96 protein-coding genes, 1 tRNA gene and 1 pseudogene (2 of these 98 cut by a window edge) are annotated in these 115,343 nt (G+C 69.8%); 55 read left to right on the top strand and 43 right to left on the bottom strand.

The features are described from left to right. Positions 1-128 carry the 3' portion of a ricin-type beta-trefoil lectin domain protein gene (locus PV396_RS16300; protein WP_319205187.1) on the top strand. Its footprint begins 1,858 nt before the window's first position, so the window shows 128 of its 1,986 coding nt (coding positions 1,859-1,986); its start codon lies beyond the left edge, outside the window; its stop codon occupies positions 126-128. A 39-nt stretch (positions 129-167) separates the two neighbouring features. On the opposite strand, the gene PV396_RS16295 is transcribed toward PV396_RS16300, so the two are convergent. After that, a complete protein-coding gene (locus PV396_RS16295; RefSeq protein WP_319205185.1) occupies positions 168-428 on the bottom strand; it encodes a DUF2277 domain-containing protein in 261 nt (86 codons plus the stop codon). A 150-nt stretch (positions 429-578) separates the two neighbouring features. On the opposite strand from PV396_RS16295, the gene PV396_RS16290 reads away from it, so the two are divergent. Next, complete coding sequence (locus PV396_RS16290; protein WP_319205183.1) at positions 579-917, top strand: hypothetical protein; 339 nt, start codon at positions 579-581, stop codon at positions 915-917. A 32-nt stretch (positions 918-949) separates the two neighbouring features. Here PV396_RS16290 and PV396_RS16285 read toward each other — a convergent pair whose 3' ends face one another. From PV396_RS16285 to PV396_RS16270, 4 genes are all read right to left on the bottom strand, one after another. Continuing rightward, on the bottom strand, positions 950-2,521 hold the full coding sequence (locus PV396_RS16285) for a serine/threonine-protein kinase (RefSeq protein ID WP_319205181.1): 1,572 nt from the start codon (positions 2,519-2,521) through the stop codon (positions 950-952). A 192-nt stretch (positions 2,522-2,713) separates the two neighbouring features. Beyond that, the gene (locus PV396_RS16280; protein ID WP_319205179.1) at positions 2,714-3,778 is read right to left on the bottom strand and encodes a DUF6215 domain-containing protein; all 1,065 of its coding nucleotides are present in this window, start codon (positions 3,776-3,778) and stop codon (positions 2,714-2,716) included. Between the two features lie 162 nt (positions 3,779-3,940). Continuing rightward, positions 3,941-4,567, bottom strand: coding sequence for a superoxide dismutase family protein (locus PV396_RS16275; protein ID WP_319205177.1), 627 nt, complete (start codon positions 4,565-4,567; stop codon positions 3,941-3,943). Positions 4,568-5,077: 510 nt separating this feature from the next. Further along, positions 5,078-5,152 (bottom strand) — tRNA-Val (locus PV396_RS16270). 221 nt (positions 5,153-5,373) lie between these two features. Between PV396_RS16270 and PV396_RS16265 the strand changes: the two genes are divergently transcribed. Both PV396_RS16265 and PV396_RS16260 read left to right on the top strand, forming a co-directional pair. Next, positions 5,374-6,192, top strand: a complete 819-nt coding sequence (locus PV396_RS16265; protein ID WP_319205175.1) for a DUF4097 family beta strand repeat-containing protein — start codon at positions 5,374-5,376, stop codon at positions 6,190-6,192. Between the two features lie 144 nt (positions 6,193-6,336). Next, on the top strand, positions 6,337-7,830 hold the full coding sequence (locus tag PV396_RS16260) for a hypothetical protein (protein ID WP_319205173.1): 1,494 nt from the start codon (positions 6,337-6,339) through the stop codon (positions 7,828-7,830). 58 nt (positions 7,831-7,888) lie between these two features. Here the strand turns inward: PV396_RS16260 and PV396_RS16255 are convergent, their stop codons facing one another. The 3 genes from PV396_RS16255 to PV396_RS16245 all read right to left on the bottom strand — a co-directional run bounded on the left by PV396_RS16255 (position 7,889) and on the right by PV396_RS16245 (position 12,383). Then, positions 7,889-9,085, bottom strand: coding sequence for an amidase domain-containing protein (locus tag PV396_RS16255; protein WP_319205171.1), 1,197 nt, complete (start codon positions 9,083-9,085; stop codon positions 7,889-7,891). Between the two features lie 130 nt (positions 9,086-9,215). Next, entirely contained in the window at positions 9,216-10,511 is a 1,296-nt protein-coding gene (locus PV396_RS16250) for a hypothetical protein (RefSeq protein ID WP_319205169.1), read from the bottom strand. A gap of 42 nt (positions 10,512-10,553) precedes the next feature. Continuing rightward, entirely contained in the window at positions 10,554-12,383 is a 1,830-nt protein-coding gene (locus PV396_RS16245) for a transglycosylase domain-containing protein (RefSeq protein ID WP_319205167.1), read from the bottom strand. A 427-nt stretch (positions 12,384-12,810) separates the two neighbouring features. Between PV396_RS16245 and PV396_RS16240 the strand changes: the two genes are divergently transcribed. Both PV396_RS16240 and PV396_RS16235 read left to right on the top strand, forming a co-directional pair. Further along, complete coding sequence (locus tag PV396_RS16240) at positions 12,811-13,038, top strand: zinc ribbon domain-containing protein (protein ID WP_319205165.1); 228 nt, start codon at positions 12,811-12,813, stop codon at positions 13,036-13,038. A gap of 44 nt (positions 13,039-13,082) precedes the next feature. After that, positions 13,083-13,778 (top strand): DedA family protein, encoded by a 696-nt coding sequence (locus PV396_RS16235; RefSeq protein WP_319205163.1) that lies wholly within the window; start codon positions 13,083-13,085, stop codon positions 13,776-13,778. Between the two features lie 7 nt (positions 13,779-13,785). Here PV396_RS16235 and PV396_RS16230 read toward each other — a convergent pair whose 3' ends face one another. From PV396_RS16230 to PV396_RS16220, 3 genes are read right to left on the bottom strand one after another with little or no spacing between them, the layout of a single operon-like run. Further along, positions 13,786-14,592, bottom strand: a complete 807-nt coding sequence (locus PV396_RS16230; RefSeq protein ID WP_319205161.1) for an HAD family hydrolase — start codon at positions 14,590-14,592, stop codon at positions 13,786-13,788. Beyond that, positions 14,589-17,090 (bottom strand): phosphoribosyltransferase, encoded by a 2,502-nt coding sequence (locus PV396_RS16225; RefSeq protein ID WP_319205159.1) that lies wholly within the window; start codon positions 17,088-17,090, stop codon positions 14,589-14,591. The genes PV396_RS16230 and PV396_RS16225 overlap by 4 nt, the downstream gene beginning before the upstream one ends. A gap of 48 nt (positions 17,091-17,138) precedes the next feature. Next, entirely contained in the window at positions 17,139-18,311 is a 1,173-nt protein-coding gene (locus PV396_RS16220; protein ID WP_319205157.1) for an HpcH/HpaI aldolase/citrate lyase family protein, read from the bottom strand. A gap of 195 nt (positions 18,312-18,506) precedes the next feature. Between PV396_RS16220 and PV396_RS16215 the strand changes: the two genes are divergently transcribed. Continuing rightward, the gene (locus PV396_RS16215; protein WP_319205155.1) at positions 18,507-19,241 is read left to right on the top strand and encodes a TerD family protein; all 735 of its coding nucleotides are present in this window, start codon (positions 18,507-18,509) and stop codon (positions 19,239-19,241) included. A 113-nt stretch (positions 19,242-19,354) separates the two neighbouring features. Here the strand turns inward: PV396_RS16215 and PV396_RS16210 are convergent, their stop codons facing one another. From PV396_RS16210 to PV396_RS16185, 6 genes are all read right to left on the bottom strand, one after another. After that, the gene (locus PV396_RS16210; RefSeq protein WP_319205153.1) at positions 19,355-20,092 is read right to left on the bottom strand and encodes a Tellurium resistance; all 738 of its coding nucleotides are present in this window, start codon (positions 20,090-20,092) and stop codon (positions 19,355-19,357) included. A gap of 118 nt (positions 20,093-20,210) precedes the next feature. Next, positions 20,211-21,359 carry a DUF475 domain-containing protein gene (locus PV396_RS16205; protein ID WP_319205151.1) on the bottom strand — a complete coding sequence of 383 codons (1,149 nt, stop codon included), beginning with the start codon at positions 21,357-21,359 and terminating at the stop codon, positions 20,211-20,213. Between the two features lie 50 nt (positions 21,360-21,409). Further along, complete coding sequence (locus PV396_RS16200; protein WP_319205149.1) at positions 21,410-21,985, bottom strand: TerD family protein; 576 nt, start codon at positions 21,983-21,985, stop codon at positions 21,410-21,412. A 100-nt stretch (positions 21,986-22,085) separates the two neighbouring features. Continuing rightward, positions 22,086-22,661: a TerD family protein gene (locus PV396_RS16195; RefSeq protein WP_319205147.1), complete on the bottom strand. Its 576-nt coding sequence runs from the start codon at positions 22,659-22,661 to the stop codon at positions 22,086-22,088. Positions 22,662-22,784: 123 nt separating this feature from the next. Continuing rightward, complete coding sequence (locus PV396_RS16190) at positions 22,785-23,243, bottom strand: peroxiredoxin (RefSeq protein WP_319205145.1); 459 nt, start codon at positions 23,241-23,243, stop codon at positions 22,785-22,787. Positions 23,244-23,413: 170 nt separating this feature from the next. After that, positions 23,414-23,851, bottom strand: coding sequence for a DUF3052 domain-containing protein (locus PV396_RS16185; RefSeq protein WP_319205143.1), 438 nt, complete (start codon positions 23,849-23,851; stop codon positions 23,414-23,416). Positions 23,852-24,316: 465 nt separating this feature from the next. On the opposite strand from PV396_RS16185, the gene aceE reads away from it, so the two are divergent. Together aceE and PV396_RS16175 are read left to right on the top strand one after the other, a co-directional pair. Continuing rightward, a complete protein-coding gene (gene aceE / locus PV396_RS16180; protein WP_319205141.1) occupies positions 24,317-27,049 on the top strand; it encodes a pyruvate dehydrogenase (acetyl-transferring), homodimeric type in 2,733 nt (910 codons plus the stop codon). Between the two features lie 144 nt (positions 27,050-27,193). Then, a complete protein-coding gene (locus PV396_RS16175; protein ID WP_319205139.1) occupies positions 27,194-27,958 on the top strand; it encodes a potassium channel family protein in 765 nt (254 codons plus the stop codon). 65 nt (positions 27,959-28,023) lie between these two features. Here PV396_RS16175 and PV396_RS16170 read toward each other — a convergent pair whose 3' ends face one another. Together PV396_RS16170 and PV396_RS16165 are read right to left on the bottom strand one after the other, a co-directional pair. Further along, complete coding sequence (locus PV396_RS16170; RefSeq protein ID WP_319205137.1) at positions 28,024-28,338, bottom strand: small hydrophobic protein; 315 nt, start codon at positions 28,336-28,338, stop codon at positions 28,024-28,026. A gap of 287 nt (positions 28,339-28,625) precedes the next feature. Next, positions 28,626-30,224 (bottom strand): MFS transporter, encoded by a 1,599-nt coding sequence (locus PV396_RS16165; protein WP_319205135.1) that lies wholly within the window; start codon positions 30,222-30,224, stop codon positions 28,626-28,628. 117 nt (positions 30,225-30,341) lie between these two features. Here PV396_RS16165 and PV396_RS16160 point away from each other — a divergent pair, with 117 nt between their 5' ends. From PV396_RS16160 to PV396_RS16150, 3 genes are all read left to right on the top strand, one after another. Continuing rightward, a complete protein-coding gene (locus PV396_RS16160) occupies positions 30,342-31,010 on the top strand; it encodes a TetR family transcriptional regulator (protein ID WP_319205133.1) in 669 nt (222 codons plus the stop codon). A gap of 112 nt (positions 31,011-31,122) precedes the next feature. Next, positions 31,123-32,367 (top strand): alpha/beta hydrolase, encoded by a 1,245-nt coding sequence (locus PV396_RS16155; RefSeq protein WP_319205131.1) that lies wholly within the window; start codon positions 31,123-31,125, stop codon positions 32,365-32,367. A gap of 67 nt (positions 32,368-32,434) precedes the next feature. Continuing rightward, positions 32,435-33,280: a DUF4429 domain-containing protein gene (locus PV396_RS16150; protein ID WP_319205129.1), complete on the top strand. Its 846-nt coding sequence runs from the start codon at positions 32,435-32,437 to the stop codon at positions 33,278-33,280. 109 nt (positions 33,281-33,389) lie between these two features. On the opposite strand, the gene PV396_RS16145 is transcribed toward PV396_RS16150, so the two are convergent. Then, positions 33,390-34,412 (bottom strand): aldo/keto reductase, encoded by a 1,023-nt coding sequence (locus PV396_RS16145; RefSeq protein ID WP_319205127.1) that lies wholly within the window; start codon positions 34,410-34,412, stop codon positions 33,390-33,392. Then, positions 34,409-34,915 (bottom strand): MerR family transcriptional regulator, encoded by a 507-nt coding sequence (locus PV396_RS16140; protein WP_319205125.1) that lies wholly within the window; start codon positions 34,913-34,915, stop codon positions 34,409-34,411. The genes PV396_RS16145 and PV396_RS16140 overlap by 4 nt, the downstream gene beginning before the upstream one ends. A 95-nt stretch (positions 34,916-35,010) precedes the next feature. On the opposite strand from PV396_RS16140, the gene PV396_RS16135 reads away from it, so the two are divergent. Beyond that, a complete protein-coding gene (locus tag PV396_RS16135) occupies positions 35,011-35,481 on the top strand; it encodes a GNAT family N-acetyltransferase (protein WP_319205123.1) in 471 nt (156 codons plus the stop codon). Positions 35,482-35,500: 19 nt separating this feature from the next. After that, positions 35,501-36,322, top strand: coding sequence for a serine hydrolase domain-containing protein (locus tag PV396_RS16130; protein ID WP_319205121.1), 822 nt, complete (start codon positions 35,501-35,503; stop codon positions 36,320-36,322). A 131-nt stretch (positions 36,323-36,453) separates the two neighbouring features. Here PV396_RS16130 and PV396_RS16125 read toward each other — a convergent pair whose 3' ends face one another. Further along, the gene (locus tag PV396_RS16125; protein WP_319205119.1) at positions 36,454-37,104 is read right to left on the bottom strand and encodes a pirin family protein; all 651 of its coding nucleotides are present in this window, start codon (positions 37,102-37,104) and stop codon (positions 36,454-36,456) included. 60 nt (positions 37,105-37,164) lie between these two features. Between PV396_RS16125 and PV396_RS16120 the strand changes: the two genes are divergently transcribed. From PV396_RS16120 to fabF, 5 genes are all read left to right on the top strand, one after another. Further along, positions 37,165-38,370, top strand: coding sequence for a helix-turn-helix domain-containing protein (locus PV396_RS16120; protein WP_319205117.1), 1,206 nt, complete (start codon positions 37,165-37,167; stop codon positions 38,368-38,370). 89 nt (positions 38,371-38,459) lie between these two features. Beyond that, the gene (locus tag PV396_RS16115; RefSeq protein WP_319205115.1) at positions 38,460-39,410 is read left to right on the top strand and encodes an ACP S-malonyltransferase; all 951 of its coding nucleotides are present in this window, start codon (positions 38,460-38,462) and stop codon (positions 39,408-39,410) included. A gap of 15 nt (positions 39,411-39,425) precedes the next feature. After that, positions 39,426-40,421 (top strand): ketoacyl-ACP synthase III, encoded by a 996-nt coding sequence (locus PV396_RS16110; RefSeq protein ID WP_319205113.1) that lies wholly within the window; start codon positions 39,426-39,428, stop codon positions 40,419-40,421. Positions 40,422-40,503: 82 nt separating this feature from the next. Further along, a complete protein-coding gene (locus tag PV396_RS16105) occupies positions 40,504-40,752 on the top strand; it encodes an acyl carrier protein (RefSeq protein ID WP_053744781.1) in 249 nt (82 codons plus the stop codon). Positions 40,753-40,864: 112 nt separating this feature from the next. Further along, the gene (gene fabF / locus PV396_RS16100) at positions 40,865-42,136 is read left to right on the top strand and encodes a beta-ketoacyl-ACP synthase II (protein WP_319205110.1); all 1,272 of its coding nucleotides are present in this window, start codon (positions 40,865-40,867) and stop codon (positions 42,134-42,136) included. Positions 42,137-42,246: 110 nt separating this feature from the next. Here the strand turns inward: fabF and PV396_RS16095 are convergent, their stop codons facing one another. After that, entirely contained in the window at positions 42,247-42,741 is a 495-nt protein-coding gene (locus PV396_RS16095; RefSeq protein WP_006374635.1) for a DUF3145 domain-containing protein, read from the bottom strand. A 271-nt stretch (positions 42,742-43,012) separates the two neighbouring features. On the opposite strand from PV396_RS16095, the gene PV396_RS16090 reads away from it, so the two are divergent. Further along, positions 43,013-43,915: an SGNH/GDSL hydrolase family protein gene (locus PV396_RS16090; RefSeq protein ID WP_319205108.1), complete on the top strand. Its 903-nt coding sequence runs from the start codon at positions 43,013-43,015 to the stop codon at positions 43,913-43,915. Positions 43,916-43,925: 10 nt separating this feature from the next. Then, on the top strand, positions 43,926-44,912 hold the full coding sequence (locus PV396_RS16085; protein ID WP_319205106.1) for an aldose epimerase family protein: 987 nt from the start codon (positions 43,926-43,928) through the stop codon (positions 44,910-44,912). Positions 44,913-45,016: 104 nt separating this feature from the next. On the opposite strand, the gene PV396_RS16080 is transcribed toward PV396_RS16085, so the two are convergent. Then, positions 45,017-47,497, bottom strand: a complete 2,481-nt coding sequence (locus PV396_RS16080) for a beta-glucosidase (RefSeq protein ID WP_319205104.1) — start codon at positions 47,495-47,497, stop codon at positions 45,017-45,019. 117 nt (positions 47,498-47,614) lie between these two features. On the opposite strand from PV396_RS16080, the gene PV396_RS16075 reads away from it, so the two are divergent. Together PV396_RS16075 and PV396_RS16070 are read left to right on the top strand one after the other, a co-directional pair. After that, on the top strand, positions 47,615-48,205 hold the full coding sequence (locus PV396_RS16075) for a TetR/AcrR family transcriptional regulator (RefSeq protein ID WP_416071407.1): 591 nt from the start codon (positions 47,615-47,617) through the stop codon (positions 48,203-48,205). Between the two features lie 90 nt (positions 48,206-48,295). Further along, positions 48,296-49,618 (top strand): pyroglutamyl peptidase, encoded by a 1,323-nt coding sequence (locus tag PV396_RS16070; protein ID WP_319205559.1) that lies wholly within the window; start codon positions 48,296-48,298, stop codon positions 49,616-49,618. Here PV396_RS16070 and PV396_RS16065 read toward each other — a convergent pair. Further along, positions 49,591-50,400, bottom strand: a complete 810-nt coding sequence (locus tag PV396_RS16065) for an EI24 domain-containing protein (protein WP_319205102.1) — start codon at positions 50,398-50,400, stop codon at positions 49,591-49,593. The genes PV396_RS16070 and PV396_RS16065 overlap by 28 nt on opposite strands. A 153-nt stretch (positions 50,401-50,553) precedes the next feature. On the opposite strand from PV396_RS16065, the gene PV396_RS16060 reads away from it, so the two are divergent. Beyond that, positions 50,554-53,217 (top strand): M14 family zinc carboxypeptidase, encoded by a 2,664-nt coding sequence (locus tag PV396_RS16060; protein ID WP_319205100.1) that lies wholly within the window; start codon positions 50,554-50,556, stop codon positions 53,215-53,217. A gap of 13 nt (positions 53,218-53,230) precedes the next feature. On the opposite strand, the gene PV396_RS16055 is transcribed toward PV396_RS16060, so the two are convergent. Then, on the bottom strand, positions 53,231-54,427 hold the full coding sequence (locus PV396_RS16055) for an RNA-guided endonuclease TnpB family protein (protein WP_319205098.1): 1,197 nt from the start codon (positions 54,425-54,427) through the stop codon (positions 53,231-53,233). A gap of 195 nt (positions 54,428-54,622) precedes the next feature. Beyond that, positions 54,623-55,645 (bottom strand): NADP-dependent oxidoreductase, encoded by a 1,023-nt coding sequence (locus PV396_RS16050; protein ID WP_319205096.1) that lies wholly within the window; start codon positions 55,643-55,645, stop codon positions 54,623-54,625. A 124-nt stretch (positions 55,646-55,769) separates the two neighbouring features. Between PV396_RS16050 and PV396_RS16045 the strand changes: the two genes are divergently transcribed. Next, a complete protein-coding gene (locus tag PV396_RS16045) occupies positions 55,770-56,204 on the top strand; it encodes a MarR family winged helix-turn-helix transcriptional regulator (protein WP_319205094.1) in 435 nt (144 codons plus the stop codon). A gap of 176 nt (positions 56,205-56,380) precedes the next feature. On the opposite strand, the gene PV396_RS16040 is transcribed toward PV396_RS16045, so the two are convergent. The 6 genes from PV396_RS16040 to PV396_RS16015 all read right to left on the bottom strand — a co-directional run bounded on the left by PV396_RS16040 (position 56,381) and on the right by PV396_RS16015 (position 63,979). Beyond that, on the bottom strand, positions 56,381-57,676 hold the full coding sequence (locus PV396_RS16040) for a hypothetical protein (protein WP_319205092.1): 1,296 nt from the start codon (positions 57,674-57,676) through the stop codon (positions 56,381-56,383). Positions 57,677-57,895: 219 nt separating this feature from the next. Further along, positions 57,896-58,921 (bottom strand): galactofuranose ABC transporter, permease protein YjfF, encoded by a 1,026-nt coding sequence (yjfF, locus tag PV396_RS16035; protein WP_319205090.1) that lies wholly within the window; start codon positions 58,919-58,921, stop codon positions 57,896-57,898. Continuing rightward, a complete protein-coding gene (locus tag PV396_RS16030; RefSeq protein ID WP_319205088.1) occupies positions 58,921-60,054 on the bottom strand; it encodes an ABC transporter permease in 1,134 nt (377 codons plus the stop codon). The genes yjfF and PV396_RS16030 overlap by 1 nt, the downstream gene beginning before the upstream one ends. Next, positions 60,051-61,589, bottom strand: coding sequence for a sugar ABC transporter ATP-binding protein (locus PV396_RS16025; protein ID WP_319205086.1), 1,539 nt, complete (start codon positions 61,587-61,589; stop codon positions 60,051-60,053). Before PV396_RS16025 ends, PV396_RS16030 begins: the two co-directional genes overlap by 4 nt. Before the next feature lie 146 nt (positions 61,590-61,735). Further along, positions 61,736-62,737, bottom strand: a complete 1,002-nt coding sequence (locus tag PV396_RS16020) for an ABC transporter substrate-binding protein (protein WP_319205084.1) — start codon at positions 62,735-62,737, stop codon at positions 61,736-61,738. A gap of 225 nt (positions 62,738-62,962) precedes the next feature. Continuing rightward, positions 62,963-63,979, bottom strand: a complete 1,017-nt coding sequence (locus tag PV396_RS16015) for a LacI family DNA-binding transcriptional regulator (RefSeq protein ID WP_319205557.1) — start codon at positions 63,977-63,979, stop codon at positions 62,963-62,965. A 495-nt stretch (positions 63,980-64,474) separates the two neighbouring features. On the opposite strand from PV396_RS16015, the gene PV396_RS16010 reads away from it, so the two are divergent. From PV396_RS16010 to PV396_RS15965, 10 genes are all read left to right on the top strand, one after another. Beyond that, complete coding sequence (locus tag PV396_RS16010) at positions 64,475-65,632, top strand: mandelate racemase/muconate lactonizing enzyme family protein (protein ID WP_319205082.1); 1,158 nt, start codon at positions 64,475-64,477, stop codon at positions 65,630-65,632. Next, positions 65,629-66,633: a zinc-dependent alcohol dehydrogenase gene (locus tag PV396_RS16005; RefSeq protein ID WP_319205080.1), complete on the top strand. Its 1,005-nt coding sequence runs from the start codon at positions 65,629-65,631 to the stop codon at positions 66,631-66,633. Before PV396_RS16010 ends, PV396_RS16005 begins: the two co-directional genes overlap by 4 nt. Before the next feature lie 178 nt (positions 66,634-66,811). After that, complete coding sequence (locus PV396_RS16000; protein WP_319205078.1) at positions 66,812-67,780, top strand: hypothetical protein; 969 nt, start codon at positions 66,812-66,814, stop codon at positions 67,778-67,780. Between the two features lie 153 nt (positions 67,781-67,933). Continuing rightward, on the top strand, positions 67,934-69,040 hold the full coding sequence (gene chvE, locus PV396_RS15995) for a multiple monosaccharide ABC transporter substrate-binding protein (RefSeq protein ID WP_319205076.1): 1,107 nt from the start codon (positions 67,934-67,936) through the stop codon (positions 69,038-69,040). Between the two features lie 32 nt (positions 69,041-69,072). Continuing rightward, on the top strand, positions 69,073-70,623 hold the full coding sequence (gene mmsA, locus PV396_RS15990) for a multiple monosaccharide ABC transporter ATP-binding protein (protein ID WP_319205074.1): 1,551 nt from the start codon (positions 69,073-69,075) through the stop codon (positions 70,621-70,623). Then, a complete protein-coding gene (gene mmsB / locus PV396_RS15985) occupies positions 70,620-71,861 on the top strand; it encodes a multiple monosaccharide ABC transporter permease (RefSeq protein ID WP_319205072.1) in 1,242 nt (413 codons plus the stop codon). The genes mmsA and mmsB overlap by 4 nt, the downstream gene beginning before the upstream one ends. A 92-nt stretch (positions 71,862-71,953) precedes the next feature. Next, on the top strand, positions 71,954-73,027 hold the full coding sequence (locus PV396_RS15980) for an aldose epimerase family protein (RefSeq protein ID WP_319205070.1): 1,074 nt from the start codon (positions 71,954-71,956) through the stop codon (positions 73,025-73,027). Between the two features lie 161 nt (positions 73,028-73,188). Continuing rightward, positions 73,189-74,955 (top strand): histidinol-phosphate transaminase, encoded by a 1,767-nt coding sequence (locus tag PV396_RS15975; RefSeq protein ID WP_319205068.1) that lies wholly within the window; start codon positions 73,189-73,191, stop codon positions 74,953-74,955. A gap of 153 nt (positions 74,956-75,108) precedes the next feature. Next, the gene (locus tag PV396_RS15970; RefSeq protein WP_319205066.1) at positions 75,109-75,930 is read left to right on the top strand and encodes a class I SAM-dependent methyltransferase; all 822 of its coding nucleotides are present in this window, start codon (positions 75,109-75,111) and stop codon (positions 75,928-75,930) included. A 172-nt stretch (positions 75,931-76,102) separates the two neighbouring features. Then, on the top strand, positions 76,103-77,035 hold the full coding sequence (locus tag PV396_RS15965; RefSeq protein ID WP_319205064.1) for a hypothetical protein: 933 nt from the start codon (positions 76,103-76,105) through the stop codon (positions 77,033-77,035). Positions 77,036-77,138: 103 nt separating this feature from the next. Here PV396_RS15965 and PV396_RS15960 read toward each other — a convergent pair whose 3' ends face one another. The 3 genes from PV396_RS15960 to PV396_RS15950 all read right to left on the bottom strand — a co-directional run bounded on the left by PV396_RS15960 (position 77,139) and on the right by PV396_RS15950 (position 81,154). Beyond that, positions 77,139-77,786, bottom strand: coding sequence for a DUF4360 domain-containing protein (locus PV396_RS15960; RefSeq protein WP_319205062.1), 648 nt, complete (start codon positions 77,784-77,786; stop codon positions 77,139-77,141). Positions 77,787-78,112: 326 nt separating this feature from the next. Further along, on the bottom strand, positions 78,113-80,431 hold the full coding sequence (locus PV396_RS15955) for a peptidoglycan recognition protein (RefSeq protein ID WP_319205060.1): 2,319 nt from the start codon (positions 80,429-80,431) through the stop codon (positions 78,113-78,115). Between the two features lie 243 nt (positions 80,432-80,674). Then, positions 80,675-81,154: an Rrf2 family transcriptional regulator gene (locus PV396_RS15950; protein WP_319205058.1), complete on the bottom strand. Its 480-nt coding sequence runs from the start codon at positions 81,152-81,154 to the stop codon at positions 80,675-80,677. Between the two features lie 110 nt (positions 81,155-81,264). On the opposite strand from PV396_RS15950, the gene PV396_RS15945 reads away from it, so the two are divergent. Continuing rightward, positions 81,265-84,282, top strand: coding sequence for a beta-galactosidase (locus PV396_RS15945; protein WP_319205056.1), 3,018 nt, complete (start codon positions 81,265-81,267; stop codon positions 84,280-84,282). 20 nt (positions 84,283-84,302) lie between these two features. Here PV396_RS15945 and PV396_RS15940 read toward each other — a convergent pair whose 3' ends face one another. Continuing rightward, on the bottom strand, positions 84,303-85,817 hold the full coding sequence (locus PV396_RS15940) for an alpha-N-arabinofuranosidase (RefSeq protein WP_319205054.1): 1,515 nt from the start codon (positions 85,815-85,817) through the stop codon (positions 84,303-84,305). Between the two features lie 222 nt (positions 85,818-86,039). Here PV396_RS15940 and PV396_RS15935 point away from each other — a divergent pair, with 222 nt between their 5' ends. From PV396_RS15935 to PV396_RS15920, 4 genes are read left to right on the top strand one after another with little or no spacing between them, the layout of a single operon-like run. Then, positions 86,040-86,642: a transcriptional regulator gene (locus tag PV396_RS15935; RefSeq protein ID WP_319205052.1), complete on the top strand. Its 603-nt coding sequence runs from the start codon at positions 86,040-86,042 to the stop codon at positions 86,640-86,642. Next, positions 86,639-87,265: a toxin-antitoxin system, toxin component family protein gene (locus PV396_RS15930; RefSeq protein WP_319205050.1), complete on the top strand. Its 627-nt coding sequence runs from the start codon at positions 86,639-86,641 to the stop codon at positions 87,263-87,265. The genes PV396_RS15935 and PV396_RS15930 overlap by 4 nt, the downstream gene beginning before the upstream one ends. Beyond that, complete coding sequence (locus PV396_RS15925; RefSeq protein WP_319205048.1) at positions 87,262-88,509, top strand: MAB_1171c family putative transporter; 1,248 nt, start codon at positions 87,262-87,264, stop codon at positions 88,507-88,509. The genes PV396_RS15930 and PV396_RS15925 overlap by 4 nt, the downstream gene beginning before the upstream one ends. Continuing rightward, positions 88,502-89,899 carry a pyridine nucleotide-disulfide oxidoreductase gene (locus PV396_RS15920; protein ID WP_319205046.1) on the top strand — a complete coding sequence of 466 codons (1,398 nt, stop codon included), beginning with the start codon at positions 88,502-88,504 and terminating at the stop codon, positions 89,897-89,899. Before PV396_RS15925 ends, PV396_RS15920 begins: the two co-directional genes overlap by 8 nt. Positions 89,900-89,999: 100 nt before the next feature. On the opposite strand, the gene PV396_RS15915 is transcribed toward PV396_RS15920, so the two are convergent. Continuing rightward, positions 90,000-90,890 (bottom strand): SMP-30/gluconolactonase/LRE family protein, encoded by an 891-nt coding sequence (locus PV396_RS15915; protein WP_319205044.1) that lies wholly within the window; start codon positions 90,888-90,890, stop codon positions 90,000-90,002. Next, complete coding sequence (locus PV396_RS15910) at positions 90,887-91,660, bottom strand: IclR family transcriptional regulator (RefSeq protein ID WP_319205041.1); 774 nt, start codon at positions 91,658-91,660, stop codon at positions 90,887-90,889. The genes PV396_RS15915 and PV396_RS15910 overlap by 4 nt, the downstream gene beginning before the upstream one ends. A gap of 192 nt (positions 91,661-91,852) precedes the next feature. On the opposite strand from PV396_RS15910, the gene PV396_RS15905 reads away from it, so the two are divergent. Continuing rightward, positions 91,853-92,425 (top strand): hypothetical protein, encoded by a 573-nt coding sequence (locus tag PV396_RS15905; protein WP_319205039.1) that lies wholly within the window; start codon positions 91,853-91,855, stop codon positions 92,423-92,425. Positions 92,426-92,446: 21 nt separating this feature from the next. Here PV396_RS15905 and PV396_RS15900 read toward each other — a convergent pair whose 3' ends face one another. Next, complete coding sequence (locus PV396_RS15900; RefSeq protein ID WP_319205037.1) at positions 92,447-93,337, bottom strand: hypothetical protein; 891 nt, start codon at positions 93,335-93,337, stop codon at positions 92,447-92,449. A 207-nt stretch (positions 93,338-93,544) separates the two neighbouring features. Here PV396_RS15900 and PV396_RS15895 point away from each other — a divergent pair, with 207 nt between their 5' ends. Then, positions 93,545-94,672: a MerR family transcriptional regulator gene (locus PV396_RS15895; RefSeq protein ID WP_319205555.1), complete on the top strand. Its 1,128-nt coding sequence runs from the start codon at positions 93,545-93,547 to the stop codon at positions 94,670-94,672. On the opposite strand, the gene PV396_RS15890 is transcribed toward PV396_RS15895, so the two are convergent. Continuing rightward, positions 94,656-95,204 carry a GNAT family N-acetyltransferase gene (locus PV396_RS15890; protein WP_319205035.1) on the bottom strand — a complete coding sequence of 183 codons (549 nt, stop codon included), beginning with the start codon at positions 95,202-95,204 and terminating at the stop codon, positions 94,656-94,658. The genes PV396_RS15895 and PV396_RS15890 overlap by 17 nt on opposite strands. A 133-nt stretch (positions 95,205-95,337) precedes the next feature. Here PV396_RS15890 and PV396_RS15885 point away from each other — a divergent pair. The 6 genes and pseudogenes from PV396_RS15885 to PV396_RS15860 all read left to right on the top strand — a co-directional run. Further along, a pseudogene (locus tag PV396_RS15885) lies at positions 95,338-95,523 on the top strand (transposase); the annotation flags it as partial. Between the two features lie 170 nt (positions 95,524-95,693). Beyond that, entirely contained in the window at positions 95,694-97,175 is a 1,482-nt protein-coding gene (locus PV396_RS15880) for an acyl-CoA synthetase (RefSeq protein ID WP_319205033.1), read from the top strand. Positions 97,176-97,203: 28 nt separating this feature from the next. Beyond that, on the top strand, positions 97,204-98,700 hold the full coding sequence (locus PV396_RS15875) for a carboxyl transferase domain-containing protein (protein WP_319205031.1): 1,497 nt from the start codon (positions 97,204-97,206) through the stop codon (positions 98,698-98,700). A gap of 131 nt (positions 98,701-98,831) precedes the next feature. Continuing rightward, positions 98,832-99,869: a rod shape-determining protein gene (locus PV396_RS15870; protein ID WP_319205029.1), complete on the top strand. Its 1,038-nt coding sequence runs from the start codon at positions 98,832-98,834 to the stop codon at positions 99,867-99,869. Between the two features lie 38 nt (positions 99,870-99,907). Next, positions 99,908-101,380, top strand: coding sequence for a GAF domain-containing protein (locus PV396_RS15865; RefSeq protein WP_319205027.1), 1,473 nt, complete (start codon positions 99,908-99,910; stop codon positions 101,378-101,380). Between the two features lie 92 nt (positions 101,381-101,472). Beyond that, entirely contained in the window at positions 101,473-101,976 is a 504-nt protein-coding gene (locus PV396_RS15860) for a hypothetical protein (protein ID WP_319205553.1), read from the top strand. A gap of 86 nt (positions 101,977-102,062) precedes the next feature. Here the strand turns inward: PV396_RS15860 and PV396_RS15855 are convergent, their stop codons facing one another. Continuing rightward, complete coding sequence (locus tag PV396_RS15855; protein ID WP_319205025.1) at positions 102,063-102,998, bottom strand: DUF4231 domain-containing protein; 936 nt, start codon at positions 102,996-102,998, stop codon at positions 102,063-102,065. Positions 102,999-103,177: 179 nt separating this feature from the next. Here PV396_RS15855 and PV396_RS15850 point away from each other — a divergent pair, with 179 nt between their 5' ends. The 5 genes from PV396_RS15850 to fxsT all read left to right on the top strand — a co-directional run bounded on the left by PV396_RS15850 (position 103,178) and on the right by fxsT (position 112,645). Further along, complete coding sequence (locus PV396_RS15850) at positions 103,178-103,354, top strand: hypothetical protein (protein ID WP_319205023.1); 177 nt, start codon at positions 103,178-103,180, stop codon at positions 103,352-103,354. A gap of 139 nt (positions 103,355-103,493) precedes the next feature. Then, positions 103,494-105,650: a radical SAM/SPASM protein FxsBH, inactivated beta-hydroxylase extension form gene (fxsBH, locus tag PV396_RS15845; RefSeq protein ID WP_319205021.1), complete on the top strand. Its 2,157-nt coding sequence runs from the start codon at positions 103,494-103,496 to the stop codon at positions 105,648-105,650. A gap of 871 nt (positions 105,651-106,521) precedes the next feature. Continuing rightward, positions 106,522-107,268, top strand: coding sequence for an AAC(3) family N-acetyltransferase (locus PV396_RS45135; RefSeq protein WP_416071423.1), 747 nt, complete (start codon positions 106,522-106,524; stop codon positions 107,266-107,268). Between the two features lie 92 nt (positions 107,269-107,360). Further along, positions 107,361-108,713, top strand: a complete 1,353-nt coding sequence (locus tag PV396_RS15835) for a TIR-like protein FxsC (RefSeq protein ID WP_319205017.1) — start codon at positions 107,361-107,363, stop codon at positions 108,711-108,713. Further along, entirely contained in the window at positions 108,710-112,645 is a 3,936-nt protein-coding gene (gene fxsT / locus PV396_RS15830) for an FxSxx-COOH system tetratricopeptide repeat protein (RefSeq protein ID WP_319205016.1), read from the top strand. The genes PV396_RS15835 and fxsT overlap by 4 nt, the downstream gene beginning before the upstream one ends. 61 nt (positions 112,646-112,706) lie before the next feature. Here the strand turns inward: fxsT and PV396_RS15825 are convergent, their stop codons facing one another. Beyond that, the gene (locus PV396_RS15825) at positions 112,707-113,585 is read right to left on the bottom strand and encodes an alpha/beta hydrolase (protein ID WP_319205551.1); all 879 of its coding nucleotides are present in this window, start codon (positions 113,583-113,585) and stop codon (positions 112,707-112,709) included. A 205-nt stretch (positions 113,586-113,790) separates the two neighbouring features. On the opposite strand from PV396_RS15825, the gene PV396_RS15820 reads away from it, so the two are divergent. Together PV396_RS15820 and PV396_RS15815 are read left to right on the top strand one after the other, a co-directional pair. After that, positions 113,791-114,888, top strand: coding sequence for a magnesium and cobalt transport protein CorA (locus PV396_RS15820; protein ID WP_319205014.1), 1,098 nt, complete (start codon positions 113,791-113,793; stop codon positions 114,886-114,888). Between the two features lie 73 nt (positions 114,889-114,961). Further along, positions 114,962-115,343, top strand: the 5' portion of a protein-coding gene (locus PV396_RS15815) for a hypothetical protein (RefSeq protein ID WP_319205012.1). It continues 104 nt past the right edge of the window; only the first 382 of its 486 coding nucleotides appear in the window; the start codon lies at positions 114,962-114,964; its stop codon lies beyond the right edge, outside the window.

Below are 115,343 nucleotides of genomic sequence, written 5' to 3'. Positions count from 1 at the left end.
ACGGCACGATCACGAACGTCAACGCGGGCATCTGCCTGGACGCCTACGGCGCGGCCACGGCCAACGGCACACAGATGGTGCTGTGGGCCTGCGGCACGGGTGACAACCAGAAGTGGAGCCAGAGCTGAGGCTCGGCGGTTGACCTGAACGACAGCCCGGCGCGCGTCCTACGACGCCTGCCGGGCTGTCGCCGTATCGTCCCTCACCACCCTGGCGCCCCCGCCCCGCACCTCGAGTCCGTCGAGGAGTTCGGCCGTGGCCGCCGCGATGACGTCGACGGCGTGTTCGAAAACCTCACGGTTGTGGGCGGCCGGCGCCCGGAAGCCGGAGATCTTGCGGACGTACTGGAGGGCGGCGGCCCTGATCTCCTCCTCGGTGGCCTCTTCGGGGAGTACGGGCGGACGAAGGGTCTTGATGCTGCGGCACATGCCTCCAGTCTCGCGCGTACCGCGCGATCTGCGGAGCCCTCGGGCCTAGGGGGCCCACTGACTGCCGTGGCTCGGCCGTTCGTATGAAGTGGAGGAGGAAGTACCGGAAGGAACTCGCATCTCAAAATCGAACAGGCGTACCATTACCGCGTGGCGACGACCTATGACTTCCCGAGTGACCTCCTGGCCGGTCAGGAGGAGCTGCATCAGGTCCGGGCCGAGCTGTCCGCCCTGCTGAAGCGACTCCCCTGGTCGGTCGAGCCGCTGGACGGTTTCAGTGACACGGGAGGCTGGCGCAAGGTGGAGCGCCCCGCCTCACCGGGCTGGACGGCCGACGAACAGGCCGAGGTGGAGAAGCTGCGGCGCCGGGAACACGAGCTGGCGGTGTTCGTGAGCGGCCACCGCTTCTGGGCAGAGGTCACCGGCCCGGACCGGGTGGACGCGCGCACGCGGCTCAAGCACGCGCACGAGGCCATGGAAGAGGCCTGAGGTCTGCGGCCTGAGGTCTGCGCGGACAGACCTCAGGACTCGGACGTGATGCGGAAACCTTCCCGTACCCGGTCGAAGACCGGACGGTAGGTGTCCCACTTCTCCTCGGGTGCCGAGACGTAGATGTCGTACTCCCGGCCGCCCTCCTTCCCGAAGCCGAGTTCGATGCCGTGGAAGACACGCGCCCGGCCCTGGATGGTGAACTCCCAGATGGCGGCCTTCTGACCCCGGTACGTCGTGCGCTGCATGTAGATCTTGCGGTACTTGTCCCCGGGATAGTTGATCTTCGTGTTCGCCTCGATGTCCTTGAAGTGCTCCAAGGGATCGCCAGCGGGATCCACCATGCCGATGCTGAGGCTGGCCAACCGCGTCTCGTCGATGTACACGACTCCGTCGGACGCGCTCCTGTTCCTCGTCCAGCCATCCGGCACCGGGAAGGCGATGCCAAGCGCCTCCTCCGTGACCAGGTGGTAGCCGTCGGGGACGGGAGAGGGCGCGTAGGTCGTCGGGGCGGGGCTCGTCGCCGAACCCGCGCTCCGTGTGTCGTCGCCGGACCCGTTCAGGTAGTAGAGGCCGCCCGCAGTGCCCCCGGCGACCAGGATCACCGCGACCGCGCTCCACAGGACGGTACGGCGCCCCCGCCCACGGCGAGGCGGTTCGGGTACGGGGGGCAGCTTTCCGGCGCCGGTCCGTCTCCGCGTGCCACCGGTACGGTCCGGGTCCGGGGCCCGTCCCGGCGTCGACAGCGGAACGGACGCCGTCCACGCGCGCGGCTCCGTGTCCTCGGTCACCGACCGCAGGGCCAGTTCCGTCTCCTCCGCCGAGGGCCGCTCGGCCGGGTCCTTGGCCAGCAGGGCCGCGATCAAGGGTTCGAGCGGGCCGGCCTGCTTCATCGACTCCAGGGGGGCGGTGACGATGGAGTACGCCGTCTCGACCGGCGTGAGCCTGCGGAACGGGGGCTGTCCCTCCACCGCCTGGTAGAGGGTCGCGCCGAGCGCCCAGAGGTCGGAGGCGGGCCCGGGGGTGTCGCCCTGGACACGCTCCGGTGCCATGTAGTCGATGGAGCCGACGATCTCACCGGTCCGGGTGAGGGTGCTGGTGCCGGTCGCCGTGGCGATCCCGAAGTCGGTGAGGACGACCCGGCCGTTCTCGGCGAGCAGTACGTTGCCCGGCTTGACGTCACGGTGCAGTACGCCGGCCTCGTGAGCGGCCCGCAGCGCGCCGACCATACCCCGGCCGACCCGGGCGGCTTCCTCGGGCGAAACGGTTCCGCCGCTCTTGAGCAGGGCGCCGAGGGTGGTGGACGGCACGTACTCCATGACGATGCACGGCAGCCCGTCGTCCTCGACCACGTCGTGTACGACGACCACGTTCGGGTGGGCGATCCGGGCCGCGCTCTGCGCCTCACGGCGGGTGCGCTCGTACATGAGGGCCAGTTCGTCGTCGGCGTACCGGGAGTCCTCGTGCAGTCGCTTGAGGGCGACCCGGCGGTTGAGCATCTCGTCGGCGGCCAGCCAGACCGTGCCCATGCCGCCCCGACCGATCTGCTCGGTAAGGCGGTACCGCCCGGCGATGAGCCGTCCCTCGTCCGACGCGTCCGACACCGCAAACCTCTCTGATCCCACCGGCAAACTGCCGCTCACGATATCCGGCGCACAAGTGGGACCGAGCCGAAGGTCGCACACACCACACCTGGCCGCATGAGACGGCCGTACGAAACCGCCGTACGAGACGGCCGCACGAAGCGACCCCCCGGCGAAACCGCCGAGGGGCCATCCGTCCGATTCTGCGGCGTCTTATCGAACAGCCCGTTCGGGGAGCGTCGGGAGAACCTTCTCGGCGATGGCGCGGAGAGCGCTGTCGTCCGGGAGGGCTCCGGTGTCGCTCCACACGGTGAGGTCGTAGTAGCCGCCCCGGTCGGCGGGGTCGAGAGCCACGGTCAGCGTCCTGGCCAGGGGGCCGTTCGTGACAGGTCTGGGGGAATTGGCGCCCCCGAGGTTGAACTCGATCTTCATCGTGTAATCCGAGGAGAGGACCGCGGGCCGGCCGAGAACCTTGAGGTGCTCGACGTCCTGCTCACTCCCGTACTTCATCAGCATCACGTACTGGTCGATGGTCATGCGGTTGTACGTGGCCAGGAGCTGCACGGTGTACGTCTCGAACGCGACCTGGCCCTCCGGCGCGGCGACCTTCTCATCGGTCAGAGGAGCGGTGTTGTTGCTGCCGGAAGCAGAGATCGCGGTCTCCTCGGGGGTACCGAGGAGCGTTGCCAGGTCGGGCCGGTTGAGCGCCTCGCAGAGCTCTTCGCCGGTCGCGGGCTTGGGCGTCTCCTTGTAGACCTTCGGCAGCTTCTCGTGCTCTCCCTCTCCGTCCGAACACGAGGCGGGCTCGGTGGAGTTGTTGGCGGTGTCGGACGGCAGGACCTGGGGGGACAGCCACACTACGGCGGCGAGCGCCCCGAACACGGCCACGGCCGCGAAGGCCTGGCCCCATTGGTTGGGCTCCTTCTCGGGAGCACGCGGCGCGGGAGGCGGACTGGCCTGGACCGGGGCCTGGACCTTGACCGGAGCCGAGGCCTGGACCGCAGCCGGGGCCGGCGCCTGGACCTGGGCGGCGGCGCCGACCGCCGTCCCGGACTCCGGGACCACCGGACTCGGGTTGCGGCGTGCGCGCAGGGCCCTGACGACCCTGTAGACGCTGACCGCGGCGACCAGAAGGAACACCGCGCCGATACCGGCCGCACCCAGATTTTGCTCGACGACGGCGAGATGGATGATGCGCACGCCGAAGACGGACCCGATCAGGATGAGCAGGGGCTCGCGGATCCAGAAGGGCAGACGACGGATGAGAAAACCGACCATCCCGTGATCACACCATGACAAGTCTGTGTTGACCATGTGGAAGCCGCAGTTCCGCAGGCACGAACCGTGAAGGAACAGATCCAGGGCCAGGTTGCGGTTCCGGTTCCGGGTCCGGTTGAGGAACGGCGGCCCGGGAGGATTTCCCCCCGGGCCGGGATGTCCTTACTCGAACGGCACGTTGACGCAGGCGAGGCGCGCACCGGCCGTTCCGGCGTGGCCCGGGTGCATGGCAGTGCCCATCTCGTGCAGGACCACGGAACGTGCCGCGCCCTCACGGAACTGCCAACCGACGACGGCGATGGAGCGGTCCGACCCGTCCTTGTTCGTGGCCAGGTCCAGCCACACCTCGTTGAGCGGGTTGGCGTACACCGGGTCGACCGAGGGCTGCGTGGGGTCCAGCCGGTCCTGGTAGTGCGGCCCGGCATCAGCGGGCAGCGCCCCGCACGGCTTGGTATGGACGTGGGCGCCGTAGACGCGGTTCGGGACCAAACCCCGCAGGCGCAGCTCGATACGCGTCCCGCCTTCGCGGCGCAGTTCCTCCTTCACCTGGACCCTCGCGCCCGCCGGCACCAGATCCTGGTTGTAGGTCACCGCCTTGGCCCCGGCCACATCGCTCACCGGCGAGAACGTCGTCGCGACGACGACCTTGCGCACGGGAGCCTTAGGGGTGTCCTGCGGCGTAGCGGCGCCCGCTGTAGCCACCACACCCGCCGCGATACCTATGGCGGCGACAGCGGCTCCGGCGGCCAGGAGGCCTCGGTGCTCGGCGACGAACTTGTGCTTGGACATGGCGAAACTCCGTGGGGGTTTGGGATGTGGGCAGGCGCGTGCGCTGGGAGTCACCGGGGGAAGGGTGGGCTCCCTGGACGGGCGTGCCTCGCGAGATCTCCGGAACCGTATAACGGAAGCAAAGCCTTCAGATTGGCTTACCGGCGAGTACTGGGGGAGTTTGTGTGAAAGTTCAAGCTCAGTCCAAACCGGCCAAGCGGTCCGTGCCCCCAGCCTTCCGACCTGGCCGGATGACCCGATTACCGGTGCGTTCGCCCTGACCGTGGCCAAGGCCGCCGACACGACCGTGCCGTTCGTCACCGATGCGTGGGCCGCATGTCTGGCGCGCATGGGGAGACGCGCCGGCCATCGTCAATGTGCACTGCAGATGCCACAGTTCCGTGATCCAGTCCCCGAAGCAGTGACGCTGAACCCATGATCGCCGGGGGATGTGGACTCTTAGTGGACTTTGATCACAGGAGAGGCCTCCCGGGATTTCTCCCAAGAGGCCTCTGACCTGCTAACCAGCCCTGGTGGGCGCGGACGGTTTCGAACCGCCGACATCCGCCTTGTAAGGGCGGCGCTCTACCACTGAGCTACGCGCCCAGGACGAGTCGTCAGCCTACATTGCCCGGGGCACTGCCTCGCAAACTCGTATCCGCCCCTGACATCCCCGGGCCCGGATCCGGGGGTTTCCCCTACCCCTCTTCCGGGAGCGTCCCGGATGCCCGGGCGGGCGTCCGCTCCGTACGGTCGAAAAGTGTCGCAGGGCCGGCTCCACCGATCGCCGATCACCGGTCCCGCGTTCACCTCAGGGGGAGTAGACCATGGCCCGTTCAGCGTTTCCGCGCACCCGCACCCGCGCTCTCCATGCTCACGCCCGCGCCCGCATCCGTGTCGTCGCCGTCACCGGTGTCGTGGTCGCGCTCGTCGCCGCCGCGTCGGCGTGTGCCTCCGCCGGGGACGACAAGGACCCGGAGCACCGCTCCTTCGACCTGCGCGGGCGCACACTGACCGTCGACTCGAACGAGTCGGGGCTCGACATCGTCGCCACGGACTCGGACAACGCCGGCCGGATAGAGGTCACCCGCTGGTTCCAGGGCTCCGTCACCCTGGGCAAGGATCCCAAGGTCACCTGGGCTATGAAGGACGATCGGCTCAAGCTGCGGGTGAGGTGTTCGGGCGTGGTCGCCGACTGCTCCGCCAAGCACCGGATCGAGGTACCGCGAGGCGTCTCCGTGATCGTGCGGAACGGGGACGGGAAGGTCACCGCGCGCGGCTTCGACCAGGCCCTCGACATCCGCTCCGAGGACGGCTCCGTCACCGTGCAGGACTCCACAGGCCCGCTGAAGCTCTACACCGACGACGGTTCGATCCGCGCCCTCGGTGTGCGCTCCCGGCAGATGCGGGCCCACTCGGAGGACGGCTCGGTACGGCTCGAACTCGCCGCCGCGCCGGACCTCGTCGAGTCGAGCAGCGACGACGGGTCTCTCACAATCGAGCTGCCCCGCGATACGTACCGGGTGACGGCGGACTCCGACGACGGGTCCGTGAAGGTGTCGGTGCCACGCGCCGAGCGCAGTGCGCATGTGGTGTCCGCGAAGACGCAGGACGGGAGCATACGGGTGCGGTTCGCCGGGGAGTGAGCCGCGCGGTGGTCCCGTGACGCCAGGTACGCGGTTCGATTCGCGACCGGGTACGCGCAGCGCGAACCGACCGGGCCGTGTGTTCGTCCTCCACCGGTGGGAGAATGAACCGGGCAGGGCGGAATCACAGCACGGGAGAGGGATGTGACGGCGACTACTTCTGAGCCGTACACGCCGATTGCGCCGCGCGCGCACCAGTCGCCTCACCCATCGCCTCCCCCCTCACCTCACCCATCACCCCACCCCTCGCCGGATCGGTCACAGCACCGCCGGCACCGCCCTCCCCGGGTCCCGCGCACCGGCGGCGCACTCGTCGCGGCCCGGGACGCGCTGACGCTCGTACTGCTGCCGTTGCCGCTGCTTCTCGCCCTGCCCGCCGCCTTCGCCAGTGGTGGTACCCGGCGGTGGTTCGGTGGGCGGGCCGAGAGCCAGCGTGCCGAGGCGCAGGCCGCGAAGGACGCCGCTGCCGCCGCCTTCTACGAACTGGACACCGCCCAGCGGGATCTGCGGATCTCGATAGAGACCATCAAGGCGGTCGACGACACCCCCGCCGCGCGGCGTGCGGTCGCCGACTTCGAGGGGCTCGGGCGTCGGATCGACGAGGCCAGCGGGCAGTACATCAACGCCGTCGACGCCCACGATCTCGACCGGGACGACCTCGAGGCGTCGGCCGCCGGCCATGCCCGCTCGGAGCTGACCCGGGCCAAGGAGGAGCTGGGGCGGGTCAAGCAGGACCTGGACCGCTTCGCGGACGGGCTCGGGCCGCTGCTCGGCAAGGCGGAGACGCAGCTGGCCCGGCTCGCGCCCTCGGTGGAGCGCGCCCGCCAGTCGCTGTTGGCCGCCTCCAACGCCCTGGACGGGGTACGGGGATCGGGGCTGCGGGCGGACGATCTCGCCGCCCGGCTCGCCGCCCTCGGGCCCGAGCTGACCCGGCTCAACCAGGGCGCCGGGCAGCACGGTGTGCCGGAGACGCTGGAGCGGGCCGACCGGGTCGCGCGCGAGGCGGAGGGGGTACGGGCCGAGGCGGAGCGGCTGCCGGAGCGGGCCGCTGAGATCGACCACCGGCTGGTGTCGCTGCGTACCCGTGCCGAGGCGCTGACGACCAGGTCGGGGCAGGTGGAGCCGGTGCTGAGCGAGCTGCGCAGACGGTTCTCGGCGGATTGCTGGCAGGACCTCCAGCACGTACCGGAGCAGGCCGCGGACCATGTACGGCAGGCCGAGGCCAGGCTCCGGGAGGCGCAGGCGGCGCGGGACGCGCAGCGCTGGCCGGACGCGACGGCACTGCTGTCGACGGTTCGGGCGCTGCTGAACACCACCGACGAGGCGGTGTCGGCGGCCGGGGACCGGCTGCGGCGGCTGAACGCCGTACAGAAGGACCCGCAGAGCGAGATCGACCGTACGCGCTTCGCGATCCGGGACGCCCAGCGGCTGGCCATGTCGGGGCGCAACACCCCTGAACCTCGGCACGCGCGTCCGCTGGACGAGTCGGTGGCGCGACTGGAGCGCGCGATCGCCGGGCTGGAGGGCCGCCACCCCGACTACTGGCACTTCCTGACGGAGACGGAGGCCGTGCGGCAGGCGGTGGCCGGTGTCGTGACCCGCATCCGTGAGGAACGCGGGGGCCCCACTGTCCACTGAGCGGCGGAGGCCCGCCGCCCCGGCCCGGTGAGGGGCCGTAGCGGCGGGACCGGGGCTGTCAGGTGCGGTAGGCGTAGTAGTACGAGTTGGGCTCCGACGCGATGATGCTCGCCAGCGACCTGCGGTAGGTGTTGGCGGAGTGGTAAGTCAGGTACGGCACGCCCTGGGGGCTGCGGTACGTGACGATCATCGTGTGGTCCTTGGACCCGTCCCGGTTGAAGTCCATCTGGAGCACGTCGCCGACGTCCATCTGGTAGACGTACGCGAGGCTGGTGGTCCGCTTCGAGTTCTGGGCGAACCAGGACCACTCGTTGACGCCGACGAACGAGTCCGACTGGATCTCGGCGTTGCCGAACCACCGGGTGTAGTCGTAGACGTAGCCGGGGACGTGCTTCCAGCCGCCTGCCTTCAGGGACTGGCTGACGAAGTTGGTGCAGTCGCCGCCCGCTCCGTGCCCGTTGAAGTTCGGGTAGGCGGTGTTGTAGTTCTTCCAGTACTTCTCCGCGTACGTGGCCATGGCCTTGTAGTTGAAGGTGGTGCCGGTGAGTTTCTTGGCCTTGGCCGGTGCCGTGCGGGTGGTGGCGGCGCGGGGGGCCTTGGGCATGGGGCCGGAGGCCACGCGGGCGACGCGTGCGCCGGTGGACGGCTGGGCCGGCTGGTTCACCGCGATGCCGGCGGCGGCCGGGTCGGTGTTCCGGATGCCGGTCAGCTGCCAGTCGCCGCGCGCGTCGGCGGTGAACGTCAGCTTGTGGTGGGCCTGGAAGCCGGTGCTCCCCGGCTCGTCGCCACGGACCTTCTTGTACGTCAGGGTCGTGGTCTCGGTGACCTCGGCCTCGGCCTTGGCGCCCTGGACGCGGGTGCTGTTCAGGGTGACGGTGGTGTCGGCCTTGCTGTATCTCTCGCCGAGCGCGGCGAGAGAGGCCTTGCGCCGGTCGAGCGAGGACAGGGCGGAGTTCTCGCTGCGGGCCAGCGCGGCGGACAGCTTGACGTCGCCGGAGAAGCTCTTGGTCAGTGGCTTCTTCCGGGCGCTCTGGCCGCCGTCGACCAGCGCGTCCGTACGGTCGGTGAAGACCGCGTCGGCCAGGCGCTGGAAGGTGGCCCTGGTCTGCTGGTCCACGACCGGGGTCGTGGAGCGGGCGGTCGCCGCGGCGGCGCTCGCGGCCGGCAGCAGCGCCGCTCCCGCGGCGACCGACGCGGCGGCCGCGACGACTATGGCGGCGCGGCTGCGTGTACGGCCCTTGTTGCTTGACTTCACGTATGTATCCCCTCTTGCCCCGGCGATGGGGGATGCCGGGTTGTGGAATTTTCGCATGCCATGTGGAGCTCCCGTGAACGGGGATCCCCTTTGCCTGTAAGGAAGTTGACGAACCGTCAGACGTCTCCGGTCACTTCACGACCGTCGACCAGTCCGGTGACTGCGCCGGGTCCAGGCCGCGCAGGCGCTCCAGCGTCGCCGGGGTCTGGACGTCGAGCCAGTCGGCGAGTTCCTTGAAGGAGACGCACTTGACGTCCTCCTGCACGCACACGGCCGCCATGACCTCGTCGACGGCCTTCATGTAGATGCCGCCGTTCCACTCCTCGAAGTGGTTGCCGATGAACAGCGGTGCGCGGCTGCCGTAGTACACCCGGTCGAAGCCCGCCTTGTACGCGTCGACGGTCTCCCGCTGCCAGCGCGCGTGGTCGGCAGCGGGACCGTCGGTCTCACCTTTGGACTGGTTGTAGAGGAAGTTGAAGTCCATGGAGAGGCCCTGGTACTTACCGCCCTCGTAAGGGACCATCTGGAGCGGGAAGTCCCAGATGCCGTTCTTCTTCTCCGGCCAGATCTGGAAGTCGCCCGCGGAACTCGCGTCGTAGCGCCAGCCGTAGCTCTTGGCGGCCTTCAGCAGGTTCGCCTGACCCTCCAGGCAGGGGGCGCGCCCGCCGGTGACCTCTTTCCTGATGTCGAACGGCAGCGGGGCGAGGTCGGTGTAGCCGGTGTTGGTCTTCCACTTCTGCACGAAGGAGAAGAACTGGTCGATCTCGCTCTTCCACTCCGCGACGCTCCAGTCGCCGCCGCCCTTCTTGCCGCAGAAGTGGCCGTTGAAGTGGGTGCCGATCTCGTTGCCCTCCTGCCACGCCTTGCCGAGCTCGTCGAGGGTGGTGCGGATGTGGTCGTCGGTGGCGTAGCTGATCGCCGCCGAACCGGCCGCGTGCTGCGGGGGCTTGTAGAGGTTCGCCTTGTTCTTGGGCAGCAGGTAGATGCCGGTGAGGAAGAACGTCATGTGGGCGTCGTACTTCGCGGACATCTCCCGGTAGTGGGTGAAGAGTTCGTCGTCGCCCGCGAGTGCGCCGTCCCAGGAGAAGACGACGAACTGGGGCGGTTTCTCACCGGGCTTGAGCGGCACCGCCTTCAACCGGCCCTGCTGCGGGCCGGTGTACGAGGTGGAACCGTCCCCCAGGACCCTGGTCCTGCCGTCCCACTTCGGTTCGCCGCTCGCCTGCCCGGGGGCGTTCAGGGTGTCCCCGGGCCCCACGGAGGCCGTCGGTGCGGTGCGGTCGGGGCGGCCCAGCGTCAGATATCCGGCGGTCAGCGACGCGAGGGCCAGGGACGCGACGACGAGGTACGCCGCGATGCGCGGCCGGGGGTTGGCGGGAGGGCGCGTTGCCGGGGCCCTGCGACGGCGGCCCGACGGTTGTCTCATGTCCTGCTCATTTCGAGGGGGGTGGGGGCACCGGTCCGGTGGTCAGCCGAGCGGGCCCATGGCGCCTGACCAGATGCCGTACGGGACGCTGTCGTCGGTCCCGGCGAGACCCTTCAACGGCAGCGGTTCGAGGCTCTTGGCCAGGTCGATGCGGTAGACGACGACAGCCGTGGACACGAAGTCGTGTGTGCCGACGTACCAGGAAGCGGTGTCGTCCGGATTGGTCCCCGCCTTCCCGGCCACCCTTCCGACGGCGGACGCCGCGGCGGCGGGGTGGGCGGCGCGGAAGGTGTCGGCGAGCGCGGAGGTGACCTCCTCGGCCGCCACGGAGCCGATCGCGCGGGTCGGGGTGGGGATGTGGAGGCCGACACCGATGCCGTTGCGGGTGATCCTGCGCACCGAGTACGGCTCGGTGCGTTTGCCGCCCGCGATGAACGTCGTGTAGCCGCCGGCCATGCGGATCGCGCTGGGCGTGGAGGTGCCCATCGACAGCGCGGGCACCTGCGCCCCAATGCTGGCGGGCAGCAGACCGGCGGCCTCGGCGGTCGCGCGGACGTTGTCGAGGCCGGTGTCCATGCCGAGCTGCATGAACGGCGTGTTCACCGACAGCTCCAGCGCCCGGCGCAGGGAGATCTGCCCGTAGGACCGGTCGCCGTCGTTGCTGGCGTACACCTTCTTGCCGCTGCGGTCCCAGTAGGGCCCCTCGGGGGTCATCACCGGCACGTCGTCGTCGCCGTCGTACAGGGTCTGCCCGGTGACACGTGTCGCCTCCACGTCCCGGCTCTTGCGCACGCCGTGGTCGAGGCCGGCGGCGTACACGAACGGCAGGAACGCCGAACCGGCGGGCACGGTGGTGGAGTTGGACTCGTTGTAGCCCTGCGTACGGTGGTCGGGGCCGCCGTACACGGCGAGGATCCGGCCGTCGGCGGCCACCGACGCGGCGCCGTAGTGGGCGGTCCTCGCCGCGCTCGGATCGTCCTTCAGCGCCTTCTTGCGGGCCTTGGTGACGGCGTCGGCGAGCTTGCGCTCCCGTGCGCGGTCGAACGTCGTGTACACCTGGTAGCCGCCGAGGTCGAAGTCCTTGTCGGAGATCTTCGCGGTCTTCCTGGCGTACTGCGAGGCCACTTCCACCAGGTAGTCGGTCTGCTCACCGGTGTCGTACAGCGGGTTGCTCTTCAGCGGTTCCGGGAACTTCGTGAACTTGTCCCGCTCGGCCTTCGTCAGCCTGCCGATCTCGACCATCCGGTCCAGGGTCCAGGACCAGCGCTCGACGGCACGGGCACGGTTGGCGCGGCTCAGGGTCGGGTCGTACAGGCCGGCTCCCTTGAGGAGGGAGGCGAGGAACGCGCCCTCGCTCGCGTCGAGCCGGCTGACGTCCTTGCCGTAGTAGGCCTGGGCGGCGCGCTGGATGCCGTAGCAGCCGCGACCGAACCAGCTGGTGTTGAGGTAGCCCTCGAGGATGTCGTCCTTGCTCATCCGGTTGTCGAGCTTGAGGGCGATCATGGCCTCGGTGAACTTGCGGCCGATCGTCTGGTTCTGGTTGAGATAGACGTTTTTGACGTACTGCTGGGTGATGGTCGATCCGCCCTGGGTGTCCCCCTGGCCAAGGGTACGGAAAAGGGCGCGACTGATACCCTTGACGGAAATGCCGGAATCGCTGTAGAAACTCGCGTTCTCGGCGGCGAGTACCGCCCAGCGGACCCCTTCGGGAACCTCGTTGAGCGGCATCGCCTGCCGCTGTACCCAGCCGGTACGGGCCATGGGCGTGCCGTCGGCCCAGAAGTACACGTTGTCCTGCTGGGTGGCGTACGTGTTGAGGTCGTCGGGAATGTCGGTGGCCGCGTAGGCGATGCCGAGCAGCAGGGCGCTCATCCCCAGGGAGCCCAGTACGCCCCCCAGCCACTGGCGCCAGGAGGGTATCCAGCGCCGCCAGCCGGTGCGGCCGGGCCGCGGGTACTTCGGCGCGTGGGACGCGAGGCGGGCGAGGAGCCCCGAGAGAATTACCCGGTGAGCTTTACGAGCTAATCGGGCTTCACGCCTGTTTCCCGGCCCGGCAACGTCAATGTCCAGGTCGGATATACGCAAATGAAGAGTGGCGTCCGATTCATCCGGTTCCCGTATCACGACACACCCCTCCGCACTCCGCGCAGCCCTGAATTCCCCGACTTCACGAGTCATCGCGGCAAACACAAAATACCAGCGATCTTCGCACGTTCTCCACACGGGGAATGGGCGGAAAGGGGCACGGCCAAAACCTGCGGGCTCCACAGGACGAGCAATTGGGGACTAACCTGTGCGCATGCCTCGCTACGAGTACCGCTGCCGCACCTGCGGCGACACGTTCGAACTGAGCCGCCCGATGGCCGAGTCGGCCGCCCCCGCGGACTGCCCCGCAGGTCATGACGACACCGTGAAGCTGCTGTCGACGGTCGCCGTCGGCGGTTCGGCGTCCGCACCGGCTTCGGCACCGCGCGCGAGTGGTGGCGGAGGCGGCGGCGGTTGCTGCGGCGGGGGCTGCTGCGGCTGAGGGCGTTCAGGGTCCCTTCAGGTTGGGTTTCCTAGCCTGGCCGAATGACAGCCACGACGGCCGCACCCCAGTGGGTCACCGACCTCATGGACACGCTCGGCGCCCCCGGCGCGGGCCTCGCCATCGCCCTGGAGAACCTCTTTCCGCCGCTGCCGAGCGAGGTGATCCTGCCGCTGGCCGGTTTCGCGGCGAGCACCGGGCAGATGAGCCTGCTCGCCGCGCTCCTGTGGACCACGGCCGGCTCGGTCGTCGGCGCGCTCGCCCTGTACGGGGTCGGCGCGCTGCTCGGCCGGGACCGCACCGTCGCGATCGCCGCCCGGCTGCCGCTGGTCAAGGTGGCGGACATCGAGAAGACCGAGGCGTGGTTCCTGCGGCACGGCACGAAGGCGGTGTTCTTCGGCCGGATGATCCCCGTCTTCCGCAGCCTGATCTCTGTACCGGCCGGCGTCGAACGCATGCCGCTGCCGGTGTTCCTAGGCCTCACCACCCTCGGCAGCGCCCTGTGGAACACGGCCTTCGTGTGCGCGGGCTACCTGCTGGGCGACAACTGGACAGAGGTCACGACCGTCGTCTCCGCGTACTCGAAGGTGGTGCTCGCGGGGGCGGCAGTGGCCCTGGCCACGTTCATCGCCGTACGAACAAAACGCCGTGCACAGGGGCGCCCCATAGGGGCGCGGGGAACTGCGCGACAAGCCACGACGGCGCCGCAGCGACCCGACAACCCCTCACGGCACCCCTAAAAGATCCCTACCGCACTTCCCGAAGGAACTCCCGAAGGATCCTCTCCCCCGCCGCGACCCCCCGCTCGGGAAGCGCGGTGACGGTCTCGGCCTTCCACTCGGTCTCCGCCAGCTCACCGTGCCCCGGCCGCCAGCCCCGGTCCGCGGCAAGGAGCAGATCGGCGTCGAGCAGCGAGTCACCCGCGGCAAGCGTGAGCGTCGCCCCGGAACGCCGCGCGACCTCGCGCATCGCCGCACTCTTGGTGAGCGGCTTCGGGACGGCGTAGATCTTGCGGCCCTGGAGGGAGACGGTCCAGCCGCGGACCTCCGCCCAGACGGCCAGTTCCTTCACCCACTCCTCGGGGAGCAGCTCCCGCTCGACGACGAGGTAGGCGAAGAAGTCCTCGGCGATGCGGTGCTTGCGCACCCAGAGCGGGTCGGCGGTGGCGGCGAGGTGCTCCCGGACCTCGTCCAGGGACGCGCACTCGTCCGCGAGCCGCGCCTGCACCCGCGCGTGCCAGTCCTGGTCGGCGACACCGTCGACAAGGATGTGCCCGCCGTTCGCGCAGATCGCGTACTTCGGTGCCGGACCCGGCAGGTTGATGCGCAGGTACTGCTTACGGGTCCGGGTGGTCGTCGGTACGAAGACCGCCGCGTCGCCGAGCTCGGTGAGCAGGTGGGCGGCCGTCTCCGTCATGTACGACAGCGGCCGGGTCTCGTGCACCTCGACACAGAGCAGCCGGGGCGCGCGGGCGTCCGGCATGGTCAGCGCGAGGGCGGCGGCGGAGTAGATGAGGGTGCGGTCGAGATCGCTGGCGACCAGGACGGGACTCATACCGACACCGCCTTGCCGTCGGCGCCGGTCGCGCCACGGGTGTACTTGGGGTGGATCAACCCCACGCAGGTGTAGGGCAGTTCGGCCACCTCCTCGACGGGTACGCCCCGCTGCTCGGCGAGCAGGCGTACATGGTCGAGGTCGGCGCCCGCTCCGGCGCGGGCCAGGATCTTCCAGGGGACGCGGCGCAGCAGCACCCGGGTGGTCTCGCCGACGCCGGGCTTGACGAGGTTGACGTCGTGGATCTCGTACTCCTCGCTGATCCGCTCGACAGCCGCCCAGCCCTCCCAGGTCGGGGCGCGGTCGCCGGACAGCAGTTCCTTCACCGTGCTGTCGACGGCGTCCGTGACCTCGGGGAAGCGGGTGGCGACGGCGTCGAGGAAGTCCAACGAGACGTCGGCACCGGCGAGTTCGCGGTAGAACTTGGCGCCGTGGAAGTCGTTCGGGCCGACCAGGTCCGCGCGCAGGACGGTCCGTGAAATCAGGCCGGACACCGTGGAGTTGAGGCAGGCGGAGGGGATGAGGAAGTCCTCGCGGGTGCCGTACGTACGAACGCAGGAGCCCGGGTCGGCCAGTACGGCGATCTCCGGGTCGAAGCCGGTGATGCCGTCGGACGCCTCGAACTCCGCGATGGCGTCGGCGAGTTCGCGGGTGATGGCGCCCTTGCCCGTCCAGCCGTCGACGAACACGACGTCGGCGGGGTCGTGGTGGGCGGCCAGCCAGCGCAGCGCGTTGGCGTCGATGCCCCGGCCCCGGACGATCGACACGGCGTAGTGGGGCAGTTCGAGCCCGTGCCGGTGCTGGGCCCAGCGGCGCATCAGCACCCCGACGGGCGTTCCGGCCCGCGCCAGCGACACGAGCACGGGACGCGGCGACCGCTCGGCGAGCACCAACTCCGTGACCGCGCCCACGGCTTGGGCGATACGGGCGGCGGAGGTGTCGAGGGCGGCTCGGAACAGCTCCTGGTACTGGTCGCTGGGCTGGTACTCGACCGGCAGCGACTCGGCGTAGTGGGCACCGCCCGCCTGGATCGCCTCCTCGCGCTCCTCGGTGGGCGCCTCCAGGGTGACGTCCGAGAGGTCCTGCAGCAGCCAGCCGACCTCGTCCGGTGGGTACGAGGAGAACGCGGGACCGCGGAGGGGCTCGGGCAGCATGCGGGGCCTTTCGGGTACGTGCGGAGGTGCGGGTACGTACGAGGGGACGACGGCGAGCAGCACGTGCGGCGTGTGTTCGGCGAGCGTGGCCAGCAGGCCGTCGGGGGCGTGCAGTTCGGGTGTGTCGGCGGCCGAGTCCACGACCGCGACGACGGCGTCGAAGCCGGCGCCCGCCACGTTGTAGGCGTAGCGCTCGCCGGGCCCGTCGGCCGGATCGTCGTGGGCCGGGAAGACGAGGCGGCTGCGGATCGCGTACCCCGGGTCGTCCACGGCGAGGACGGGTGAGCGGGTGGTCGTCGAGTAGCGGATCTCGACGCCCTCTGTTTGCCGGGTTTGCCGCGTTTGCCGCTCCAGCTCGCAGGCGAGGCGGAGGGGGGCGTACATCAGCTCTTCGAAGCCGAGCACCAGGACGCGGTGCGCGTCCTCGGGGAGGGCTTCGGTGAGTTTTGCGGCCATCGTCGGGAGTGCGGTCTCCAGGCGTATTCGGTGGCCGGGGGTGAAGCCGTGGCGGGCGCCGTCCGGCAGCCGTGCGGGCCAGCGCAGGTCGACTCGGGTGGGCTGGTTGTTCGGCGGCTGCGGGCCGGTGGGGGTCGTTCGCGCAGTTCCCCGCGCCCCTGAGGTGGGTTGCTCGTGCCCGGCGACTAGTGCCTGCCCCTTCTCCAGAACCCCCTCGGGCAGGGTTACCGTGCCCTTTGCCGTTGTCACCAGGTCGATCTGTGCGCCGATCTCCTGGGCGAAATCCGTCAGGCGGGCCACGTCCGCCGGTGCTCGCATGTCGACGAGGGCGACTATGACGTACCGCTCGCGCGGGTAGCGCTCGTGCAGGGCTCGGACGGTGTTGAGAACCGTGTTGCCGGTGGAGAACTCGTCGTCGACGAGGACCAGCGGGCCGGGGCCCGCCAGCAGGGCGGGGTTCTCCGGGAGGAGGAGGTGGGAGGTGGCGTGCGAGTGGGACTCCTCGAAGCCGCCCGCCCTGGCCACGCCCTCGACCGGGCGCCGGGTGGAATGCAGGTAGGGCGCGAGGCCCACGCCGTCGGCGACACAGTGGCCGAGGCCGGTGGCCGTCTCGGCGTACCCGAGGACGACGGCGCGCCGGGACTCGTCGGCGCCCAGCAGCTCCCGTACCCGCCTGCCGAGGGCGAAGCCGTGCCCGTAGACGACGGCGGGCGACTGCGGGACGTGCTTGCCGAGCACGTTCGACACCAGCAGGTGCGCCCGCTTGGGGTTGCGCCGCAGGGCGAGTCCGAGCAGCTCTCGCAGCTCGTCGTCGCCGACCAGCTCGACCCCGAGTCGCTCGGCGACCCAGGTGCCGGACCAGACCCCGTTGTGCACAGCGTTGTTCATGAGTCCCTATGTGTAATGAGCATGTGTGGTGAGCGGATGCCGAGCGGGTCAGTCGGGGATACCGGCGGTGAGCAGCTCCACGAAGCCGATGTCCTCGTTGGCGACACCGAACACCTCGGCGCGCATCAGGGTCCGCTCGGCCCAGGCGCGATGCGGTTTCACCTCGTTCATCTTGTTCGTGTACGCCGACCTCAGGACACCGCCTCCGCAGCGCTCGGGCCGCAGGATGTCCTGGGCGTCGCTGAACTCCTCGTGGCTGACCACGGACAGTGTGTGCACGGGCAGCACGTGCGAGGGGTGGATGCAGGTCTTGCCGAGCAGACCGTTGGCGTGGTCGAGGCTGATCTCGCGGAGCAGCCCGTCCATGGCGTGCTCAATGAGCTTCTCACGCAGTTCCTCGGCCTGCCCCTCCAGGAAGGGACTGCGGCGCAGCTGTGGCTTGAACATGCGCTCCTGGACCCGGAAGTACTCCCAGACGGGCCCGGTGACGGTGAACCCGGTGCCGTCGGCCCGCCCCAGCATGTTGACGACGTCGGCGATGACGGAGGCGACGACGTGGACGTCGTACGCGGTCATGTCGGGGGCTCGGCGCAGGCCGTAGGAGGAGCAGAAGTCGGTGACGCCGAGGCGCAGGGCGAGGACGCGGTCGCGGTATTTGTCGACGGCGCGGGAGATGCCCTCGAGGGTCTCTACGCGCGTTTCCCGGTACATCAGCTCGGGGGACTCGAGCACCGGCATGCCGAACAGCCGGTGACCGCTCGCGGCCTCGGCGTCGGCGAGGGCCTCCAGGAACGGCATCCCGCGTTCCTCGGTGAACTTGGGCATCACGAACCCGGAGAGCAGCCGGACGGTGGACCCGAGGCGCTGTACGAGGTCGGGGATCTGTTCGGGTGTACGGACCCGGATGAACAGCAGCGGCAGCCCGGTCGCGGCGTCGGGGCGCTCGGCGAGCACCCGGAACTCCCGCACCAGGTTCTCCTCGGCGTCCTCGACCTCCGAGTCGTCGATCGAGTCCTCCAGGCACAACACCATCGAGACGACACCGCGGGCGACCTGTTTGACGACGGCGTCGGCGAGGTGCGGGCGGGTGGCCGGGCTGTACAGGGTGGCCCCCAGGGCCGTGGCGAGCACCCGGGCCGGGGAGTCGGCGGAGAACTCGCACGGCTCCTGGTGGAACAGGCGCTGTCGTACCTCAGGGGCGATGTGCCCGAAATGACGCATGAAACTCCCCTGTGGTGGCTGGACTGCCGGTCGAGTGGTGATCGATTGTCGGTCGAGTGTTGCTGGGTGGCCGGTAATAGTACGTAGGGATCCGTGTCAGGGGTTCCCACTGAGAATGAAGTTCAGGTAACGCGGACACGCAGAACGGATGCCCCCGCGTTGTCGTGACCAGGACCGAGAAGGCAGGATGACCGCATGACGCACGCGATGCTGAAGGGGTCGAACGTCCCGCTCGAAGCCACGACGGTGCGCGCCGTGCTGCGCTGGACGCCCGGGCAGGGGGTTCCGGATGTCGACGCCTCGGCGCTGCTCCTCGGCCCCGACGGACGTGTGCGCTCCGACGAGGACTTCGTCTTCTACAACCAGCCCCGGCACCCCTCGGGCAAGGTCTGGCGGCTCGGCAAGAAACGGGTGGCCGAGGGCCTGACCGACACGATCCAGACGGATCTGACCGGTGTCGAGTCAGGAGTCGGACAGATTCTGCTGGTCGCCTCGGCGGACGGCGTCGCCTTCGACCGCGTACGGTCCCTGCGCATCGTGCTGTACGACGGTGCGGTCGCGGACGGTGAACCGCTTGCGTACTTCGACGTCAAGCCGGAGACGGGTGAGGAAACGGCGCTGATCTGCGGCGAACTGTACCGACGCGGCGACGGCTGGAAGTTCCGCGCGCTGGGCGAGGGGTATTCGAACGGCCTGGAGGGCCTGGCCACCGACTTCGGTATCTCGGTGGAGGACCAGTCGGCCGAGGCGCCGTTCCCGGACACCACGAACGCCCCGCCCACGGACACCTCGGCGGCCACGACAGTCCAACATCCCCCCACCCTCCCTCCCCAACCGTCCTACGGCTACCCCCACCCGGTAGGAACATCCCCGGGCCCGTCCCCGGACTTCCACCTACCCCCTCAGGGCCCCCAATTCATCGGACGCTGAGACAGGCGCGCCCCTATAGGGGCGCGGGGAACTGCGCGACAAGCCACACACAGCCCGCGCCCGCCCCCGAACAGAGCCCCCGAGCTCTTGGGCGCCCCCGCCCAGACCAAGCGTCAGCGCTCCGCCTTCGTCTTGTATCCCCTCCCCCACTGCAACCCCCACCCGTACAACCGATCAAGCTCCGCCTGAAACCCGTAGACGAACTTGACCTCCCGCCGAACGATCAACTCGTTCTTCACGTTCTCGATCAACACCACCGCACAGGACCGGGCCTGCGAGTGCCGCTCGTCCAGACCTATCTCGATCCGAGGCCCATTGCTCGGATAGAGCGTCACCACCGCGTGGGTCCGGTCGAACGCCGGCGTCTGGTCGTAGATGTACACGAACACCAGCAACCGCTTGATCTCGTCCCGGTGATCAAGGTTGACGTACGCCGTCTCACCGGACGCCGATCCGAACCGGTCGTCCCCGCTCAGCTTGACGTACGGCGGCGCGTTGGTGTCGCCGAGGAACCCGCCCAGGGGCTGTACGACTCCCTTCGTGCCGTCGGCGAGCTCGTACAGGATGCCCAGGTCCAGGTCGACGTTGACCATGCTCTGGGTGTGCCCCTGGACCGCCTCCGGCTTCAGCGCCTGGAAGGGGTGCCGCCACAGGCTCTGCCGTTTGGGGCCGCCGATGTCCGACGTACGCATCCGCCACGACAGGTTGATGCGCAGATGCCCGGTCGCGGCGCCCTGTTTGGTGAGCGAGACCCGCTGGTGCCGTTTGGTCAGCTCGATGGAGTTGCTCGCGGCGCTGCCGGCGTCGTAGTCCGTCGTACGGCCGCGCCACAGATCGTCCCAGAAACTCATCCCGTCCCCACCCGTCCAGCCCCCGCACATTCGTCCATGGCGTCAAAGCCGCGGGGCGGCCGACGAGGACGATTCCTCGTAGCCGCCCCGCTCAGAGCGTTCCTCACACCGGAGGCTGTCACACCCCGGACGAGACCTCAGTCTTCTCGTCCGAGGCCGTCGCTTTTCCCTCGGCCGCTGCCAGCGCCTTGTTGCGGCGCACGGAGGACCAGAAGGACCAGGCGATGAGGACGACCCCCACCAGGCCGGTGATGACCTCGTGGATCTCGTACTGGATGGTGACGAGGAGGATGGCGGCGAGGGCGCCGATCGCGTAGTGCGCGCCGTGCTCCAGGTAGACGTAGTCGTCGAGGGTGCCCTGGCGGACCAGGTAGACCGTGAGCGACCGGACGTACATGGCGCCGATACCGAGGCCCAGGGCCATCAGCACGATGTCGTTGGTGATGGCGAACGCGCCGATGACACCGTCGAAGGAGAAGGACGCGTCGAGGACCTCGAGGTAGAGGAACATGAAGAACGCGGCCTGGCCTGCGAGGACGATGGCCGGCTTCTTCTTGCCGGTCCGCTGGGCCTCTTCCTCCTCCTCGTGCTCCCGCTCCTCCTCTTCCTCGAGTTTGTCCTCGAAGTAGCCGGAGAGCCCGCCGACGATCATGTACGTGATCAGACCGGCGATACCGGAGATGAGGACCGTCTGCGCCTTGTCGACGTGGGCGCCACCGTGCTGGTGGGCGTGGGTCGCGAAGGTCATGGCGGAGATCATGAGCACGATCAGGGCGATGCAGACCGACAGCATGTCGACCTTGCCGAGCTTGGCGAGCGGGCGTTCCAGCCAGCCGAGCCACTTGATGTCCCGGTCCTCGAAAATGAAGTCGAGGAAGATCATGAGCAGGAACATGCCACCGAAGGCGGCGATCGACGGGTGTGCGTCGGTGACCAGCTGCTGGTACTGGTCCTTGTCGTTGAGCGCGAGGTCGACGGCGTCGATCGGACCGATCTTGGCGCTGATGGCCACGATCACGACGGGGAAGACGAGACGCATACCGAAGACGGCGATGAGGACACCGACGGTGAGGAAGATCTTCTGCCAGAAGGCACTCATCTTCTTCAGGATGCCGGCGTTGACCACCGCGTTGTCGAAGGACAGCGAGATCTCGAGGATGGAGAGGATCGCCACGATGCCGAAGCCGGTCCACCCCCCGTAGAAGACCGCCGCGACCAGGCCGAGCGCGGTGACCGCGAACGACCAGCCGAAGGTTTTCAGAATCACTGGCTACCCAATCGTGTGTTTACGGGTCTCCCCCGCTGCCTTACTCGGCTTTACGAAACATTGACTCCGAAGTCTAGAGCGATGCCCTTGAGCCCCGACGCGTACCCCTGACCAACTGCACGGAACTTCCACTCACCCTGATATCGGTACAGCTCCCCGAAGATCATGGCGGTCTCGGTCGAAGCGTCCTCGCTCAGGTCGTAGCGGGCCAGTTCCTGGCCGTCGGCCTGGTTGACGACCCGGATGAAGGCGTTGCCGACCTGGCCGAAGGTCTGGCCCCGGTTGTCCGCGTCGTGGATCGAGACCGGAAAGATGATCTTGTCGCAGGCGGCCGGCACCTTCGGGAGGTCGACGATCAGCGACTCGTCGTCGCCCTCGCCCTCACCGGTGAGGTTGTCGCCGGTGTGCTCGACCGAGCCGTCCGGGCTCCTGAGCTGGTTGTAGAAGACGAACCACTCGTCGCCGAGCACCCGTCCGCCCCCGCACAGCAGTGCGCTGGCGTCGAGGTCGAACGGCGCGCCCGTGGTGGAACGCGCGTCCCAGCCGAGTCCGACCAACACCTGGGTGAGGTTCGGTGCGGCTTTGGAGAGGGAGACATTGCCCCCCTTGGCAAGCGTGACGCCCATGCTGCTGGTCCTCCCCGAGGTGATGCGAAAACATGTGCCGAGCGCGTCCGGCGCCGCACCAGAAGTGCGACGCCGGACGACGGAGCCGGAGGAGTCCGGCTCAGACGTTCACGCCGAAGTCCTGCGCGATACCGCGCAGGCCGGACGCGTAACCCTGGCCGATGGCGCGGAACTTCCACTCCGTGCCGTGCCGGTACAGCTCGCCGAAGACCATGGCGGTCTCCGTCGAGGCGTCCTCGGAGAGGTCGTAGCGCGCGAGCTCCGCCTCGCCCGCCTGGTTCACGACGCGGATGAACGCGTTGCGCACCTGACCGAAGGACTGCTGACGGTTCTCGGCGTCGTAGATCGAGACCGGGAACACGATCTTGTCGATGTCCGCCGGGACCGCCGCGAGGTTGACCTTGATCTGCTCGTCGTCGCCCTCGCCCTCACCGGTGGTGTTGTCGCCCGTGTGCTCGACCGAGCCGTCCGGGCTCTTGAGGTTGTTGAAGAACACGAAGTTGGCGTCGGAACTGACCTTGCCGTCCGCGTTCGTCAGGATGGCGCTGGCGTCGAGGTCGAAGTCGGTGCCGGTGGTGGTCCGGATGTCCCACCCCAGACCGACGATGACCGCGGTGAGACCCGGGGCCTCCTTCGTCAGCGATACGTTGCCGCCCTTGCTGAGGCTGACTCCCACGAGTCCTCCATTGGTGTCTCGTCTGCTGTCCAGGGGCGGTGTGCCCGTGGTGCGCCGTTATCGGATCAACGTGTCGATCCTAGTGACGGGTTCCCACCCCACGCAGGGCTTGGAACCGAAGAATCACAGGGTGTCGAGGGCCTTCACGTACTCGTTCAGGTCGCGCGCGTCCGGCAGGCCGTTGACGACGGTCCACCGCACGACGCCCTCCTTGTCGATGATGAAGGTCCCGCGCACCGCGCAACCCTTGTCCTCGTCGAAGACGCCGTACGCGCGCGAAATGTTGCCGTGCGGCCAGAAGTCGGACAGCAGGGGGTAGTCGAAGCCCTCCTGCTCGCCGAAGACGCGCAGGGTGTGGATGGAGTCGTTGGAGACGGCGAGCACCTGGGTGTCCCGGTCGGAGAACCTCGGCAGGTTGTCCCGCAGGTCGCACAGCTCGCCGGTGCAGACGCCGGTGAAGGCGAAGGGATAGAAGAGCAGCACCACGTTCTTGGCACCACGGAAGTCCGAGAGCCGCACGGTGGCGCCGTGGTTGTCCTTGAGCTCGAAGTCCGGGGCCTTGTCGCCGACCTCGATCGCCATGATCCTGCATCCCTTCGGTGGGCTGTTCGGGTGAGGACACCCTAGTAACAACCCACCTCAGGGCACATCCAGCCCGTCCGGCGATTGAGGACAAGGCCCGTTCAGGGCCGAAGCGGGGGTCCGGGGGCGGCAGCCCCCAGCAGACGGCCCGCTTCGGCCACGGTCACTACCTACTTCTTGGACTTCGCTGCCTTGGGCGTCGCCAGCCGACTCCCACTCCAGTCCTTGCCCACACTGACGCTCTTCGTCGCCGACAGACCCGCCGTCGTCGCGGCTTCAGAGATGTCGCTCGGCTCCACGTAGCCGTCACGGCCCGTCTTGGGCGTGAGGAGCAGGATCGCGCCGCCTTCTTCGATGTACGTGGTGGCATCCACCAGCGAATCGGTCAGGTCGCCGTCGTCGTCGCGGAACCACAGCACCACGGCATCTGCGACGTCGTCGTACTCCTCGTCCACCAGATCGCTGCCGATGACTTCCTCAATGGCCTCGCGGAGCTCCTGGTCGACGTCGTCGTCGTAGCCGATCTCCTGGACCACCTGCTCGGGCTGGAACCCCAGCCTGACGGCAGGGTTAGTCCGCTCCTCCGCGTGGTCCGCGGTCGCGCTCACGGGTTGCCTCCTGATCATGTTCGAGAAATGTCCAGCCACGCGCGTGCGCGAAGCATTGGCCGTAGTCCACACGGGCGGGGCGGATCGCGCAAGTACCCGGCCGTTCAGACCGCCGAAACGGTGACGATCCTGGCGGTGTCGCCGCAACTACAGGCAGCGGCTCCCGGGAATGAGTGACGCCCACCACACCATTCTGCCCGCTTTGCGGTTTTGCTGCTCCCGAGTGACTCCCGAACCTCTCACACATACGAGCGAGATCCGAATCGCTTTACGGAACACGTCATGGACTGGGCGTATCGTTGCGATTTGGCTGCGACCACCCGCCGAGCGCCTCCACCGGGGGCTACCTCCGAGTAGAGGTGACGTACCCGGCCTCGGGGTACACGATGGGGCCAGTGCATTCGCAGCCCCGGGACAGGCCCACAGCGTGCCCCGGATCAAGCCCTCCGAGAGCGAAGGAACAGCGTGGCTTCCGGATCAGATCGCAACCCGATCATCATTGGCGGCCTTCCGAGTCAGGTTCCTGACTTCGATCCCGAAGAAACCCAGGAGTGGCTCGACTCCCTCGACGCCGCTGTTGACGAGCGCGGCCGGGAGCGAGCCCGCTATCTGATGCTGCGGCTGATCGAGCGGGCCCGCGAGAAGCGCGTGGCCGTGCCCGAGATGCGGAGCACGGACTACGTCAACACGATCGCGACGAAGGACGAGCCCTTCTTCCCCGGCAACGAGGAGATCGAGCGCCGCATCCTCAACGCGACCCGCTGGAACGCGGCCGTGATGGTCTCGCGCGCCCAGCGGCCCGGGATCGGCGTCGGCGGCCACATCGCGACCTTCGCCTCCTCCGCCTCCCTCTACGACGTGGGCTTCAACCACTTCTTCCGGGGCAAGGACGAGGGCGACGGCGGCGACCAGATCTTCTTCCAGGGCCATGCCTCCCCCGGTATCTACGCCCGCGCGTTCCTCCTCGACCGGCTCAGCGAGCAGCAGCTCGACGCGTTCCGCCAGGAGAAGTCGAAGGCGCCGTACGGGCTGTCCTCGTACCCGCACCCGCGGCTGATGCCCGACTTCTGGGAGTTCCCGACCGTCTCGATGGGCCTCGGCCCGCTCGGCGCGATCTTCCAGGCGCGGATGAACCGCTACATGGAGGCGCGCGGAATCGCGGACACCTCCAAGTCACACGTGTGGGCGTTCCTCGGTGACGGCGAGATGGACGAGCCGGAGTCGCTCGGCCAGCTGTCGATCGCCGCGCGCGAGGGCCTCGACAACCTGACCTTCGTCGTCAACTGCAACCTCCAGCGGCTCGACGGCCCGGTGCGCGGCAACGGCAAGATCATCCAGGAGCTGGAGTCGCAGTTCCGGGGCGCCGGCTGGAACGTCGTCAAGCTGGTCTGGGACCGCAGCTGGGACCCGCTGCTCGCGCAGGACCGGGACGGCGTGCTCGTCAACAAGATGAACACGACGCCCGACGGGCAGTTCCAGACGTACGCCACCGAGACCGGTTCGTACATCCGCGACCACTTCTTCGGGGACGACACGCGGCTGCGCGCGATGGTCGAGGGCATGACCGACGACCAGGTGCTGCACCTGGGGCGCGGTGGCCACGACCACCGGAAGATCTTCGCGGCGTTCGCGGCGGCCAAGGCGCACAAGGGCCAGCCGACGGTCATCCTCGCCAAGACCGTCAAGGGCTGGACGCTGGGACCCAACTTCGAGGGCCGCAACGCCACGCACCAGATGAAGAAGCTGACGGTCGCCGACCTCAAGGGCTTCCGCGACCGGCTGCACCTGCCGATCTCCGACAAGGAGCTGGAGAGCGGCGCGCCGCCGTACTACCACCCGGGCCGGAACTCGGAAGAGATCCAGTACATGCACGACCGCCGCAACTCGCTCGGCGGTTACGTCCCGACCCGCGTCGTCCGCGCGAAACCGCTGACGCTGCCGCCGGAGAAGACGTACGCGAGTGTGAAGAAGGGTTCGGGTCAGCAGTCGATCGCCACGACCATGGCGTTCGTGCGGCTGCTCAAGGACCTCATGCGGGACAAGGAAATCGGCAAGCGTTTCGTGCTGATCGCGCCGGACGAGTACCGCACGTTCGGCATGGACTCGTTCTTCCCGAGCGCGAAGATCTACAACCCGCTCGGCCAGCAGTACGAGTCGGTCGACCGTGAGCTGCTCCTCGCGTACAAGGAGTCGCCGACCGGTCAGATGCTGCACGACGGCATCTCGGAGGCGGGCTGCACCGCCTCGCTGATCGCGGCGGGTTCGGCGTACGCGACGCATGGCGAGCCGCTCATCCCGGTCTACGTCTTCTACTCGATGTTCGGTTTCCAGCGCACCGGCGACCAGTTCTGGCAGATGGCCGACCAGTTGGCGCGCGGTTTCGTCCTGGGCGCGACCGCCGGCCGTACGACTCTGACCGGTGAGGGTCTCCAGCACGCCGACGGCCACTCGCAGCTGCTCGCCTCGACGAACCCGGGCTGTGTGGCGTACGACCCGGCGTACTCGTACGAGATCGCGCACATCGTGCAGGACGGTCTGCGTCGGATGTACGGCCCCGACAGTGAGGACGTCTTCTACTACCTCACCGTCTACAACGAGCCGATCCAGCACCCGGCCGAGCCCGAGAACGTCGATGTCGACGGCATCCTCAAGGGCATCCACCGGGTGGGCGCGGGCACCGCGGGCTCCATCCCGGCGCAGGTCATCGCGTCCGGTGTCGCCGTGCCGTGGGCGCTGGAGGCGCAGCGGATCCTCGCCGAGGAGTGGAACGTCAAGGCGGACGTCTGGTCGGCGACCTCCTGGAACGAGCTGCGGCGCGAGGCGGTCGCGGTGGAGCAGCACAATCTGCTGCACCCCGAGGAGGAGCAGCGCGTCCCCTATGTCACGCGGAAGCTGAGCGGCGCCGAGGGTCCGTTCGTGGCCGTGTCCGACTGGATGCGGTCGGTTCCGGACCAGATCTCGCGTTGGGTGCCGGGGACGTACCAGTCGCTGGGTGCGGACGGGTTCGGCTTCGCGGACACGCGGGGTGCGGCCCGGCGTCACTTCCACATCGACGCGCAGTCGATCGTGGTGGCGGTGCTGACGGAGCTGGCGAAGGAGGGGAAGGTGGACCGGTCGGTGCTGAAGCAGGCGATCGATCGGTATCAGTTGCTCGATGTGGCTTCGGCGGATCCTGGAGCGGCTGGCGGCGACGCATAGCGCTCCGCTTTCTGGGCTGAGCCGGTAACGCCGGTTCGTTGTCCGCAGGTGCGTTGTGGCTTGTCGCGCAGTTCCCCGCGCCCCTATAGGAGCGCCCCTTCGGGGCGTCCTATAGGGGCGCTTCCGCGTCCTACGATGCTGGGCATGAACGAACAGTCGGCGCAGGCTCGTTGGGAGCGGCATACTCAGCGGCCGCTGATGGCGCTTGCGGTCGTGTTCACCGTTGCCTATGCGGTGCCGATCGTGGACAACCCCGCGAGCCGGTCGGTTTCGGTCGCGTGCACGGTCGCGGAGTGGACGGTGTGGGGGGCGTTCGCGGTCGACTATCTCGTCCGGATCGCGCTCGCCGACCGGCGCCTGGAGTACGTGCGGAGGCACTGGCTGGACCTGTTCGCCGTGCTGCTCCCGTTGCTCCAGCCGCTGCGGCTGCTGCGGGTCGTCTCCACCCTGCTGCTGGTCGGCCGGCGGGCTCAGATGGCGTCCCAGGTGCGGCTGACGACGTATGTCGGCGGGGCTGTGGTGGGGCTGCTGATGTTCGGTTCGCTGGCCGTGCTGTCGGTGGAACGCGCGTCGCCGGAGGGGAACATCCGAACGCTGGATGACGCCTTGTGGTGGTCGTTCACCACGATGACGACCGTGGGGTACGGGGACCACGCGCCGACGACCGGAGTGGGCCGGATGCTCGCGGTCGGGCTGATGCTGTCCGGGATCGCGCTGCTCGGTCTCGTCACCGCGAACATCGCCGCCTGGTTCATCTCCCGGTTCGAGATGGACGACGTGGAGGAGAGGCGCCAGACGGCGGCCATCGCGACGCTGACCGACGAGGTGCGGGCGCTCCGGGCGGAGGTTGCCGCCCTGACCGGCACCAGGGGCGCGCGGGAGCGGGTGGGTGAGGAGCAGCCCCAGTAGGGGCTGTCAGTGATCAGCAGGGGCTGGTCCTCACTCCTCACGGGCGCTCGGGCAGCGGGCCGCCGTCAGAAGAAGCCGGGCGTCGGGCCCGTGGTGTTCGCCAGCCAGATGATGGCCAGGAGGGTGTCGATCGCGCCCAGGACCACGGCCACCAGGGGCGGTATCGGGCGCGGGCCCCGCCAGGTGCGGCCCATCGCCAGCCAGCCGCAGACGATGGCCACGGGGCCCAGGACGATGCCGAGGACGAAGAAGCCCGCCACGGCGCAGATGAGCCCGATGATTCCCAGCGTCGCGCTGTCCGGGGCCGAGCGCTGCCAGGTCCTGCCGCCGCGTGAGCCGGGGTGCCTGCGGGTGGGGTGCTGCCGTCCGAAGGCCGCCATTTTCATCAACTCCCTGGAACTTGTCAGTAGTTCGGGGTCGATGGGCGGGTACCCCCGCTGTGGGGTTCTAGCCTCCCGGCTCTTCGGCAGGCCCGCCGGCGCGCTGTCCCCCTCCGGCAGCGCGCCGCGGCCCGGCCGTCCTCCCAGGTCGTAACGACCATGCCGTGCGGAGGACTTGACTAACTGTGACCTCTCCCGAGGACCGAAGGGGAGGAATCTTTAGCGGAGTCACCCTGATGAGCGAACCTCACCGGGATGGCCATAGATATATGCGCGATATATGCGCCTCAGATGTGCGCCGCGCCCGCTCCCGCCTCCGCGTTCTCGCCGCGCTTCGTCAGCAGCGCGACCACGATGGCGACCACGGCCACGCCGGCCGCGACGAGACAGGCCAGGCTCATACCGGAGATGAACGTGTCGTGGGCGACCTTCGTGATCTGGGCGACGACCGTCTCCGGCGTGCCCTTCGCCACCGGCGGCACCCCGACCTGGACCGCTTCCGAGGCCTGGGCCTGCTGCTCCGGGGTGAGCTTCGGGAGCCCCGCGGCCGTCCAGTTGCCCGGGAGGTCGTTGTCGACCTTGGAGGCCATGACCGCGCCCAGGACCGCCGTACCGAGGCTGCCGCCGATCTGCATCGCCGCCTGCTGGAGGCCGCCGGCGACACCGGAGAGCTCCATCGGGGCGTTGCCGACGATGACCTCCGTCGCGCCGACCATCACCGGGGCGAGGCCGAGGCCGAGCAGGGCGAACCAGAGCGACATGATGCCGCTGCCGGTGTCCGTCTCCAGCGTGGACATCCCGAACATGGCGACCGCGACACAGGCCATACCACCCGCGAGCGGGATACGGGGACCCGTCTTGCTGATCATCGCGCCGGCCAGGGGCGAACCGACGATCATCATCCCGGTGAGCGGGAGCAGATGCAGGCCCGCGTCGATCGGGCTCATGCCGTGCACGTTCTGCAGGTAGAAGGTGACGAAGAAAAGGCCGCCCATGAAGGCGATGGCCATCAGGACCATCAGCACCACACCCGCCGAGAGCGGGACCGACCGGAACAGGTTGAGCGGGATCAGCGGTTCCTTGACCCGCTGCTCCCAGCGGGCGAAGCGCATGAAGCCCACCACCGACACCGCCAGGAACAGCCACGTCTTGCTGTCGCCCCAGCCCCATTCCGGGGCCTTGATGAGCGCCCACACCAGGCAGAACATCGCGCCGGAGAGCAGGGCGATACCGAGGAGGTCGAAGGAGCGCGGGGCGTTCTCGGCACGGTGGTCGACCAGGATGACCAGACCGATGACCAGGGCCAGGACACCCACCGGCACGTTGATGAAGAACACCGACTGCCAGCTCACGTGCTCGACCAGCAGCCCGCCGAGGATCGGGCCGCCCGCGGTGGACGCGCCGATGACCATGCCCCAGATACCGATGGCCATGTTCAGCTTCTCGGCGGGGAAGGTGGCCCGCAGCAGACCCAGCGCGGCCGGCATCAGCAGCGCGCCGAACAGCCCCTGGAACACCCGGAAGGTGACGACCAGGGCGATACTGCTGGACAGGCCGATGGCCGCCGACGAGGCGGCGAAGCCGACGATGCCGACGAGGAAGGTCTGCCGGTGTCCGAACCGGTCCCCGAGCTTGCCCGCGGTGATCAGGGTGACCGCGAGCGCGAGGAAGTAGCCGTTGGTGATCCACTGGACCTGCGCGAAACTCGCACCCAGGTCCTTCTGGATGGCCGGGTTGGCGATGGCCACGATGGTGCCGTCCAGGGCCACCATCATGACCCCGACCGCCACGGATATCAGGGTCAGCCATGGATGGCCGCGCAGCCCCTTGGCAGGCGTGGGGTCCGAGGGGGAGACAGATGTCTCGACGGTGGTCTGACTAGTCATACGTTCGAGGCTAGTGACAGCCGCTGACAATTGACAAACCAGTTCACAAGTCGGTAACTGACACGCCACTCACCGAAAAGACGAATGAACAGCGAAGAGCGAAGAGGCCTGATCGTCATGAGCGCTGCCGAAACCGAGGCGGGTCCGGCGTCGGCCCCCGGCCTGCGCGAGCGCAAGAAGCAGCGCACCCGGGACGCCCTGGTGCGCGCCGCCCTCACCCTGTTCACCAGCAACGGGTACGAGCACACGACCGTCGACGAGATCGCCGAGGCCGTCGAGGTCTCGCAGCGCACCTTCTTCCGCTACTTCGCCGGCAAGGAGGACGCCGCCTTCGCCGTGCAGCGCATCGCGGAGGCGCACTTCATCGAGGCCCTCCGCGCACGCCCGCCGCACGAGGCACCGCTGGAGGCGCTGCGCCAGGCCGTACTGGAGGGCTGGCACACGATCAACGAGGCCGTGGAGTCCGTCGTACCGGCGGAGTTGCAGATGCGTATGTACTACGTGATCGAGTCGACGCCGGCGCTGCTCGCCGCGCACATGCGCCGTTCCGCCGAGACGGAGGACGCGGTGGCGCGGCTGATCGCCGAGCGTGAGGGCGTCGACGTGGACGGCGATCTCCGGCCGCGAGTCGTGGTGGCTCTGTTCAGCGGGCTGATGCGGCTGACGGAACGGCGGTGGGGCGCGGGCTCGGACATGAGCGTGACGGCGATGCGCGAGCTCACCAGCACGTACCTCGACGCGATGGGACCGGCGCTGGCGGGGAACTGGCGCGCGGAGCGGCCGTGACGCCGCGTACGGGCGTGCGCACGGAGTGGCGTACCCAGCGTCGGTTATCGAAACGTGATCCGCGTCACTCAGCTAACGCGAGACCCTCTCGTTCTCCTAGTGTGTCCTTTCAGTGACTTCCTTCGACACCTCTCCCCAACTGAACGTCTGGCGCGCACTGCTCGCGCTGGCCGTGGTCTTCGTGATGCTCGCGACGACCGGCTGGACCGCGGTCCGCAGCCATCGCACGCCCTCGCCGCTCCAGGCGTCGCTCTCCGCGTGGGAGCACGGACGGCTGGGCGGCCACGCGCTGCCCGACCCGGACGAGACGCCGTACCGGCTGGGCCGGTTCTTCGCCTCGCTCACCGACCGCCAGCGCGACCGGCTCGTCCGGCGCTACCCGTTGGCGGTCGGCAACATGAACGGCGCGCCCGTCTCCTTGCGCTACCGCGCCAACCGCGTCGCGCTGCACACGGCACGCGAGACCGAACGCGTACGCATCCACGACAACCGGCTCTCGCCCGTCGGCCAGCACGAGGCCGAGCGCCGGATGGACCGCTACGACTCGCTCCTCGAGCCCGGCCGCCAGATCCTCGCCTTCGACCCCGAGGGCTCGGGCCGGGTCGCCGAAGTCTTCGGCGACCTCGACAAGGCGCAGCGCGTCTCGGTCGTGGTCCCCGGCGTCGACACCGACGTCCTCACCTTCCAGCGGACCAACCGCAAGTACTCGGCACCCGTCGGCATGGCCTCGGCGCTGTACCGCGCGGAGTGGGAGACGAGCCCCACGACCCGTACGGCTGTGATCGCCTGGGCCGACTACACCGCGCCCAACGGGGTCGGCATGGACGCGGCGACGGCGATGCGCGCCAACTCCGGCGCGCTGCGGCTGAACGCGCTGGTGCGCGCGCTGCCCGGCCGGGCACCGGTCGCGCTGTACTGCCACAGCTACGGCTCGGTGCTGTGCGGGGTCGCCGCGCACGCGCTGCCGCGCCGGGTGACCGACATCGCGGTGGCCGGCAGCCCCGGCATGCGGGTCGAGAACTCCGCCGGGCTGCACACCTCTGCCCGGGTCTGGGCGATGCGGGACGCCGACGACTGGATCCAGGATGTGCCGTATCTGGAGGTCGGCGGGCTCGGACACGGCGCCGATCCGGTGTCGTCGGCGTTCGGCGCCCGTGTGCTGTCCGCGCGGGGCGCACAGGGGCACGGCGGCTATTTCGAGCCGGGTACGGAGAGTCTGGACAACTTCGCGGAGATCGGCGTCGGCGCGTACGACGCCGTTCGGTGCGCTCAGCAGGATCAGAAGGATCAGCGGGACCGCAAGGATGACGCGTGTCTGAAGGGTTTGTCCGACGGGGCGATGGCCGGACGCGCGTAGAGGACGCAGAAATCACGGTGTGCCCGGGGAGGGGACTATGAAGCTCGCGCCGCATACGATGAGCCGCATGGGTGACGTACTGGCCGGATTTCATGCCGCCTGGGAGTTCGAGTCCGACTCCGTGCTCATCCGCTTCGAACGGGGTATTCGCACGCCGAAGCTGTTCCAGGCGCTCGGCGAACGTCGTATCCCCCTGGAGGCGATCGCGGGCGTGACGCTGACACCGGGCAAGCGCGGGACGGTGGTCCTGCGTGCCGAACCCCGGCCCGGCGCCGACCCGTTGATGGAGGCGGCCGACGGTCAGCTGAAGGAGAACTGCGATCCGTACCGGCTGGTGCTGCCGGCCGAGCGGGAGACGCTCGCCGAGTACTACGCGGACGAACTGCGGGCCCAGCTGACCGAGCAGGGTCCTGCTGAAAGGTTTTTGGTGGCCGCGCCCGAGGTGCCGCGGGCCTTCAAGGCGTACGACGCGAAGGCGTCCTTCGACGGGCGTGCCGTGTCCTTCCGGTGGTTCTGGACGGGCGCGTCGTCGGCGAAGTGGAAGGCGGGCGACCAGACGTTTCCGGTCGCCGACCTCAGTGGGGTGGAGTGGCGGTCGCCCGAGGTGTTCGAGGGGCATCTGCGGTTGCTGAGGCGTACCGATTCCTCTGTGACGCCGGTCGACCAGGATCCCGCCTCGGTGGTGTTCGGGCTGGGGTACGGGCCGGTGCACGAGTCGTTGCCGTTCGCGGCGGCGGTGCTCTCGGCGGTTCGCTCCGCGGGTGGGGCGGGGGTTGTGCAGGTTGGTTCGGGGCGGCGTGATCCTGGGGATGTGGCTGAACGGATCCGGCATCTGGGGGAGTTGCACTCTGCCGGGTTGGTCACCGATGAGGAGTTCTCGGTGAAGAAGGCTGAGTTGTTGGCGGAGTTGTAGCGCCTATGGGGGGGCGGGTTCGGTGCGTTCGCGGGTGCGTGTTGTGTGTGGCTTGTCGCGCAGTTCCCCGCGCCCCTGAAAACGCCCCCCCGTTTTCAGGGGACCGTTCTTACTCCCTGCCTGCTGATGCGAAGCGCATGTCTGGGTAGCGGGGGCCTGCCACCTTTGCCGCTATCGGGGCCAGGGATGCCAGTTCCTCCTCCGTCAGGGTGATGGTTGTCGCTGTCGTGTTCTCCTCGATCCTGGAGCGCTTGCGGGTGCCCGGGATCGGGATGACCGGGAGGTTGTGGATCGTGGTCTGTTGTTGGACCCAGGCCAGGGCGATCTGGCCCAGGGACGCGCCGTGGGCCTCGGCGACCGCCCTGATGGGGGCCAGCAGGGCCGCGTTCGTCGTGGCGTTCTCGCCGGTGAAGCGGGGCTGGGTGCGGCGGTAGTCGTCCTCGGTCAGGTCCTGGTCGGCGTTGGTGAAGGAGCCCGTCAGGAAGCCCCGGCCGAGCGGGGAGTACGGGACCAGGGTGACGCCCAGTTCACGGGCCGCCGGGACCACGCCCGCCTCGATGTCCCGGCTGAACAGGGACCACTCCGACTGGACGGCCGCGATCGGGTGCACGGCCTGGGCCGCCCGCAGCTCCGGGCCCGTGACCTCGCTCAGGCCCAGCTGCTTGACCTTGCCGTCGCGGACCAGGTCGGCCATCACGCCGACGGTCTCCTCGATGGGGATGTTCACGTCACGCCGGTGCATGTAGTAGAGGTCGATGACGTCCAGGTCGAGGTTCTTGAGGCTGGCCTCGATGGCCTGGCGGATGTAGGGCGGGTCGTTGCGGACGACCCTGGGGCCCGAAGTGCCCGCCGGCATCGACAGGGCGAACTTCGTCGCGACGACCACCTCGTCACGGTGGGCCTTGAAGAACGGGGACAGGAAACGTTCGTTCTCGCCTGCGCCGTAGGCGTCCGCCGTGTCGTAGAGGGTCACGCCGAGTTCGAGGGCGCGTTCGAGGGTGGCACGGGCCTCGTCGGCGTCCGTGGGGCCGTACGCGATGCTCATGCCCATACAGCCGAGGCCCTGCACGCCGACCCGGGGGCCGTCGGTGCCCAGCGGGGCGGTGCCGAGCCTGCTGTCGTCGTTCGTCATCGAACCCTCTCCATCTGGCGAACGTCCCGGACGAGACCGGCGTCGAGGTCGGTGTCCGCGTTCGCGTAGAAACTGATTTTCCGGTCGAGTACCGCGAGCGTGTCCTGGAGTTCGGCGATCCGGTCCAGGACGGCCCTGCGGGTCGATTCGAGCAGCTCGAAGCGCTCGCCGTACGTGTGGTCGCCCTCGCGCACGAGTTCGGCGTACCGCACCATGTCCGCGACCGGCATACCGGTGAGCCGGAGCTTGCCGACGAGGTCGAGCCAGTCGAGGTCGCGGTTGCTGTAACGGCGCTGGCCGGTGTGCGAGCGGTCGATGTGCGGCATCAGCCCGATGCGCTCGTACCAGCGCAGGGTGTGCGCGGTCAGTCCGGTGAAGAGGACGACCTCGCTGATCGTGTAGCGGTCCGCTCCGTCCGGGCGCCGGTCGGGCTGCCGCGGGCCCGCGCAAGTGTTGGCGGGGGCTGTGGGGGTGGGGGTGTCCGTGGTCTCCAGCACCGTCATGACCCCCACGCTAAAACCCTGGAGTGCACTCCAAGCAAGCGGATCCCGCGATATTGCGGAGACTTGGCCGGTCCGGGCTCATTACCGTACGGATCATGACTCTCGTACGCCGTGCCACCCCCGCGGATGCCGGGGAACTGCTGCGACTGCGCCAGGTGATGATCGACTCGATGCCCGGGGCGAACACCGACGCCGACTGGCAGTCCGCGTCCCTGTCGACCGTGACCGCGAGGCTCGCCGAGCCGGCCGACGGCTTCGCCGCGTTCGTCGTCGACCATCCGGAGCGGCCCGGGTCGCTGGCCACGCTGGTCGTGGGGACCGTCGAGTACCGGATCGGGCGCGCGGGCAATCCGCACGGGCGGATCGGGTACGTGTTCAGCGTCGCCACCGATCCGGACGCGCGCCGCCGGGGGTACGCGCGGGCCTGTATGGAGGCGCTGGTGGACTGGTTCCGGGAGGAGGGCGTCGGTCAGATCGATCTCACCGCGTCCCCGGACGCGGTGCCGCTGTACGCGTCGCTGGGCTTCGTGCGGCAACCGGACCCCTTGATGCGGCTGCGGTTCTGAAGCTTTTAAGCTCGACGGCATGTCGTTGAAGAGCCTCGCGCTGATCGAGAACTGGCCCGTGCCCACCGCCGCCGCGGCCGTCGTACGGGCGGACGGTGTGGTGCTCGGCGCCCACGGCCGGCTCGACCACCGGTTCGCGCTCGCCTCCGTCACCAAGCCGATCGCGGCGTACGCCGCCCTCGTCGCGTACGAGGAGGGCGCCGTCGAACTCGACGAGCCGGCCGGGCCGCCCGGATCGACGGTCCGCCACCTCCTCGCGCACACCTCCGGGCTCGCCTTCGACGAACACCGGGTGGCGGCTCCGCCCGGGGAGCGGCGGCTGTACTCCAACGCCGGGTTCGAGGTGCTGGGGGATCACGTCGCGAAGGCGACGGAGATGCCGTTCGCGGAGTACGCGCGGCAGGCGGTGCTGGAGCCGCTGGGGATGACGGCCACGGAGGTGGAGGGGTCGCCGGCGAAGGACGGGGTGTCGACGGTCGGTGATCTGGTGCGGTTCGCGGCGGAGGTGCAGGCGCCTCGGCTGCTGGATCCGCGGACGGTCGCTGAGGCGATGAGCGTTCAGTATCCGGGGAGGAAGGGGGTCCTTCCGGGGTACGGGCATCAGAACCCCAATGACTGGGGGCTGGGGTTCGAGATCCGGGGGGTGAAGTCGCCGCACTGGACGGGGAGTTTGTCTTCGCCGGGGACCTTTGGGCACTTTGGGCAGGCTGGGACGTTTCTGTGGGTCGATCCGGCGGCCGGGGTGGCGTGTGTCGCGCTGGCGGATCGGGCGTTCGGGGCGTGGGCGGTGGAGGTCTGGCCGGGGTTCACGGATGCGGTGCTGGCGGAGGTGCGGGGCTGAGGTTGGGGTTTTTCCTCGCCCCCGCCGCCCCTACCCGTCCCTCCCCCAGAGGGGGGACCCACCCCCACTGGGGGCTGCGCCCCCAGACCCCGCTTCGGCCTGAACGGCCTCGTCCTCAAACGCCGGACGGGCTAAAAGAACTCCCATACGAGCAGCTCTGTTTGCGTTGTCGCTGTTGCTTCCAGGTTTGTCGGTGCCGTGATGCGGGCCGCGTCTCCCTGGGTCAGTTTTTCGGGGCCCAGGAGGACCTCGCCGCGTACTACGTGGACGTATACGAAGGGTGCGTCCGGCAGGGCCGTGCGTTCGCCTGCCCGCAGGCGGCGTATGTGGAGGAGGGTGGCTGCCTCCGGGATCGCGTACGGGGTCTGGTCGGCGATTCCTCGGACCGTTTCGTAGGACGGGGTGCCGCCGGGGGTGAGGGGGGCCAGCCAGGTCTGGATGAAGGTCAGGGGGGTCGAACCCTCGTTGCGCTCCACGTGGCGTACTCCCGCCGCCGCGCTCAGGCGTTGCACGTCCCCGGGGTGCACCACCGTCTCGTGGCCCGTCGAGTCGCGATGGGTCAGTTCCCCCTCCGTCACCCACGTCACGATCTCGGTGTGGCTGTGCGGGTGTTCGTCGAAGCCGGTGCCGGGCTCGAGGCGTTCCTCGTTGCAGGCGATCATCGCGCCGAAGCGCAGGTTGTCCGGGTCGTAGTGGGGGCCGAAGGAGAAGGCGTGCCAGGATTCGATACCGGCTGCCGGGTCGCCCCCTGGATAGCGCTCGTCCGCGCGCCGTACGTCCATCACTCCCCCACCGTAGACCCGGCGCCGCACGCTCCCGTCCCGATAAGGCAGTCTTGTTCCGTGCCCGAACCCGAATCCCACCGCCCCGCACCCGCCGCACGTCCCGAGCATCCGCACCCGGGGACCCTGAAGCGGCTGGAGAAGTCGTCCGGGAGTCTCGCCGCGCAGGCGATCACGCGCATGGACGAGACGCTGTCGTGGTACCGGGCGATGCCCCCGGAGAACCGTTCCTGGATCGGGCTGGTCGCCCAGGCCGGTATCGCCGCCTTTACCGAGTGGTTTCGGCATCCTGATGCTCCGCAGGCCATCTCCACCGATGTCTTCGGTACCGCTCCCCGCGAGCTGACCAGGGCGATCACCCTGCGCCAGACCGTCGAGATGGTCCGTACGACCATCGAGGTCATGGAGAGCGCCATCGACGAGGTGGCCGCTCCCGGTGACGAGTCCATGCTCCGTGAGGCGCTGCTCGTCTACGCCCGCGAGATCGCCTTCGCCACCGCGCAGGTGTACGCCCAGGCCGCCGAGGCACGGGGTGCCTGGGACGCCCGGCTGGAGTCGCTCGTCGTCAACGCCGTGCTGAGTGGTGAGGCCGACGAGGGGGCTGTCTCGCGGGCCGCCGCGCTCGGCTGGAATTCGCCCGAGCATGTGTGCGTACTGCTGGGCACCGCGCCCGACGGTGACAGCGAGTTGACCGTCGAGGCGATCCGGCGGGCCGCCCGGCACGCCAAGTTGCAGGTGCTGACCGGTGTGCTGGGTGATCGGCTCGTCGTCATCGCGGGCGGCAGCGACAACCCGATCGCCGTCGCCAAGGCGCTGATCGGGCCTTATGCCGCCGGGCCCGTGGTCGCGGGGCCGGTCGTGCCCGATCTGCTCGCCGCCACCCGGTCCGCGCAGGCCGCCGCCGCCGGACTGAAGGCATGTTCGGCCTGGCAGGACGCACCGCGGCCGGTGCTGGCCGACGATCTCCTGCCGGAACGCGCGATCGCCGGTGACCCGGGGGCGCGCGACCAGTTGGTGGAGGAGATCTACAGACCGCTGGAGGAGGCGGGGTCCGCGCTTCTGGAGACCCTCGCCGTCTATCTCGAACAGGCGAGCAGTCTGGAGGGCGCGGCGCGCATGCTCTTCGTTCACCCGAACACCGTGCGCTACCGGCTTCGACGTGTGACTGACGTCACCGGATGGTCACCTTCAGATGTACGATCCGCATTCACACTGCGGATCGCGTTGATCCTGGGGCGTCTGGCCGATGGGGATCATCAGCCCTAGGGTTTTGTCGGGGGCCTACAAAACCCCCTGCTGTTCTTCGTCCTTGTCCCCACGGGCGGCCGTGCCCGTACCCAAGAGAGAGTGTGAGAGTGCTCGTACTCGTCGCTCCCGGCCAAGGCGCCCAGACGCCCGGCTTCCTGACTCCATGGCTCGAACTGCCCGGTGCCGCCGAGCGCGTCGCCGCGTGGTCCGACGCCATCGGGCTCGACCTCGTCCACTACGGCACCGAGGCCGACGCCGACGCGATCCGTGACACAGCTGTCGCCCAGCCGCTGCTCGTCGCGGCCGGGATACTGTCCGCCTCGGCACTCGGTGCCATGGGCGGAGACCTCGTACCCGGCGCCGTCGCGGGTCACAGCGTCGGTGAGATCACCGCCGCCGCCTTCGCGGGCGTACTCGACGACATGGCCGCCCTGACCCTCGTACGCAAGCGCGGTCTGGCCATGGCCGAGGCCGCCGCCGTCACGAAGACCGGTATGGCGGCGCTCCTCGGTGGTGACCCCGAGGTGAGCGTGGCGCATCTGGAGAAGCTCGGGCTGACTCCGGCGAACATGAACGGTGCCGGGCAGATCGTCGCCGCGGGCACGGCCGAGCAGATCGACGCCCTGGTCGAGGACGCGCCCGAAGGGGTGCGCAAGGTCGTCAAACTGCAGGTGGCCGGCGCCTTCCACACCCACCACATGGCTCCGGCGGTGGACAGCCTCGCTGCGGCCGCCGCTTCGCTGACACCCGGCGACCCGAAGGTCACGTACGTCTCGAACAAGGACGGACAGACGGTCGCGGACGGCTCCGAGGTGCTCGCCCGGCTCGTCGGGCAGGTCGCCAACCCGGTGCGCTGGGACCTGTGCATGGAGACGTTCAAGACGCTCGGCGTGACCGCGTTCATCGAGGTGTGCCCGGGTGGCACCCTCACCGGTCTCGCCAAGCGCGCGCTGCCCGGCGTGAAGGCGCTGGCCCTGAAGACCCCCGCCGACCTCGACGCCGCTCGTGAGCTCATCGCCGCGTCATCGACCGCTGCCGCCGACGCGGCGGGCGCCTGAAAGGAGCCCCGAGCAATGTCGAAGATCAAGCCCAGTAAGGGTGCCCCGTACGCGCGCATCCTGGGCGTGGGCGGATACCGGCCGGTCAGGGTCGTGCCGAACGAGGTGATCCTGGAGACGATCGACTCGTCCGACGAGTGGATCCGCTCCCGCTCCGGCATCGAGACCCGGCACTGGGCCTCCGACGAGGAGACGGTCGCCGCGATGTCCGTGGAGGCGTCCGGCAAGGCGATCGCGGACGCGGGGATCACCGCCGAGCAGATCGGTGGCGTGGTCGTCGCCACCGTCTCGCACTTCAAGCAGACCCCGGCCGTGGCCACCGAGATCGCCGACAAGCTCGGCACCGCCAAGGCCGCCGCGTTCGACATCTCGGCCGGCTGCGCGGGCTTCGGCTACGGTCTGACCCTGGCCAAGGGCATGATCGTCGACGGTTCGGCGGAGTACGTGCTTGTCGTCGGCGTCGAGCGGCTGTCCGACCTGACCGACCTGGAGGACCGGGCGACCGCCTTCCTCTTCGGTGACGGCGCGGGCGCGGTCGTCGTGGGCCCCTCCGAGGAACCGCACATCGGTCCGACGGTTTGGGGGTCCGAGGGCGACAAGTCGGACACCATCAAGCAGACCGTACCGTGGAACGAGTACGACAGTTCCGGCAAGTTTCCTGCGATCACGCAGGAGGGCCAGGCGGTGTTCCGCTGGGCCGTGTTCGAGATGGCGAAGGTCGCTCAGCAGGCGCTGGACGCGGCCGGGATCACCCCGGACGACCTGGACGTCTTCATCCCCCACCAGGCCAACGAGCGGATCATCGACTCGATGGTGAAGACACTGAAACTGCCGGAGCACATCACGGTCGCACGCGACGTGCGCACCACCGGCAACACGTCGGCAGCCTCGATCCCGCTCGCGATGGAGCGGCTCCTGGCGACCGGCGAGGCGAAGAGCGGCGACACCGCGCTCGTCATCGGCTTCGGGGCGGGTCTCGTGTACGCCGCGACGGTCGTTACCCTCCCCTAGGCACCCGTACCGGATCTTCGGAACCGGAACGGGGACAACTGCCAACCCTCTCTGGATAGATACACAAGAAGGAGCGCCTGCCATGGCCGCCACTCAGGAAGAGATCGTCGCCGGTCTCGCCGACATCGTCAACGAGATCGCCGGCATCCCGGTTGAGGACGTCCAGCTGGACAAGTCCTTCACCGACGACCTGGACGTCGACTCGCTGTCCATGGTCGAGGTCGTCGTCGCCGCCGAAGAGCGCTTCGACGTCAAGATCCCCGACGAGGACGTCAAGAACCTCAAGACGGTCGGCGACGCCACCGAGTACATCCTCAAGAACCAGGACTGATCGCGGGGACCGGCCCCCGGGCCGGTCCCTCAGCCCCGCCACCCGGCGGTGGCGCCGTTCTCCCCGCCTGTGCGGGGGTTGTCCTCCCGTATCCGTTGGAGAAGGAATTCCCGTGAGCCCGACCAATCGCACCGTGGTCGTCACCGGTATCGGCGCAACCACACCGCTGGGTGGTGACGCGGCCTCTACCTGGGAGGGTCTGGTCGCCGGCAAGTCCGGTGTCCGTGCCCTGGAGCAGGAGTGGGCGGCCGAGCAGGCCGTTCGCATCGCCGCGCAGATCGCCGTTGAACCGTCCGAGATCATCCCCCGCCCGCAGGCCCGCCGACTGGACAGGTCGGCGCAGTTCGCGCTGATCGCCGCCAAGGAGGCGTGGGCCGACGCGGGCTTCACCGACCGGGCGGGCGAGGGCGACAACGACGCCGTCGACCCCGACCGGCTCGGCGCCGTCATCGCCTCCGGCATCGGCGGAGTCACGACTCTGCTCGACCAGTACGACGTGATGAAGGAGAAGGGCGTACGCCGCGTCTCCCCGCACACCGTCCCGATGCTGATGCCCAACAGCCCCTCCGCCAACGTGGGCCTGCTCGTCGGCGCCCGCGCCGGTGTGCACACCCCGGTCTCCGCCTGCGCGTCGGGCGCCGAGGCCATCGGCTACGCCATCGAGATGATCCGTACCGGCCGTGCCGACGTCGTCATCGCGGGTGGCACGGAGGCGGCGATCCACCCGCTGCCCATCGCCGCGTTCGGCAACATGATGGCGATGTCCAAGAACAACGAGAACCCGCAGGCGGCGTCCCGTCCCTACGACACGGGCCGCGACGGCTTCGTGATGGGTGAGGGTTCCGGTGTGGTCGTCCTGGAGTCCGCCGAGCACGCCGCCGCGCGCGGTGCGCGGGTCTACGCGGAGGCGGTCGGCCAGGGCATCTCGGCCGACGCCCACGACATCGTGCAGCCGGAGCCGGAAGGCCGCGGGATCTCCGCGGCACTGCGGAACCTGTTGGCCGCGACCGACCTCGACCCGGCGGAGATCGTGCATGTGAACGCGCACGCGACGTCGACGCCCGCGGGTGATGTGGCCGAACTGAAGGCGCTGCGCAATGTGTTCGGCGAGGATGTCGACCACATGGCTGTGTCCGCGACCAAGTCCATGACCGGGCATCTGCTCGGGGGGGCCGGTGGGGTGGAGACGGTCGCGACCGTGCTGGCGCTTTATCACCGGGTGGCTCCGCCGACGATCAATGTCGACGAGCTCGATCCTGAGGCTGACGCGGACATTGTTCGTGGTGAGGCTCGGAAGCTGCCTGTGGATGGGCGGATCGCCGCGCTCAACGACTCCTTCGGGTTTGGTGGGCACAACGTGGTGCTGGCGTTCAGGTCTGTGTGATTCACCTGAATGTGGCCCGGACTCCTTGTTGGAGTCCGGGCCACTTTCGTTGTTTGTCGGCCGTCGCGCCGGTGGGGGCTTGTCGCGCAGTTCCCCGCGCCCCTAAAAGCTCACACGACCTGGTGGAGCCATCTCACCGGGGCGCCTTCCCCCGCGTACCTGAAGGGTTCGAGTTCGTCGTCCCAAGGTTTGCCCAGAAGTTTGGCCAGTTCGGCCTCCAGGTCCGTCTCGCCTCGCTGGGAGCGGGTGAGGGCGGCGCGGAGGCGGTCCTCGGGGATGAGGATGTCGCCGTGGATGCCGGTGACCGCGTGGTAGATGCCGAGGTCGGGGGTGCAGCTGTAGCGCTCGCCCTCGGCGGTGGCGCAGGGTTCCGCGGTGACCTCGAAGCGCAGCAACTGCCAGCCGCGCAGGGCCGACGCGAGCTTGGAGGCGGTGCCGACCTGGCCCTTCCAGGAGAACTCGGAGCGCCAGGTGCCGGGTGCGGCGGGCTGGCGGATCCAGTCGAGGCTGACGCGCGTGCCGAGGACTCCGGCGACGGCCCACTCGACGTGCGGGCACAGCGCGCGCGGCGCGGAGTGCACGTACAGAACTCCACGTGTCGTCACTGCAACCTCCGGACAGAGCGGGACATCTTGCGAACTGGCTGAGCGGCGGTGGCGGACTGCCCCGTTGATGGCGAGGCTACCGTGCGGCGGCGCAAGGAGTGTGACGTACCGTCGGTCCCGATGCCATGAAACGCCCGCCATTCACCCAGGGGGACGCTTGTACGGGTGTGCGACGTTGCAGTGTGTGGGGCATTAGTTGTTTTCGGTTCGGGAACTTTCGTGCGTTGTTATGTGCGAGGGCCATTGAACGCCGACCGAGGGGACCCGAAGGATGCGGAAACGAAGCCACCGTTCGCGGACCGTCGCCGCCGTGGTGTCGGCTGCCCTGCTGGGTGTCGCCGGGTGTGACGCGGCCGGTGGCGCGTCCCCGGCGCCGGACGGTACGCGGGCGAAGGCGAAGCCGTCGGCCCCTCCGGCGCCCGTCTGGGACAGCAGCCCCGCATCCATGGTCGCGGTGGGCGACTCCATCACCCGCGGTTTCGACGCCTGCTCGGTGCTGTCCGACTGCCCCGAGGTGTCCTGGGCGACGGGCAGCGACAAGCAGGTCAACAGTCTGGCCTTACGGCTGCTGGGGACCACCGGGGCCGCCCGGCGGAGCTGGAACTACGCCGTCAGCGGCTCCCGGATGGCCGATCTGCCCGCCCAGATGACGAAGGCCGCCGCCCGCAAGCCCGCGCTGGTGACGGTGATGGCGGGCGCCAACGACGCGTGCCGGCCGTCGGTCGCGGAGATGACGTCGGTGGCGGACTTCCGGTCGTCGTTCGAGAGGTCGCTGCGCACCCTGCGTACGGCGTCGCCCAGGAGTCAGGTGTACGTGACGAGCGTGCCCGATCTGAAGCGGCTCTGGTCGCAGGGGCGGACCAATGTGATGGGCAAGGCGGTGTGGAAGCTGGGGATCTGTCAGTCGATGCTGGCCGATCCGGACGCGGTCGACTCGGTGGCGACCGCGCGGCGCGACGAGGTGCAGGGACGGGTGGAGGCGTACAACTCGGTGCTGAAGGAGGTGTGCGCCACCGACCGGCTGTGCCGGTTCGACGGGGGCGCGGTCTTCGACTACGACTTCGGGACGCGGCAGTTGAGCCCCTGGGACTGGTTCCATCCGAGCCGGAACGGGCAGGCGCAGCTGGCGGAGATCGCCTACCGCGGTATCACCGGCAGGAAAGCCGTGACCTAGGGTTTTCCGCATGGCCCACAGATACGAACTCTTCGGCACACTTTCCGACGGCACACCCGTCCACCGCTGGACGCTGGAGCGGGCCGGGGTCCGGGTGGGGGTGCTGACGTACGGCGGGATCGTGCAGTCGGTCGAGGTGCCGGACCGGGACCGGCGGCTCGTGGACGTCGTGCTGGGGTTCGCGGACCTGGCCGGTTATCTGGCGCACCCGGAGCCGTACTTCGGGGCGCTGGTGGGCCGGTACGCGAACCGCATCGCCGGCGCCTCCTTCCCCCTGGACGGGCGGACGTACGAGCTGGCGCGGAACAACGCGCCCAACTCCCTGCACGGCGGCACCCACGGTTTCGACAAGCGGGTGTGGGACGCGGAGCCCGTCGAGAACGGGGTGCGGCTGTCCCGGGTCAGCCCGGACGGCGAGGAGGGGTTCCCGGGGCGGCTGGCGGTTTCGGCGACGTACACGCTGGACGCGGACGGGGCGCTGCGGATCGCGTACGAGGCGGTCACGGACGCGCCGACGGTGATCAACCTGACGAACCACACCTACTGGAACCTGTCGGGGCATGCCTCCGGCACCGCGTCCCTGCACGAACTGCGCATGGACGCCTCGCGGTACACCCCGGTCGACGCGGACCGGATCCCGACGGGCATGGAGCCGGTGACGGGCACCCGCTTCGACTTCCGCAAGGAGCGGGAGGTGGGCGCCTGGTACGACCACAACTTCGTCCTCGACAAAGGACGGACGGCCGACGCGGTGGAGGTCGCCGAGCTGTACGACCCGGCCTCGGGGCGTTTCCTGACCGTGGCGACGACCGAGCCGGGCCTGCAGCTCTACACCGCCGACCATCTGGGCGAGCCGTTCGGACCGCGGCGCGGCATCGCCCTGGAGACGCAGCACTTTCCCGACTCGCCGAACCGGCCCGAGTTCCCGAGCACGGAACTGCGGCCGGGTGAGACGTTCCGCTCGGAGACGGTGTTCGGGTTCGGCGTGCGGGACTGAGTCGCGACCGAGTTCGGTGTGCGGGGTCCGTACAGGGCTGACGAACCCCGGCCCGGGGGTCAGGTCCCGGGCCGGGGCCGGCTGGTGGGGCGGACTGCCCTCGGTCAGACCGTAATGGGCGCGGTGAGCCTGCGGTCGGTGATCGAGCGGCCCACCTGGATTTCGTACGAACCCTTCACAAGGGTCCACGTGCCCGTGGACTCGTCCCAGATCTCGAAGGCGCGGCGCGGGAGTTCGAGGACCAGTTCGGCCGTCTCGCCCGGCCCGGCCTCGATTCCGGTGAAGGCGGCCAGCCAGCGGGCGGGGCGGTCGGGGGCCGGGGACTGCTGGGAGGCCGGTGCGAGGTACGCCTGTACGACCTCGCGGCCGGGGCGCGTGCCCGTGTTGGTGACCCGGACGGTGAGTGTCACGCCGTCCGCCGGGCTCCCCTCCGCCTGGACCGTCTCGTACGTCCAGTCGGTGTAGCCGAGGCCGTGGCCGAAGGGGTACGAGGGGGTCCTGCCCTCCTTCTCCCAGGCCCGGTAACCGATGAACACGTCCTCGGTGTACGGGAGTTCACCGTCGGCCGGGGTTACCTGGGTGACCGGGGCGTCGGTGAGCGTGCCCCAGGTGGTGGGGAGCCGGCCGCCGGGTTCCCGCGCGCCGGTGAGGACGTCGGCCAGGGCCGCGCCGCCCTCCTGGCCGGGGAACCAGGTCAGCAGCACGGCGGCGACTTCGTCGCGCCAGGGCAGTTCCACCGGGGAGCCGGCGTTGACGATCACGACGGTGTTCGGGTTGGCGGCGGCGACCGCGCGGACCAGGTCGTCCTGGTGGCCGGGGAGTTGGAGGTCGGCGCGGTCGAAGCCCTCGGATTCGACGCGTTCGGTGGTGGCGACCACGACGACGGCGGTGTCGGCGGCGCGGGCGGCCTCGACGGCCTCGGCGATCAGCTCGTCGGGGTCGCGCTGCGGTTCCTGGTGGCACAGGCTGAAGCCGATGGCGGTCATCGGGGCGTCGTCGGGGAAGGTGACGCCGTAGGTGAGGGACACCTCGACCGGCGTGTCCGCGGTGAGGGCGACCTCGGCGCGGGGCTCGGGGTCGCCGAAGAACGAGATGAAGGGGTCGTCGCTGTCGGTGGCCTGGACGTCGTCGTAGTACGTGGTGCCGTCGACGGTGAGGGTGAAGGCGCCGAGGCCCTTGATGCCGAAGGTGTGCCGACCGGTGTCGCGCGGGGTGAAGGTGCCGGTGAGTTGGACCGTGTGGAGCCGGTCGTGGGTGACCCCGTCGGGGAGGTCCGAGCCCATCCAGTTGATCTGGCCGCTGGGCGCGGAGCCGGTGCCGATGACCGTGCCGGTGGCGTCGCGGCAGACGGCGCGCAGGACGAACCCCTTGTCGGCGATGGCGAGTTCGGTGTTGGGGTCGGCTCCCACGGTGTAGGTGAGGGTGCCCTCGGGGAGGGCGGCGGTGAGGCCGTCCAGCGGGGAGACCACGCGGGCCGGGAAGACGGTGGCGGAGCCGCCGCCGAGGACTCGGGCGTCGCGGGCGGCGGCTCCGATGAGGGCGACCGTGCGGCCTTCGGGCAGCGGGAGGGCGCCCTCGTTGCGGACCAGGACGAAGGAGCGGTGGGCGATCTCGCGGGCCAGGGCCTCGCCGTCCACCGGGGCGGGGAGGTCGGCGGGGGCGACCGCGGGTTCGGCGCCCTCCAGGATGCCGACGCGGGCGGCGAGGCGCAGGACGTTGCGCACGGCGCCGTCGACGGTGGCCTCGGGGACGAGTCCGTCCCGTACGGCCTGGGCGAGGGGGGCGCCGTAGACCGTGCGGGGGCCGGGCATGGCGACGTCGAGGCCGCCGGTGATGGCGCCGGTGGTGGAGCGGGCGGCCATCCAGTCGGAGACGTTGTAGCCGTCGAAGCCCCATTCGCCGCGCAGGATCTCGTTGACCAGGTAGCGGTGCTCGCTCATCGTCGTGCCGTTGACCGTGTTGTAGGCGGTCATGATGCCCCAGGGGTGGGCGTTCTCGACGATGGCCTCGAAGGGCGCCAAATACAGCTCGCGCAGGGCGCGTTCGGAGACCAGGTTGTTCACGGTGAAGCGGTCGGTCTCGGCGTCGTTGGCGACGAAGTGCTTGACGGTGGTGCCGACACCCCCGGACTGGACGCCGCCGACATAGCCGGTGCCGATGCGGCCGGTGAGGTACGGGTCCTCGCTGTAGGCCTCGAAGTGCCGTCCGCCGAGCGGGGAGCGGTGCAGGTTGACGGTCGGGGCAAGGAGTACGTGGACGCCCTTGCGGCGGGCTTCCTGGGCGAGCAACACGCCTGCCCTGCGGGCGAGTTCGGGGTCCCAGGTGGCGGCGAGGGCGGTCGGGGAGGGCAGCGCGACGGAGGGGTCGTCAGCGGTCCAGCGGGTGCCGCGGACGCCGATCGGGCCGTCGGACATGACCAGGGACGGCAGTCCGATCTCGGGCAGCTCGGGCAGCGACCACATGTCCTGCCCGCCCAGCAGCCGGGCCTTGGCGTCCAGATCGAGCTTGGCGAGAGCCGCCTCGACGGCCGCCTCACGGGCCTTGTCCGCCGATGTCGGTCCGCTGTCCGGGATTCTGGCCGCCATGGTGCCTCCTCGCTGAGTCCGGGTGTCCCCCACATCCTGCACGCGTTACCTGTAGATCGGTAGGTTTCGTTACGTTGCCGTTATTTATGAGGTGGGTGCATACCGTACGGTGACGGCATGGCGACCAGAGCGAGGACCGAGGAGCGGCGCGCCGCGATCATCCGGGCCGCCCTGGACGTGATCGCCGAGCGCGGCTACCGGGGCACGAGCCTGGCCGCGGTGGCGGAGCGGGTCGGGCTGACCCAGCAGGGGCTGTTGCACCACTTCCCCACGAAGGACGCGCTGCTGGTCGCGGTGCTCAGGGAGCGGGACCAGTGGGACGCGATGCCGGACTCCCGGTGGCGGGTCGATCTGCTGGCCTCGCTCGTCGAGTACAACGCCATGCGGCCCGGGATCATCCAGACCTTCTCGGCGCTGCTAGGCGAGAGCGTCACCGAGGGGCACCCGGCGCGTGACTTCTTCACCGGGCGGTACACCGACGTCCGTACGACCATGGCGGCGGCCCTGCGGACCGAGTACGGGGACCGGCTCCCGAGCGGTCTCACCCCCGAGCGGGCCGCTCCCCTGGTCGTGGCGGTGATGGACGGGCTCCAGTACCAGTGGCTGCTGGATCCGGAGGCGGTGGACATGCCGGCCGCGTTCCGGGACTTCCTCACGCTGCTGGGCGGCGAGGACGACTCCAGGAACGGCTCGGGCGGTATGGCGTAGACCACTTCCGTCACGCGATACTGCCGCCGTCGACAGCAGCTCACTGTCTGCTCCCCCACTGCGACGGAAGGCCGAACTCCCTTGAGTCAGCTGAGTTTTCCCCGTGTACGGGTCCGGATCGGCGTGCTCGGACTCGCCCTGCTGGCCGGGCTCGCGGCGCCCACCACCGCCTCGGCCGCCGACGCCCCGGCTGCTCCCACCGTCGAGGAGCAACGGCTCGACAGGGCGGCGCCGCAGGAGATCCTCCGGCGGTCCGGATTCGACGCGGTGGCGCCGGAGTTCGCGCGGGCGCTCGGCAAGGCGCGCTCATACGCGCGGGCCCGCGCGGTCGTCGTGGACCAGGGGGCCACGCTGTGGCAGCGGGCCGTCGACCGGGCGCAGGGGCGCGGGTCCGCCGGGGGTGATCTGAGCCGGGACGACGACCGGCCGCTGTACTGGGCGCGGCTCGCGTTGGTCCGTGAACTGCGGCTCTGGGAACCGTCGTTCGGGGTGAGCGACGAGCAACGTGCGGCGCTGCTGGGTGAGTTGGAGCGGAACTCGCGGGGGCAGACGGCGATCCGGTATCCGTGCGGCGGTGGGGTGTTGAAGCGGGTGCTGGTGACCGGGTTCGATCCGTTCACGCTGGACCGGGACGTCCGGATCTCCAATCCGTCCGGGGCCACCGCGCTCGCCCTCGACGGCACGGTGATCCAGACGGCGGAGGGACCGGCCAGGGTCGAGACCGCCGTTTTCCCGGTGCGCTGGCAGGACTTCGCTGGGGGCACCTCCCAGGCATTCGGCTCTGGGGGAAGGACGGTGGAGCGGACGCTGCGTCCGGTTCTGCCGAAGGTCGATCTCTTCGCCACCGTGAGTCAGGGGCGGGTCGGACGGTTCGACGTGGAGCGGACCAACGGGGCCTGGCGGGGCGGCTTCGCGGACAACGAGAACATCGGCGTGACCGGGACGGTCCCGGTCACCGACCCGGCCTCGCAGCCGCAGTGGACGTCAACGACCCTGCCGTACAAGGCGATTGTCGCCGCGAACACCGGACGTTTCCCCGTGTACGACAACACGGCAGTGACCGAGATACCGGTGGGCGGGACCGTTCCCGTCGTACGGGCCGACGGGCCCACCGCCGGGTCGACGGCACGGGCCGGGGGCGGCGGGGACTATCTCTCGAACGAGATCGCCTACCGGGCGACCCTGTTGCGCGACCGGCTGGGCCTGGGCGCCACGCTTCCCGGCGGGCATGTGCACACGCCCGTGCTGCAGTTCGGGACGGGCAACACCGACCCGGCGACCGGGGCCGTGACCGATCCCGAGTTCGTGCGGAACCGGCTGGACATCATCGCCCAGGTGCGGTCGATCCTGACCGTGGCGGTGGACGCGTCCAGTGACTCCTCCGGTCAGGGTGCCGGGGCCGACGTGTCCTGATCCTCGTGGTCCTCGGAGTCCCGCGAGGGCTCCCGGGTCTCCTCGCCGAGCAGGTCGCGGGCCATCATCGTGGCGCCCGCGACCGCGCCCGGCATCAGGAAGACGGCCACGAACGGCACCAGGAAGGCCAGCCCCAGCGGCGTACCGAAGCCCCACACGAGCAGCTTGCGGGAGCGCAACAGGGCGAGCCGTTCCCGGAGTTCGACCCGGCGCCGCTGCAGGGCGACTCCGGTCAGCTCCTCGGTGAGGAAGAAGCCGGTGACGACGAAGCCGATCACGGGTACGACGGTCTGCCCGACGAACGGGACGAAGCCGAGGGCGAAGAGGAGCAGCGCCCAGCACAGGGCCCGTACGAGGACCCGGATGCTGTCGCGGGCCGAGATCCACAGCTCCTTGTGCAGCGGCAGGCCCGACTCGGGGGCCGTGCCGTCGGGGGACACGTCCCGGTCGACCTTCTCGGAGAGGTTCTCGTAGAAGGGCTGGCCGACGAGGAGGGTCATCGCGGTGAAGGTGAGCACCGACAGGAGCAGGGCCAGGGCGAAGAGGAGGGCGGTGAGGAAGCCTCGGAAGAGGCCGAGCCAGGGGCTCGACCAGTCGTCGGCGAAGGGGGTGGCCCAGGTGGTGAGGTCGGTGCCGTAGAGGGCGAGGGCTGTGAGGGCGGCGAGGTAGAGGACGAGGGTGATGAGGCCGGGGAGCAGCCCGAATCCGTACTGCTTGCCGTGTCGGGCGACCCAGCGCTGGCCCTTCAGGAGGTAGCGGAAACCTGTCGCGAGATCGCTCATGGGGGAACTCTATCGGGCCTCTTCCGGCCCCCTCGACGTGCGCCATCCGGGGCATGCGGGGCGCCGAGACCCTCTTGTTGGCGTTGAGTCGAGAAGGTACATCTCGCCGTACCGAACTCAGGAAAGCCAGGAAGCAAAGGAAGTACAGGAAGCATGGAAGAGGTACGCGTGCGTCGCACAAGACCCGTTCCACCGAACCCTGTTCTGCTCGCGGTCCTCGCCGTCACCACGGCGGGCTCGCTCCTGCTCACCCCCCACACCGCCACCGCCGACCGCAGGCCCGTGACCCGTGAGGGGGTGGAGGGCGCGGGGTCGGAGGCCGAGGGGGCGGAGGGTGGCCTGTCCTCGGGTGGCCCGCGCGCCGCCACGGCTCCGGCCGGTGCCGCCGCCCGTGCCCTCGCCGCGCCCGTCACCGACCTCGTCGACACCGGGCGCGGCTACCCCCGCGAACAGGTCCTCTCCCCCGACCCGCAGAACCCGGCCGACAAGTCCATCAAGCTGGGCCTGACCCCGTACCACGCCATCGCCCCGAAGCTGAACGCCCTGCAGCAGCTGGGTGACCGGGTGAGTGTCGAGGTCGTGGGCCGGTCGGCGGGCGGGCACCGGCTCTATCTCGTCACGGTGACCGCGCCGGAGAGCGTGGCCGAGACGCGCGCCCAGGAGCAGATGCGTCAGCAGATCGAGAACGCGCCCGCGCTCGCCGCCAACAGCCAGGCGATCAAGCGGAGTTACAAGGCTCCCGTCTTCGTCAACAACAACATCCACGGCAACGAGTGGGAGGGCACCGACGCCTCCCTGAGGATCGTCGAGCGGCTCGCGACCGCCACCGACACCAGGACGCGGGACCTGCTCGCGCACAGCCGGCTGTACTTCAACATCACCGCCAACCCGGACGGCCGGATCGCCGGCACCCGTGCGAACGCCAACGGCTTCGACCTGAACCGGGACTTCGTCACCTCCTCGCAGCCCGAGGGGCGGGCGATGCGGCAGATCGAGATCGACAAGCAGCCGACCGTCATGCTCGACCTGCACGGATACGTCAACGGCACCCTCATCGAGCCCACCACTCCCCCGCACGGCGAGAACTACGAGTACGACCTCTTCCTGAAGAACACCTACGCCAACGCGCTGGGCATGGAGGCCGCCGTCAACGGCCTGGGCTACACGCCCGCGAAGGACGGTGTCGAGCCCGCGCAGATCCCGTTCCGTGATCAGGAGGAGGGCTGGGACGACTGGCCGCCGATCTTCACCCCGCAGTACGCGGCCTTCCACGGCACGGTCGCCGCGCACACCGTCGAGATCCCGATGACGGTCAACAACCGTGCCTACGACACCCTGCCGGTGGAGGAGTTGCGGCGCCGCAGCGCGATCAACGTCGCCGTGGCCGGCGCGGCCATCGACGCGACCCTCGACTTCGTCCGGGGTCACCGGACCTCGCTGGTCGCCGACCAGATCGAGGTCTTCCGGCGCGGCGCCTCGGGGGCCGCCCAGGTGCCGGTGTCGGCGGCGACCGTCCCCGGGGTTCCGGGGATCGGGCCCGAGGACGTCTACACGGCCGACTTCCCGCGTGCGTACGTCATCCCGGCGGGCGCCTCGGCCCAGCGTTCCGCGCCCGCCGCCGCCCGGCTGGTCGACCAGCTGCTCGCCAACGACGTGCGGGTCACCCGGGCGAGCCATGCCTTCCGGCTCGGCGGTCGGACGTACGCGAAGGGTTCGTACGTCGTCGACATGCGCCAGCCCAAGCGGGGGCTCGCGAACGTGCTGCTCGCCGACGGACGCGACATCAGCGGCAAGGTGTCGGTGATGTACGACATCTCGGGCTGGAGTCTGGGCCGGTTGTGGGGCGCGACCGTCCAACCGGTGGGCAGGGGAAGCCTGTTGGGGCTGCCTCTGCGGTCTGTGGCCGCTGCCGCGCGGGTCGGGTATGTCGCTCCGCACGGCGGGCTGCGACTGCGGCTGGACGACCCTCGCGAGGTGGCCGCCCTCAACTCCCTGCTGCGGGACGGGGTTTCGGTACGGCTGGCGGCGGACGGCAGTGCGATCGTCCCGGCGTCGGCGCGCACGAAGGCCCTCGCGGCGGCCCGGACCTACGACGTGGCCTTCGACGAGACGAAGGCCACCGGTACGGCGGACCTGCGGCGCACGCGGGTCGCGGCGGCCGTCACGTCCGGGGAGCTGTTCGCGCTGCGGGAGATGAACTTCGAGGTGACGCCGGTGTCGACGGCCGTCCTCAACGCCGGTTTCGACTGGTCGGGGGTGGAGGTGCTGTTCGTGTCGCAGGGTGTGGCGTACGAGGGTCTGAACCCCGCCGCCCGTGCGGCACTTGACGCCTTCCTCGGCTCCCGGGGGCTGCTGGTCGGCCGGGGTGCGGCCGGGGCCGCGTTGAACTCCGCCGCCGGGCTGCTGGCGGCCAAGGCGGTCGAGGGCAACGGGGATGCCAACGGCGTTGTACGGGTGGTGAATTCGGGTCGCAGCCCGGTCACCGGCGGAGCACCGGAGCACGGGTTCGTCTACGCGCCCGTCTGGTTCACGGACCTGGGGCCTGGTGTGCGGGTCGACCAGTCCTACGGGAGCGGGAACCCTCTGGTCTCCGGGCACTGGCGGCCGTTGGCGGACGGTTCGGGTGGGCCGGGGGCAGCTGCGGGGCGGGCGTCGGTGGTCAGCGGGCCGCATGCGGTGCTGTTCGGTACCGAGCCGTTGTTCCGGGATCACCCCAAGGGGGAGTTCGCGCAGGTGGCACGTGCTTTGCTGACGGTGCCAACCGCCACAACGGGGTATGTCGAGCAAGGAGAACGGTTGGCTTCCTCCCCCTCGTGAACGAGGGGGATTCCTACAGCTCGCGCCGTGGGGTTTTCTGCTTCATCGCCGACCGCCCCGTCCGGGAGGACTCCCGTTGAGGTCTTACACCAGCTCCCCAGACAGACACCGCCAGCCCGGCGGCCAGAAGGTTCTCTGCGGCGTTCACGTCCCGGTCATGGACCGCACCGCACTCACACGTCCACGTACGGACGTCGAGTGGCAGCTTCGCCCGGATCGCGCCGCAGGCACCGCACAGTCTCGAGCTGGGGAAGAAGCGATCGACGACCACCAGTTCCCGCCCGTACCAGGCGGTCTTGTACTCCAGCATGCTCCGCATGTCCGACCACGCCGCATCACTGATGGCGCGGGCGAGCCTGCGGTTCTTGACCATGTTGCGGACGCTCAGGTCCTCGATCACGATCGTTTGGTTCTCACGAACGAGCCGAGTGGTCAGCTTGTGGAGGAAGTCCCGGCGCCGGTCGGCGATCCGGGCGTGGACACGGGCGACCTTCCGGCGCGCCTTGGCCCGGTTGGCGCCGTCGCCCTTGGCCTTGCGCGACAGTTCCCGCTGGGCTTTGACAAGCCGGGTCCGGTCCTTGCGCTCATGCTTCGGGTTGGTGATCTTCTCCCCGGTGGACAGGGTCACCAGGGACGTGATCCCCAGATCGATGCCGACCGCGTTCGTGGTGGGCGGGGCCGGGGTGATGGTGTCGTCGCAGAGCATCGACACGAACCAGCGTCCGGCCGCATCCTGGGACACCGTCACCGTCGACGGCGTGACACCCTCCGGCAGCGGCCTCGACCACACGATGTCCAGCGGCTCCGCCATCTTCGCGAGGGTCAGCCTGCCGTCACGGAAGCGGAAACCGCTGGTCGTGTACTCCGCGCTCCTGCGGGACTTCTTCCGCGACTTGAAACGCGGATACTTCGCCCGCTTCCCGAAGAAGTTGGTGAACGCCCCCTGCAGGTGCCGCAGCGCCTGCTGGAGGGGGACGCTGGACACCTCGTTCAGGTAGGCGAGTTCCTCGGTCTGCTTCCACGCCGTCAGCATCGCGGACGTCTGGTTGTAGTTGACCCGCTCCTGCCGCGTCCACGCCCGCGTACGGGCGTCGAGCGCCATGTTGTAGACCTTCCGCACGCATCCGAAGGTGCGCGACAGCTCAGCCGCCTGCACATCCGTCGGACGGAAGCGGTACTTAAAGGCCCGCTTCACCTGCTTCGTGGTCATGCTCACAAACTAGAGCACCTGTCGGTGAGGGCCAACTTCGCTGGTCAAGGCACCGCTATTCGCCCTGGCGGCGAATCCCAACTCCTGGCCGTGCTCCGCACGAGTCCGATTCCCCCCGGCCCGAAGGCCGGGGCTTCCTCGGAGGTTTTGTCCCGACTTGTTTGACTGTCCCACTGCTTTGGCTGTTCCGACTGCTCAGAACTTGACGATCATCTTGCCGGTGTTGTCGCCGCGCAGCACCCCGAGGAACGCCTCGAGGTTGTTCTCGATGCCCTCGACGACCGTCTCGCGGTACTTGAGCTCGCCGGAGCGGACCCAGGCGCCGACCTCACCGACGAACTGCGACTGGAGGTCGTAGTGGTCGCCCACGAGGAGGCCCTCCATACGACCGCGGGTGGCGATGAGGCGGGCGAGGTTCTTCGGGCCGGGGGCGGGCTCCGTGTCGTTGTAGACGGAGATCATGCCGCAGATGGCGATCCGGCCGTGGAGGTTGAGGGAGCCGATGGCCGCCTCCAGGTGGTCGCCGCCCACGTTGTCGAAGTACACGTCGATGCCGTCGGGGGCGGCCTCGCGCAGCTGCGAACTCACCGGCCCGTCCTTGTAGTTGAAGGCGGCGTCGAAGCCGTACTCGTCCACCAGGAGCTTGACCTTCTCGTCGGAGCCGGCCGAGCCGATGACCCGGGAGGCGCCCTTGAGCTTGGCGATCTGCCCGACCTGGCCGCCCACCGCGCCGGCCGCGCCGGACACGAACACCACGTCGCCCTCCTTGAAGGAGGCGGTGCGCAGGAGGCCCGCGTAGGCGGTGAGGCCGGTCATGCCGAGAACACCGAGGTACGTCGAGAGCGGCGCGGCCTCGGGGTCGACCTTGACGGCGTCCTTGGCGTTCACGGCGGCGTACTCGCGCCAGCCGAGGAAGTGCAGCACATGGTCGCCGACGGAGATGCCCTCGGCGTTGGAGGCGACGACCTCGCCGACGGCCCCGCCCTGCATGGCCTTGCCCAGCTCGAAGGGGGCGGTGTACGACTTGGCGTCGCTCATCCGGCCACGCATGTACGGGTCCACGGACACATACAGGTTGCGCACCAGCACCTGGCCCTCACGGGGCTGCGGGACCGCGGCCTCCACCAGGGCGAAGTCCTCGGCCTTGGGCCAGCCGACCGGACGGCTGAGCAGGTGCCATTCGCGGCTGACGGTGGGGAGCGTGGGGGTCTCGGACATGACGGCGCCTTCCGGTGCGGCTCGGATCAGATGCTCGGATTCAGATACTCAGATGCTTCAGTACGTGAAACAATAATGCTCCTGAATATTTCAGGGTGTCAAGTAAAGGGGTAGCCTGGAGAGCATGGCCACACCAGAGAAGACCCGTCGCGATCCCCTGACCCTGGAGGTCATCGACCTCATCGGCACCGTCGTGGCCCGCTATCACGAGGAGTACGAGCAGGCGGCAACCCAGCACTCCCTCACCGGAGCGCAGGCCCGTCTGCTGAGCCTGCTCTCGCTGGGGCCGCTGCCCATGCGGCAACTGGCGCGGAAGCTGAGATGCGAGCCGTCGAACGTCACCGGGATCGTGGACCGGCTGGAGTCGCGGGACCTGGTCGAGCGCCGCCCCGACCCCTCGGACCGCCGGGTGAAGGTGGCCGCCTGCACGGACGAGGGGCGCCGGGTCGCCCGGAGCCTGCGCGACTCGCTCGACTTCGCCCGGGAGCCGTTGGCAGGCCTGTCGGAGGAGGAACGGGAGCTGCTGCGGGGGCTGTTGACGCGGATGGTGGAGGCGTAGCCGCTCAGCGGTTCCACGAGGGCTGCCATGGGTGGCGGCGGCCGGATCACCGAGGCCTCCACCGGGAAAACGCACGGAGGACGAGGGACGAGCGGTAGAAGTCGGCCCGGTGCACGGCCTGGCCTGTCCGGCGGACGGCGTTTCACCACGCCTCTCCTGGAGCTGGGCCAGTGCCCCTAGGTGCACCACCAGAGGAACTGCTCGCACGTCTCCGAAGGGGACGGCTGCGGTGTGGGGTCCGTTGTCGTCGGGTCAGGGGACGGGGTCGTCGCGTCGGTCGGGGTCGGTGAGGGGTTCCCCCTTGTCGGCATCGGTGCCGTGCCGATCGCTCCCGACTGGGGGGATGTGCTGCGGCTCGGCGAGTCCGAGGGCGACGGTGATCCCGAGCTTTCCGATGCCGACGGGGACGGGGACGACGACGCGTCGGGGGATGCCGGGTCCGACGGGTCGTCGCCCCTCGAGGGCGTCTCGTCGGAGAGGGGTTCCGCCGTTTCCTCGCCGGGCTTTGTCGTCGCCGCGCCGTCCGGCTTGTCGCCGTCCGCCACCGCGGCCTCCGGGTTCGACCCCGGGGCGTCCGTGCCCAGTTCGGCGAGGCTCAGTCCGCCCGCCGCGAGCACGAACCCCGCGACGACGAGCAACGCCCGCTTCCGCCGCCGCCGGTGCGCCGCGGCCTTGCGGTCCCGCCGGCTGCCATTGCCTCGCCCAGCGTCGTCGGCCTCGCCCTCGTCCTCGGACTCGAGCGCGTCCTCGGACTCGTGGGCTCCGACGTACTCGGACGCGTCCTTGTATCCGGGCGCGTCCTCGTATCCGCCGGCGGCTGTGGCTTCGTACTCGGTCGTGGCCTCGTATCCGTCCCCGGTCCCGTATCCGTCCCCGGCCCTGGCCCCGGCTCCGTACTCGGCCGTGGCTTCATACTCGTCCCCGGCCCCGGGCTCGGCGGCAGCCGTCTCGCGGGCGCGGCCACGGCCCGCCTTCCGGGTCGCCGCCCGGCCGGGACGTACTGCCTCGTACTCGTCCCCGGGCTCCTGCTCGTGAGCGTTCGCGTATCCGTCCCCGGCCGTGGCTTCGTACCCGGCCGTGGTCTCGTATCCGTCCCCGGCCCCGGCTTCGTACCCGGCCGTAGCCCCGTATCCGTCCCCAGTCCCGGGCTCGGCGGCAGCCGTCTCGCGGGCGCGGCCACGGCCCGCCTTCCGGGTCGCCGCCCGGCCGGGACGTACTGCCTCGTACTCGTCCCCGGGCTCCTGCTCGTCACGGTTCGCGGCCTCGGCCCCAGCCGTCTCGTGGGCGCGGCCCCGGCCCGCCCTGCGGGTTGCCGCCCGGCCCGGACGTGCTGCCTCGTCGGCCGGGGCGTCCGGCTCCGGGCGGGCCTCGGCCTCCTCCGCGTACGTGTGGAGGGGGGCTATCGATGAGCCGCACCCCGGGCAGGCAAGTGCGCCGTTGAGGTGCCGTTGGCACTGGTGGCAGTAGTCCATGACGCGGGAAGAATAGGTTCCGCGGACGGGGTGTTGTGAAGGGTCCCGTGAAGGTTCCGTGCACAACTGGCGTTTCGGGTTTGGCCGGTCGGGGTCAAGCCGGACCATTCCGCACCATCTTCTGACACGCCGTCGCCCCGAACGCCGAAGCGGCCCGTCGCACGGCATACGTGCGACGGACCGCGTCGAGCGGGAGAGCCTGGCCTGCGGCTCGGACGCTCAGGTCTGTTTGCGGGCCGTCATGGCGCGCTGGATCAGGATGAACGCGCAGAGCAGTACGCCCGTCGCGATCTTCGTCCACCAGGAGCTGAGCGTCCCCTCGAACTGGATGATGCTCTTGATGAGACCCAGGACCAGGACGCCGAAGAGCGTGCCCACCACATAGCCCGAGCCACCCGTCAGCAGGGTGCCGCCGATGACGACCGCGGCGATGGCGTCGAGCTCCATGCCGGTCGCGTGCAGCGGGTCGCCCGACTGGATGTACAGGGTGAAGAGAAGGCCGGCCAGGGCCGAGCAGAAGCCGCTCACCGTGTACACCGCGATCTTCGTGCCGCCCTGCGGGAGGCCCATCAGCATGGCGGACTGCTCGTTGCCGCCGACGGCGTACACGCGCCGCCCGAAGCGGGTGTAGTGCAGGACGTAGAAGGCGATGGCCAGGACCACCAGCGCGACGATCGCGCCGATCGACAGGAAGCCGACCCCGAGCTGCGCCTGGGCCTGCGCCATGCTGCTGACCGAGGAGTCGTCGATGGCGATCGACTCCTTGCTGATGACCAGGCACAGCCCCCGGAAGAGGAAGAGGCCGGCGAGGGTCACGATGAAGGGCTGGATCTCGTAGTTGTGGATCACATAGCCCATCAGGAAGCCGCCGAACGCTCCCACGCCCAGCGCGATGGGGATGACGACGATGATGGGCAGGCCCTGCTTCTCCACCAGCCATGCCGTGAGCATGGTCGTGAAGCCGATCACCGAGCCCACGGAGAGGTCGATGCCGCCCGACAGGATGACGAACGTGGCGCCCACCGCGGCGACCAGCAGATAGCCGTTGTCGATGAACAGGTTGAGGAAGACCTGCGCCTCGCCGAAGCCGTAGTTCTGGTAGCGGCTCAGGCCCACGATGTACATCACGACGAAGAGCGTCGCGGTCACCACGACGGGCAGGCGCCGGTCACCGAGCAGCCGTGAGGCCGTGGACGGCGTACGACGGCTGTCGGGGGCCGTGGGGGTCTTGGTGGCCGTGCTCATCACGACACCTCCATCTTGGGGGCTGCCGCGGTGGTCGAGGCCGTGTCCGTCGGGGTGGCGGCCGGGGTGCCGCCGCCCTTCGCGCCGGAACCGGAGTTGAACCTGGCGCCGAAGACCTTGGCGCGGAACTTCGGGGACTGCAGCAGGCAGACGACGATGACGACGGCGGCCTTGAAGACCAGGTTGGTCTGGGTCGGGACGCCGATGGTGTAGATCGTGGTGGTCAGGGTCTGGATGACGAGGGCGCCCACCACCGTGCCGCCGATGGAGAACCGGCCGCCCGTGAGTGACGTACCGCCGATGACGACGGCGAGGATCGCGTCGAGCTCGATCCACAGGCCGGCGTTGTTGCCGTCCGCCGCCGAGGTGTTGGAGCTGATCATGAGGCCCGCGATGCCGGCGCACAGGGCGCAGAACACGTACACCATGATCTTGATGCGCATGGACCTGATGCCGACCAGGCGGCTGGCCTCGGCGTTGCCGCCGACCGACTCGACCAGCAGGCCGAGGGCCGTGCGGCGGGTCAGGGCCACGGTGATCGCCACGACCGCCGCCACGACGAAGATGGAGAACGGCAGGGTCAGCCAGTAGCCGCCGCCGATCAGCTTGTACGGCTCGCTGTTGATCGTGATGATCTGGCCGTCGGTGATCAGCTGTGCCACGCCTCGGCCCGCGACCATGATGATGAGGGTCGCGATGATCGGCTGGATGCCCATCCGGGCCACCAGGAAGCCGTTCCACAGACCGCAGACGACCGCGGCCACCAGGCCGATGCCCATGGCCAGGAAGACTCCGGCCAGGGAGTCCTGGTCGGCCTGGTCGCTGATGTACGAGCAGGTCAGGGCGCCGGTGATGGCGACGACCGCGCCGACCGAGAGGTCGATGCCGCCGGTGGCGATGACAAGGGTCATGCCGACCGCCACCAGGATGAGCGGCGAGCCGAACAGCACGATCGAGACGAGGCTGCCGTAGAGGTGGCCGTCCGTCATCTTGATCGAGAAGAAGTCGGGGGTGAAGGGAACGTTGATCAGCAGCAGGACGACCAGCACGGCCACCGGCCAGAACAGGTTGTGCTGCGTCAGCGCCCGCAGGCGGGAAGCGGGGGCCGGAGTCGGGGTCGGAGTGGTGGTCACTGGTGCTCTCCGCTCGCGATGGTCTCCAGGATCCGGGTGGGGGTGATCTCGGGCCCGTTGGCGATCTGGGCGACCAGCTTGCGGTCGCGCAGCACGCCGATGGTGTGGCTGAGCCGGAGTACCTCCTCCAGTTCGGCCGCGATGTACAGCACGGACATGCCTTCCTCGGAGAGCGAGACCACGAGTTTCTGGATCTCCGCCTTCGCCCCGACGTCGATGCCGCGCGTCGGCTCGTCCAGGATCAGCAGCTTCGGCTGGGTGATGAGCCAGCGGGCGAGCAGCACCTTCTGCTGGTTGCCGCCGCTGAGCTTGCCGACCCGGGCCTCCGGGTTGGCGGGGCGGATGTCCAGCGCCTTGATGTACTTGGCGACGAGTTCGTCACGCTGGGAGGCCGGGATGGGCCGGGTCCAGCCGCGGGACGCCTGGAGGGCCAGGATGATGTTCTCCCGTACCGTCAGGTCGGGTACCAGGCCCTCGGTCTTGCGGTTCTCGGAGCAGAAGGCGACCCCGGCGCCGATGGCGTTGTTCGGGGCGCTCATCGAGACCTGCTTGCCGCCGACGGTGACCTTGCCGCTGTCGGGCTGGTCGGCGCCGAAGAGCAGCCGGGCGAGTTCGGTGCGGCCGGAGCCGAGCAGGCCGGCCAGGCCCAGGACCTCGCCCTTCTTGATCTGGAGGTCGAAGGGGGCGATACCGCCCGTGCGGCCGAGGCCGTCCGCCTCGAGCAGCGTCTCGCCGACCTCGGCGTGCAGCTGGTGCTCGTGGAGCCCCTCCAGCTCGTCCATCGCCTTGCCGATCATGAGCTGGATCAGTCCGACCTGGTCGAGTTCGCTGACCATGTGCTCGCCGACGAGGGTGCCGTTGCGCAGGATGGTCATGCGGTCGCAGATCTCGTAGATCTGGTCGAGGAAGTGCGAGACGAACAGGATCGCGACGCCTTCGTCCCTGAGCCGGCGCATCAGGCGGAACAGCTCGAGGACCTCGTCGCGGTCGAGGCTGGACGTCGGCTCGTCGAGGACCAGCACCTTGGTGCCGGCTCCGGCGCCGTCGCTGTCCCCGGTGCCCACCGCCCGTACGATCGCGACCAGTTGCTGCACGGCCAGCGGGTACGAGGACAGGGGCGCGGTGACATCGAGGTCGAGGCCGAGCCGGTCGACCAGTTCGGCGGCGTCCTTGCGCATGCGCGTCCACTGGATGCGGCCGAAGCGGGTGGGTTCACGTCCGATGAAGATGTTCTCCGCCACCGACAGGTTGGGGCAGAGGTTCACCTCCTGGTAGACCGTGCTGATGCCGGCCTGCTGTGCCTGGAAGGGGCTGTCGATCCGTACGGTCTCGCCGTCGAGGGTGATCTTGCCCCCGTCCAGCGGGTAGACGCCGGTCAGCACCTTGATGAGGGTGGACTTACCGGCTCCGTTCTCGCCCATCAGGGCGTGGATCTCGCCGGGGAAGAGCCGGAAGTCGACACCCGACAGAGCCCGTACCCCCGGAAACTCCTTGACTATGCCCGTCATCTCCAGGACGGGCCGCGGCTCTGCCATGGCAGCGCTCCTTGACTCTCGTTCAGGCCCACGGTTGGTTGGTTCGGGACCGCGATTTCACCGATGCCCGCAGGGAGCCCCCGTGGCCGCCCTCCGTGCGGAGGGCCGGGCCGGGGTGAGGGCTCCCTGCCGATGGGTGCGGTCGGTCAGTACTTGCGGGTGGGGAGCGCGGCCTTCGCCTGGTCCTGCATGAAGTCGCCCTCCTTGGTCTTGATCCAGCGCTCGACCTTCTCGCCGTTCTTGACCTTCTTGACGACCTCCATGAGCTGGGGGCCGAGCAGCGGGTTGCACTCGACGATGGCGTTGATCTTGCCCTCGGACATCGCGATGAAGCCGTCCTTCACACCGTCGACCGTGACGATGAGGATGTCCTTGCCGGGCTTCTTGCCGGCCGCCTCGATGGCCTGGATGGCACCGATGCCCATGTCGTCGTTGTGCGCGAACAGCACGTCGATGTCCGGGTTGGACTGGAGGAAGGCGGCCATGACCTGCTTGCCGCCGGCCCGGGTGAAGTCGCCGGTCTGACTGACGACGATCTTCCAGTCGTCCGCGTGCTCGGCGTCCATGACCTCCTTGAAGCCCTTGGCGCGCTCGATCGCGGGGGCGGCACCGGTGGTGCCCTCCAGCTGGGCGATCTTGACGGGGCCCTTCTTGCCGGCCTTCTCCAGGACCTTCTCGAGGATCTTGGCGGCGCGGCGGCCCTCGTCCGTGAAGTCGGAGCCGACCAGGGTGACGAACAGGGACTCGTCGGAGGTCTCGACGGAGCGGTCGGTGAGGACCACCGGGATCTTCTTGGCCTTGGCCTCCTTCAGCACCGCGTCCCAGCCGGTGACGACCACCGGGGAGAAGGCGATGACGTCCACGCCCTGGGTGATGTAGTTGCGGATCGCGGAGATCTGGTTCTCCTGCTTCTGCTGCGCGTCGGAGAACTTGAGGTTGTAGCCGGCCTCCTTGGCCGCTTCCTTCACCGAGTCGGTGTTGGCGCTGCGCCAGCCGCTCTCCGAGCCGACCTGGGAGAAGCCGAGGACGATCTTGCCGTCACCGCCGCCGGTGGAGCCGCCGTCGTCGTCCTTCTTGGCACAGGCCGCCAGGCCGGTCGCAGCCGCCACGCCGACCGCCGCAGTGAGGAAGTTCCTTCTGTTGAGCATGTTCTTCTCCTTTGAAGAGCCGCCGGCCCGGTGATGGGCCCGCTGGTACTCGTGGTGCTCGTGGGGCTTAGTGGTGCTTGTGGTGCTCGTGGGGCTTGGTGGTGGTGCTCTGGTACTCGTGGGGCTTGGGTCGACAGGCTCGATACGTCCAACCTGTCGATCACCGTTCGAGATATCGGCCGCACCGAGGGGGTGGAGACGATCGTCGAACCGGCGGGTGTCGCCTCAGCCGGGAGCGGTCCCGGACTGGGGGGCGTAGGGGAAAGTGCTGGCGCGGACGAGCAGTTGGGGTTCGATGGCCACCTGCGCCGTCCCGGAGGGTGTCCGGCCCTCGATGAGGTCCAGCAGCAGGGCGATGCTCCGCTTGCCGACCGCCGAGAAGTCCTGCCGGACGGTGGTGAGCGGCGGAGCGAAGAACTCCGACTCCGGGATGTCGTCGAAGCCGACCACCGCGACGTCCTGGGGGATGCGCACGCCCGCCTCACGCAGCGCCCACAACACCCCCAGTGCCATCTGGTCGTTGGAGACGAAGACGGCGGTGAGCCCTCGACCGAGCCAGCCGGCCAGTTCCTGGCCCGCACGATAGCCCGACAGCGGACTCCAGTCCCCCCTCAGCGGCGCCGGCGGTTCGACGCCTGCCGCCTCGAGGGTCTCCCGCCAGCCGTCGGCCCGGTCCACCGCCTCCTGCCAGTTCTCGGGCCCGGCGAGATGCCAGACCGTGCGGTGGCCGGTGGCGAGCAGATGGCCGGTGGCCAGCCGCGCGCCGAGGTGCTGGTCGACGTTGACGCTGGGGATGTCGACGCCGGAGCCGGTGCCCACGGCCACCACCGGGAAGGGGTGCCGGAGTTCGGTGAGAGCCTCGACCGCCGACCGCTGCGGGGCGAGGGCGATCACCCCCTCCACTCCGCCCTCGCTGAGGCGGTGCATCGCCTCGGAGAGGGTCTCGACCGTCAGTTCGCGCAAACTGACGGTCGAGACGAGGTATCCCTCGGCGCGTGCCGCCTCTTCCAGTGCGAAGAGGGTGCTGGCGGGCCCGTAGAGGGTGGTGTTGGAGGCGACCACCCCCAGGCTCAGGGTGCGGCGGGTGGCCAGGGCCCGTGCCGAGGAGTTGCGACGGTAACCCATCTCCTCGATCGCGTGAAGCACCCTGGCCCGGGTCTCGTCCCGCACATTGGGGTGGTCGCCCAGTACGCGGGAGACTGTCTGGTGGGACACGCCCGCCTTGCGTGCCACGTCCGCCATGGTGGGCGGCCGTAGCGGCGGGTGGGGCTGAGCGCTGGTCTGCAAGTGGGCCACGGCTGCACCTCCTCGGCGGTCGGCTTCGGGTAAGTCCTGTGGGGTGGGCGGGTCTTCCCGCGCCTCCGGCGTCACGCCGGGTTTCCGATAAGCCCCAAGGCGTCTGGCGGGTGGGCGAGTTGGGGCACTGCCGACATGACGCTCATACCTCCTTGGATGCCGTTGGACGACGACTGGTGAAGCGGAGGTCATTGTGAGCGCTAACAATCGGCGGCGGTCAAGAGGGCTGCGTCAGGGAGGCCGTCACGGTTGGATAACGCGGTGGGCAACGGGCGGGAGGGGTGCCGCTGCGGCATTGTGGGAATCTGCGCGGCCGTCCAAGACGCGGGGCAGGTTGTTCGTTTCGACCCATTGACACTCTGCCCGAAGTTTCCTTACTGTCGCGACAGCATTTCGAACAAGTGACGAAATCTCGAACAAGCAAGAGGGCGAGGGAGTACCGTGCGCATCACGGGAATCAGCACGCACGTGGTCGGGACGCCGTGGCGGAACCTGACCTACGTCCAGGTACACACCGACGAGGGCCTCACCGGAGTCGGCGAGACCCGCATGCTGGGCCACACCGACGCGCTGCTCGGCTATCTGCACGAGGCGAAGACCAACCACATTCTCGGCTCCGACCCGTTCGCTGTCGAGGACCTGGTCAAGCGGATGAAGTACGGCGACTACGGGCGCGCCGGCGAGATCGTGATGTCCGGCATCGCCGTGATCGAGATGGCCTGCTGGGACATCAAGGGCAAGGCCCTCGGCGTCCCGGTCTGGCAGCTGCTCGGCGGCAAGGTGACCGACAAGGTCAAGGCGTACGCCAACGGCTGGTACACCACCGAGCGCACGCCGGAGGCGTACCACAAGGCGGCGAAGGGCGTCATGGAGCGCGGTTACAAGGCGCTCAAGATCGACCCCTTCGGGACCGGCCACTTCGAGCTGGACCACGAGCAGAGCCTGTACGCCGTCTCGCTGATCGAGGCCGTGCGCGACGCCATCGGGCCGGACGCCGAGCTGATGCTGGAGATGCACGGCCGGTTCTCGCCCTCCACCGCCGTCCGCCTCGCCAAGGACCTGGCGCCCTTCAAGCCCGCGTGGCTGGAGGAGCCGTGCCCGCCGGAGAACCTGAAGGCGCTGGAGAAGGTCGCCGCCAAGGTCGACATCCCGGTGGCCACGGGTGAGCGCATCCACGACCGGATCGAGTTCCGGGAGCTCTTCGAGAGCCAGGCCGTGGACATCATCCAGCCCGACGTCGGCCACATCGGCGGCATCTGGGAGACCCGCAAGCTGGCCGCGACCGCCGAGACCCACTACACGCTGGTCGCACCGCACAACGTGGGCGGTCCGGTGCTCACCGCGGCCTCGCTGCAGGTCGGCTTCACCGCCCCGAACTTCAAGATCCTCGAGCACTTCAACGACTTCGCGGACGCGGAGATCAAGAAGGTCGTCTCGGGGGCCCCCGAGGTCATCGACGGCTACTTCCACCTCTCCGACAAGCCCGGCCTCGGCGTCGAGCTGGACGTGGACGCGGCGGCGGAGTTCCCGCAGCAGCAGGCGCGCTTCGACCTGTGGGCCGAGGGCTGGGAGCAGCGCAAGCCCAAGGGGACCGAGTGAGCAGCGCCGTGGTGATCGAGGCTCCGGGCGAGCACCGACTGGTGCCGCACGAGCCTCGTCAGCCGGAGGCGGGCGAGGCCCTCGTACGGGTCCACGCCGCCGGGATCTGCGGCAGCGACCGCGAGGTCTACCAGGGCAACAGGCCCGAGGGGTACGTCCGTTACCCCCTGACTCCGGGCCACGAGTGGTCCGGGACGGTGACGGCGGTCGGGGCGGGAGTTCCTTCGACTCTCGTCGGCCGCAAGGTGGTCGGAGAGGGCTTCCGCAACTGCCAGGTGTGCGACCGCTGCCACGCGGGCGAGACCACGCTGTGCTCGGCCGGGTACGAGGAGACCGGGTTCACCGAGCCCGGCGCGATGGCGCCCACGCTGACGCTGCCGGCCCGTCTGCTGCACGTTCTGCCCGAGGACGCGGATCTCACGGCGGCGGCGCTGCTGGAGCCGGCCGCGTGCATCGCGGCCGCCGCGCTCAAGGCGAAGGCCGTTCCGGGTGAGCGGGTCGCCGTGGTGGGCACGGGGACGCTCGGGATGTTCGCCATTCAGTTCCTGAAGGCGGGCTCGCCGTCCGAGCTGCTGGTCGTGGGGACGCGTCCGGACCGGGCCGAGCTGTCGAAGAAGTTCGGTGCCACGGAGTTCCGGACCAAGGACGAGGAGCTCCCCGGGGACTTCGACGTCGTCATCGAGACCGCCGGGTCCGCGGACGCGGCGGTGACCGCCGCCGCCCTGCTGCGGCGCGGCGGCCGGCTGGTCCTCACGGGGATCCCGGCGTCGGGCGCGGACGGGCTCGACCCGACGGATCTCGTCGTACGGCAACTGGAGGTGCACACCGTCTTCGGTGCGGCCCCCGACGCCTGGGCGCACACGGTGCGGGTCTTCGGGGCCGGGCTGCTCGACCCGCTGCCGCTGGTCACGCACGAGCTCCCGTTGGAGGAGTTTCCGCAGGCCATCGAGTTGGTGGGGTCCGGCGACCCGAAGGTCGGGAAGGTCCTGCTGCGGCCATGACACACCCCTGAGCCGTACGCCGGTACGGGGTACCTGACGACTCCGTACCGGCGTACATCCATAGCCTTGTGCACCCAGAGCCGCGAACCTCGTCCGAAATACCGAACCCGATGCCTGTCGACCGGGTGCCCGCCGAACGTGCCGAACCCGCCGAACCTGCCGATCTGAAGGACAGATTGTGACCGACACCACCGCCTCCGCAGCCCGTCGTCCCGGAGAGCAGGCGCTCGCCGCGCTCGGCCTCGGCGCGCCCGCCCTCGACCCCGCCGACGCCTCTCCGCACACCTTCCCCGGTGGCGGACGCTGGCGTACGGAGATTCCCTCCGTCGAGGGGCCCGAGGCGCTCGGCGTGGTCCTCAAGGAGTCCTCGCGGCTCGATGTGCCGATCCACCGGATCAGCCAGGGCAGCGGCATCTGGATGCTCACCGACGCCGAGATCACCGAGATGGTGGAGGCGACGGGCGAGCGGGACATCGAGCTGTGCCTGTTCACCGGCCCGCGCGGCACCTGGGACATCGGCGGCTCCACCCGTACCGACTCCAAGGGCGGCGGACTGCGCGCCCGGGGTCACGACGCGGTCGCCGGCTGCGTCGAGGACGCCGTACGGGCGACCGAGCTGGGTGTGCAGTGCCTGCTCGTCGCCGACGAGGGGGTCCTGTGGGCCCTGCACCGGGCGCGGCTGGCCGGGATCATCCCGGCCGAGACGACGCTCAAGGTGTCGGCGCTGATCGGGCCGGTGAACCCGGCCGCGTACGCCGTGTACGAGAACCTCGGCGGCGACTCGATCAATGTCCCGAGCGACCTGACGCTCGATCACCTCACCGAGATCCGGCGGGTTTCCGCCGCCCCCATGGACATGTACATCGAGGCCCCGGACGACCTGGGCGGATACATCCGGATGTACGAGGTCGCCGAGCTGATCCGGCGCGGCGCACCGCTCTACCTGAAGTTCGGCCTGTCGAAGGCACCCGGGATCTACCCCTACGGTAATCACCTGCGCGACCTCGCCCTGAACACGGCCAAGGAAAGAGTGCGGCGTGGCCGGCTCGCCCTCGACCTGCTCGCGCGGCACGGGGCGGACGGCGACATGGCACCGCTCGGCTCGCGGCTGCCGGGCGCACTGAAGCGGTTCGAAACACCTGCATAACGTTACGGACAACCCCTCTTCACAAAACCCGACGCAGTCGCACAGACTCCGACACGACTCGTCTCTGTCCCATCTCTGTCCCACCCCCCACCGCCCCTCGGGTGCCCGTAACGCCAGACCGCTCCAGGCCCCAAGACATCAAGGATGATGATCATGCGTACTCGCAGAGCCGCACTTTCCGCCATAGCCTCCTCCGCCGCTCTCGCCCTCTCCCTCACCGCCTGTGGTCAGAGCAGCGAGGGTGGCAGCGACACCAGCGGGGACAGCGCCAAGGGCGGCACCATCGGCATCGCGATGCCCACCAAGTCCTCGGAGCGCTGGATCACCGACGGCGCCAACGTCGAGAAGGACCTCAAGGCCAAGGGCTACAAGACCAAGCTGGTCTTCGGCGAGGACGACCCCGACCAGCAGGTCTCGCAGATCGAGAACCTGATCACGCAGGGCGTCAAGGCGCTGATCATCGCCGCCATCGACAACAAGTCCCTGAACAACGTGCTTCAGCAGGCCGCCGACGCCAAGATCCCGGTCATCTCCTACGACCGTCTGATCCTCGGCACGAAGAACGTCGACTACTACGCGTCCTTCGACAACGAGAAGGTCGGCCAGCTCCAGGCCACCTACCTCGTCGACAAGCTGGGTGTCGCCAACGGCAAGGGCCCGTTCAACATCGAGCTGTTCGCCGGCTCCAACGACGACAACAACACCAAGTACTTCTTCAACGGCGCGATGAAGGTGCTCCAGCCCTACATCGACAGCAAGAAGCTCGTCGTCAAGTCCGGCCAGACCGAGCTCACCAAGGTCACCACCCTGCGCTGGGACGGCGCCACCGCCCAGAAGCGCATGGAGGACATGCTCACGTCGACGTACACGAGCGGCCGGGTCGACGCGGTCCTCTCGCCCTACGACGGCATCTCCATCGGTATCCTCGCCGCGCTGAAGTCGGACGGCTACGGCACCAAGGCCAAGCCCCTGCCGGTCATCTCCGGTCAGGACGCGGAGCTGGCCTCGGTGAAGTCGATCATCGCCGGCCAGCAGTCGATGACCGTCTACAAGGACCTGCGCAAGCTCGCCCAGGTCGCCACGGACATGGTCGACGCCTCGCTCAACGGCAAGAAGCCCGAGATCAACGACACCAAGTCGTACGACAACGGCACCAAGGTCGTTCCCGCCTACCTGCTCCAGCCCGTGAGCGTCGACAAGTCGAACTACCAGAAGGAACTGGTCGACGGCGGTTACTACACGGCGGACCAGCTCAAGTAAGCGTCGAACCTTACGGATTGGAAGGCACGACCATGGCGGGACCCGTCCTGGAAATGCGCTCGATCGTCAAGACCTTTCCCGGCGTCAAAGCGCTGTCGGACGTCTCACTGACCGTCCGTCAGGGCGAGGTCCACGCCATCTGCGGTGAGAACGGCGCCGGGAAGTCCACCTTGATGAAGGTGCTCTCCGGTGTCCATCCGCACGGCAGTTACGAGGGGGACATCCTCTTCGAGGGAGAGGTCTGCTCCTTCAAGGACATCCGGGCGAGCGAGCAGCACGGCATTGTCATCATCCACCAGGAGCTGGCGCTGTCGCCGTACCTCTCCCTCGCGGAGAACATCTTCCTCGGCAACGAGCACGCCAAGGGCGGGTTCATCGACTGGAGGCAGACCCTCGGCCACGCCACGGAGCTGCTGCGCAGGGTGGGTCTGAGCGACCACCCGGAGACCCGCGTCGCCGACATCGGCGTGGGCAAGCAGCAGCTCGTGGAGATCGCGAAGGCGCTGTCGAAGAAGGTCAAGCTCCTCATCCTCGACGAGCCCACGGCGGCTCTGAACGACGAGGACAGCGACAAACTCCTCGATCTCATCCTGGAGTTGAAGAACCAGGGCATCACCTCGATCATCATCTCCCACAAGCTCAACGAGATCCGCAAGGTGGCGGACTCGGTGACGATCATCCGCGACGGGCACTCCATCGAGACGCTCGACGTGAAGTCGGCGGAGACGACCGAGGACCGGATCATCAGCGGCATGGTGGGGCGCGACCTCGACCACCGCTTCCCGGAGCGCACCCCGCACGAGGCGGAGAAGGGCGCGGCTCCGGCCCTGGAGATCCGCGGCTGGACCGTGCACCACCCGATCGACCAGCAGCGCAAGGTCGTCGACGACGTGTCCATCCAGGTGCGGCGCGGGGAGATCGTCGGCATCGCGGGTCTGATGGGCGCCGGCCGTACCGAGCTCGCGATGAGCGTCTTCGGGCGCTCCTACGGCCGGTACGCGAGCGGCACGGTCCTCAAGGACGGCAAGGAGATCCGTACGAAGTCCGTCGCGGAGGCGGTCGAGCACGGCATCGCCTATGTCACGGAGGACCGTAAGCACTACGGCCTCAACCTCATCGACACGATCAACCGCAACATCTCGCTCACCGCTCTGAGCAAGGTGGCCAAGCGCGGCATCGTCGACGAGCAGGACGAGCGGAAGGTCTCCGAGGGCTTCCGCAAGTCCATGAACATCAAGGCGCCGACCGTGTTCGAGCGGGTCGGCAAGCTCTCCGGCGGCAACCAGCAGAAGGTCGTCCTCAGTAAGTGGATCTTCGCGGGTCCTGACGTGCTGATCCTGGACGAGCCGACCCGGGGCATCGACGTCGGCGCCAAGTACGAGATCTACACGGTGATCGACCGGCTGGCCGCCGAGGGCAAGGCGGTCGTCTTCATCTCCTCCGAGCTGCCCGAACTGCTCGGCATGTGCGACCGCATCTACACGATGGCCGCCGGGCGGCTCACGGGCGAGTTCTCCCGAGCCGAGGCCACGCAGGAAGTGCTGATGCGTCAGATGACGAAGGACAAAGAGGTAACGCGATGAGCACCGATGTGACCAAGAGCCCGGCGGACGCGCCGCCCGGCAAGAGCGGCGGACCGGCTTCCGGCGGCGGACTGCTCCACCTGGTGCTGGACGGCCTGCGCCGCAACATGCGCCAGTACGGCATGTTGATCGCCCTCGGTCTGATCGTGGTCCTGTTCCAGGTGTGGACCGGCGGCGACCTGCTGCTGCCGCGCAACGTCTCCAACCTGGTGCTCCAGAACAGCTACATCCTGATCCTCGCGATCGGCATGATGCTGGTGATCATCGCGGGTCACATCGACCTGTCGGTCGGCTCCCTCACGGCGTTCACCGGGGCCTTCGCGGCCGTGCTGATGGTGCAGCACGACATGGCCTGGCCCCTCGCGGTCGTGCTGTGCCTGGCCATCGGCGCGGTGGCCGGCGCGGCCCAGGGCTTCCTGATCGCCTACTTCGGCATACCGTCCTTCATCGTCACCCTCGCGGGCATGCTGATCTTCCGCGGTCTGACGGAGATGCTGCTCAAGGGTCAGACGCTCGGCCCGTTCCCGGACGGCCTGCAGAAGATGGGCAACGGCTTCCTGCCGGAGGTCGGCCCGGAGACCAACTACCACAACCTCACGCTGCTGCTGGGCTTCACGCTGATCGCCTTCTCGGTCATCCAGGAGGTCCGTGACCGCAAGCGGCAGCAGGAGTTCGCCCTCGAGGTGGCGCCCAGGAACCTGTTCCTGCTCAAGCTCGTCGCCATCGTCGCCGCGATCCTCACGGTCACGATGCTGCTCGCCAGCTACAAGGGCGCGCCGATCATCCTGATCATCCTGGCGGTGCTGGTGGTCGGTTACGGCTACGTGATGCGCAACGCCGTCTTCGGCCGTCACATCTACGCGATCGGCGGCAACCTGCCGGCCGCGAAGCTGTCCGGCGTCAAGGACAAGAAGGTCACCTTCCTCGTCTTCCTGAACATGGGTGTGCTCGCGGCCATGGCCGGTCTGGTGGTCGCCGCCCGTCTGAACGCGGCCTCGCCGAAGGCGGGCCTCAGCTTCGAACTCGAGGCGATCGCCTCGTCGTTCATCGGTGGAGCGTCCATGAGCGGCGGTGTCGGTACCGTCCTCGGCGCGATCATCGGTGGTCTCGTGCTCGGTGTTCTGAACAACGGCATGAACCTCCTCAGCGTCGGCACCGACTGGCAGCAGGTCATCAAGGGCCTCGCCCTGCTGGCCGCCGTCGGGTTCGACGTGTGGAACAAGCGCAAGGCCGGTTGACCGGCAAGAAGTCGTCATGTCGTGGGTCCCGCGGACGATCGGGCAACCGGTCCGCGGGACCCTTCGGCTTTCCCCATGGAGGCAGGAACCCCGTGAAGGCATCCCCCGTGCAGGCATCCAAGGAACTCTTCGGCAAGCTCTCCGACGGGACGGAGATCCACCGCTGGTCGCTGGAGAACGGCGGCACCCGTCTGAAGGTCCTGTCGTACGGCGGGATCGTGCAGTCCCTGGAGATCCCGGACGCCGAGGGCCGGTACGCCAACGTCTCGCTGGGCTTCGACGCCATCGAGGAGTACGTCGCCGCGAACCCCTACTTCGGCGCGCTGATCGGCCGGTACGGCAACCGCATCGGCAAGGGCCGGTTCACGCTGGACGGCACGGCGTACCAGCTGTCGGTCAACGACGGCGAGAACAGCCTGCACGGGGGCAGCGCGGGCTTCGACAAGTCCGTGTGGGACGTCGAGCCGTTCAGCGAGGGCACGGACGTCGGCCTGGTTCTCCGACACACCAGCGCCGACGGGGAGATGGGCTACCCCGGCACCTTGCGGACGAAGGTCACGTACACCCTCACCGAGGACGGTGACTGGCGCATCGACTACGAGGCCACCACCGACAAGGCCACCGTCGTCAACCTCACCAACCACGTCTACTGGAACCTGGCCGGCGAGGGCAGCGGCTCGGTCGGCGGCCACGAGCTGGAGATCGCCGCGTCCCGCTACACCCCCGTCGACGCCGGCCTGATCCCCGACGGTGAGCCGGCCGAGGTCACGGGCACCCCCTTCGACTTCCGGACCGCCAAGACGGTCGGCGCGGACCTCCGGGTCGCCCACCAACAGCTGCTGTACGCCAAGGGGTTCGACCACAACTGGGTGCTCGACAAGGGCGTCACCGCCGAGCCGCGGCACGTCGCCACGCTCAGGGACCCGGCGTCCGGCCGCACGCTGCGGATCGCGACCACCGAGCCGGGTCTGCAGTTCTACTCGGGCAACTTCCTCGACGGGACCCTCGTCGGCACCGGCGGCGCCATCCACCGCCAGGGCGACGCGCTGTGCCTGGAGACCCAGCACCACCCGGACTCGCCGAACCGGCCGGACTTCCCGTCCACGGTTCTGCGGCCCGGCGAGACCTACCGCTCGACGACGACCCACTCGTTCCACGCCGGCTGAGTCGCTTTCACAGCAGCTTCACAATTTTTTTCCGAACCCCAACGTTTGAACACCCTCACCCAGCCGTCCGTATGTAGGAGCGGCCCGCGCTCCCCCGCGCGGGCCACCCTGGAGTTGGAGGTCCCGTCCTCCCCAACGGGTCCGCCACATACGGAGGTTCCATGGCCGACAACGTCACATCGCTCTTTCGCAGCACCGCGGCGCACAGCCCCTCGATGGCTGCGCTCGCGCGCGAGAGCGACGGGACCGGCCCGGTCGACTTCTGTATCCCGTGCAACCCCTACTTCCCCACTCCCGCCATGATGGACACGATGGCGGCGAGACTGCGGGACATCATCACGTATTACCCGAGCAGCGCCGACACGATCACCGCCGAGCTGTGCAACCTGCTCCAACTGCCGCCGCAGGCCGTGGCGATGGGCAACGGCTCGACCGAACTGATCACGTGGATCGACCACTTGCTGGTCCGCGAGTCCCTCGCCGTCCCCGTCCCCACCTTCGGCCGCTGGACCGACCAGCCCATGGAGACCGGCAAGCGGGTCGACATGTTCCCGCTCCAGGAGTCCAGCGGCTTCTCCCTCGACCTCGCCCAGTACGCCGAGTTCATCCGGGCGCGCGGCACCCGGGTCGCCGTCATCTGCAACCCGAACAACCCGGACGGCGGCTTCCTGCACAAGCACGCGCTCGTGCAGTTCATGGACGCGATGGCCGACCTCGACCTGATCATCATCGACGAGTCGTTCCTCGAGTTCGCCGACGCGGAGGCCGAGCCGAGCGTCGTGCAGGAGGCGATGATCCGCCCCAACGTGATCGTCCTGCGCAGCCTCGGCAAGAACTTCGGCCTGCACGGCATCCGCTTCGGCTACATGGTCGCCAACCCGTCGCTCGCGGGCCGCGTCCGTTCGATGCTGCCGAAGTGGAACCTCAACGCCTTCGCCGAGTACGTGGTGTTCATGCTCAAGGAGCACGGCCAGGAGTACATGCAGAGCCTCCACCAGGTGCGCCGCGACCGCCTCGACATGGCGAGCCAGCTCTCCTCCCTGCCCGGTCTGACGGTCTACCCGTCGCAGGGCAACTTCCTCTTCGTGCGCCTTCCCGTCGGCGCCGAGGGCACCGTGGTCAGGGACCGGATGCTCACCGAGCACCGCATCCTCGTCCGCGAGTGCGGCAACAAGATCGGCTCGTCCAGCCGCTTCCTGCGTCTCGTGGTGCGCCCCCAGGTGGACGTGCGTCGCCTGGTGTCCGGCCTGGAACAGGTGCTCTACGGGACCAGGAGGGGAGCCGCCGTACCCGAGCTGGGTACAGGGACCGCCTACAGCTCGGGCACGGCGGCGGTGGACCGGCTGGTCAGTGCCACCAACGGGGGCGGTATGCCGGGCCTAGCCGCTCAGGCCCTCGGTACCGGTATGCCGGGTGGCCTCGCGGCCGCCGCGGCAGCCGGTACCGGCATGCCGACCCCGGTGCCGGCCCCGACCCCGATAGCGGCTCCGGCCCCGGCTCCCATGCCAATGCAGATGCCGGCCGCCATGCAGATGCCGGCGGCGATGTCCGCCCAGAGCTACGGCGGTCCGGGCCAGCAGAGTTACGGGGGCGGCGGGCAGAGCTACGGCGGGGGCATGCAGATGCAGCAGATGCAGCAGGTGCCCGCGATGGGGCAGATGCCCATGCAGCCGCAGCCCGCGCAGCCCCAGGCCCCCCAGCCCCAGGTCCCCCAGCCGCAGATGCAGCAGCCCCCGGTCCCCCAGCAGCCGCAACCGCAGCCGATGGTCCCGCAGCAGCCCACCCCTTCGGGCGTCCCGGCCCGCAACGGCCTGACGGCCGCCCAGGTCCGCGGCACCACCGGCCCGGGCCTGGCCCCGGCCCCGGCAACGGGCTGGCCGGCCGCCCAGAGCTGGCCGAACGCGGCGGGGATGGGGCAGGCGGGCTGAACGCCCGCAGGACGGTGAGCAGGTACTGAAGCGACCGTGTGCCGCCACCCTGTCCACGGGGGGCGGCACCTCTCGGGCTCTCGCCGGGAATACCGGAGGGACTCCTGTGGTCAGAGAGGATACGAAGACCGACGGCCGGAGAGGACCAGGTCCATGGACACCTCGCAGGATCGATACGAACTCGGCAGCGCGCCCCCGGAGTTGGAACGGCTCACCCGCCAGGGCCGCGTTCTCGAACCCGCCACCCGGACCCTCCTGCGGGCCGCCGGAGTCGGCGCCGGCATGCGCGTCCTGGACCTGGGCTCGGGCGCCGGCGACGTCTCCTTCCTCGCCGCCGAACTGGTCGGCCCCACCGGCGAGGTGATCGGCTTGGACCAGTCGCCGGACGCCGTCGAACTCGCCACCACTCGCGCCCGCCACAACCGGATCGACAACGTCCGCTTCGTCGTGGGCGACATCCACGAACCCGCGCCTGGTGGCCCGTTCGACGCGATCATCGGACGTGTGGTCCTGCTGTACTCGAAGGACCCGGCCGCCGTGCTGAGGACGCAGGCCAGGCAGCTGCGCCCCGGCGGCGTGGTGGCCCCCATCGAGACGGATCTGACGACCGCCGGTGCGCGGCCCGCGACACCCCTTGCCTCCCGCCTCGTGTCCTGGGCGGGCGCGGGCTTCGCCGCGGCGAACGCCAACCCCACACTGGGCCGCGAGCTGTGGGAGGTCCTGCGCGAGGCGGGCCTGCGGCCCCTCGGCATGCTGGGCGTCCAACCCCACTTCGGCCCCGGCGACCCGAACGGCCCGGCCCTGTACGCGGGGATGATCAGGACGATGGTCCCCCTGCTCGAACGGACCGGCGCGGCCACCGCCCAGGAGATCGACCCCGACACGCTCGAAGAACGGCTGGCGCAGGAACTGATCGACGCCGACGCGGCACTGGCATACGCGCAGCTGCTCTGCGCGTGGGGGACCAAGGACTGACCGCCGGGCCTGTGGCGTGCGCGGGCCCCCGACTCGCCCTCTTCGCCACCACTTGGCCGGCTCGTCGCGTCGCACGACGCCAAGTTCTGAGCGTCTCACCGACCTGCGGTGGTGAACGTAAGCCGGGCCGCAAGCGTCCCAGTCCCGACAGCGTCAGCTTCGGGGGGACCCCATGCGTACGTACATCACCCGCACCTCGACCCGACTCGCCCTCGTTCTCACCCTCACCGGCGCCCTGTTCGCGGCCGGTTGCGGCAACGAGAAGGCGCGGGACAGCATCGGTACGGCGCCCCGCCCTGGGGACACCTCGTCGCCGACGGCAGGTCGCGCCCAGGAGGTCGCCGACGCCTGGGACGGTTCCAAGGCCGCCGAGACATGGCGCGAGGGCTACTACCCGACGGGGGACTGGGTCTCGCCGCCCGCCGGAGGCTTCCGCGGCGCCGACGACAACAGGGCCTACTCCCTGACGAACTACGTACTGGACGGCGAACTCCCCACCACCACGCCCGAGAAGGGGGAGGTGAAGTGGGCGGGCGGAGGCTCACTCGTCCGGCCCCTGCTGGACGCGCGCCGGACCTACACCGCCCTGAGCCGCAACAGCAGCGCCGAGGAACCCCATCTCACCGTCACCGGCGCCAAGTTGGGCGAGACGACCATCGCGACCAGTCGCGGCCCTGCGACCGTGCCGGCCTGGCTGTTCACACTGGAGGGGTACGACGAGCCGCTCAGGCGCGTCGCCCTGCGGCCGTCGGAGCTTCCGCCGTCGCCGATCGGCCGGATCGGGGACGACGTACCCACCGAACTGATGGAGCTCCCACAGCTGATGGAGGTGTCCGGGGACGGGCGGACCGTCACCGTGCTGGCGTACCACGGCTCCTGCGACGACGGCCCCCGCGTGAAAGCCCTGGAGACGGACGGCAGTGTTGTGCTCTCGGCGACCGTCGCGTCCGTGGAGTCGGACCTGCCCTGCACCGCCGACATGCACAGCAAGAAGGTCCCGGTCGAGCTGGAACGGCCGCTGGGCGACCGGGTCCTCCTGGACGCGGTGACGGGACGCCCTGTGCCCTACGGCGAGCCGGAGTCGGCCTCACCGAGCTGGAGTTGAGTTCGCGCCGACGTCACCGGCGCCCGTCACGGGGTGCGGACACGGCCGGCCGTGTCCGCACCCCGCGCCACGACTCCCTTACGGCGTCACGGCGTCACGCCGCTCACTTCGCCGGGCACCGCTGCCAGGCCAGGTGGTACACGGTGTTGATGTCGCCGTCAGTCGAGTCCATCGCCATGAAGCTCGTGCCCATCGACGTACCCGCGTTCACCCGCAACTCCGTGTTGATGTTGAAGTTGCGCTGGACCCCACAGGGCGCGTAGACGAGCTGGGCCCAGTCGGTGATGTCGGTGGCCTGCCAGTTGTCGTTGAGCGGGCCGTTGTACGTGTGGGTGCGGAACGCCGTGCTCGACGAGCCCTGGAAGTAGTACGAGGCCCGCTGGATGGCGCTCGCGCCCCGCTGGAGGGAGGCGAAGCCCCGGTAGTCGGCGCTGGCGATGGCGTACGTGAAGCCCGCCGGGACGTGCACCTTCAGGTTGAGCTGGCAGTTCTTGCGGAACGCCGTCGGGTCGGAGTTGCCGCCGACCTGGGCGAGGTAGTCGCTGTAGGTGACGGTGAAGGCGGTGTTGTCGCCCGAGACGGCCACCGCGGCCGTACCGGCGGGACAGCCGGAGCCGTTCACCGTGGCGACGTTGATGACGATCTTGTCCGGGGGCGGGTCGTCGAAGGACGACCCGGATGCACCCTGTGCGGGTATCGCGGCGGCGAACAGCGCGGCGATCGCGCCACTCGCGAGCAGGCCTCCAGCCATGGTTCTCCCTTTCATCGCGGTGTTGCAGTGGGGGGTGAGAATCACGCACTCGGCGGTCATGGGCATGCCAAATGCATGCGCGGACCGCACCCGACCTGTGGTTGAGCAGTGAAGGAGCTGTGAAGGTCGAGCGGTCGCAGCATAGGGGGCCGGGCAGGTACCGGCCACGTCGATCCTCGGCCAATCCCCGCCCCCGCGCGGCCTGATTCACCCGTCGATGTAACCCGCAGCCAAAACCCGCAACCGTCATCGGAACGCAGAACAGCCTGAGCGCCGTACGAGGACGGCGCTCAGGCTGTTCGATGCCAGTACTGCTCGGCGGAGGGCTACTTCAGGTACACCAGGCCGTCCGTCGTGACCGCCGGGCGGCCGCTCGTGCCGACGACCACCATCTTGACCGTGTGCTTGGCGCTCGCGCTCCAGCTCTTCGTCCAGATCGCGTCCCGGTACTTCGTCGTCGCCGACTTCAGGTCCACCGTCGCGACCTTGACGTTGTCCACGTACACGTTGACCTGACCGGACGTCGAGGCCCGCGACACCACGAGGGCGGCCGATCGACCGGTGAACGTCCAGGTCAGGGCGGCGTTCTTGGTGATGCTCGAGTACGACTTGCCGCCCAGGTAGCTGGTCGACGACTTCGTCGTCCAGGAGCCCGTGCGGGTCGCCGAGGACTCCTGGAGGATCATCGGCGTACCGACGACCGAGGCCGCCTTGGTGTTGCCCGCCTGGTCGTACGCAGTCATCGACCAGGTCGTGGCCGCACCGGACTTGGAGGTCAGGTTGGCGCTGGTGACCGTCGGGCCGTACGTCTTGGCGACCGGGGCCGTCAGACGCACCTCCTTCAGGGCGGCCGAGTCCGTGGCCTTCCACTTGAGGGTGACCGGGACGGCCGTCGTGTTCACCGTGCCGGCCGCCAGGGAGAGGTTGGGCGCGGTGGTGAAGGCCGGCGGGGTCGTCTCGGCGACGACGGTCGCCGGGGCGGTGGTGGTCGTCGTCTTGCCGGAGATGTGGGTGGCCCGTACGAGGACGGCGTGCGTGCCGAGTGCCAGGTTCACCTTGGCGGAGGTGGCCGTACCGGCGGTGGTGGCGGCCACCTTGCCGTCGACCAGCACCTCGTACTTGGTGATCAGCGCGGCGGGCGTGGTCGCCGACCAGCTGACCGTTATGGCCGACTTGGTGTACGTCCGGGTGCCCGAAGTGCCCGCTCCGGTGACCGACTTGAGGGTCAGGCCGGTGACCGGGCCCGCCGCGTAGCTGCGGATGGTGGGCAGCGCGTTGTAGAGCTGGGAGCCGGGGCACTCGGTGGCGTAGCCGTTGCCGTGGCCGTGGATGGTCGGGAAGCTGAGCTGGGCGCCCGTGCTCCACGTCCGCTTGGGCTCGTAGTAGCTGCTGCCGGCGGCGCCCGCCGTGAGCGTGGTCGTGCCGGTCGGGCTGACGCCGTACTGGCCGAGCTTCCAGGCGGCGAGGCGCGCGACGGAGGTCAGTACCGCCGTCGGCGGGGCGACCAGGTTGTAGTTGCCGAGGACCGAGATTCCGGTGGTCTGGCTGTTGAAGCCGTAGGCGTGCGCACCGAAGACCGGCTTGTCGACCCCGCCCTTGCGGCCCTCAAAAATGGTGCCGCATTTGTCGACGAGGAAGTTGTAGCCGATGTCCTTCCAGCCGTTCGTCTTGACGTGGTACGCGTAGATTCCGCGGATTATGGCCGGCGACTGGTCGCAGGTGTAGTCGTTGGTCTCGGCGGTGTGGTGGACGACCACGGCCTTGATCCCGCCGGTCAGGTACTCCGGCGCCTCGGGGCTCATCGTCTCGTCCGCGCCCCAGCCGGCCCGCAGCACGATCGGCGGCTTGGCGGCGGTGGACGGCGGGGCCGTGGGGCCGGTGCTCGGCGAGGGCGCCGGCGGGGTGGTGGCCGGAGCCGAGGTCGTCGCCGGCGGAGTCGTCACGGGCGCGCTGCTCGGCGACGCGGACTCCGTGGGAGGAACGGTCGGGGGAACGGAGAGGGACTCGCTCGGGGACGCGGAGGCGGACGCCGAGTCGCTCGGCGTCGGCGAGGGAGACTCCGACACGTCCGGCGTGAGCGACGGGTCGGGCGATTCGGTGCTCGCCGCCGCCACATATCCCGCCGGTTCGAGGTCCGAGACGGAACCGGTGCCCGGGTCGATCATGTCGACGCGCAGGCCCTTGGGCAGCTCGGCGGACGCCTTGCCGTCGACCCGGACCTCCACACCGTCGGACGCGCCGACCCACGCGGGCTCGGTGCCGGCGCGGGTCGCGCCCTCCTCGCCGGGTCCGCTGTCCGTGCCCAGCTCCAGCCAGGACGTCCAGTTCTCGGTACCGGCGGCGCGGGTACGGACCTCGACCTTGCCGGCCATGGTGGCCGACGGGTCGGCCCAGGTGACACCGAGCATGCTGAACGGCTTGGTGTCCCGCTTGGCCAGCGTCGCCGAGTCGCCGTCGGCGGCGACCTTCAGCGCCGCCGCGTACTCCTCGGTCGCGATCGGCCCGGAGGCCGCAGGCTTGCTGTCGTCGGCCGCGTTGTTCGCGCCACCGCCGCCACTCACCGACTGGACGATCAGAACCCCGGACACTCCGGCGGCCACAACGGCCCCGATGCCCCACCCTCGACGCGACCTCAACGATCTCATCCCCGAACGCACACCCTTCACGTAGACCCCACCCGTTACATGCACATGCAGGGGTCAAGGTATCGGGAGAGTGAAGGTCGTCAACAACCAACCCGGAACTTCATACGTCACGGTGGTTTAGAAACGCTCTGTTGGAGCAAAATTAGGGGCCCTGAAAGACTGAAACTTTGGCCTTTTTCGGACATACGGGTTTACCGGTTCATGGCTTGCCGCAGACCGCCCGCTGCCTTCTTCCGAACAGATTCATGGGTTCTCCCACGCCGCCGGTTCCTCGGCCAGCCCCCGCACGGCGTCCGGCAGCTCCCCCGCCGCCAGATCGGCGAAGGTCACCCCCTCCAGCACCTTGCGGACGTTGGCGCGCAGCGCGACCCACAGCGGGAGCAGCGGTTCGGCGGGGCCGGTGTAGGCGAGAGTGGTCGGCCGCTCGCCGCGCACCGACACGATGGGCCCGTCGACGGCCCGGACGACGTCCGCGACCGTGATCTCGGCGGCGGGCCGCGCCAGCCGGTAGCCGCCCTTCCCGCCGCGCCGGGAGTCGACGATCCCGCCGCGCCGCAGATCGCCGAGGATGCCCTCCAGGAACTTGTGCGGAATGGCCTGGGCGGCGGCGACGGTCTCCGCCTTCACGGCAGCGCCGTCGCCCTGCGGTACGGCTGCGTCCTGTCGTACGGCCAGCTCCAGCACCGCTCGCACCGCGTAGTCCGCCCGCGCCGAGATCCTCATGCGGTCATTGTCGGTCGTCGCGGTGTAGGGACAATGACCGCACCCGCACATCGGCGCACTCGGTACCCCCTGTCCACCCGCGCGGGCCCCGTACGGCCGAGGAGAGCACGTTGATGTTGAGCAGAAGGTCATTCGGCGCGTTCGCCGGCACCGCCGCCCTCGGCCTCTCCCTCGGCGCGAGCGCCGGCCCGGGCTCCGGCGGCCAGGGCGGACCGGCGCGGGCGGCCCGCATCGCGCCCACCGGCCCGGCCCCCGACCCGCCCGCGGCGGACGGCCGCCGGCACACCGTCGGCTTCGACCGCTACTCCCTCCTCGTCGACGGCCGACGGCTCGTCCTGTGGTCGGGCGAGTTGCACCCCTTCCGTCTGCCCAGCCCGTCCTTGTGGCGGGACGTGCTCCAGAAGATGCGCGCGCACGGCTACAACGCGGTCAGCATCTACGTCGCCTGGAACTACCACTCCCCCGCACCCGGCCAGTACGACTTCACGGGCGTCCGCGACCTCGACCTGTTCCTGCGCCAGGCCGCCGAGACCGGTTTGTACGTCATCCTGCGCCCCGGCCCGTACATCAACGCCGAGGTCGACGCGGGTGGCTTCCCCGGCTGGCTGACCGCGACGAAGGCCCGCGCCCGCGTCTTCGACCCGGCCTACATCGCGTACGCCGACGAGTGGCTGACGGCGGTCGACGCGATCGTTGCCCGCCATCTGTACACGCGGGGCGACGGCACGGTCCTGCTCTACCAGATCGAGAACGAGTACTACGCGTACGTCACCAGGCCTCCCGGCCTCGACTACATGGCCCATCTGTACGCCAAGGTCCGCGCCGACGGCATCGACGTCCCCCTCTTCCACAACGACCAGAGCAGACACGGCTACTGGACCCCCGGCTCCTTCGACACCGGAGGTGAGCGCGGGCGTTGGCTGTACGGCTTCGACGGGTATCCGGCGCCGGACGAAGTCCCGCCCGACTGGGGGCACTTCGGCATCGGCGGCCAGCAGGGCGGGGCCACGGCGAGCCCGGACACGCCAGGGTTCGTGCCGGAGTTCGGGGGCGGCTGGTTCGATCCGTGGGGCGGGGCCGAGTTCGACGGCGCCGGGTACGCGGGGTCGGCGCGGACCCGGGACGCGGCCTACGAACGGCGCTTCTACCTCACCAACTTCGCCAACGGCATCACCGTCCACAACGTCTACATGACCTTCGGCGGCACCAGTTGGGGCTGGCTGCCCGCCCCGCAGGTGTACACGTCGTACGACTACGGCGCCGCCTTCGACGAGGGGCGCCGGGCGACCCCGAAGGTCGTCCCCATGCACCAGTTCGGGCATCTGGTGCGATGCGTACCGGAGTTGGCCAAGCTGGATCCTGCCGGGGACGCGGAGTACATATCGGCGGCGGGAGGCGTCACGGGGGCAGAGGCCGGCCGGATCAAGGTGTACCACCTCACCAACCCGGACACCCACGCCCACGTCTACGTCCTGCGCAACGACTCGACGCGGCCCGTCACTTCGGTTCTCCCGGTCGCCGGGACCTCGCTGCCGGTGACCGTCCCCGCCTCGGACGCCCGTCTTCTCGCCGCCGGAATCGCCTTGGGGCGGCGGAAGTTGGCGTACTCCAACGCCCAGCCGATGCTGTGGCTGACCGCAGGGCGCCAGGACGTCGCCGTACTGACGGGACGCGCGGGCGAGGCGACGGTGACCGCGCTGGAGTGCGCGAGCGAGCCGACGGTGACCGTGCTGGCGGGGGACGCGGAGTCCTCGTACGCGGACGGGCGGGTCCGGGTGACGGCCCGACTCGGGGGTCTCACCCGGGTGTTGGTCGAGGGGGGCGGGGTCTCGGCTCCCCTTCTCCTTCTCCTCGCCGACGACGAGACCTCCGTGCGGCTGTGGCCGCGCGAGACCCCGTCGGGGTCGATGCTGGTGTACGGGCCCGCGCTGCTGCGGACCGTCGAACAGCGCGGCGACTCGCTGCGGTTGACCGGGGACACCGTCGAGGCGACCGATCTGGAGGTGTGGACGCCGGACGGGGTGCGTGAAGTCGTCTGGAACGAGAACGAGTTGAGGGTATCGGTCACCGGTTCCGGGAGTCTGCGGGCCGAGCGGCCGTTGGCGAGGGTTTCCGGGGTCGTACTGCCCTCACTGGGCGGCTGGCGGCGGCAGGTGGAGAACCCCGAGTCCGAGCCCGGCTTCGACGACTCCAAGTGGACGGTCGCCGACCGGACTTCGACGTTCAGCACGACCCCCGTGCCCGACGGGCAGCCCGTGCTGTTCGCCGACGACTACGGCTTCCACTACGGGGACGTCTGGTACCGGGGCTCCTTCACCGACGCGACGGGAATGCGCTCCGTGTCCCTCGGCTACAGCACCGGGACGCAAGGGCTGCTGATGGCGTGGCTGGACGGTGAGCCGCTGGGCACGCACCGGATGCCGGTGCCGGACAAGCGGACGGTAAGGACGGGGAGTTGGGCGGCGACGGCCACCTTCGACGTGCCGGAGAAGGCGCGCACTTCTGGCCGGCATGTGCTGTCCGTGCTGGTGCGGCGGATGCAGCACGACATGGACGGCAGGACGCAGGACACGCACAAGGTCGCCCGCGGACTGACGTCGGCGACCTTCGCGGGCGCCTCCCCCGCCGTGAGCTGGCGGTTGCAGGGTGCGGCTGCGGGGGCGGCCGATCCGGTGCGTGGGCCGCTCAACACCGGTGGGCTGTACGGGGAACGGTCGGGCTGGCATCTGCCGGGGTACGGGGACGGCGGCTGGCCCGTGGTCGACCTGCCGCGTGCCGAGCGGCCGCGGCAGGGGGTGACCTGGTACCGGACCGGGTTCCGGCTCGCCGTCGATCCGGGTGTCGACGCGTCGATCGGGCTGGTGCTGGAGGACGACCCGGGGCGCGCCTACCGCGTCCAGATCTTCCTGAACGGCTGGAACATGGGCCAGTACGTCAACGACGTCGGCCCCCAGCACACCTTCGTCCTCCCGAACGGCGTGCTGCGCACCCGGGGCGCCAACACCCTTGCCCTGGCGGTGCTTTCGGACGGTACGACGGAGTCGGGACCCGGCGAGGTGCGGCTGACGCTGCTCGGGAGTGCGGCCGGGGGAGTTGAGGTGACGGACGTTCCCTCCCCCGGCCGCTAGCTCCTTGTGCGGCACCCCGCCTACGCGAGCCGGATCACATTCCACGACAGCGGCTCCAGGACTGCGGTCAGCGTGCCGTCCTGGAGGGTGGTGCCGGACGCCTGGTGGGGGGCGACGCGCTCCGGGTCGTCCAGGGTGTTGCGGGCGTCCGGGTCGGCGTCGGCGATCACGCTGTGCTCGACCACCGAGGTCAACTCCAGTCCGTTCAGGGCGACTTCGAGGGGCAGCGGCCGGGTGCGGTCCCGGTTGACGGCGAAGACGGTGACCGTGCCGTCGTCGGCGCGTACGGCGGTGGCGTGCAGGAGGTCCGTCTCGCCGTACTTCTTCGTCTCGTACGTCGGCGAGTCCACCCGTACGTCGAGGACCTCGCCGCGTCCGTACCTGCTGGCCTGCGCGAACGGGAAGAACGTCGTCTGACGCCAGGCCGGGCCGCCGGGCTCGGTCATGATCGGCGCGATGACGTTGACGAGCTGGGCGAGACAGGCGACGGTGACGCGGTCCGCGTGCCGGAGCAGGGCGATGAGGAGCGAGCCGAAGACGACGGCGTCGGTGACGGAGTAGACGTCCTCCAGCAGCCTCGGGGCCTCGGCCCAGTCGCGCGCGCCGGAGTTCTCGATCTCGTGCCACCCCGACATGTACCAGACGTTCCACTCGTCGAAGGAGAGGTTGATCTTCTTCTTCGACTTGAGGCGGGCGCCGACGTGGTCACAGGTCGCGACTACGTTGTCAATGAACGACTCCATGTCCACGGCCGAGGCAAGGAAGGAGTCGATGTCGCCGTCGTGGGGCTCGTAGTAGGCGTGCAGGGAGATGTAGTCGACCAGGTCGTACGTCTCCTGGAGGACCGTCGACTCCCACTCGGCGAACGTGTCCATGCCCTGGCTGGAGGAGCCGCAGGCGACGAGCTCGAGGTCGGGCTCGAGCTGGCGCATCGCGCGGGCGGTCTCGGCGGCGAGACGGCCGTACTCCTCGGCGGTCTTGTGGCCGGTCTGCCAGGGGCCGTCCATCTCGTTGCCGAGGCACCACATCTTGATGCCGAACGGGTCCTTGTCGCCGTGTGCGACGCGCAGGTCCGAACGGGCGGTGCCGGAGGGGTGGTTGGCGTACTCCTGGAGTTCGAGGGCCTCGGCGACCCCGCGCGTGCCGAGGTTGACGGCCATCATCGGTTCGGCCTGCGGGCCGATCTTCCGCAGGAGGTCGATGTACTCGGAGAGTCCGAACCTGTTGGATTCCGTGGAACGCCAGGCGAGGTCGAGGCGGCGGGGGCGTTCGTCGACCGGGCCGACCGAGTCCTCCCATTTGTAGCCGGAGACGAAGTTGCCGCCGGGGTAGCGGATGGCGGTGACGCCGAGTTCGCGGACCAGTTCCAGCACATCCGTGCGCAGACCCGCCTCGTCGGCGGAGGGGTGGTCGGGCTCGAAGACACCGGTGTAGACGCAGCGGCCGAGGTGTTCGACGAAGGATCCGAAGAGCCGGGGGTTGACCTCCCCGACGGTGAAGGCGGGGTCGATCGTGAAGCGGGCGGTGCGGGACATGTGTTCCTCTCCGGCATTCGGCGTACAGCGTGCGGTGTTCGACATCGCGGCGTTCGGTATCTCGGCGTTCGGTATCTCGGAATCCGCTCGTAACTTCGAACAGGACGGTAATTTTGGAGTGTCCGCACGTCAATGGCGGACGTGCCCAACGATCGTTCCGCGAACTCCAACGATCGTTGGATTCCCCTGGTGCGCGGCCGTCCGCACGCGTAGGGTCGGCCCGTGAGTGAGCCCCTCTCAGAGACCCTCGCCCGCCTCGAGGAACGCATCGCCGAGGCGCGTCTCGACCGCGCCGAAGTCCTCGACGTACGGAGCCTGTCGGCTCGCACCGCTCTCACCGAGGGGGAGATCCAGGCACTGCTGACCGAGGGCGCGCGGCCTTTGGCCGACGACATCGAGGGCCGTATCCGGCGCCGGGTGCGCACACTCCACGAGACGCGGCTCGCGGCGAACGGCAGGACGCGCGCCGAGGTCTGCAAGGAGGTCGCGGGCGCCCTGTCGATCAGCCCCGAGTGGGCCCGTCAGCTGCTCCTCGGCAAGAAGATGCCGAACGTTCCCGATCTCACCGCGCTCGCCGCGTACTTCGGCGTCGAGCAGGGCACCGGCTTCTTCACCGACCCCGCGCCCATCGTCCTCAACCGTGAACTCCGCCGTCTGCTCGAGGACCTCGGGGGCGCCGAGGAGGGTCCGCTGGTCCGGTTCGCGACCCGGCACGGTGTCGTCACGCTGGCCCTGCGCGGCCGGCGGCTGACCCCGCGCAAGCAGGAGGCCCTCGCGGTGATGCTCGAAGGGCTGCTGAGCGTCGGCGAGGAGACCGAGCGATGACGGCCACGCGAGCGACGCGAGCGGGCCGGGGTGCGCTGGCGGCTCTGCTGCCCGCCCGGGCCGCGCACCGGTTGCGGACCCGGGGCGCGATGCGTGACCTGACCGGCGCACTCGACGTGGCACTGCGAGCGCAGGGCAACGGCCCTTCCGAAATACGTGAGTTGTGCCGGGCGCTGTGCGAGGAGATGAGCGCGCGGCGCGGGCGGCGCGTCGAGCTGCGTTTCGAGCGTTTCCCCGACGAGATCGAAGTCACCGGTCTGTGGGTGGAGTTCCACGACTTCGATCTCGTCATCGTCGAGGAGCGTGCCGAGGCGGTGCAGCAACTCGTCATTCTGGGCCATGAGTTGTGGCATCTGCACGCCGGACACTGTCACCACCACAGCGCGGGCGCGACCGCCGCCCGGGTGCTGGCCGACGAGCAGTCCTGGCAGGGCGACGCGCTCACCGTGGCCGCCCGCAACGGCTCCCGTGCGGCCGACGAGGCCGACGCCGAGGAGTTCGGCCACCGCCTCGCCACCGTCTTCCGGCCCTGGGTGGAGGGGTGCGCGGCGAGCACCGGCAGCAGTGGTGTGCAGGCCTCGCTGGGATATCGCGGCAGAGGAAGCGGAAACGCGCGGCGATGAACTCCTCCGGCTTCCCCGGCGAGCCGTACTCCGTCCTGGTCTTCGGGACACCGATCGTGGCCCTGCTGGCCGCGCTGGTGTTCAAGCTGCCCAGCATCGTCAGGCTGTGGCGGGACCCGCTGCGGCGGGCGGTCGGCGGGCTGCTGCTGCTCGCCTGCGGCATCTTCGTCTTCGCGGCTCCGCCGGGCATCGCCTGGACCAACCGGGTCACCGGCGTGCCCAACTTCGCGGCGCCCCTCGTGTACAGCTTCCTCGTCGCCTTCTGCGGGGCGAGCCTGCTGCTGATGGTCGCCTGGCGCGGGGGCCTGGCCGGTCACTCGGCCCGGCCGGCGCGGGCGCGGCGCGCGATGCGCTGGGTCGTCGTCGGTCACGCCGGGGTGATCGTCACGCTGTGGGGGCTGTTCGCGCTCGCCGACGTACCCGTGGAGCGTCGGCGGGACCTGGACACGTACTACGCCCGTACGCCCTTCATGCGCGAGCTGATCGTGCTCTACCTGCTCGCGCACACCACGTCCTGTGTCCTGACGTACCGGCTGATCCGGGACTGGATCCGCACCGCCGGACTCGATGTGTGGCTGCGCCGGGGCCTGAAGGCGCTGGCCTTCGGCTATGCCGCGAACCTGGTGTTCGACGCGGCGAAGGGCACGGCCGTCGCCGTCCGCTGGGCGGGCGGTGACCTGGACCCGCTGTCCACGGAGGTCGCCCCGGTCGCCGGGTGCGTCGCGGCCGTCCTGATCGCCACGGGGTATGTGCTGCCGCACGCCGGCCAGTATCTGCGCGACCGCTGGCGGGTCCGCCGCGCCCACCTCCGACTCGCCCCGCTGTACGGCCTGCTGCGCGCCGCCACCGGCCGGGGCGTCCCCTTCTCCCTGCGGGCCACCCCGGAGCTGCGGCTGACCCGCCGCGAGACGTTCATCCGCGACGCCCTGCTCCAACTCGCCCGCCACTTCGACGGAGAGCTGCGGCGGCGGGCGTACGAGGCCGCGGTGGACCTCGGGTACGGCCCCGGCCGGGCGCGGGCGCTGGCGGCGGCCGTGACGATCCGGGACGCGATCGAGGCGCGCGCCCTGGCCCGTCCTCCCTCTCCTCAGTCCCCCCAAGTCGCGCAAGAGGACCCGGACTTGCTCGCCGAGCTGCTCCGGGGCATCGAAGCCGTGTCCCAAATCCTTGGTCACCCCGATGAGATCGAGGCGGTACGCGCCCTCGCGTCCGCCACAGTGGAGAGCCTGCACGTATATGAGTGATCAGTCGTCCCCCGTCAGATCCGCCGTGGTCCTGGGCGGTTCGCTCGCCGGGCTGCTCGCGGCCCGCGCGCTGGTCGGGTTCGCCGACCGTGTGACCGTGGTCGAGCGTGACGTCCTGCCGGACGGGCCCGAGCCCCGCAGGAACCTGCCGCAGGCCCGGCACGCGCATGTGCTGTGGTCCGGCGGTGCCCGTGCCGTCGAGGAACTCGTGCCGGGTGTGGGCGAGTTGCTGCTCGACGCCGGTGCGCACCGGCTGGCGGTCACGACGGACATGGTCGCGCTGGCACCGCAGGGCTGGTTCAGGCGGTGGCCCGAGTCGCACCATGTGTTCCTGTGCGGCAGGGACCTGCTGGACGCGACCGTCCGCGCCCAGGTACTGGACGACGACCGGATCAAACTCGTCGAGCACGCCGAGGTGTTGGGCCTGGAGGGCACCGACGCGGCCGTCACCGGGGTGCGGCTGCGCGGCGCCGACGGCAGCCGCCGCACACTCCACGCGGACCTGGTCGTGGACGCCACCGGCCGCGCCTCGCGCGCCCCGCACTGGCTGCGCGAACTCGGCCTGCCCGAACCGACCCGGCGCGTGGTCGACTCCGGGCTCGCGTACGCCAGCCGGATCTACCGGGCGCCCGAAGCCGCGCGGCCCGGTTTCCCGCTGGTCAACGTCCAGGCGGACCCGAGGGCGGGCGGGCCCGGCCGGGCGGGCGTCCTCGCACCCATCGAGGACGGCTGCTGGCTGGTCTCCCTGTCGGGCACCCGGGGCAGCGAACCACCCACGGACGGACCGGAGTTCACGCGCTACGCACGCGAGGAGCTGCGGCATCCGGTGATCGCCGACCTGCTCGCGGGAGCGGAGCCCCTGACGGGCGTCTCCATCACCCGTACGACGTCGAACCGCCGGCACTACTACGAGCGGATGCCGGCCTGGCCGGAGAACTTCGCGGTGATCGGCGACGCGTTGGCCGCGTACAACCCGATCTATGGCCACGGAATGTCGGCGGCGGCCCAAAGTGCGGTCGCCCTACGGGATGTGATTACCCGTCAGGGATGGGACACCCCCGGCCTGTCCCGTCGTATCCAGAAGGCGGTGGCCCGCCCGGTCGCGGCGGCCTGGGACCTGGCGACCAGCCAGGACGTCTTCTATCCCGGCGCCACGGACAAGGGCCCGACCCTGCGGGACCGTCTGCTCGCGGCCTACGTGGGCCGCCTGATGCGCACGGCCACGGGCAACGGCCGGATCGCCCGCCGGGTGACGGACGTGACGTCCCTGGAACGCGGCGCGGAGGTACTGCTGACACCGGGCGTCCTACTGGCAACGGCGATAGGCCCCCTGAAACCCCCACTGAGCGGCCCACCGCTCCGGCCGGAGGAATGGAAGGCGGCGGAGTGAGCCCGAAGGGCGTGTGACGACCGACGGCAGCCGGGCGGGCGCGGGGCATTCCCCCCACCTGCCCGGCGGTCGGGCCGCCGGACCGTTCGGCGGGGTTCCGTCAGCCCCCGAATGCGGGCTGGGGGGTTCCCTTGCCCGCTTCCGGGACCACCAGGAGTGAGCCCGACATCGGGTGGGGGTCGGACAGGCCGACGCGGGCCGTGGTGATGTACAGGTCCGTGAGGTTCGGGCCGCCGAAGGCGCAGGCCGTCGGGCGGACCGTGGGGAGCGTGATCGTACGGTCCAGAGCGCCGGCGGGGGTGTAGCGGCGGACCGCGCCGCCATCCCACAGGGCGACCCAGACACAGCCGTCCGCGTCGACCGTCAGGCCGTCGGGGAAGCCCGCACCCTCCTCGATCAGCGCCAGTTGACGGCGGTTGCTCACGCTCCGCCCGTCCGCCGACACGTCGAAGACGTCGACGCGACGGGTCGGGGAGTCGATGTAGTACATCAGGCGGCCGTCCGGGCTCCAGCCCGTACCGTTGCTCACCGTCACGTCGTCCAGGACGGTCGTCACATCGCCGTCACCGGTCAGCCGGGACAGCGTGCCGCCGCCCGGCGTCTCGTCGTACGTCATCGTGCCGGCCCACAGGGAGCCGTCGGGGGCCACCGCCGCGTCGTTCGCCCTGCGGCCGGGCACCGGGTCGTGGTGCAGCCAGCGGAAACCGGCGGCGGGGTCGGCGCCCTCACCGTCGTTCACGTCGTCGTACAGGGCCACTCCGTCGCGCAGGTTCAGGACCAGGCCGCCGCCCGCGCGCGGCTTGGCGGCGCCCACGTGCTGCTCGGTGGCCATGACCGTGCGACGGCCGGTGGACGGGTCGTAGGTGTTGACCCGGGAGCCGAGGATGTCGATCCAGATCAGCCGCGACTTCGCCGCGTCCCAGGTCGGGCCCTCGCCGAGGGTCGCCTGCGCCTGGACCGCCACTTCGAGGGCGGGTTCGTACGTCGTCATGCCACACTCCGGTAACCGAGGCGCTCGGACAGTTCGGCGGCGCCCTTGGCGGCGAGCTGTTCCAGCTCAGAACGGTGGTCGTCGCTCCAGCGGATCATCGGAACGGAGATCGACAGCGCGGCGACCACCCGGCCCGTGCGGTCGTGCACCGGCGCCGCGACACAGCTGACGTCCGGGTTCGACTCGCGGTTCTCCACGGCGACGCCCCGGCGGCGGATCTCCGCGAGAGCCTCGCGCAGGGCCGCCGGGTCGGTGATGCTGTTCGGCGTCATCGCGGGCAGCGGGACGTTGTTCGGGACCCGCGCGGCGAGCTCGTGGTCGGGCAGCGAGGCCAGCAGCATCTTGCCGACGGAGGTGCAGTGGGCGGGCAGTCGGCGGCCGGCCGCCGACACCATCCGTACCGCGTGCGTCGAGTCCATCTTCGCGATGTAGATGACGTCCGTACCCTCGAGGATCGCGACATGCACCGTCTCCCCGCAGGTCTCGGCGACGGAACGGGCCACCTGCAGGCCCTCCGCGGCCAGGTCGAGCTGCTCGGCGTAGCGGCTGCCGAGCTGGTACGGGCGCACACCCAGGCGGTAGCGGCCCGGCTGACCGGGGACCTGCACAATGTACGAACGGGCGGCGAGCGTCGTCACCAGTTCGTGCACGGTGGTGCGTGGCAGCTGGAGTCTGCGCACTATGTCCGGGGCGGAGAGCGTGCCGTCTCCGTCCAGGAAGAGCTCAAGAATGTCGAGAGCCCGGGTCACGGCAGGTACGAGGCGTCCCATGACGGCCCCCTCTCTTGTGTACAAGGTGTCTACGATCTCGACGCCTTTCGGTGGCGTTCGAGATTTCAACAGACGATCGGCATGACGAACAGAGGACAGGCTAACCACAAGGACCCGGGCGGGCAATGGGCGTGCGATGGCTTCGTTGCCGTCAGTGACCGCCCGCCCCCACCTCCCGGCCGTTACGGGACGATGGTCCTTATGTTCACGGTTCTCGACTTCCAGCTGGTGCTCCTGCGCCGCATGGCCGACCACAACCCGGACCTGGTGGAGGACGCCCGCCATGAGCTGGGCGTGTCGATCGCGGACATGCGCGAGGCCAACAAACGCTGGCAGGCGATGCTCCGCTCCCCGCGCGCCCGCGCCGCCGCCTCCCGGTACCGCTCGGTCCTCGGCACCCCCGAGTCGGTGACGCCCCGCAGGATCGGCGACCTGGAGTGCGAGGCCTGGCTGTGGCCGGTCCCCCTCTGGCCCGACCTGTGCTTCGAGGTGCTCGTGGCCCCGAACGGCGTGGCCTGGAACGAATGGCTGGTACGGGCCCCGGGCGCCCCGGCGCCGGACCTCCACACATCGGCCGACCTGCGCCCCTGGTCCTGCACGGTCGACGAGGTCGCCCGCGCCTTCGCCCCCGCACGCCCCCTGGAGGGGACGGCCCCCACCCGCTGGGGTCTGACGTTCACGGCACCGGACGAGGCCGGGGCACGGCGGGAGTACGCGGCGGAGTTCACCTGGGGGCTGCTGCAGCGGGTTGCGGTCAGGGACTGAGGGGCCCGGCCGTCATGACGGTCACTGGCGGCCCACGGCGGCCCTGAGGATGGCCTGCACCACCACCGGTACCGAGTCCGGATGCAGGTCGAGGAAGAGGTTCGGCTCGATCAACTCCAGCTCCATGACCCGGGGTTCACGGTCGTCACCGAGGACGAGGTCGACACGGGCGTACAGCAGATCGGAGTTGTCCGGTACGGCGGCCAACGCCCGTTCGGCGACGGCGAGTTCGGCCGGGGTGGGGGTCCACACCTCGAGGTCGGGATGGGCCACCTTGTCGTCGTCGTACGCCGTCCCGGGAGCCAGCACGGCCCCCTTGCGGCTGGCGTGCAGAAAGCGGCCGCCGAAGAACTGCAGGGCCCGCTCCCCGTCGACGTCCACGCTCCCGACGTACGGCTGCACCATCGCGGTGAACCCCTCGGCGTGCATGCGCGCGAGATGCCGTACGGCCGTCTCCCGGTCCTCGGGCGTGTAGCGGGCGGCGTAACGGGCTCCGGCGCCGGAGGTGGGCTTGACGACGTACTCGCGGTCGTCGGGGAGGTCGGAGGCGTCGAGCGGCGCTTCTCCGGGGGCGAGGTAGCTGGTGGGGACCGTGGGGACGCCGGCCGCGGCCAGCTCGCCGAGGTACCGCTTGTCCATGTTCCAGCGCAGGACACCGACCGGATTCGCGACCCGCGTGAGCTTCCCGCACCGCTCGAGCCAGCCCGCGAACTCCTCCGCACGCCAGGTGTAGTCCCACGTCGACCGCACCACCACGAGGTCGAAGGAGGCCCAGTCGACGGCGGGGTCGTCCCAGTAGGCGGCGGTCGCGTCTGCCCCGGCGGCCACCAACTCCCGTACCAGAACCGGAAAGTCCCGGTCCTTGCTGGTCCCCGGACGGGGGTCGTAGGTGACGATCGCGATGCGGACCACGGGGACTCCCTCGAGTAGGCGGGCCGCGCTGTAAGGCGCGTACTGCTGGTTCACCACTGATAGTGATACCGGGTGAAGGTTAACAAGCCGCTTGACCTTCACCTTCGGTGAAGCCGCAGCATCGGTGGCGGAACGAGGAACACGGCTCGGGAATCCAGGGGAACGAGGTGCTTCACGGTGAAGCCAGAGATACCGGAGATGCCGGAGATGCTGACCATCGGAGCGTTCGCCAAGGCGTGCCGGCTGTCCCCGAAGGCCCTGCGGCTCTACGACGAACTGGACCTGCTCCGCCCCGCCCGCGTCGACCCCGACACCGGATACCGCTATTACGCGCCCGAACAGCTGGAGCAGGCGAGGCTGGTGGCCTGGCTGCGCCGGCTGGGGATGCCGTTGGCCCGTATCCGGCAGGTCGGGGCCATGGAGTCGCCGGCTGCCGCCCAGGAGATCCGCGCCTTCTGGGCGCGGGTCGAGGCGGAGACGGCGGCCCGCCGGGATCTCGCCGCGTTCCTCGTCGACCATCTCTCGACACCGCCGAGGAAGGACACCCACCTCATGGCAAGCACCGATCTTCTCGAACTCCGTTACGCCGCCCGCACCGACACCGGTCTGGTCCGCGCGGCCAACCAGGACACGGCGTACGCCGGCGCACGCGTCCTGGCAGTCGCCGACGGCTTCGGACCCGGGGGCGCACCGGCCGGCGCGGCCGCCGTCGAGGCGCTGAAGTTCCTGGACGCCGAACCGCTGACCGCGGGCAGCGTCCTGAACCTGCTGGAGGACGCGGTCCAGGGCGCCGCCCAGGCGGTCCGGGACGTCGCCGACACCGAGCACGGGAGGACAGGGGACGAGAAGACCGACGATGTCGGCACCACCCTCACCGCGATGGTGTGGACCGGCTCGCGCCTCGCCCTCGTACACATCGGGGACAGTCGCGCGTATCTCCTGCGTGACGGCGAGCTCTTTCTGATCACCCACGACCACACGGTGGTCCAGTCGATGATCGACGAGGGCCGGCTCACCCCGGAGGAGGCCGCCGCCCACCCCCAACGCACCCTGCTCGTCAAGGCGTTGACTCGCGCTCCCGCCTCCCCCGACCTGCGTCTGCACGACGCCCGGCCCGGCGACCGGTACCTCCTCTGCTCGGACGGCCTGACCAGGGCCGTACCGGAGGACACCATCCAGCACCTTCTCGCCACCGTCCCCGACCCGGACGCGACCGCGGTCGCCCTCATCGAGACGGCGAACGCCAACGGGGGCCCGGACAACGTGAGTTGCGTGGTGGCGGATGTGGTCGCGGGCAGCGGCGGGGGTGGGGTTGGGCTCAGTCGGACGGTGTGACCGGGGACCGGACGCCGAGCCACTGCTCGGCGTCCCAGGCCTGGAACCGTTCCACCTCGGTGAACCCGAGTTTCGCGGCGAGGCGCATCGAGGCGAGGTTGGCGCTCTGGGTGGTGAGCACCACCGGTTCGCCGGGAAGGACCCCGTCGAACCAGTCGAGTGCCGCCGCGCACGCCTCGGCTGCGTATCCGGACCCCCAGGCCCGCGGCAGGAACAGGTAACCGAGGTCGGCCTTTCCTGCGGCGGCCGGGCGGCGGTGTTCTGTCGCTCTCCTGAGCAGGATCTGGCCGATCATCGCTCCGTCGAGATCGACGACGAAACTCCCGGGCCAGCGCTCGGGCGCCCCGGCCGCCTCGGGCATCTCGCGCTCGAGCTCGTCACGCGGCCGGGGACCGCCGAGGTAGGTGTGCACCTCCGGGGAGGCGAGCAGCTCGATGAACGCCGCACGGTCCCGGGCCTCGGCCTCACGGAGTACGAGCCTCTGGGTTTTGATCGGCTCGGGCGGCCAGGCGACATTTCCCAGGTCTGACATGCGCGCAGGCTAACAGTCAAAGGGACGGGAAACTGGGGGCGTTGGCCTGGGGCCCTCGTGTGGGCCAGTGCCCGGGACAGGGAATTGGTTCGGCTCAGCCGGCCGCGAGTCGTCCTCCTCCACGTAGGCCGTTCTGGGCTTGACCAGCTTCGCGGTCCTCTCCGACGGCACGAAGATCGACAGCCCACGGTTCCTGCGGCGGGCGGAGAAGAAGCTGAAGAAGGCACAGCGGGAGCCGTCCCGTGAACGAGAGGGATCAAAGAACCGGGAAAGGGCCCGCCGAAAGGTCGCCCGCGCTCATGCGAGTGCGTCGGACGCGCCGATGTCGACCGCGAACGTTTCTTCCGGCAGCTGATGGTGTACGGAGGAAACGTGGTGGCCGTGGTTCCCGCGGTGGTGTGGCTGGTGCTGGTGGTACCCGGCTGGGCGTGACCTCCGACGTACGACCGCACATGTACGACCGACGTGACGAGTTAAGGAGTACGACGCGTGTCCTCTCTCTTCCCCGGGCTGACCGACGGCCCGACCGACACCGCGGGCGGGCGGCCCGCCCTGCGCTTCGGCGACCGCTCGCTGACGTACGCCGAACTCGCCGCCTCGGCCGGCGTCCTCGCCGAGCGGATCTCCGGGGCGGGCGGCCGGGTCGCCGTGTGGGCGACGCCAACCCTGGAGACGGCCGTCGGCGTCGTGGCCGCGCTGCTGGCCGGGGTCCCGGCGGTGCCGCTGAACCCGAAGTCGGGCGAGAGCGAGTTGGGGCACATCCTCAAGGACAGCTCACCCACGCTCGTCATCGCCGCCCCGGGCGACCAACTCCCAGCCGCTTTCGGCGCGTTGGAACGCATCGACGTAGAGGCAGACGTTGACGTGCGGCCGTCCGGCGGGGCATCCACCGGGACGGCGTACGAACCCGCCCCCGAAACCCCCGCCCTGATCGTCTACACCTCCGGCACCACCGGGCCGCCCAAGGGCGCCGTCATCCCGCGCCGTGCCATCGCCGCCACGCTGGACGCACTCGCCGACGCCTGGCAGTGGACCGACGAGGACGTGTTGGTGCACGCACTTCCGCTCTTTCATGTGCACGGTCTGATTCTCGGCATCCTCGGTCCGCTGCGGCGCGGCGGCTCGGTACGGCACCTCGGGCGGTTCGGCACGGAGGGCGTGACGCGCGAGCTGAACGACGGGGCGACGATGCTGTTCGGCGTACCGACGATGTACCACCGGATCGCGGAGGCGCTCCCCGGCGACCCGGAACTCGCCGGGGCGCTCGGCCGGGCCCGGCTGCTCGTCTCGGGTTCCGCCGCACTGCCGGTGCACGACCACGAGCGGATCACGGCGGCGACCGGCCGCCGGGTCGTGGAGCGGTACGGCATGACCGAGACCTTGATGAACACAAGCGTCCGCGCGGACGGGGAGCCACGCGCCGGCACGGTCGGCGTGCCGCTGCCGGGCGTCGAGCTGCGGCTCGTCGAGGAGGACGGGTCGCCCATCACGGCGTACGACGGCGAAAGCGTGGGCGAGATCCAGGTGCGCGGGCCGAACCTGTTCTCCGAGTACCTGAACCGGCCCGACGCCACCGACGCCGCGTTCACCGCCGACGGCTGGTTCAGGACCGGGGACATGGCGGTGCGGGATGCCGACGGCTATGTCCGTATCGTCGGCCGGAAGGCCACCGACCTGATCAAGAGCGGCGGTTACAAGATCGGCGCGGGCGAGATCGAGAACGCCCTGCTGGAACACGCGGGCGTCCGCGAGGCGGCCGTGACCGGCGAACCGGATGCCGACCTGGGCGAACGGATCGTCGCCTGGATCGTCCCCGCCGATCCGCAGTCCCCGCCGGGCGCCGACGAGTTGGCGAACCATGTCGCCGGCCGTCTCGCCCCGCACAAACGCCCCCGGGTCGTGCGCTACCTGGACGCACTCCCGCGCAACGACATGGGGAAGATCATGAAGCGGGCCCTGCCCGGTGAGTGACCGAACCAATGACCCAGCGACTGACCGAGTGGCCGATCCATTGACCCACCGGACCTCCGGGCGCCACTCCGCCCGCGAGTTCATCTCTCTCCTCGCCGACAGCTCGACAGACGACTGGACCGACATCTCGACCGACGACCCGACCGACCGCTTCACCGACGGTTTCAGGGAACTCCCCCACCCCACCCGGGAGTTCACGCCGGACGGCCCCCTCTCCTGGCAGGGTTACGACGCCTCGCGCGCCCGTGCCGCCGCCCGTACCGGTGAGGAGGAATCCGTCGTCTGCGGCACCGCCCGCATCGACGGCACCCCGGCCGTACTGATCGCCTTCGAGTTCGGTTTCCTCGGCGGCTCACTCGGCGAACGCACCGGGGACAGGCTGGAGTCGGCCTACGAGTACGCGCGCGCCCACCGTCTGCCCGTCGTCCCGCTCGTCGCGACGGGGGGCAGCCGAATGCAGGAGGGCATGCTCGCGCTGACCCAACTCCAGCGCGTGGCACGGCAGTCGGCGCTGACGCGGGAGGCGGGCCTGCCGCAGATCGCGGTCCTGCGGGATCCGACGACCGGCGGCGGGTGGGCGACCCTGGGCGCGGGAGCCGACGTCGTGCTGGCGCTGCCCGGCGCCCAGGTGGGCTTCGCGGGTTCCCGGGTCCGGCCGGCCGACGCGGACCCGGCGGCGTACACGGCCGAGGCCCAGGTGGCGGCGGGCGCGGCCGACGCGATCGTACGCCCGGAGGCGCTCCGGGAAACGCTGGGCCTGTGGCTGCGCCTGCTGAGCACCGGCGCCCATGCCGGGGCCAGGACCGGCGCCCCCACCCATACCAGTGCCCGTGGCGTTGCCGCGCGGGCCGGGTCGACGGAGGCCGTCCCGCCGCCGCCGTCCCTCGGCGCGGTGTCCCTCCCCGGCACCGGATGGGACGCCGTCCAGCGCGCCCGGTCACCCCGACGCCCGCGCGCCGAGGCCTACTTGGATGCGTACTTCGCCCGGCGCGCCGCGATCAGCGGCGACCGTTGCGGCGGTACCGATGCCGGGATGGCATGCGGGTTCGGCGAGCTTGCGCGAGACGGGCGGACCGTCGCGTACGCCGCCCAGCTCGGTACGGCCACCCGGCCCGCCGGTTATCGCACCGCCGCGCGGCTGATCCGCCTCGCGGACCGGCTCGGCATCCCGGTGCTGACCCTGGTGGACACCCCGGGCGCCGCGAACGACGCCGACGCGGAGCGTCAGGGCGCGGGGGCCGCCATCGCGGACCTGTTCCTCGCGGTCGCCGCCGCCCGTACGCCGGTCACCACGCTGCTGATCGGCGAGGGCGGCTCGGGCGGCGCCCTGGCCCTGGCCGCCCCCGGAAACACGTGGGCCACACCGGACAGCTACTTCTCCGTGATCGCCCCGGAGCTGGCGGCGGCCATCCTCAAGCGCCCGGAGGGGGAGGTGGAGGCGACGGCGGACCAACTCCGGATCCGGCCGCAGGACCTGGTGGAGCTGGGGGTGGTGCGGGGCATCGTGGGCCGCGCGGACGGATAGATCCACCCGTACGGCGGCACCCCACCCGGCCCCCCACAACAGGCGCCCCCTCCCCCACCCCCCGCACGATGCCAGTGGAGGCCCGCCGACCGGCGCGGCCCGTTCGGTCTGCGCTCTCGGGAGGATCTGCCATGACTGTCAGTCTGGAACAGATGCGCCGCTGCCATTTCGCCGTCGACCTCGGGGCCGCGCGGACCCGTGTCTACGTCAAGGGTGCCGGGCTCGTCGTCGACCAGCCGTCCGTCGCCGCCGTGAACACCAAGACCGGCGCGCTGATCGCGGTCGGGGAGTTCGCGGAGAGGATGACCGGGCGTACGCCCCACTACATCCGGGTCGTACGGCCCGTGTCCGGCGGCACCGTCGTCGACATCGAGATGGCGCAGCGCATGCTGCGGCACCTGATCGGCGACAAGGTACGGCGGACGCTGCGCCGCAAGCCCTTCCTGCGGGCCGCCGCCTGTTACCCGCACGACGCCGACCCGCTCGCGCAGCGCGCGACCATCGAGACGCTCGTCGGGCTCGGCGCTCGGCGCGTCGAACTCGTCGACACGCTCATCGCCGCCGGCGTGGGCTGCGGGCTGCCCGTCGAGCGGCCCGAGGCAACCATGGTCATGGTGTGCGGTGCCGCCGCCACCCAGCTCGCCGTCCTCTCCCTCGGCTCGATCGTGACCGCCGAGCGGATCCCGGTCGGGGGCGAGGCCGTCGACCACGCGATCGTGCAGCATCTGCGGCACCAGCACGAGCTGATGCTGCCCAGCCAGTCGGTACGTCCGCTGCAGCTCGCCCTCTCCGGGAACGGGCTCACCGCCCACGGGCCGTCGTCGACCGAGATCCACGGACGGGACGTCGCCACCGGCCTCGCCCGTTCCGTGCAGGTCGACACCGCCGCCGTGCGCGACGCCATCCAGACGCCGCTGACCGCCGTACTCGACGGGATCGGCAAGGTGCTGCGGGACTGCCCGCCCGATCTGGTGGCCGACCTCGCCGACCGGGGCATCATGATGGTCGGCGGCAGCGCACTGCTCCCCGGGTTCGACCAGATGCTGCGGCAGGCCACGGGCATGCCGGTGCACATCGCCGAGCGGCCGGACGTGTGCGCCGTACAGGGCCTCGGGTACATGCTCGAGGGGAAGATCGAGCCGATGGTGCTGGACCCGCTGGCCACCTGAGGCCGCCGGCATCCGAACCGGTGACCCCGCCATCCGGGATGCCGGACGACGACACGCCCCCATCCCCAGCCCCAGCTCTGCCACCCCGACTCGAGGCCGTGCTCGGCATCGGTACCGATCTCGAACTGCGCACCACCCTCCAGCACATCGTGGACGGCGCGGCCGAGTTGACCGGGGCCCGGTACGCGGGACTCGCGATGGCGGACCCCGGGCACGACGGCCTGGTGGAGATCCGCAGAGCCGATTTGGGGCGCGCCGAACGCGAAGGCGTCACCGTCATCGACGTACCGATCCGAGTGGACGAAGAGGAGTTCGGACGGCTCTATCTCGCCGAGAAGCTCGACGGCGGCCAATTCACCGACAGCGACCGGCAGTTGCTGGGTCTGCTGGCCGCGCAGGCCGGTATCGCGATCGGCAACGCGCGGCTGTACGAGACGGCACGGCAACGTGAGCGCTGGATCGAGGGTGCCGCCGCCGTGACCACCGCGCTGCTCACCGGTGGGGCCGCCGACGACGCGCTGCTCACCGTCGCGGACCGCGCCCGGCTCCTCGCCGACGCCGCCGCCGGTGTCATCCTGCAGCCGACGGACGAGGGCGGCATGGAGATCGTCACCGCGGCCACGCGCGACGACGAGCCCGGTGACATCGTCGGCACCACCATCGCCCCAGGCAGTCCCGTCCTCGTTCAACTCCTCGGCGGGGAACCGGTGTTCGTCGAGGACTCGGCGACCGACCCACGGATGACGACCCCAGTACGGCACCGGTTCGGGCCGAGCATGCTGCTGCCGTTGCAGGCCGAGGGCCGGCTGATCGGGACGCTCGCGCTGCCGCGCCGGCGCGGGGACCGCCCGTATACCGACACGGAACGGCTGCTCGCGACACAGTTCGCCTCGCAGGCCGCCCTCGCGCTCGTGCTCGCCGAGGCCAGGCGCCGTCGGGCCCGCCTCGCGGTGTACGAGGACCGCGACCGGATCGCCCGTGACCTGCACGATCTCGTCGTCCAACGGCTGTTCGCCACGGGGATGATGCTGGAGTCGACCCAGCGCCGGGCGGCGGGCGACGACAGGGTGCGCGAGCTCATCGGGCACGCGGTCGACGAGCTCCAGGCCACGGTCCAGGAGGTCCGTACGACCATCTTCGCCCTTCAGCAGCTTCCGGCCGACGCGCCAACCAGCCTGCGTGGCAAGGTACTTCGGGAGGCCGCCGGGGTGTCCGCGGCGCTCGGCCGCCGGCCCTCGACCCACTTCACCGGCCCGGTCGAACACCGCGTCCCGCCCGCCGTCGCCGCCCGGCTCCTCACCGCCCTGCGCCGCGCCCTCGCCGACGCCGTACGCCGCCCCGGTGTCACCCGCGTCGAGATCACCGTGGACGCGACGGCGGTCCTGCCGGACGGCCGGGACGCCGTACGGCTGACGGTGTACGCCGATGACGGCAGCCACGACGGCACAACGGGCCCAGGCCCGGGTACGCCGGTCATCTGGCAGGCGCCGCTGGAAGACGGCACCCTGTAGGGAGGTCACGGACAGTGGACGGCGGAGGGCAGCCAGTGACTGACTTCGACAGGCGCGGGGGCACTCGCGTCGGCACGGGCATGGACACGGGCATGGGCACGCGCGTCGGATCGCGCGTCCGCACACGCATCGGCGTGACCGGGCATCGCTCGATCCCGGCCGCCGTGCTGCCGTCCGTACGCACGGGCATCCGGCGGCAGTTCCAGGGCGAGGAGGAGCTGGAGGCGCTGAGCAGCCTCGCGGCGGGGGCCGACCAACTGTTCGCCGATCTCGCCCTGGACCGCGGTATCCCCGTCACGGCGGTGATTCCCGGTATGGACTACGAGGCCCACCTCGGCGACGCGGACACCCGGGCCGCGTACCGCCGCCTCCTCGACTCCTGCCGCACACAGGTGAATCTGCCCGTCGAGGCGACACCCGAGGAGGCCTATTTCGCGGCGGGCCGCTGGATCGTCGACCACGCCGACCGCCTGGTCGCGGTATGGGACGGCCTGCCCGCCCGCGGCCTCGGCGGCACGGGCGACGTGGTGGCGTACGCCAGGCGCACGGGGGTGCCGGTGACGGTGCTTTGGCGGCCGGGGGTGTTGCGGGGCTGAGGTGGGGGGCGGGGTCTGGGGTCTCGGGGGGCCGGGGTACCGGCGTGCCGACGTGCCGACCAGCGCGGTGTCCACGGTGCCGTCGGTCAGCCGCCGAACCGCACCAGCCAGTCGGTGTGCTGCGGTGAGACGATCCGCTCGGCCTCGGCCACCGCGTCCGCCCACCCCGCCTCCGTCACCGTCTTGGTCATCGAGACGCGCAGTGTCTCCAGGTCCTGTTCGATGAGGGAGTACGCGTACTTCAACGGCCGGTGCCGCCGCACCTCCTGCCAGGCCACCCCGGCCGCCGCACCGGCGCTGAGGAGCCCCGTGAGGTCCCAGCCGCCGATCACACCGAGGGCCCGGAGCACGGCGGCCAGCAGAGCGAAAAAGGTCAGCGCGGCCGTGCCGGAGGTCCAGCGCACGGAGGAGCGATGCGACTCGGCGGCGCGATTCTTGTACCAGACGAACTGTTCCAGCAACCGGTCACGAAGGTAGATGTCCCGGCGGGCGGCGAACGGCTTGGCGCGCACGGCCCGCATGGCCGGGGTGATCTGCCCGGCGCCACGAGCGTGGACGCCGTTGCGGGAGTCCTCCCACCCCACCCGTCTGAGCTCCCGCAGCCGCTCCTCCAGCCGTTCGGCGAACAGCCCGTCGGGGTCGGCGACCCGGGAGTGGAACGGTCCCCCGTGCATCATGTACTGCCAAGCCAGGGACTTCAGCAGTTCGGCCGCGTCACGGTGTGCCCGCCACTGAGCGCGGGCCCGGCGACGGGCGATATGGAGGCCGATAGCAATCGTGAAGGCGTAAAGTGTTGCCGCAAATGCTGCTGGAATATGACTGTCGAAACGTTCCGCCAGCATCGCCATCGCTGTCGCCGACAACAGCAGAAGCAACTGCGTGCGCACCGCGTAGAAGGTCTCACTCTGACGGCTCAGCGCCCGCCGATCGCTCAGAACAAAGAGCGGTGGAAGATCGTTCTCACTCAGCGTGACACTGGGACCCGGAGTACTGGCGTGCAATCGACTCACCCCCGCGGTCATTGCCCACTCATATTGCCCACTCTTGGCATTGAGAGCCCTGAAGTCGAATGGACAGATTCCATCCTGGGGGTCGTCCTCCGGTATCGTCCGCGTCAAAACCAGACTTTCTTGTCGCCGGCGGGTCCCAACCGACGACAAGGGGGCTGGACAGCGCCAGCAGAAGGAGCTACGAGCCAGTCATGAGCCTCTCTCAGCCACAGGCAGCGCCCACAAACGGCGCTCGGCCGACGCAGCAGCGGCAGACCCCGCTGACCGGCCTCTCCCGCTACTCGCCCGCGGTCACGAGCACGATCGGGCGACTGCTGGACAGTCCCGACAGGCGTCCGACTCACCCCACCTTCAACTCGGCGGTCTGAGTCCGAGGTTCACGCGGACAGGTGTATCCGACGGAACAACCGTCGGATGCCCCCACGTCACAGCTGTCACACTCGTCAACTTCGGGGACATTTCGACGAGTTGGTCTCGGGTAGGGTAGTGGGTTTGCAATGATGCAGTGTGACGAGCCCCTCCCTCCAGCAGCTGGTCCTGAAGGTTCACAGCAGATGTGACCTGGCCTGCGACCACTGCTACGTGTACGAGCATGCCGATCAGGGCTGGAAATCCCGCCCGGTCGTCATCTCCGAAGAGGCGCTCACCCGGACCGCCCAGCGATTCGCCTCCTACGCCGAGGCGCACAAGCTACCTTCCGTGACGATCATTCTTCACGGGGGCGAGCCTCTTCTCTGTGGCCCCACCCGGCTCGGACAAATCTGCGCGGAACTCACACGGACCCTCGCCCCGGTCACCACACTGGACCTCCAGATTCACACCAACGGAATCCAGCTGAGCCCGCGCCATCTGGATGTCTTCGCGGAATTCGGCGTCAGGGTGGGTATTTCACTCGACGGTGACCGGGCCGCCAACGACCGGCACAGACTCGACCGCAGAGGCCGCAGCAGCTACGACCGGGTACTGCGCGGAATCGACCTTCTGCGCTCCCCCGCATACCGCCACCTCTTCGGCGGTCTGCTGTGCACCGTTGATGTCGCGAACGATCCCGTCGCGGTGCACGAATCGCTGACGGCTCTCGATCCTCCCCGTATCGATTATTTGCTACCGCATTCGACTTGGGAGCACCCGCCACCGAACCCTTCCGGATCACCGACCCCCTATGCCGACTGGCTGCTCGCGGTTTTCGACCTCTGGGAGGAACAGGGGCGCCGCATTCCGGTACGGACTTTCGAGTCGGTGCTCAGTACCCTGCGCGGCGGTCCCAGTCTGACCGAGGCGATGGGACTCGCCCCGTCCGACCTCGCGGTGATCGAGACTGACGGCACTTTCGAGCAGGCGGACTCGCTCAGGACCGCTTTCGATGGAGCAGCGTCCACTGGCTACGATGTTTTCCGCCACGGCTTCGAGGAGTTCGCCCGGCACGAGGGAGTCGTGGCCCGCCAGCGCGGGCTCGCTGGTGTCAGTGAAGCCTGTCGCTCCTGTCCGGTGGTCGACTCCTGCGGCGGCGGGCTGTACGCCCATCGCTACAGCGTGGAACGAGAGTTCGACAACCCCTCGGTCTTCTGTGCGGATCTGCGTGCCCTGGTGGACGGCATCGCCGAGCGGGTGACAAGCCGGGCACTCGCCCCTTCGGTCTGTCGATCGGACGAACTCAGCTTCTCCCAGCTGGAGTTGGACCGGACCCTGCTGAGCGTCACGCTCGACGACCTGGCGCCGGAACCCGGTGGGGAGGACGCCCGGCGGACGCTGCTGGGGCTGGACTCCGGGGACGACACCACCCAGCACCTCAATGAGGTTCTCACCCACCCCTACATCCGCACGTCGCTGCTCCGGTCCCGGCACGAAGCCGCCGATCTCCCTCGCTTCTTGGCCCTGGCCTGCGCGACGGCGGTGCGCGCCGGCGCCGATGTGACCCTGGGTTGGAACCAGCCCGAGCGTGCCCTCCACCTTCCGGCGCTGGGCACGTTCATGCTGGCCGAGCCCGGCCGGGTCGAGGTCAAGGCGACGCCGGGCGGCTTCTGCGTGTTCGGCAGGTCGGGCCCCGTACAGGTGCAGCTCACCGATGCCGCGGCCACTCCCCAGTGGCGCCCGCTGGACACCGTGGAACTGCCCGGCAGACCGGCGCTGGTGATCGACGACGCGGATCCCTACCGTGACTGTTTTGCCGTGCCGCCGGCCGCCGGGCCGACCCCGGCGTCCTTCGCGGAGCGTCTGAGGCGGGCGTACGAACTGCTCGACGCCCGGCTGCCACGGTGGTCGGTGGACCGCAACGCGTTCCATGTCACCACCGTCACCCCGCTGACGGCGGGCAGCGGACTGCGGCTCGGCACGCACGGGCCGGGGGCGCTGGGCGTGGCGGTCGACTTCACGCCGGAGGAGTTCGCGCGCGAGCTGCCACGGCTGGGGCGGCGGGCCCGGCTCAAGTCACTCCGGGAGACCAGCGACCTGAACGTTCTGGGCAACCGGGCGGGCCGCCTTCTCGACGAGGCCTTCGAACAGCTCGGCAGCGCCCGGCGTGAGGCGGCGGTACGTGCCCTGGTGGAGCTGACCGTTCTCCCGGAGAGCGAACTCACGGAAACGGGGGCGGTGTTGGCGGCCCAGCTGTGGAACGAGTGGGCGGAGCACGTGAACACACCGGCCGACAGGCCCCACCATGCCTGACCGACCCCACCTGGCGCCGACCACCCCGGAGCCCGGCCCCCGAGAACCGCCACCCACCCCGGCGACCACCCGAGCCCGCCACGATCCGCCCACTCCGGACCGGACACCACCCCCACCTCAGGTATCACCTGCCCCTTTACCCGGAAGCACCCCGGCCCACCCGACAGCCACCGCCCAACGGCCAACCCAGCCCCCGCCCACCACCGCCCCCCACACCGAAGGCCCGCCCACCCCACACGCCGACCGCACGCCATGGCCACCCCCGGCCTCGTACGCGCCCACCAAAGACACGCGCACGACGCCCGCCGACCCAACCCCCACGGCCGACTCCCCCACCACCCCAGACTCCGACCTCGCACCGTGGCCACCCCAACCCGCCCCCACCACCGACCCGAGCCCCAACCCCAACGACACGCCCACCCCGGCCGCCGACTCCCCCGCCACCCCGCACTCCGACCGGACGCCGTGGCCACCCCCGATCCAGCCCTCACCCACCACCAACCCCAAAAGCGCTCCCGCCCCGCGCACCGGCCCCACGACCGCCGCACACCCCCACACCACCCCAGACCCCGACCTCACACCATGGCCACCCCAACCCGCCCCCACCACCGACCCGAGCCCCAACCCCAACGACACGCCCACCCCGGCGGCCGACTCCCCCACCACCCCGCACTCCGACCTCGCACCATGGCCAGCCCCGCCCGCCCCCACCGCCGACCCCGAGAGCAAAACCCTGGCTGCCGGCTCCGTCCTCGCGGTCGGCGGCGACCCCGTCTCGGCCCCGAGCGCCCGTCGAAGCCCGCGCCCTTCCGCCCCCGGCACCTCGGTCCGTGCTCGCTCCTCAGGTCATCCCGACCGGCAACTACGGGACGTGCTGGCGGAGTTGGGGATCCGGTCCGCTTCCCCGCTTCTCGTCCACGCCTCGCTCCACGGCACCGGAGTCGCGCCCTCCCTCGTGCGGGACGCCCTGCTCGCCGTGTTGGGGCCCGGCGGGACGCTTGTCGTTCCTGCCTTCACGCCCGAGAACTCCGACACCTCGCGGGCCTACCAGGCCGCCGTGGAGGGGCTGACCGACCGGGAGAAGGCGGCCTTCCGCGCGGCGATGCCGCCGTTCGCCCCGGACAGCACGCCGTGCCCCTCCGTGGGGGCGCTGGCCGAATGTGTGCGGACCACTCCCGGTGCCGTGCGCAGCGCACATCCGCAGACGTCGTTCGCCGGACTCGGGCCCGGGGCCGCCGAGTTGCTCGGCCGGCACGATCCGCACTGTCATCTCGGTGAGCGCTCACCGCTGGCCGCGCTGTACGCGGCGGACGCCCAGATCCTGCTGCTGCGGGTCGGGTTCGAGGTGTGCAGCGCGTTCCATCTGGCCGAGTACCGGACGACCCCGCCCGCCCCTCTGCGTACCTACCGGTGTGTGGTGGGCGAGCGGGGAAACTGGATCTCGTACGAGGATCTCGTCCTGGACGACAGCGACTTCGGTGTGATGGGCGGGCGGCTCCCGCGTGAACTGTCGGTGGAGCGGGAATGGGCCGGAAAAACGGTCACGCTTTGCGCCATGCGCGCCGTCGTGGACCACGCTGTCGATCAGATGGCCGGTTATCGCACCGGAATGACGTAAAACAAGCAACCCGGCCGAGCATCCCGTCGGGCACATTGTTGGTTCCGGTCAGGTGACCCCGACGTAGGGGTCACCTACGGGCAGGGGGGCGTGTGGACAACACCGAACGGGGTGACCGGGGGCCGGACACCCAGCCCTACTTCTTCCTTTCCTACGCACACACACCACCGTGGGGCACGGGCGGCGGAGACCCCGATCACTGGGTGCACGTCCTGTACCGGGATCTGTGCAACCACATCATGGCGCTCACCGATCTGCCCGCCGGTTCCCAGGCCGGTTTCATGGACCGGGAGATGCGTTCCGGCGAGGGCTGGCCGGAGAAGCTCAGCGAGAACCTCGCCAGATGCCGGGTGTTCGTACCGCTGTTCTCTCCCCGGTACTTCACCAGCGAGATGTGCGGACGCGAGTGGTACGCCTTCCACGAGCGGGTGTTGCACGCCAAGGCCACCGGAACGGGCTCCGCCTCCGCCATCGTGCCCGCCCTGTGGACCCGGGTGGACTACGACCAACTCCCGGACTCCGTACGGCACATCCACCTCGACCACGCGACCTACGGCGACCGTTACGCCACCAACGGGATCTACGGCCTGATCAAACTCAACCGGCTGCACGACGAGTACGAGGAGACCGTGCTGGGCCTGGCACAGCGCATCGTGCGGGTCGCCCAGGAGTCACCGCTGGCGCCGAGCAGGCCCCGCAACTACGAGAGCACGCCCAGCGCGTTCAAGCCACGTGGGGCGGGTCCCCGGCACATCCATCTCACCGTGGCCGCGCCGACGCGGGACAGTGTCCCCGAGCACCGGGACATCCGGCCGTACGGCGAGGACGCGCAGGACTGGAACCCGTACCACGGTGAGTCCACTCGTCCGCTGCCCTCGCTCGCGGAGGAACTCATCCGCTCCCTGGACTACCGGATCACGGTGTCCTCCTTCGACGACGAGGACCCCGGGGAGCCGTCGCCGCCACCCGGCGGCTCGCCCGACGACGGCGACGAGCACGGTGACAAGGACGACAAGGCGGTGGGGCGGCCGGGCATCCTGCTGGTCGACCGCTGGGTGCTGACCGACGAGGAGCGGCGGCGTCGGCTCAAGATATTCGACGCCCATGCCCGGCCGTGGGTGAGTGCGATCGTTCCGTGGAACCGCCTCGACCTGCAGTGTCACAGTCCGGAAGGGCGGCAGCTCACCTCGGAGCTGGAGCGCACCCTCCCGCTGATCCTGGACCGGGGCCGGCGCACCGACTGCCGGATCGCCGTGACCGGGGTGCCCACCCTCAAGGCCTTCACCGACGTGCTCCCCTCCGTCGTGGCCCATACGACCCGGCAGTTCCTCAAGCACGCCGAGGCGCATCCGCCACCCGGTCCGCACGTTCCCAGGCCCCGCCTGATGGGCCCCATTCAGCCGCAGTACCCGGAATCGGGATCCGACAACGGAGGAGAAGCATGACGGCCGTGCGGAACGGACGCATCATCACCTTCTACTCGTACAAGGGCGGTACGGGCCGCACGATGGCCCTGGCCAACACGGCGTGGATCCTCGCGGCCAACGGCAAGCGGGTCCTGGCCGTCGACTGGGACCTGGAGGCTCCGGGCCTGCACCGTTTCTTCCACCCGTTCCTGGAACCCAACGCGCTGGTGGCCACCACGGGGGTCATCAACATCATTCACGACTTCGCGTGGGCCGCGACCACCGGCCCGCAGCGCTCCGGCGACTGGCAGGACGACTACGCGAACGTCGAGCAGCACGCCATCTCCCTCACCCCGGAACGGTTCGGGCTGAGTTTCAAGGACGGCGGGTCGCTCGACTTCCTGTCCGCGGGCCGCCAGGACCGCGCCTACTCCGCGACCGTGTCCTCCCTGGAGTGGGACAACTTCTACGACCGGCTGGGCGGCGGCGCCTTCCTCAAGGCACTGCGCACCAACATGAAGAAGTCGTACGACTACGTCCTCATCGACAGCCGTACCGGACTGTCCGACAACGCGGACATCTGCACCATGCAGATGCCCGATGTCCTGGTCGACTGCTTCACCCTCAGCGACCAGTCCCTGGACGGCGGGGCGGCGGTGGCCCGCAGCGTCGAGGACGGCTCCCTCCCGCATCCGATCCGGGTGCTGCCGGTGCCGATGCGTATCGACGAGGGCGAGAAGGACAAGGTCGACGCCGGACGGGCACTGGCCCGGCTGCGCTTCCAGGGGCTGCCCAAGGGGCTCAAGGGCGAGAACCTGGGCCCGGACGAGCTGACGGCCTACTGGGGGAGCGTCGAGATCCCCTACCGCCCCTACTACGCGTACGAGGAAACCCTCGCCACCTTCGGCGACGCGAAGGGTGACCCCAAGTCGCTGTTGTCCGCGTTCGAGCGGCTCACCCAGGTCATCTCCGACGGCGACATCACCACGCTGCCGCCGATCCCCGAGCCGGTCCGGCTGCGCTGCCGCGACGCGTACCTCAGGCGGCGCCCCCTGACCAGCGCGGCGAACGTGGTCGTGGCGTACTCGGCGGAGAACCGGATGTGGGCCGACTGGGTCGAGTCGCTGCTCAAACGGGTCGGCTGCAACGTCGTGTCGCACGACATCTCCGGCGGTCCCGTCGAGCGCGCGGACCCGGCCACCCGCACCCTGGTCCTGCTGTCGACCGCGTTCCAGAAGTCCCGGTACGCCGACACCGTCTGGCGCACCCTGGCCGACGGCGGCGTGGACGCCCCGCCCGGTACGACGGTCGCGCTCCGGGTCGACGAGGTGCGGCTGCCCGAGACCTACATCGACCACAACCCCGTGGACCTGCACCGGTTCGACGAGTCGCAGTGCGCCGCGGCGGTGCTGCGGGCCCTGGGCCTGCCCGGGCAGGCGCCGGAGGGCGGCCCGCACGCCGCGCGCTTCCCCGGCAACATTCCGTCGTATCTGAGCGCGCCGCAGCGCAACAACACGTTCACCGGGCGCAACGTCATTCTGGAGCGCATACGGGACCAGCTCGGCGGCGGTGTCTCCGCCGGACCCTCGCAGCCCCAGGTCCTGTTCGGGCTCGGCGGCGTGGGCAAGACCCAGGTCGCACTGGAGTACGTACACCGGTTCATGGGTGACTACGACCTGGTGTGGTGGACGTCGGCCGAGCACGAGGACGATGTCGTCGCCTCGCTGGCCGAACTGGGTACCCGCATCGGCGCGCCCGGCCGCGAGGACATCACCATGGCCAGCAAGGAAGCCCGGCAGATGCTGTCGCGGGGCACGCCGACCAACCGCTGGCTGCTGGTCTTCGACAACGCCGACGACCCGGCCGCGCTGACCCCGTACTTCCCGACCGGCGGCAGCGGGCACATTCTCATCACCTCCCGCAACCAGTCCTGGGCGCAACAGGGTTCGGCGCAGCTCGTCGATGTCTTCCTCCGCGAGGAGAGCGTCGAACACCTCACCCGGCGGGCCAGAGGGCTGACCCCCGAGGCGGCCGACCAGGTGGCGCTGGCGGTGGGCGATCTGCCGCTGGCCGTCGAGCAGGCGGCGGCCTGGCTGGCCGAGACGGCCACGCCCGTGGAGACGTATCTGCGGCAGCTGGCCGAGCAGACCACCGATGTCCTGGACCTCAACCAGCCCGCCGACTACCCGAAGACGGTCGCCGCGACCTGGAACGTGTCCATCTCCCAGCTGAAAGAACGTTCTCCCGCGTCGGTACGGCTTCTGCAGCTGTGCGCGTTCATGGCCGCGGAGCCGATCTCCTCCGACCTGCTGTACAGCAAGGAGATGATCGACGCCCTCAAACCGTACGACCCGGCGCTCCAGGAGCCGTTGCTGCTCGGCCGGGTCGTCCAGGAGATCGGGCGGTTCGCGCTCGCCAAGGTCGACCAGGTCAGCAACAGCATCCAGGTCCACCGGCTGGTCCAGGCCGTGATCCGCGCGCAGTTGACGGAGGAGGAGCAGCGCCGCGCCCGGCATGTCGTGCACACGGTGCTCGCGGGCGCCCGTCCCGACGGTGACGAGCCGATCGACGACCCCGAGAGCTGGCCCCGGTTCAGCGTCATCTGGCCGCACCTCACCGCCTCCGACGCCCGCAACTGCACCGAGACCGAGACCCGCCGGCTGCTCATCGACCGGGTCCGCTACTACTGGAAACGCGGCGACTTCCCCAACGCGCAGAAGCGTGCCGAGGATCTGCTGGAGCACTGGAAGCCGCTGCGCGGCGAGGACGACGTGCAGTACCTGTATCTGCGCTGCCAGCTCGCCAACGTGCTGCGCTCGCAGGGGCGTTACATCGAGGCCCGGGACATCGACAGCGAACTGCTGGACCGCCAGCGCCGGGTACTCGGACCCACGCACCCGCACACGTACGTCACGACGTCCAGCCTCGCCAGCGACCTCGCCGCCCTCGGTGACTACCGGTCCGCGGAGAACCTCGCCCGCGAGGCGCACAACGGGTTCAGCGAGATCTTCCACGAGTCCCACCCGAGGACCCTGAACGCGGCCAACAACCTCGCCCTCGCCCTGCGCATGGTGGGCCGTTACAGCGACGCCCGCGACCTGGACCAGGAGACGCTCGACCGGCGTCAGCGGGTGCTGGGGCCGGAGCATCCCTACACGCTGGCCTCGGCCGAGGGGCTGGGCCGCGACCTGCGTGAGGTCGGCCGGTACGCGGAGTCGGTGGCGGTGCTGTCCCAGGCGTACGACACGCACAAGCGGATCCTGGGCAAGGAGTTCCCGGGCACGCTGCGGTGCGCCAAGTCCCTGGCGGTGTCGCTGCGTCGGGCCGGGCAGTTCGAGGACGCCCGCCGGCTCACGACGGCGACGCAGGACCAGTACCGGAGCCAGTACAAGGAGCCGACGCCGGACTCGCTGGCCTGCGATCTGAACATGGCGGCGGACCTGTTCGCGGCGGACGAACGGGAGCGTGCGCGTGAGGTCGCCCGGGAGGCGCTGGCCCGGTACATGGACGTACCGGGCGAGGCCCACCCGTACACCCAGGCCGCGTTGAACAACCTCGGTATCTACCACTGGGGTTGCGGCGACACGGAGAAGGCGGACACGGTGTTCCGGCAGGTGCTGCGGCGTATGGGCGAGGTGCTGGGCAAGCAGCACCCTCACTCCCTGTTCTGCGGTGTCAACTACGCCAACGTGCTGGCCGGCCAGGGCCGTCTCGACGAGGCCCGGGAGTTGGAGGAGACCGCGGTGACGGCCCTGCGTCAGGTGCTGGGACCGCATCATCCGGAGACACTGGCCGTGGTCGCCAACTCCGCCCTGACACTGAGCGAGTTGGGTCACGAGGCGGAGGCGGAGCGGCTGCACGGGGAGGCACTGACGGAGCTGCGGATGCTGCTCGGCGACGAGAACGGGATCACGCGGTTCGCGCACAGCAGGCGGCGCGTGTACCGGGACCTGGAGCCGCTGGCGGTGTGAGGCGGGGTGAGTGGGGCGGGGCACGGGGGCCTCGCCGACGGACTGCGCCGCGGCAGCGCGCTCAGGGCTGACTGTCCTCCGCGAGCAGCCAGTTGAGGGCGGTGGGCAGGGCCCGCAGGGCCGCGAAATGGGCCGCCGCCGGTTCCAGTACGGCCGTGGCGCGCGGGATACGGGCCGCGAGCCAGGAGGAGTGCGAGGCGGGCGAGAAGACGTCCTTCCCGCCGTGCCACAGCAGCACCGGCACATCGATCTGTGCCGGGTCGAACCCCCAGGGGCCGGTCAGCGCGAAGGCGTCGTCGATCCAGCCGTAGGGTGAAGTGCGCAGTGCCTCCAGGTAGTTGCGCAGGAGCATGGAGCGGATGGCGTTGTCGGAGACGATCATCCGGTCGTCGTCGGTGAGATCCCTGCGCAGTTCCTCGAGCAGTCTCGCCGGGTCGCTGCGGATGGCCGCCGACCGCGGAATGAGCCGGGCCGCGAACCGCTCCGGATCGGTGAACGCGGTCTGGAACTCGTTGACGTTCGAGGGGGCCATGCCCGCGAACCAGTCGAGGCCCTCCGCGTCTCGCGGCGCGAGCCCGACCAGCGCGGCGGCCCTCGTCACCCGGTCCGGCAGCAGGGCGGCGCAGGCGAGGGCGTGCGGCGCGCCGCCGGAACGCCCGGCCACCGCGAACCGGTCGAGTCCGAGGGCGTCGGCGACCACGGAGACGTCGTGGACCACGTCGGCGACCCGGCGGCCCGCCTTGCGGTCCGAGCCGCCGTATCCGGGGCGGTCGTAGCTGATGAGGCAGGCGCCGCGCTGGTAGAGGAACATCGCGCGGGGCCGGGGACCGACCCGGCTGCCGGGGGTGCCGTGCAGGAGGAACACAGGGTGTCCGTTCGGGTCCCCCGAGATCTCGACCCGTAGTCGCCGCCCGTCCGCGGTCCGTACATGGTCCGGCACCACCGCCGCGTCTCCCTCCCCCTGGCCGACTCGCTCGACCGGGACCACGCTGCCCGATCCTTGCCCGGATGCACAGGGGGCGAAACGGGTGGGTTTCGCGCAGGGCGTTCAAGGCCCCCTCGTCGCCTCCTCACCGGCCCTCTCCCCCGACAGCGTCCTTACTCCCACCTGGCACACTGTCCGCACCCGGAAAAGGAGCAACCGCATGTCGATGGTCGGCAGCCTGCGCAAAGTGGCACGCCTGGCTCGGCGTGGGCGGCGGCGGGTGGATCTCAGTCATCCCGCCCGTTCACCGCTCGGCTCGACCGTCGTCAACTGCGTCATCTACCGCGACGGGGTACGCCAGCCCACCGCCCCCACCGTCGAGGAGTCCCTCGCCCGGGTGCGCAAGCACGACCGCGGTTTCGTCTGGCTCGGGCTGCACGAACCCTCCGAGAGTGAGTTCGCCCACGTCGCCGAACTGTTCGGGCTGCACCCGCTGGCCGTCGAGAACGCCGTCCAGGCCCATCAGCGGCCCAAGGTGGAGCGGTACGGCGATGTCCTGTTCGCCGTGTTCAAGACGGTCTGCTACGTCGAGCACGAGGAGCTCACCGCGACCAGCGAGGTCGTCACCACCGGCGAGATCATGGTGTTCGCCGGCCCCGACTTCGTCGTCACCGTCCGGCACGGCAGGCATGGCTCCCTGGGCCCCCTGCGCGAGGATCTGGAGGCCGACCCGGAGCAGCTGCGCAGGGGCCCGGCCGCGGTACTGCACGGCATAGCCGACCATGTCGTCGACGACTACCTGAACGTCACGGACTCCGTCCAGGACGACCTCGACCAGGTCGAGTCGGACGTCTTCTCCCCGCAAAGCCCGCGCACCGCCGACGCCGGCCGTATCTACCAGCTCAAGCGCGAACTGCTCGAGCTGAAGCGGGCGGTGGTACCGCTCGGCCGTCCCCTCCAGCAGCTCGCCACCGAGCCGATGCCGTCCGTCGAGCCGTCGATACAGGCCTACTTCCGGGACGTGTCCGACCATCTGATCCGCGCGACCGAGCAGATCCACGCCTTCGACGCCCTGCTCGACTCGATCCTGCAGGCCCACCTCGCACAGGTCACCGTCGGCCAGAACGAGGACATGCGGAAGATCACGGCGTGGGCCGCGATCGTCGCCGTACCGACGATGGTCTGCGGGATCTACGGCATGAACTTCCAGCACATGCCCGAGCTGCACTGGCGCTACGGCTACCCGCTGGTCCTCTCCCTCATCGGCACCGTCTGCTTCTTCGTCCACCGCGGTTTCAAACGCAACGGCTGGCTGTGAACGCGGCCCGACACCCGTCCGTACCTTCAGGCGAGTCGTACGTCCGCCGTGCCACCCGACCTGGAGCAGCTCAGTGTCCCAGCAGCAACCCCAGCGATCGTCCTCCCGCCGGGGCGTCGCACTCGCCGCGCTCCTGACGGCCCTCGCCCTGCCCCTGGCCACGGCGTGCACCTCGGACTCGGACCCGGCCTCGGACAAGGGGCAGAAGGCGTCGCCGTCCGCTTCCGAGTCCGTGCCGCCCGCTCCTGTGGCCGCCGTGGTCGCGCCGGCCAAGGTCGAGGTGATCGCCAAGCTGACGGGCTGCGACGTGACGATCCGCACCGACGCGAAGGAACTGCGCGAGGGCATCTGCCACACCGCCGACGGCGACTACCTGATCACGACGTTCCCCGAGGAGAAGTACAAGCTCGTCTGGCTGGACAGCGCGGCCGTCTACGGCGGCAAGTACCTGGTCG

The organism is Streptomyces sp. ME02-8801-2C, from assembly GCF_033793965.1.
Lineage (GTDB): Bacteria > Actinomycetota > Actinomycetes > Streptomycetales > Streptomycetaceae > Streptomyces.
This window is presented reverse-complemented; position numbering and strand designations above follow the sequence as displayed.

What these genes read in the sequence shown, in the direction of transcription:
- PV396_RS16295 (WP_319205185.1), bottom strand. Translation starts at nt 428, where the DNA reads ATGTGCCGCAGCATCAAGACCCTTCGTCCGCCCGTACTCCCCGAAGAG.
- PV396_RS16280 (WP_319205179.1), bottom strand. Translation starts at nt 3,778, where the DNA reads ATGGTCGGTTTTCTCATCCGTCGTCTGCCCTTCTGGATCCGCGAGCCC.
- PV396_RS16275 (WP_319205177.1), bottom strand. Translation starts at nt 4,567, where the DNA reads ATGTCCAAGCACAAGTTCGTCGCCGAGCACCGAGGCCTCCTGGCCGCC.
- PV396_RS16265 (WP_319205175.1), top strand. Translation starts at nt 5,374, where the DNA reads ATGGCCCGTTCAGCGTTTCCGCGCACCCGCACCCGCGCTCTCCATGCT.
- PV396_RS16250 (WP_319205169.1), bottom strand. Translation starts at nt 10,511, where the DNA reads ATGAGACAACCGTCGGGCCGCCGTCGCAGGGCCCCGGCAACGCGCCCT.
- PV396_RS16245 (WP_319205167.1), bottom strand. Translation starts at nt 12,383, where the DNA reads ATGAGCGCCCTGCTGCTCGGCATCGCCTACGCGGCCACCGACATTCCC.
- PV396_RS16240 (WP_319205165.1), top strand. Translation starts at nt 12,811, where the DNA reads ATGCCTCGCTACGAGTACCGCTGCCGCACCTGCGGCGACACGTTCGAA.
- PV396_RS16235 (WP_319205163.1), top strand. Translation starts at nt 13,083, where the DNA reads ATGACAGCCACGACGGCCGCACCCCAGTGGGTCACCGACCTCATGGAC.
- PV396_RS16230 (WP_319205161.1), bottom strand. Translation starts at nt 14,592, where the DNA reads ATGAGTCCCGTCCTGGTCGCCAGCGATCTCGACCGCACCCTCATCTAC.
- PV396_RS16225 (WP_319205159.1), bottom strand. Translation starts at nt 17,090, where the DNA reads ATGAACAACGCTGTGCACAACGGGGTCTGGTCCGGCACCTGGGTCGCC.
- PV396_RS16220 (WP_319205157.1), bottom strand. Translation starts at nt 18,311, where the DNA reads ATGCGTCATTTCGGGCACATCGCCCCTGAGGTACGACAGCGCCTGTTC.
- PV396_RS16215 (WP_319205155.1), top strand. Translation starts at nt 18,507, where the DNA reads ATGACGCACGCGATGCTGAAGGGGTCGAACGTCCCGCTCGAAGCCACG.
- PV396_RS16210 (WP_319205153.1), bottom strand. Translation starts at nt 20,092, where the DNA reads ATGAGTTTCTGGGACGATCTGTGGCGCGGCCGTACGACGGACTACGAC.
- PV396_RS16200 (WP_319205149.1), bottom strand. Translation starts at nt 21,985, where the DNA reads ATGGGCGTCACGCTTGCCAAGGGGGGCAATGTCTCCCTCTCCAAAGCC.
- PV396_RS16190 (WP_319205145.1), bottom strand. Translation starts at nt 23,243, where the DNA reads ATGGCGATCGAGGTCGGCGACAAGGCCCCGGACTTCGAGCTCAAGGAC.
- PV396_RS16175 (WP_319205139.1), top strand. Translation starts at nt 27,194, where the DNA reads ATGAACGAACAGTCGGCGCAGGCTCGTTGGGAGCGGCATACTCAGCGG.
- PV396_RS16170 (WP_319205137.1), bottom strand. Translation starts at nt 28,338, where the DNA reads ATGGCGGCCTTCGGACGGCAGCACCCCACCCGCAGGCACCCCGGCTCA.
- PV396_RS16165 (WP_319205135.1), bottom strand. Translation starts at nt 30,224, where the DNA reads ATGACTAGTCAGACCACCGTCGAGACATCTGTCTCCCCCTCGGACCCC.
- PV396_RS16160 (WP_319205133.1), top strand. Translation starts at nt 30,342, where the DNA reads ATGAGCGCTGCCGAAACCGAGGCGGGTCCGGCGTCGGCCCCCGGCCTG.
- PV396_RS16150 (WP_319205129.1), top strand. Translation starts at nt 32,435, where the DNA reads ATGGGTGACGTACTGGCCGGATTTCATGCCGCCTGGGAGTTCGAGTCC.
- PV396_RS16145 (WP_319205127.1), bottom strand. Translation starts at nt 34,412, where the DNA reads ATGACGAACGACGACAGCAGGCTCGGCACCGCCCCGCTGGGCACCGAC.
- PV396_RS16140 (WP_319205125.1), bottom strand. Translation starts at nt 34,915, where the DNA reads ATGACGGTGCTGGAGACCACGGACACCCCCACCCCCACAGCCCCCGCC.
- PV396_RS16135 (WP_319205123.1), top strand. Translation starts at nt 35,011, where the DNA reads ATGACTCTCGTACGCCGTGCCACCCCCGCGGATGCCGGGGAACTGCTG.
- PV396_RS16130 (WP_319205121.1), top strand. Translation starts at nt 35,501, where the DNA reads ATGTCGTTGAAGAGCCTCGCGCTGATCGAGAACTGGCCCGTGCCCACC.
- PV396_RS16125 (WP_319205119.1), bottom strand. Translation starts at nt 37,104, where the DNA reads ATGGACGTACGGCGCGCGGACGAGCGCTATCCAGGGGGCGACCCGGCA.
- PV396_RS16110 (WP_319205113.1), top strand. Translation starts at nt 39,426, where the DNA reads ATGTCGAAGATCAAGCCCAGTAAGGGTGCCCCGTACGCGCGCATCCTG.
- PV396_RS16105 (WP_053744781.1), top strand. Translation starts at nt 40,504, where the DNA reads ATGGCCGCCACTCAGGAAGAGATCGTCGCCGGTCTCGCCGACATCGTC.
- PV396_RS16090 (WP_319205108.1), top strand. Translation starts at nt 43,013, where the DNA reads ATGCGGAAACGAAGCCACCGTTCGCGGACCGTCGCCGCCGTGGTGTCG.
- PV396_RS16085 (WP_319205106.1), top strand. Translation starts at nt 43,926, where the DNA reads ATGGCCCACAGATACGAACTCTTCGGCACACTTTCCGACGGCACACCC.
- PV396_RS16080 (WP_319205104.1), bottom strand. Translation starts at nt 47,497, where the DNA reads ATGGCGGCCAGAATCCCGGACAGCGGACCGACATCGGCGGACAAGGCC.
- PV396_RS16075 (WP_416071407.1), top strand. Translation starts at nt 47,615, where the DNA reads ATGGCGACCAGAGCGAGGACCGAGGAGCGGCGCGCCGCGATCATCCGG.
- PV396_RS16065 (WP_319205102.1), bottom strand. Translation starts at nt 50,400, where the DNA reads ATGAGCGATCTCGCGACAGGTTTCCGCTACCTCCTGAAGGGCCAGCGC.
- PV396_RS16060 (WP_319205100.1), top strand. Translation starts at nt 50,554, where the DNA reads ATGGAAGAGGTACGCGTGCGTCGCACAAGACCCGTTCCACCGAACCCT.
- PV396_RS16055 (WP_319205098.1), bottom strand. Translation starts at nt 54,427, where the DNA reads ATGACCACGAAGCAGGTGAAGCGGGCCTTTAAGTACCGCTTCCGTCCG.
- PV396_RS16050 (WP_319205096.1), bottom strand. Translation starts at nt 55,645, where the DNA reads ATGTCCGAGACCCCCACGCTCCCCACCGTCAGCCGCGAATGGCACCTG.
- PV396_RS16045 (WP_319205094.1), top strand. Translation starts at nt 55,770, where the DNA reads ATGGCCACACCAGAGAAGACCCGTCGCGATCCCCTGACCCTGGAGGTC.
- PV396_RS16040 (WP_319205092.1), bottom strand. Translation starts at nt 57,676, where the DNA reads ATGGACTACTGCCACCAGTGCCAACGGCACCTCAACGGCGCACTTGCC.
- yjfF (WP_319205090.1), bottom strand. Translation starts at nt 58,921, where the DNA reads ATGAGCACGGCCACCAAGACCCCCACGGCCCCCGACAGCCGTCGTACG.
- PV396_RS16025 (WP_319205086.1), bottom strand. Translation starts at nt 61,589, where the DNA reads ATGGCAGAGCCGCGGCCCGTCCTGGAGATGACGGGCATAGTCAAGGAG.
- PV396_RS16020 (WP_319205084.1), bottom strand. Translation starts at nt 62,737, where the DNA reads ATGCTCAACAGAAGGAACTTCCTCACTGCGGCGGTCGGCGTGGCGGCT.
- PV396_RS16015 (WP_319205557.1), bottom strand. Translation starts at nt 63,979, where the DNA reads ATGGCGGACGTGGCACGCAAGGCGGGCGTGTCCCACCAGACAGTCTCC.
- chvE (WP_319205076.1), top strand. Translation starts at nt 67,934, where the DNA reads ATGCGTACTCGCAGAGCCGCACTTTCCGCCATAGCCTCCTCCGCCGCT.
- mmsA (WP_319205074.1), top strand. Translation starts at nt 69,073, where the DNA reads ATGGCGGGACCCGTCCTGGAAATGCGCTCGATCGTCAAGACCTTTCCC.
- mmsB (WP_319205072.1), top strand. Translation starts at nt 70,620, where the DNA reads ATGAGCACCGATGTGACCAAGAGCCCGGCGGACGCGCCGCCCGGCAAG.
- PV396_RS15975 (WP_319205068.1), top strand. Translation starts at nt 73,189, where the DNA reads ATGGCCGACAACGTCACATCGCTCTTTCGCAGCACCGCGGCGCACAGC.
- PV396_RS15970 (WP_319205066.1), top strand. Translation starts at nt 75,109, where the DNA reads ATGGACACCTCGCAGGATCGATACGAACTCGGCAGCGCGCCCCCGGAG.
- PV396_RS15965 (WP_319205064.1), top strand. Translation starts at nt 76,103, where the DNA reads ATGCGTACGTACATCACCCGCACCTCGACCCGACTCGCCCTCGTTCTC.
- PV396_RS15960 (WP_319205062.1), bottom strand. Translation starts at nt 77,786, where the DNA reads ATGGCTGGAGGCCTGCTCGCGAGTGGCGCGATCGCCGCGCTGTTCGCC.
- PV396_RS15955 (WP_319205060.1), bottom strand. Translation starts at nt 80,431, where the DNA reads ATGAGATCGTTGAGGTCGCGTCGAGGGTGGGGCATCGGGGCCGTTGTG.
- PV396_RS15950 (WP_319205058.1), bottom strand. Translation starts at nt 81,154, where the DNA reads ATGAGGATCTCGGCGCGGGCGGACTACGCGGTGCGAGCGGTGCTGGAG.
- PV396_RS15940 (WP_319205054.1), bottom strand. Translation starts at nt 85,817, where the DNA reads ATGTCCCGCACCGCCCGCTTCACGATCGACCCCGCCTTCACCGTCGGG.
- PV396_RS15930 (WP_319205050.1), top strand. Translation starts at nt 86,639, where the DNA reads ATGACGGCCACGCGAGCGACGCGAGCGGGCCGGGGTGCGCTGGCGGCT.
- PV396_RS15925 (WP_319205048.1), top strand. Translation starts at nt 87,262, where the DNA reads ATGAACTCCTCCGGCTTCCCCGGCGAGCCGTACTCCGTCCTGGTCTTC.
- PV396_RS15920 (WP_319205046.1), top strand. Translation starts at nt 88,502, where the DNA reads ATGAGTGATCAGTCGTCCCCCGTCAGATCCGCCGTGGTCCTGGGCGGT.
- PV396_RS15915 (WP_319205044.1), bottom strand. Translation starts at nt 90,890, where the DNA reads ATGACGACGTACGAACCCGCCCTCGAAGTGGCGGTCCAGGCGCAGGCG.
- PV396_RS15910 (WP_319205041.1), bottom strand. Translation starts at nt 91,660, where the DNA reads ATGGGACGCCTCGTACCTGCCGTGACCCGGGCTCTCGACATTCTTGAG.
- PV396_RS15905 (WP_319205039.1), top strand. Translation starts at nt 91,853, where the DNA reads ATGGTCCTTATGTTCACGGTTCTCGACTTCCAGCTGGTGCTCCTGCGC.
- PV396_RS15895 (WP_319205555.1), top strand. Translation starts at nt 93,545, where the DNA reads ATGCTGACCATCGGAGCGTTCGCCAAGGCGTGCCGGCTGTCCCCGAAG.
- PV396_RS15890 (WP_319205035.1), bottom strand. Translation starts at nt 95,204, where the DNA reads ATGTCAGACCTGGGAAATGTCGCCTGGCCGCCCGAGCCGATCAAAACC.
- PV396_RS15870 (WP_319205029.1), top strand. Translation starts at nt 98,832, where the DNA reads ATGACTGTCAGTCTGGAACAGATGCGCCGCTGCCATTTCGCCGTCGAC.
- PV396_RS15865 (WP_319205027.1), top strand. Translation starts at nt 99,908, where the DNA reads ATGCCGGACGACGACACGCCCCCATCCCCAGCCCCAGCTCTGCCACCC.
- PV396_RS15860 (WP_319205553.1), top strand. Translation starts at nt 101,473, where the DNA reads ATGGGCACGCGCGTCGGATCGCGCGTCCGCACACGCATCGGCGTGACC.
- PV396_RS15855 (WP_319205025.1), bottom strand. Translation starts at nt 102,998, where the DNA reads ATGACCGCGGGGGTGAGTCGATTGCACGCCAGTACTCCGGGTCCCAGT.
- PV396_RS15850 (WP_319205023.1), top strand. Translation starts at nt 103,178, where the DNA reads ATGAGCCTCTCTCAGCCACAGGCAGCGCCCACAAACGGCGCTCGGCCG.
- fxsT (WP_319205016.1), top strand. Translation starts at nt 108,710, where the DNA reads ATGACGGCCGTGCGGAACGGACGCATCATCACCTTCTACTCGTACAAG.
- PV396_RS15820 (WP_319205014.1), top strand. Translation starts at nt 113,791, where the DNA reads ATGTCGATGGTCGGCAGCCTGCGCAAAGTGGCACGCCTGGCTCGGCGT.